Origin of the sequence: Photobacterium frigidiphilum, assembly GCF_003025615.1 — a bacterium.
GTDB lineage: Bacteria > Pseudomonadota > Gammaproteobacteria > Enterobacterales > Vibrionaceae > Photobacterium > Photobacterium frigidiphilum.
This window is the reverse complement of record NZ_PYMJ01000016.1, coordinates 1-115,343: the sequence shown is the minus strand read 5'-3', so window position 1 is coordinate 115,343 and position 115,343 is coordinate 1. Positions and strand designations below refer to the sequence as shown.

Annotated in this window: 118 protein-coding genes and 1 riboswitch; of the genes, 61 read left to right on the top strand and 57 right to left on the bottom strand. The window is 43.9% G+C overall.

Annotated elements, in window-relative coordinates; genetic code table 11:
* The first annotated feature begins 64 nt into the window (after positions 1–64).
* Positions 65–613: a gamma carbonic anhydrase family protein gene (locus C9J12_RS16205; protein WP_107243660.1), complete on the top strand. Its 549-nt coding sequence runs from the start codon at positions 65–67 to the stop codon at positions 611–613.
* On the opposite strand, the gene C9J12_RS16200 is transcribed toward C9J12_RS16205, so the two are convergent.
* From C9J12_RS16200 to C9J12_RS16160, 9 genes are all read right to left on the bottom strand, one after another.
* Positions 610–873: a DUF1488 family protein gene (locus tag C9J12_RS16200; protein WP_107243659.1), complete on the bottom strand. Its 264-nt coding sequence runs from the start codon at positions 871–873 to the stop codon at positions 610–612. The genes C9J12_RS16205 and C9J12_RS16200 overlap by 4 nt on opposite strands.
* 10 nt (positions 874–883) lie before the next feature.
* Positions 884–1,705: a shikimate dehydrogenase gene (aroE, locus tag C9J12_RS16195; protein ID WP_107243658.1), complete on the bottom strand. Its 822-nt coding sequence runs from the start codon at positions 1,703–1,705 to the stop codon at positions 884–886.
* A 90-nt stretch (positions 1,706–1,795) separates the two neighbouring features.
* Positions 1,796–2,701: an oxygen-dependent coproporphyrinogen oxidase gene (gene hemF / locus C9J12_RS16190; protein ID WP_107243657.1), complete on the bottom strand. Its 906-nt coding sequence runs from the start codon at positions 2,699–2,701 to the stop codon at positions 1,796–1,798.
* Between the two features lie 25 nt (positions 2,702–2,726).
* A complete protein-coding gene (locus tag C9J12_RS16185) occupies positions 2,727–3,284 on the bottom strand; it encodes an L-threonylcarbamoyladenylate synthase (RefSeq protein WP_193944680.1) in 558 nt (185 codons plus the stop codon).
* Positions 3,285–3,364: 80 nt separating this feature from the next.
* On the bottom strand, positions 3,365–3,871 hold the full coding sequence (gene purE, locus C9J12_RS16180) for a 5-(carboxyamino)imidazole ribonucleotide mutase (protein ID WP_107243655.1): 507 nt from the start codon (positions 3,869–3,871) through the stop codon (positions 3,365–3,367).
* A gap of 77 nt (positions 3,872–3,948) precedes the next feature.
* Positions 3,949–4,506, bottom strand: coding sequence for a DNA topoisomerase family protein (locus C9J12_RS16175; protein WP_107243654.1), 558 nt, complete (start codon positions 4,504–4,506; stop codon positions 3,949–3,951).
* A gap of 36 nt (positions 4,507–4,542) precedes the next feature.
* Entirely contained in the window at positions 4,543–5,016 is a 474-nt protein-coding gene (locus tag C9J12_RS16170) for a DUF494 family protein (RefSeq protein WP_107243653.1), read from the bottom strand.
* Positions 5,017–5,018: 2 nt separating this feature from the next.
* Positions 5,019–6,116 carry a DNA-processing protein DprA gene (dprA, locus tag C9J12_RS16165; RefSeq protein WP_011220069.1) on the bottom strand — a complete coding sequence of 366 codons (1,098 nt, stop codon included), beginning with the start codon at positions 6,114–6,116 and terminating at the stop codon, positions 5,019–5,021.
* Positions 6,113–7,171, bottom strand: coding sequence for a LysM peptidoglycan-binding domain-containing protein (locus C9J12_RS16160; protein ID WP_107243652.1), 1,059 nt, complete (start codon positions 7,169–7,171; stop codon positions 6,113–6,115). The genes dprA and C9J12_RS16160 overlap by 4 nt, the downstream gene beginning before the upstream one ends.
* 353 nt (positions 7,172–7,524) lie before the next feature.
* On the opposite strand from C9J12_RS16160, the gene def reads away from it, so the two are divergent.
* The 5 genes from def (at position 7,525) to C9J12_RS16135 (ending at position 13,297) form a co-directional block, all read left to right on the top strand.
* Positions 7,525–8,034, top strand: coding sequence for a peptide deformylase (def, locus tag C9J12_RS16155; RefSeq protein ID WP_107243651.1), 510 nt, complete (start codon positions 7,525–7,527; stop codon positions 8,032–8,034).
* A gap of 16 nt (positions 8,035–8,050) precedes the next feature.
* Positions 8,051–8,995, top strand: a complete 945-nt coding sequence (gene fmt / locus C9J12_RS16150; RefSeq protein WP_107243650.1) for a methionyl-tRNA formyltransferase — start codon at positions 8,051–8,053, stop codon at positions 8,993–8,995.
* 70 nt (positions 8,996–9,065) lie between these two features.
* The gene (gene rsmB, locus C9J12_RS16145; protein WP_107243649.1) at positions 9,066–10,361 is read left to right on the top strand and encodes a 16S rRNA (cytosine(967)-C(5))-methyltransferase RsmB; all 1,296 of its coding nucleotides are present in this window, start codon (positions 9,066–9,068) and stop codon (positions 10,359–10,361) included.
* Between the two features lie 110 nt (positions 10,362–10,471).
* The gene (trkA, locus tag C9J12_RS16140; RefSeq protein WP_107243648.1) at positions 10,472–11,848 is read left to right on the top strand and encodes a Trk system potassium transporter TrkA; all 1,377 of its coding nucleotides are present in this window, start codon (positions 10,472–10,474) and stop codon (positions 11,846–11,848) included.
* A gap of 3 nt (positions 11,849–11,851) precedes the next feature.
* Positions 11,852–13,297 carry a TrkH family potassium uptake protein gene (locus C9J12_RS16135; RefSeq protein ID WP_107243647.1) on the top strand — a complete coding sequence of 482 codons (1,446 nt, stop codon included), beginning with the start codon at positions 11,852–11,854 and terminating at the stop codon, positions 13,295–13,297.
* Positions 13,298–13,433: 136 nt separating this feature from the next.
* Here C9J12_RS16135 and trhA read toward each other — a convergent pair whose 3' ends face one another.
* The 3 genes from trhA to C9J12_RS16120 all read right to left on the bottom strand — a co-directional run bounded on the left by trhA (position 13,434) and on the right by C9J12_RS16120 (position 15,836).
* A complete protein-coding gene (gene trhA / locus C9J12_RS16130; protein WP_011220076.1) occupies positions 13,434–14,093 on the bottom strand; it encodes a PAQR family membrane homeostasis protein TrhA in 660 nt (219 codons plus the stop codon).
* A gap of 137 nt (positions 14,094–14,230) precedes the next feature.
* Positions 14,231–15,019 (bottom strand): sporulation protein, encoded by a 789-nt coding sequence (locus C9J12_RS16125; RefSeq protein ID WP_107243646.1) that lies wholly within the window; start codon positions 15,017–15,019, stop codon positions 14,231–14,233.
* A 145-nt stretch (positions 15,020–15,164) separates the two neighbouring features.
* Positions 15,165–15,836: a FadR/GntR family transcriptional regulator gene (locus tag C9J12_RS16120; RefSeq protein WP_107243645.1), complete on the bottom strand. Its 672-nt coding sequence runs from the start codon at positions 15,834–15,836 to the stop codon at positions 15,165–15,167.
* A 331-nt stretch (positions 15,837–16,167) separates the two neighbouring features.
* Here C9J12_RS16120 and C9J12_RS16115 point away from each other — a divergent pair, with 331 nt between their 5' ends.
* The 6 genes from C9J12_RS16115 (at position 16,168) to C9J12_RS16090 (ending at position 20,804) form a co-directional block, all read left to right on the top strand.
* Positions 16,168–16,353 carry a hypothetical protein gene (locus C9J12_RS16115; RefSeq protein ID WP_081470369.1) on the top strand — a complete coding sequence of 62 codons (186 nt, stop codon included), beginning with the start codon at positions 16,168–16,170 and terminating at the stop codon, positions 16,351–16,353.
* A 193-nt stretch (positions 16,354–16,546) separates the two neighbouring features.
* Positions 16,547–16,813, top strand: a complete 267-nt coding sequence (locus C9J12_RS16110) for a YihD family protein (protein ID WP_107243644.1) — start codon at positions 16,547–16,549, stop codon at positions 16,811–16,813.
* A gap of 251 nt (positions 16,814–17,064) precedes the next feature.
* The gene (ccoG, locus tag C9J12_RS16105) at positions 17,065–18,495 is read left to right on the top strand and encodes a cytochrome c oxidase accessory protein CcoG (RefSeq protein ID WP_107243643.1); all 1,431 of its coding nucleotides are present in this window, start codon (positions 17,065–17,067) and stop codon (positions 18,493–18,495) included.
* Positions 18,496–18,596: 101 nt separating this feature from the next.
* A complete protein-coding gene (locus C9J12_RS16100) occupies positions 18,597–19,583 on the top strand; it encodes a serine/threonine protein kinase (RefSeq protein WP_107243642.1) in 987 nt (328 codons plus the stop codon).
* Positions 19,584–19,667: 84 nt separating this feature from the next.
* Positions 19,668–20,270, top strand: coding sequence for a thiol:disulfide interchange protein DsbA/DsbL (locus C9J12_RS16095; protein WP_107243641.1), 603 nt, complete (start codon positions 19,668–19,670; stop codon positions 20,268–20,270).
* 78 nt (positions 20,271–20,348) lie between these two features.
* Positions 20,349–20,804, top strand: coding sequence for a DUF523 domain-containing protein (locus C9J12_RS16090; RefSeq protein ID WP_107243640.1), 456 nt, complete (start codon positions 20,349–20,351; stop codon positions 20,802–20,804).
* 21 nt (positions 20,805–20,825) lie between these two features.
* On the opposite strand, the gene C9J12_RS16085 is transcribed toward C9J12_RS16090, so the two are convergent.
* Positions 20,826–22,358 carry a YifB family Mg chelatase-like AAA ATPase gene (locus C9J12_RS16085; protein WP_107243639.1) on the bottom strand — a complete coding sequence of 511 codons (1,533 nt, stop codon included), beginning with the start codon at positions 22,356–22,358 and terminating at the stop codon, positions 20,826–20,828.
* Between the two features lie 387 nt (positions 22,359–22,745).
* Here C9J12_RS16085 and ilvG point away from each other — a divergent pair, with 387 nt between their 5' ends.
* The 5 genes from ilvG (at position 22,746) to ilvA (ending at position 29,094) form a co-directional block, all read left to right on the top strand.
* Positions 22,746–24,392, top strand: coding sequence for an acetolactate synthase 2 catalytic subunit (gene ilvG / locus C9J12_RS16080; RefSeq protein WP_107243638.1), 1,647 nt, complete (start codon positions 22,746–22,748; stop codon positions 24,390–24,392).
* Positions 24,392–24,640: an acetolactate synthase 2 small subunit gene (gene ilvM, locus C9J12_RS16075; RefSeq protein WP_107243637.1), complete on the top strand. Its 249-nt coding sequence runs from the start codon at positions 24,392–24,394 to the stop codon at positions 24,638–24,640. The genes ilvG and ilvM overlap by 1 nt, the downstream gene beginning before the upstream one ends.
* A 21-nt stretch (positions 24,641–24,661) precedes the next feature.
* A complete protein-coding gene (ilvE, locus tag C9J12_RS16070; RefSeq protein WP_107243636.1) occupies positions 24,662–25,600 on the top strand; it encodes a branched-chain-amino-acid transaminase in 939 nt (312 codons plus the stop codon).
* A gap of 93 nt (positions 25,601–25,693) precedes the next feature.
* Positions 25,694–27,535, top strand: coding sequence for a dihydroxy-acid dehydratase (ilvD, locus tag C9J12_RS16065; protein ID WP_107243635.1), 1,842 nt, complete (start codon positions 25,694–25,696; stop codon positions 27,533–27,535).
* Positions 27,536–27,540: 5 nt separating this feature from the next.
* A complete protein-coding gene (gene ilvA, locus C9J12_RS16060) occupies positions 27,541–29,094 on the top strand; it encodes a threonine ammonia-lyase, biosynthetic (protein WP_107243634.1) in 1,554 nt (517 codons plus the stop codon).
* Between the two features lie 48 nt (positions 29,095–29,142).
* On the opposite strand, the gene C9J12_RS16055 is transcribed toward ilvA, so the two are convergent.
* The 27 genes from C9J12_RS16055 to C9J12_RS15925 form a co-directional block, all read right to left on the bottom strand.
* Positions 29,143–29,523, bottom strand: coding sequence for a helix-turn-helix transcriptional regulator (locus C9J12_RS16055; protein WP_107243633.1), 381 nt, complete (start codon positions 29,521–29,523; stop codon positions 29,143–29,145).
* 228 nt (positions 29,524–29,751) lie between these two features.
* Entirely contained in the window at positions 29,752–30,129 is a 378-nt protein-coding gene (locus C9J12_RS16050; RefSeq protein WP_006233371.1) for a helix-turn-helix transcriptional regulator, read from the bottom strand.
* A 308-nt stretch (positions 30,130–30,437) separates the two neighbouring features.
* Positions 30,438–32,270 carry a glutamine--fructose-6-phosphate transaminase (isomerizing) gene (gene glmS, locus C9J12_RS16045; RefSeq protein ID WP_107243632.1) on the bottom strand — a complete coding sequence of 611 codons (1,833 nt, stop codon included), beginning with the start codon at positions 32,268–32,270 and terminating at the stop codon, positions 30,438–30,440.
* An 18-nt stretch (positions 32,271–32,288) separates the two neighbouring features.
* Positions 32,289–33,059 carry a DeoR/GlpR family DNA-binding transcription regulator gene (locus tag C9J12_RS16040; protein WP_107243631.1) on the bottom strand — a complete coding sequence of 257 codons (771 nt, stop codon included), beginning with the start codon at positions 33,057–33,059 and terminating at the stop codon, positions 32,289–32,291.
* A gap of 211 nt (positions 33,060–33,270) precedes the next feature.
* Positions 33,271–34,632 (bottom strand): bifunctional UDP-N-acetylglucosamine diphosphorylase/glucosamine-1-phosphate N-acetyltransferase GlmU, encoded by a 1,362-nt coding sequence (glmU, locus tag C9J12_RS16035; protein WP_107243630.1) that lies wholly within the window; start codon positions 34,630–34,632, stop codon positions 33,271–33,273.
* A 226-nt stretch (positions 34,633–34,858) separates the two neighbouring features.
* Positions 34,859–35,281 carry a F0F1 ATP synthase subunit epsilon gene (locus C9J12_RS16030; RefSeq protein WP_107243629.1) on the bottom strand — a complete coding sequence of 141 codons (423 nt, stop codon included), beginning with the start codon at positions 35,279–35,281 and terminating at the stop codon, positions 34,859–34,861.
* A 17-nt stretch (positions 35,282–35,298) separates the two neighbouring features.
* The gene (gene atpD, locus C9J12_RS16025; RefSeq protein WP_011220096.1) at positions 35,299–36,705 is read right to left on the bottom strand and encodes a F0F1 ATP synthase subunit beta; all 1,407 of its coding nucleotides are present in this window, start codon (positions 36,703–36,705) and stop codon (positions 35,299–35,301) included.
* A 32-nt stretch (positions 36,706–36,737) separates the two neighbouring features.
* A complete protein-coding gene (gene atpG / locus C9J12_RS16020; RefSeq protein WP_107243628.1) occupies positions 36,738–37,604 on the bottom strand; it encodes a F0F1 ATP synthase subunit gamma in 867 nt (288 codons plus the stop codon).
* A gap of 44 nt (positions 37,605–37,648) precedes the next feature.
* A complete protein-coding gene (gene atpA, locus C9J12_RS16015; RefSeq protein ID WP_107243627.1) occupies positions 37,649–39,190 on the bottom strand; it encodes a F0F1 ATP synthase subunit alpha in 1,542 nt (513 codons plus the stop codon).
* Between the two features lie 16 nt (positions 39,191–39,206).
* Complete coding sequence (atpH, locus tag C9J12_RS16010; RefSeq protein ID WP_011220099.1) at positions 39,207–39,740, bottom strand: F0F1 ATP synthase subunit delta; 534 nt, start codon at positions 39,738–39,740, stop codon at positions 39,207–39,209.
* A gap of 16 nt (positions 39,741–39,756) precedes the next feature.
* The gene (gene atpF / locus C9J12_RS16005) at positions 39,757–40,227 is read right to left on the bottom strand and encodes a F0F1 ATP synthase subunit B (protein ID WP_011220100.1); all 471 of its coding nucleotides are present in this window, start codon (positions 40,225–40,227) and stop codon (positions 39,757–39,759) included.
* 76 nt (positions 40,228–40,303) lie between these two features.
* Complete coding sequence (atpE, locus tag C9J12_RS16000; protein WP_041394602.1) at positions 40,304–40,561, bottom strand: F0F1 ATP synthase subunit C; 258 nt, start codon at positions 40,559–40,561, stop codon at positions 40,304–40,306.
* Between the two features lie 69 nt (positions 40,562–40,630).
* The gene (gene atpB, locus C9J12_RS15995) at positions 40,631–41,419 is read right to left on the bottom strand and encodes a F0F1 ATP synthase subunit A (RefSeq protein ID WP_107243626.1); all 789 of its coding nucleotides are present in this window, start codon (positions 41,417–41,419) and stop codon (positions 40,631–40,633) included.
* An 8-nt stretch (positions 41,420–41,427) separates the two neighbouring features.
* Complete coding sequence (locus C9J12_RS15990) at positions 41,428–41,817, bottom strand: F0F1 ATP synthase subunit I (RefSeq protein ID WP_107243625.1); 390 nt, start codon at positions 41,815–41,817, stop codon at positions 41,428–41,430.
* Between the two features lie 178 nt (positions 41,818–41,995).
* Positions 41,996–42,889 (bottom strand): ParB/RepB/Spo0J family partition protein, encoded by an 894-nt coding sequence (locus C9J12_RS15985; protein WP_193944679.1) that lies wholly within the window; start codon positions 42,887–42,889, stop codon positions 41,996–41,998.
* A gap of 9 nt (positions 42,890–42,898) precedes the next feature.
* Complete coding sequence (locus tag C9J12_RS15980) at positions 42,899–43,693, bottom strand: ParA family protein (protein ID WP_011220105.1); 795 nt, start codon at positions 43,691–43,693, stop codon at positions 42,899–42,901.
* Positions 43,694–43,709: 16 nt separating this feature from the next.
* Entirely contained in the window at positions 43,710–44,330 is a 621-nt protein-coding gene (rsmG, locus tag C9J12_RS15975) for a 16S rRNA (guanine(527)-N(7))-methyltransferase RsmG (protein WP_107243624.1), read from the bottom strand.
* Positions 44,331–44,339: 9 nt separating this feature from the next.
* Entirely contained in the window at positions 44,340–46,229 is a 1,890-nt protein-coding gene (gene mnmG / locus C9J12_RS15970; protein WP_107243623.1) for a tRNA uridine-5-carboxymethylaminomethyl(34) synthesis enzyme MnmG, read from the bottom strand.
* A gap of 421 nt (positions 46,230–46,650) precedes the next feature.
* Positions 46,651–47,103, bottom strand: coding sequence for an FMN-binding protein MioC (gene mioC / locus C9J12_RS15965; protein ID WP_107243622.1), 453 nt, complete (start codon positions 47,101–47,103; stop codon positions 46,651–46,653).
* Between the two features lie 154 nt (positions 47,104–47,257).
* Complete coding sequence (mnmE, locus tag C9J12_RS15960; RefSeq protein ID WP_107243621.1) at positions 47,258–48,625, bottom strand: tRNA uridine-5-carboxymethylaminomethyl(34) synthesis GTPase MnmE; 1,368 nt, start codon at positions 48,623–48,625, stop codon at positions 47,258–47,260.
* A gap of 184 nt (positions 48,626–48,809) precedes the next feature.
* Positions 48,810–50,426: a membrane protein insertase YidC gene (yidC, locus tag C9J12_RS15955; RefSeq protein ID WP_107243620.1), complete on the bottom strand. Its 1,617-nt coding sequence runs from the start codon at positions 50,424–50,426 to the stop codon at positions 48,810–48,812.
* A 2-nt stretch (positions 50,427–50,428) separates the two neighbouring features.
* Positions 50,429–50,686, bottom strand: coding sequence for a membrane protein insertion efficiency factor YidD (yidD, locus tag C9J12_RS15950; protein WP_006233352.1), 258 nt, complete (start codon positions 50,684–50,686; stop codon positions 50,429–50,431).
* Complete coding sequence (rnpA, locus tag C9J12_RS15945; protein ID WP_107243619.1) at positions 50,653–51,009, bottom strand: ribonuclease P protein component; 357 nt, start codon at positions 51,007–51,009, stop codon at positions 50,653–50,655. Before rnpA ends, yidD begins: the two co-directional genes overlap by 34 nt.
* A 12-nt stretch (positions 51,010–51,021) precedes the next feature.
* Positions 51,022–51,156 (bottom strand): 50S ribosomal protein L34, encoded by a 135-nt coding sequence (gene rpmH / locus C9J12_RS15940; protein ID WP_006233350.1) that lies wholly within the window; start codon positions 51,154–51,156, stop codon positions 51,022–51,024.
* Positions 51,157–51,308: 152 nt separating this feature from the next.
* A complete protein-coding gene (locus C9J12_RS15935; RefSeq protein ID WP_107243618.1) occupies positions 51,309–52,079 on the bottom strand; it encodes an amino acid ABC transporter ATP-binding protein in 771 nt (256 codons plus the stop codon).
* The gene (locus C9J12_RS15930; RefSeq protein ID WP_006233348.1) at positions 52,076–52,747 is read right to left on the bottom strand and encodes an amino acid ABC transporter permease; all 672 of its coding nucleotides are present in this window, start codon (positions 52,745–52,747) and stop codon (positions 52,076–52,078) included. Before C9J12_RS15930 ends, C9J12_RS15935 begins: the two co-directional genes overlap by 4 nt.
* Positions 52,748–52,853: 106 nt before the next feature.
* Positions 52,854–53,609: an amino acid ABC transporter substrate-binding protein gene (locus tag C9J12_RS15925; RefSeq protein WP_107243617.1), complete on the bottom strand. Its 756-nt coding sequence runs from the start codon at positions 53,607–53,609 to the stop codon at positions 52,854–52,856.
* 312 nt (positions 53,610–53,921) lie between these two features.
* Between C9J12_RS15925 and dnaA the strand changes: the two genes are divergently transcribed.
* The 4 genes from dnaA to gyrB are packed head-to-tail and all read left to right on the top strand — an operon-like array spanning position 53,922 to position 59,986.
* A complete protein-coding gene (gene dnaA / locus C9J12_RS15915; RefSeq protein WP_107243615.1) occupies positions 53,922–55,364 on the top strand; it encodes a chromosomal replication initiator protein DnaA in 1,443 nt (480 codons plus the stop codon).
* Between the two features lies 1 nt (position 55,365).
* Positions 55,366–56,466, top strand: coding sequence for a DNA polymerase III subunit beta (dnaN, locus tag C9J12_RS15910; RefSeq protein ID WP_107243614.1), 1,101 nt, complete (start codon positions 55,366–55,368; stop codon positions 56,464–56,466).
* Positions 56,467–56,469: 3 nt separating this feature from the next.
* Positions 56,470–57,549, top strand: coding sequence for a DNA replication/repair protein RecF (gene recF / locus C9J12_RS15905; RefSeq protein WP_107243613.1), 1,080 nt, complete (start codon positions 56,470–56,472; stop codon positions 57,547–57,549).
* 19 nt (positions 57,550–57,568) lie between these two features.
* Positions 57,569–59,986, top strand: coding sequence for a DNA topoisomerase (ATP-hydrolyzing) subunit B (gyrB, locus tag C9J12_RS15900; RefSeq protein WP_107243612.1), 2,418 nt, complete (start codon positions 57,569–57,571; stop codon positions 59,984–59,986).
* An 86-nt stretch (positions 59,987–60,072) separates the two neighbouring features.
* Here gyrB and flhA read toward each other — a convergent pair whose 3' ends face one another.
* Genes flhA through C9J12_RS15865 form a run of 7 tightly spaced genes read right to left on the bottom strand, consistent with a single transcriptional unit; the run spans position 60,073 to position 66,364 of the window.
* Entirely contained in the window at positions 60,073–62,175 is a 2,103-nt protein-coding gene (gene flhA / locus C9J12_RS15895) for a flagellar biosynthesis protein FlhA (RefSeq protein WP_107243611.1), read from the bottom strand.
* Positions 62,176–62,191: 16 nt separating this feature from the next.
* Positions 62,192–63,319, bottom strand: a complete 1,128-nt coding sequence (flhB, locus tag C9J12_RS15890; protein WP_011216849.1) for a flagellar biosynthesis protein FlhB — start codon at positions 63,317–63,319, stop codon at positions 62,192–62,194.
* The gene (gene fliR / locus C9J12_RS15885) at positions 63,316–64,095 is read right to left on the bottom strand and encodes a flagellar biosynthetic protein FliR (RefSeq protein ID WP_107243610.1); all 780 of its coding nucleotides are present in this window, start codon (positions 64,093–64,095) and stop codon (positions 63,316–63,318) included. The genes flhB and fliR overlap by 4 nt, the downstream gene beginning before the upstream one ends.
* A gap of 4 nt (positions 64,096–64,099) precedes the next feature.
* Positions 64,100–64,369: a flagellar biosynthesis protein FliQ gene (gene fliQ / locus C9J12_RS15880; RefSeq protein ID WP_107243609.1), complete on the bottom strand. Its 270-nt coding sequence runs from the start codon at positions 64,367–64,369 to the stop codon at positions 64,100–64,102.
* Between the two features lie 2 nt (positions 64,370–64,371).
* Positions 64,372–65,100 (bottom strand): flagellar type III secretion system pore protein FliP, encoded by a 729-nt coding sequence (gene fliP / locus C9J12_RS15875; protein WP_107243608.1) that lies wholly within the window; start codon positions 65,098–65,100, stop codon positions 64,372–64,374.
* Positions 65,100–65,462, bottom strand: a complete 363-nt coding sequence (gene fliN / locus C9J12_RS15870) for a flagellar motor switch protein FliN (protein ID WP_107243607.1) — start codon at positions 65,460–65,462, stop codon at positions 65,100–65,102. The genes fliP and fliN overlap by 1 nt, the downstream gene beginning before the upstream one ends.
* Before the next feature lie 11 nt (positions 65,463–65,473).
* Complete coding sequence (locus C9J12_RS15865) at positions 65,474–66,364, bottom strand: FliM/FliN family flagellar motor switch protein (protein WP_107243606.1); 891 nt, start codon at positions 66,362–66,364, stop codon at positions 65,474–65,476.
* A gap of 699 nt (positions 66,365–67,063) precedes the next feature.
* On the opposite strand from C9J12_RS15865, the gene C9J12_RS15860 reads away from it, so the two are divergent.
* The 8 genes from C9J12_RS15860 to C9J12_RS15825 are packed head-to-tail and all read left to right on the top strand — an operon-like array spanning position 67,064 to position 74,905.
* Positions 67,064–67,939 carry a MotY family protein gene (locus C9J12_RS15860; RefSeq protein WP_107243605.1) on the top strand — a complete coding sequence of 292 codons (876 nt, stop codon included), beginning with the start codon at positions 67,064–67,066 and terminating at the stop codon, positions 67,937–67,939.
* Positions 67,936–69,375, top strand: a complete 1,440-nt coding sequence (locus tag C9J12_RS15855) for a sigma-54 dependent transcriptional regulator (RefSeq protein ID WP_227876380.1) — start codon at positions 67,936–67,938, stop codon at positions 69,373–69,375. Before C9J12_RS15860 ends, C9J12_RS15855 begins: the two co-directional genes overlap by 4 nt.
* A gap of 20 nt (positions 69,376–69,395) precedes the next feature.
* Entirely contained in the window at positions 69,396–69,740 is a 345-nt protein-coding gene (gene fliE, locus C9J12_RS15850; RefSeq protein ID WP_107243604.1) for a flagellar hook-basal body complex protein FliE, read from the top strand.
* Between the two features lie 13 nt (positions 69,741–69,753).
* Positions 69,754–71,436, top strand: coding sequence for a flagellar basal-body MS-ring/collar protein FliF (gene fliF, locus C9J12_RS15845; RefSeq protein WP_107243603.1), 1,683 nt, complete (start codon positions 69,754–69,756; stop codon positions 71,434–71,436).
* Positions 71,423–72,430, top strand: a complete 1,008-nt coding sequence (gene fliG / locus C9J12_RS15840) for a flagellar motor switch protein FliG (RefSeq protein ID WP_107243602.1) — start codon at positions 71,423–71,425, stop codon at positions 72,428–72,430. Before fliF ends, fliG begins: the two co-directional genes overlap by 14 nt.
* A 2-nt stretch (positions 72,431–72,432) precedes the next feature.
* Positions 72,433–73,134: a flagellar assembly protein FliH gene (gene fliH / locus C9J12_RS15835; protein ID WP_227876379.1), complete on the top strand. Its 702-nt coding sequence runs from the start codon at positions 72,433–72,435 to the stop codon at positions 73,132–73,134.
* Positions 73,127–74,467 (top strand): flagellar protein export ATPase FliI, encoded by a 1,341-nt coding sequence (gene fliI, locus C9J12_RS15830; protein ID WP_107243601.1) that lies wholly within the window; start codon positions 73,127–73,129, stop codon positions 74,465–74,467. The genes fliH and fliI overlap by 8 nt, the downstream gene beginning before the upstream one ends.
* Before the next feature lie 3 nt (positions 74,468–74,470).
* Positions 74,471–74,905, top strand: a complete 435-nt coding sequence (locus C9J12_RS15825; protein WP_107243600.1) for a flagellar FliJ family protein — start codon at positions 74,471–74,473, stop codon at positions 74,903–74,905.
* 36 nt (positions 74,906–74,941) lie between these two features.
* On the opposite strand, the gene flgN is transcribed toward C9J12_RS15825, so the two are convergent.
* From flgN to flgA, 3 genes are all read right to left on the bottom strand, one after another.
* Entirely contained in the window at positions 74,942–75,376 is a 435-nt protein-coding gene (gene flgN, locus C9J12_RS15820; protein ID WP_107243599.1) for a flagellar export chaperone FlgN, read from the bottom strand.
* A gap of 38 nt (positions 75,377–75,414) precedes the next feature.
* On the bottom strand, positions 75,415–75,687 hold the full coding sequence (flgM, locus tag C9J12_RS15815) for a flagellar biosynthesis anti-sigma factor FlgM (RefSeq protein ID WP_227876378.1): 273 nt from the start codon (positions 75,685–75,687) through the stop codon (positions 75,415–75,417).
* Positions 75,688–75,789: 102 nt separating this feature from the next.
* A complete protein-coding gene (gene flgA / locus C9J12_RS15810; RefSeq protein WP_107243597.1) occupies positions 75,790–76,551 on the bottom strand; it encodes a flagellar basal body P-ring formation chaperone FlgA in 762 nt (253 codons plus the stop codon).
* A 97-nt stretch (positions 76,552–76,648) separates the two neighbouring features.
* Between flgA and flgB the strand changes: the two genes are divergently transcribed.
* From flgB to ibpA, 24 genes are all read left to right on the top strand, one after another.
* The gene (flgB, locus tag C9J12_RS15805) at positions 76,649–77,026 is read left to right on the top strand and encodes a flagellar basal body rod protein FlgB (RefSeq protein WP_107243596.1); all 378 of its coding nucleotides are present in this window, start codon (positions 76,649–76,651) and stop codon (positions 77,024–77,026) included.
* A 5-nt stretch (positions 77,027–77,031) separates the two neighbouring features.
* On the top strand, positions 77,032–77,448 hold the full coding sequence (gene flgC, locus C9J12_RS15800) for a flagellar basal body rod protein FlgC (RefSeq protein WP_107243595.1): 417 nt from the start codon (positions 77,032–77,034) through the stop codon (positions 77,446–77,448).
* A gap of 9 nt (positions 77,449–77,457) precedes the next feature.
* Entirely contained in the window at positions 77,458–78,132 is a 675-nt protein-coding gene (locus C9J12_RS15795) for a flagellar hook assembly protein FlgD (protein WP_107243594.1), read from the top strand.
* A 53-nt stretch (positions 78,133–78,185) separates the two neighbouring features.
* Positions 78,186–79,385, top strand: a complete 1,200-nt coding sequence (flgE, locus tag C9J12_RS15790; protein ID WP_107243593.1) for a flagellar hook protein FlgE — start codon at positions 78,186–78,188, stop codon at positions 79,383–79,385.
* 14 nt (positions 79,386–79,399) lie between these two features.
* On the top strand, positions 79,400–80,134 hold the full coding sequence (gene flgF / locus C9J12_RS15785) for a flagellar basal-body rod protein FlgF (RefSeq protein ID WP_107243592.1): 735 nt from the start codon (positions 79,400–79,402) through the stop codon (positions 80,132–80,134).
* A 75-nt stretch (positions 80,135–80,209) separates the two neighbouring features.
* Positions 80,210–80,995: a flagellar basal-body rod protein FlgG gene (gene flgG / locus C9J12_RS15780; protein ID WP_107243591.1), complete on the top strand. Its 786-nt coding sequence runs from the start codon at positions 80,210–80,212 to the stop codon at positions 80,993–80,995.
* A gap of 10 nt (positions 80,996–81,005) precedes the next feature.
* Entirely contained in the window at positions 81,006–81,665 is a 660-nt protein-coding gene (gene flgH / locus C9J12_RS15775) for a flagellar basal body L-ring protein FlgH (protein ID WP_107243590.1), read from the top strand.
* The gene (locus C9J12_RS15770; RefSeq protein WP_170111798.1) at positions 81,665–82,774 is read left to right on the top strand and encodes a flagellar basal body P-ring protein FlgI; all 1,110 of its coding nucleotides are present in this window, start codon (positions 81,665–81,667) and stop codon (positions 82,772–82,774) included. The genes flgH and C9J12_RS15770 overlap by 1 nt, the downstream gene beginning before the upstream one ends.
* A complete protein-coding gene (locus C9J12_RS15765; protein ID WP_107243588.1) occupies positions 82,774–83,298 on the top strand; it encodes a rod-binding protein in 525 nt (174 codons plus the stop codon). Before C9J12_RS15770 ends, C9J12_RS15765 begins: the two co-directional genes overlap by 1 nt.
* Positions 83,295–84,701 (top strand): flagellar hook-associated protein FlgK, encoded by a 1,407-nt coding sequence (gene flgK, locus C9J12_RS15760; RefSeq protein ID WP_107243587.1) that lies wholly within the window; start codon positions 83,295–83,297, stop codon positions 84,699–84,701. The genes C9J12_RS15765 and flgK overlap by 4 nt, the downstream gene beginning before the upstream one ends.
* Before the next feature lie 27 nt (positions 84,702–84,728).
* Complete coding sequence (gene flgL, locus C9J12_RS15755) at positions 84,729–85,643, top strand: flagellar hook-associated protein FlgL (RefSeq protein ID WP_107243586.1); 915 nt, start codon at positions 84,729–84,731, stop codon at positions 85,641–85,643.
* Between the two features lie 55 nt (positions 85,644–85,698).
* Complete coding sequence (locus C9J12_RS15750) at positions 85,699–86,784, top strand: hypothetical protein (RefSeq protein ID WP_107243585.1); 1,086 nt, start codon at positions 85,699–85,701, stop codon at positions 86,782–86,784.
* 367 nt (positions 86,785–87,151) lie between these two features.
* The gene (locus C9J12_RS31515; RefSeq protein WP_107243584.1) at positions 87,152–88,420 is read left to right on the top strand and encodes a flagellin N-terminal helical domain-containing protein; all 1,269 of its coding nucleotides are present in this window, start codon (positions 87,152–87,154) and stop codon (positions 88,418–88,420) included.
* Positions 88,421–88,681: 261 nt separating this feature from the next.
* Positions 88,682–90,232 (top strand): flagellar filament capping protein FliD, encoded by a 1,551-nt coding sequence (gene fliD / locus C9J12_RS15740; RefSeq protein ID WP_227876377.1) that lies wholly within the window; start codon positions 88,682–88,684, stop codon positions 90,230–90,232.
* Positions 90,233–90,252: 20 nt separating this feature from the next.
* Entirely contained in the window at positions 90,253–90,660 is a 408-nt protein-coding gene (fliS, locus tag C9J12_RS15735; protein ID WP_107243583.1) for a flagellar export chaperone FliS, read from the top strand.
* The gene (locus C9J12_RS15730) at positions 90,650–90,937 is read left to right on the top strand and encodes a hypothetical protein (protein WP_227876376.1); all 288 of its coding nucleotides are present in this window, start codon (positions 90,650–90,652) and stop codon (positions 90,935–90,937) included. Before fliS ends, C9J12_RS15730 begins: the two co-directional genes overlap by 11 nt.
* A 12-nt stretch (positions 90,938–90,949) precedes the next feature.
* Positions 90,950–92,209, top strand: a complete 1,260-nt coding sequence (locus C9J12_RS15725; protein ID WP_170111797.1) for a flagellar hook-length control protein FliK — start codon at positions 90,950–90,952, stop codon at positions 92,207–92,209.
* Between the two features lie 20 nt (positions 92,210–92,229).
* Positions 92,230–92,724 (top strand): flagellar basal body-associated FliL family protein, encoded by a 495-nt coding sequence (locus C9J12_RS15720; protein ID WP_107243581.1) that lies wholly within the window; start codon positions 92,230–92,232, stop codon positions 92,722–92,724.
* Positions 92,725–92,735: 11 nt separating this feature from the next.
* Entirely contained in the window at positions 92,736–93,491 is a 756-nt protein-coding gene (locus C9J12_RS15715) for a FliA/WhiG family RNA polymerase sigma factor (RefSeq protein WP_107243580.1), read from the top strand.
* A gap of 12 nt (positions 93,492–93,503) precedes the next feature.
* On the top strand, positions 93,504–94,352 hold the full coding sequence (motA, locus tag C9J12_RS15710) for a flagellar motor stator protein MotA (RefSeq protein WP_107243579.1): 849 nt from the start codon (positions 93,504–93,506) through the stop codon (positions 94,350–94,352).
* A gap of 6 nt (positions 94,353–94,358) precedes the next feature.
* Positions 94,359–95,351, top strand: coding sequence for a flagellar motor protein MotB (locus C9J12_RS15705; RefSeq protein WP_107243578.1), 993 nt, complete (start codon positions 94,359–94,361; stop codon positions 95,349–95,351).
* Between the two features lie 366 nt (positions 95,352–95,717).
* A complete protein-coding gene (parM, locus tag C9J12_RS15700) occupies positions 95,718–96,764 on the top strand; it encodes a plasmid segregation protein ParM domain-containing protein (RefSeq protein ID WP_107243577.1) in 1,047 nt (348 codons plus the stop codon).
* Positions 96,757–97,455 (top strand): hypothetical protein, encoded by a 699-nt coding sequence (locus C9J12_RS15695; protein WP_107243576.1) that lies wholly within the window; start codon positions 96,757–96,759, stop codon positions 97,453–97,455. The genes parM and C9J12_RS15695 overlap by 8 nt, the downstream gene beginning before the upstream one ends.
* A 478-nt stretch (positions 97,456–97,933) precedes the next feature.
* A complete protein-coding gene (gene ibpA / locus C9J12_RS15690) occupies positions 97,934–98,371 on the top strand; it encodes a small heat shock chaperone IbpA (protein ID WP_107243575.1) in 438 nt (145 codons plus the stop codon).
* A gap of 208 nt (positions 98,372–98,579) precedes the next feature.
* On the opposite strand, the gene C9J12_RS15685 is transcribed toward ibpA, so the two are convergent.
* From C9J12_RS15685 to glyQ, 3 genes are all read right to left on the bottom strand, one after another.
* Positions 98,580–99,830, bottom strand: coding sequence for a valine--pyruvate transaminase (locus tag C9J12_RS15685; protein ID WP_107243574.1), 1,251 nt, complete (start codon positions 99,828–99,830; stop codon positions 98,580–98,582).
* A gap of 286 nt (positions 99,831–100,116) precedes the next feature.
* Positions 100,117–102,186, bottom strand: coding sequence for a glycine--tRNA ligase subunit beta (gene glyS / locus C9J12_RS15680; protein WP_107243573.1), 2,070 nt, complete (start codon positions 102,184–102,186; stop codon positions 100,117–100,119).
* A 9-nt stretch (positions 102,187–102,195) separates the two neighbouring features.
* Entirely contained in the window at positions 102,196–103,107 is a 912-nt protein-coding gene (gene glyQ / locus C9J12_RS15675) for a glycine--tRNA ligase subunit alpha (RefSeq protein ID WP_006233338.1), read from the bottom strand.
* A gap of 290 nt (positions 103,108–103,397) precedes the next feature.
* Between glyQ and C9J12_RS15670 the strand changes: the two genes are divergently transcribed.
* The 3 genes from C9J12_RS15670 (at position 103,398) to C9J12_RS15660 (ending at position 105,390) form a co-directional block, all read left to right on the top strand.
* Positions 103,398–104,123 carry an OmpA family protein gene (locus C9J12_RS15670; protein WP_107243572.1) on the top strand — a complete coding sequence of 242 codons (726 nt, stop codon included), beginning with the start codon at positions 103,398–103,400 and terminating at the stop codon, positions 104,121–104,123.
* 111 nt (positions 104,124–104,234) lie between these two features.
* Positions 104,235–104,338, top strand: a riboswitch (yybP-ykoY riboswitch).
* A gap of 92 nt (positions 104,339–104,430) precedes the next feature.
* Entirely contained in the window at positions 104,431–104,988 is a 558-nt protein-coding gene (locus C9J12_RS15665; protein ID WP_011216894.1) for a TMEM165/GDT1 family protein, read from the top strand.
* A 150-nt stretch (positions 104,989–105,138) separates the two neighbouring features.
* The gene (locus C9J12_RS15660) at positions 105,139–105,390 is read left to right on the top strand and encodes a hypothetical protein (protein WP_107243571.1); all 252 of its coding nucleotides are present in this window, start codon (positions 105,139–105,141) and stop codon (positions 105,388–105,390) included.
* 65 nt (positions 105,391–105,455) lie between these two features.
* Here C9J12_RS15660 and tusA read toward each other — a convergent pair whose 3' ends face one another.
* Positions 105,456–105,704 carry a sulfurtransferase TusA gene (gene tusA, locus C9J12_RS15655; RefSeq protein WP_011216896.1) on the bottom strand — a complete coding sequence of 83 codons (249 nt, stop codon included), beginning with the start codon at positions 105,702–105,704 and terminating at the stop codon, positions 105,456–105,458.
* Positions 105,705–105,843: 139 nt separating this feature from the next.
* Here tusA and C9J12_RS15650 point away from each other — a divergent pair, with 139 nt between their 5' ends.
* Complete coding sequence (locus C9J12_RS15650; RefSeq protein ID WP_107243570.1) at positions 105,844–106,026, top strand: hypothetical protein; 183 nt, start codon at positions 105,844–105,846, stop codon at positions 106,024–106,026.
* Between the two features lie 147 nt (positions 106,027–106,173).
* Positions 106,174–107,115, top strand: coding sequence for a LysR family transcriptional regulator (locus C9J12_RS15645; RefSeq protein ID WP_107243569.1), 942 nt, complete (start codon positions 106,174–106,176; stop codon positions 107,113–107,115).
* Between the two features lie 139 nt (positions 107,116–107,254).
* Here C9J12_RS15645 and acuI read toward each other — a convergent pair whose 3' ends face one another.
* From acuI to fadB, 3 genes are all read right to left on the bottom strand, one after another.
* Positions 107,255–108,235 carry an acrylyl-CoA reductase (NADPH) gene (gene acuI, locus C9J12_RS15640; RefSeq protein WP_107243568.1) on the bottom strand — a complete coding sequence of 327 codons (981 nt, stop codon included), beginning with the start codon at positions 108,233–108,235 and terminating at the stop codon, positions 107,255–107,257.
* A 206-nt stretch (positions 108,236–108,441) separates the two neighbouring features.
* Entirely contained in the window at positions 108,442–109,605 is a 1,164-nt protein-coding gene (gene fadA / locus C9J12_RS15635) for an acetyl-CoA C-acyltransferase FadA (RefSeq protein ID WP_107243567.1), read from the bottom strand.
* A gap of 16 nt (positions 109,606–109,621) precedes the next feature.
* Entirely contained in the window at positions 109,622–111,784 is a 2,163-nt protein-coding gene (fadB, locus tag C9J12_RS15630) for a fatty acid oxidation complex subunit alpha FadB (protein WP_107243566.1), read from the bottom strand.
* A 502-nt stretch (positions 111,785–112,286) separates the two neighbouring features.
* Here fadB and C9J12_RS15625 point away from each other — a divergent pair.
* From C9J12_RS15625 to hemG, 3 genes are read left to right on the top strand one after another with little or no spacing between them, the layout of a single operon-like run.
* Positions 112,287–112,913, top strand: a complete 627-nt coding sequence (locus C9J12_RS15625; RefSeq protein WP_107243565.1) for a YigZ family protein — start codon at positions 112,287–112,289, stop codon at positions 112,911–112,913.
* Positions 112,914–112,943: 30 nt separating this feature from the next.
* A complete protein-coding gene (locus C9J12_RS15620; protein ID WP_107243564.1) occupies positions 112,944–114,401 on the top strand; it encodes a TrkH family potassium uptake protein in 1,458 nt (485 codons plus the stop codon).
* A gap of 9 nt (positions 114,402–114,410) precedes the next feature.
* Entirely contained in the window at positions 114,411–114,935 is a 525-nt protein-coding gene (hemG, locus tag C9J12_RS15615) for a menaquinone-dependent protoporphyrinogen IX dehydrogenase (RefSeq protein WP_107243563.1), read from the top strand.
* Positions 114,936–115,343 lie beyond the last annotated feature (408 nt).

Below are 115,343 nucleotides of genomic sequence, written 5' to 3'. Positions count from 1 at the left end.
CGATGTAAATCACACCACAACCTCGCTATTCTCTTATGTAATGGATTCAATAAAGGTAGCTCTTATGCACTCAGCACTACGATCTTATAAAGGAATAACGCCGACTATTAATGAAAATGTTTATATCGACAGCTCAGCAGTCCTTATCGGAGACATTGAATTAAACGCTGATGCCAGTATTTGGCCTTTGGTGGCAGCAAGAGGCGATGTAAACCACATCAAAATTGGCGCAAGAAGCAATGTACAAGACGGGGCTGTTTTACATGTCACACGGAAAACACCCGATAACCCCACTGGTCATCCTTTAATTATTGGTGATGATGTGACAATAGGGCACAAAGCAATGTTACATGGCTGCCATGTCGGTCATCGTGTATTAGTCGGAATGGGTGCAATTCTATTAGATGGCGCCATTATAGAAGATGACGTCATTATTGGAGCGGGAAGTTTAGTTCCACCAGGCAAAGTACTTAAAAGTGGTTTCCTCTATATAGGTAGCCCTGTTAAACAAGCGCGCCCATTAACTGATAACGAACGCGCCTTTCTTCCAACATCAGCTGATAACTATGTCAGGCTTAAAAATGAGTACTTAGCTGAAAGTGAAAATCTTTAACCTATAAAGATACAACCTTCACTATCAAACTCTTCATCTTCTATCTGCTCTTCTGCCAACTCCTCTAAATCAAATCGATTGGCAGAAAAGGCGGCGAGGATCTCAGCTTCAGTGACTAATGGTTGCAAGGTATGTTGCTGCAGCCATTTAAGACTTACCCAACAAGTAATCAACGCTCCACCTTGCTGGGCAGGGAAATTGATGGCTTGCTTATCATCATCCCAGTTTTGAAGGTCGGAAAATAAAATATTTTGATTCATCTCGTTCTCATTACTCCTGAAGCATACGGCGTAACTCTCGCAATACCTGCTTGGCTCCAGGGCGTAACCCTCGCCATAACATAAAACTTTCTGCGGCTTGACCAACAAGCATACCTAGCCCATCAACTACTTTCCCTGCGCCTAAATCTCGAGCCCATAAATTGAACGCGGTAATTTGAGCGCTATAAATCATGTCATAACAAACCATATCATGTTTGATCAGACTTTCTGGCAAGCCAGGCAGCTGCCCACTTAACCCTGCAGAAGTAGAATTAATGATCACATCAAAATTCGGTTGGTTCAGTGTATCTATTGCAGCCGACGAAACAGAACCAAAAGACGCAAATAGGTCAGACAACTGCTGCGCTTTAGATAATGTACGATTGGTTATCACTAATTCGGCAGGATTTTGAGCAAGCAAAGGTAAAATCACACCGCGGGCAGCTCCACCAGCCCCTACTAATAGAATACGCTTACCAGCCAGTTCAACTTGATTTAATAATAAGTCTTGAACTAGGCCTTCACCATCGGTGTTATCTCCTAAGATACCACCATCATCTAATTTTTTGAGTGTATTTACGGCACCGGCTAATTTAGCGCGTTCGGAAAGTTGAGTCGCATACTGATATGCGTCCTCTTTGAAAGGCGCTGTGATGTTACAGCCTCGCCCCCCCGCTGAGAAAAAGTTATCCGCGGCAGATTTAAAACCATCTGCTGGTGCTAGCTCTGCGGTGTATTCCATCTTTTGCGCTGTTTGGCGGGCAAATAATGTATGAATGAAAGGCGATTTACTTTGTGCGATAGGGTTGCCAAAAACAACGTACTTATCCATGTGATCGTTATCCAAAAAACTTGAAGCCAATTAAGGGCCGATAAATCGACCCTATCACTGCATTAAGTGAAGCTCAAACAGTTCCTACTATTACCATTCTCGTGGCTGCAGGTAGTTTTCATACAAATCTGCTTCAGCCGATCCCGCCTTAGGCTCATAACAGTATTCCCATCGAGCTAATGGCGGCATTGACATTAGTATTGATTCAGTACGCCCGCCGCTTTGTAGACCAAACAACGTGCCTCGGTCATACACCAAGTTAAATTCAACATAGCGCCCTCGACGATATAGCTGAAATTCACGCTCTCTCTCACCATAAGGGATATCTTGACGACGTTGAACAATAGGCAAGTACCCGTCAATAAAGCCATTTCCCACAGCTTGTGTATAAGCAAAACTTTTTTCAAAGCCCCACTCATTCAAATCATCGAAAAACAAACCACCGACACCGCGCGTTTCATTACGATGAGGTAAGAAAAAGTATTTATCGCACCATACTTTATGCTGCTCATAAATATCATCACCAAACGGGGCACATAAATGCTTTGCTGTGTTATGCCAATGCTGGCAATCTTCTTCAAAAGGATAAAAAGGGGTTAAGTCAAAACCACCACCAAACCACCATACAGGTGCTTCACCCTCTTTTTCTGCAATAAAGAAACGTACATTGGCATGAGAGGTCGGGATATAAGGGTTATTAGGGTGGATAACTAATGACACGCCCATCGCTTCAAAACTGCGTCCTGCGAGCTCAGGTCGGTGAGCAGTAGCTGAAGCTGGCATTTTCGTACCAAAAACATGGGAGAAATTAACACCAGCTTGTTCAAACACACTTCCTTGACGAAGAACACGGCTACGGCCACCACCACCTTGTTCACGTTGCCATTCATCTTGTTCAAATACTACACCCTTGTCTTGGCTTTCCAAGCTTTGGCATATTTGATCTTGAAGCGACAATAAAAAAGCTTTCACTGCGTGTTTATCAACATGTTCCATTATTTATCCTTGTTCTAGCTAACCACTAACCCTGACGCAGTACAGTATCACTAAATGCATCTCGAATTTCTGTTGGGTTTTCACGTCCACCAGTCTCACCTTCTAAAATAGCACTTAAGTGCTCACCTAACTGACTATGTACTTCAGCCACAGTCTTACACGGTGGTAAGCCGGTTAAATTAGCACTGGTGGAGGTGATAGGTTTACCAAACTGATAACAAAGCTTCTGCACTAGAGGGTGATCACTCACTCGAACAGCGATGGATGTAAATTTACCCGTAAGGAAAGGGGAAATATCTTTTTTCACAGGCATCACCCAGGTAACAGGTCCGGGCCAGGTCGAAAATATTTTCTGCTTTTGCAAATCATTAAGCTGGGCATCATCAATATACGGCTGTAGCTGTTGATAATTAGCCGCAATCAGAATCAAACCTTTTTCGATCGGACGCTGTTTTAAAGCAAGTAGCTTTTCGATAGCTTGTGGATTATCAGGATCACACCCAACACCAAATACACCCTCTGTCGGGTAAGCAATGACCTCTCCGCTTTGTAACGCAGATACAACTTGCTGCAAGTTGTCCATATCGACCTCGTTAATAACCATATTAAATGCAATAAAAAAGGCGCTCTAAAGAGAGCGCCTCTTAAATTCATGGCTATTATTTAGCCCTTTAGACGCTCTTGTAAAGCTGCATCTTTCGCAATAACCGCTTCAGCGTTCTTTTGACGATCAGCTTTTACTGCTAATGCTAGCTCTTTGTCGCCAGTCGCTAGAATTTGGGCCGCTAAGTAACCTGCGTTTTTTGCACCAGCGCTACCAATAGCAACGGTAGCAACAGGTACGCCACCTGGCATCATTGCAGTTGAAAGTAATGCATCCATCCCTTGTAGAGGACCAGCATCAATTGGCACTCCGATAACAGGTAATGTTGTAATACCTGCAACAGCACCTGCTAAATGTGCCGCTAAGCCTGCTCCACAAATAAATACGCCACAACCACGCGCTTCAGCATCAGTCACATAGCTATGCGTTGCGGCTGGTGTACGGTGAGCAGAAGTTACTTTCACTTCAGTCGTAATTTCAAAAGATTTTAAAACATCAAGCGTTGCCTGCATTACTGGCAAATCTGAATCTGAACCCATCAAAACAGCTACAAATGGCTTAGTCATCATCTTTCCTTCCATATTAAGTGACGTAATCGATTGCGTAAGCATTATAGAGGAAATTCCGAATAGATCGAGAATGATTATTGCTGAATGTGGTGACACTTCTTATCTGCACATTGCAATTTGATACCCGTAGCAAAATCTTTCTCTACTAATAGAGGAAAACCACAGGTTTCGCATTGTTGTGCGACAGGCTTATTGTTTACGGCGAAACGACATGCTGGATATTGGTCACAAGCAAAGAATACTTTGCCATAACGAGACTTTCGTTGAACGAGGTGCCCTTTGTGACAATCTGGACACAAAATTTGAGTATCGTCGGCTTTTTTCTCTAAGGGCTCAATGTGCTGGCAATCAGGGAAACTCGCACAACCAATAAACATCCCAAAACGACCTTGTCGTAAAACCAGTTCGCTATCACAACTAGGGCATGGCTTACCAAGGTGTTTGACAATGTGCCCATCATTCTGATTCTGTGGACGAATAAAATCGCACTCAGGGTAATTTGAACACCCAAGAAAAGGACCGCGTTTACCATAACGCGTTTGCAATTGCCCACCGCAAGTCGGGCAGGGCTCTTCTTGCTCTAACGCATGCCCATGAGCATCAAATAACTGGTCGTGAACTTTGCCGGCCATACTACATATTACTCGCTAGGGCAGGGTTATCGATAATTAGTGAATGTATCCATCTTCTGCTCCGTAAAGCAGCTCTTCCATTTGAGTGTAAGCATTTTCATTACCTGGTGCGTTAAAGAGCACCATTAAAATAATCCACTTCAAATCATCTAATACAAAGTCGCTTGTTTCTAGTTCCATCACACGATCAATAACCATCTCACGTGTATCGGCACTTAATACATGTATTTGCTCTAAATAGGTCAAAAATCCACGACATGTTACATCCATTCGAGCCATCTCTTGTGGAATATAAACACGAATAGACGTTATCGCACTATTATTCATGTACGGTATGTTTTCTGTTTCTTGCAGAGCAGCAAGCTTTTCAAGCCAGTTTAATGCCTTATAGATATCATCTTGATGAAATCCGGCACGACTAAGCTCATCTGAAAGTTCATCCTGATCAACCAATAGCTCCACGTCGCTTTGGATATAGGTTTCAAACAGGTACATAAGAATATCCATCATGACTAGCCCCTCCTCGTTCTGATATAACCACCGGGCACTGTACTCACAACGCCTTGCAATTCTAAATCTAGTAATTGCATCATAACTTCATGTATGGGCAGTTTACAGCGTTCAGCAACCACATCAACGGGTATTGCTTCTTTGCCTACGGTAGCCAACACGGCTGAAAATGGCAATTCTTCATTTTCAGGTTGTGGCAATGACAAGTTCATTTGGCTATTTATTGCGCATTCCGTCAGCGCACCTACCTCTTCAAATATATCGACCGGACTTTCTACCAGTTTAGCACCAGATTTTATCAAGGCGTTACAACCTCGACTGCCAGGATTATGAATCGAACCGGGTAAAGCAAAAACATCTCGTCCTTGATCTAAAGCATAGCGTGCCGTAATTAATGAGCCACTTCGCTCTGCTGCCTCTATAACAAGAACACCAACCGACAGCCCACTGATCACTCTATTACGACGAGGGAAATTTTGTGGCCGCGGTTTTTCATCGGGCCAAAACTCAGAAACAAGTGCACCTTGCTCGATAATTTGACTGGCTAGAGTTCGATGACTTGCAGGGTAAATATGATTAAGTCCTGAACCTAATACCGCAACGGTCGCACCACCATTTTTTAATGCGCCATAATGCGCTTGACCATCGATGCCTAATGCTAAGCCACTGGTAACAACATAATTAGCGGCAACCAATGCAGCAGAGAAATCATACGCCGCTTCACGACCATCAAGGCTAGCAGAACGGCTGCCAATAACAGCCAGTTGGGGTTCACGTAACCAACGATCTTCACCACGAACAAACAGCAAAGGCGGGGCAGATGATATTTCTTTTAATAAAGCAGGGTAAAAAGGAGAGTCTAAGGTAAGAATGGTGTGATTATTTTGCTCAGCCCATATTAGTGCATGATCAATGCGTTGTCGTTTGGGGTTATGCAATGCTGCAACTTGCGCTGATGATAAGCCAATGGCACGAAGTTGCTCTGCGGGCATCTCGATTAATTCTATTGGCGTCGCATATTGCAATAATTTACTAATTCTACAACCACCTAAATATGGGACCGCAGCTAAAATTAACCAACTTTCTAATGTTGTCATCATTCAACTAAATGTGGAGGTAACGCAAGCACACCAGCACGAAAGGGCTCTAGGCTACGTGTTACGACTGCTAAGCTAAAATATTCATATGGGCGGATAACCATTACTTCACCAATATGCAGACTGCTGAGTTGTCGTTTTGCAGATAACCAATTTTGTGCTTTTTTATACGCATAATTACCTTTATCTCCTGTTACTTCCGCACCAGATCTAAATAGCTGTAATACATTGCCTGTCACGAGGTTATCTAAATGACCACGATCAAGTACAACAACTTGAGATGTCGCTATATACTCATGTCCTTCTAAGTGCCCTAACACACTGGCTTGAATCTCGGCAGGTGCTGTTGATGGTGAAAAGTTCATATCAACAGCTGCACTATCTAATGGCGCAGGCAATAAAATATCGTTCTGGCTGATCTCTTGACGAAAAGATTCCACCGTCATCAAACTCATATTCTCTTGTATTTCTGACGTTCTCAGCTTAGCAATCTCTTTGAGTGACACGACTTTCGCCTTGGTCTCATCGTTACGGGTAAAATCAGCTTCGACACGATATACCCACCACTCAGTGCCTAACAGTAGCTCGGTATCTACCCAAATTCTATCACCAGGAGACATATATCCCTTTGCATCACTCGCTCCCAAAATCCGAGGAAGTTGAGCTGCGCTTTTTGCTGTGATCAATTTATTTTCAGCTAAATAAGGAAAGAGCAATGTTTCTTGTAGCGTGGTAATAGCAGAGTGTTTAATCCGGATCTGAGGCGATAACACAACGGTCTTTTTTAACTGTAATTGCGGACGACCATTTATCCATACCAGATGTAATTTATCACCCGGATAGATTAAGTGAGGGTTTTGAATATAATCGTTCGCCTGCCAAAGTTGAGGCCATAACCAAGGGTTATCAAGAAAGTAGGCAGAGATATCCCAGAGCGTATCGCCTTTTTTGACAGTATAAATCTCAGGAACATTCTTTTTTACAATGGGTAACCCAGTATTTGCCCAACTAACAGACAATGAAGAAATAAAAATAAACAATAAGACGCCCAGCCTCATGTTGTGCCTTCCTCGTAGATAATCGCAGAATAATATAAATACAAGAAGCAACGGTGGCATTCGTTTGAAAGGATGTCCAAAGCAAGCCAGCAGGGAGGCCGTGGTTTTAGGCACAGTTCAACTTTTTATTCGTTCGTATACATTAGATACCGAGCAAGTTTACTGACTGCCCCCAATCTACGGCATTACAATGTGTTCATTCTATTCACCAATAATGCAAAGAATCGTTGCCACCCATCGTTATCGCTTACAATGTTATGCAGCCAATGCTGTTATTTGATCTTTAAAATGACTAGAATTAGAACAAGTAAGTAATTTTCATTTTCAGCACAGTTTAATTTTTTCGAGTATCTATGTCTCTATTGCAAGTATTAATATTCCCTGATGAACGCCTGCGTACTATTGCTAAGCCAGTTGAAGCAATAACACCAGACATCCAGAACATCGTCGATGACATGCTAGAAACCATGTACGACGAAGAAGGTATCGGTTTAGCGGCTACACAAGTTGATATTCATCAACGTATTGTGGTGATCGATATTTCTGAAGAGCGTGACCAGCCAATGGTACTGATCAACCCAGAAATCACAGATAAACGTGGTGAAGATGGGATTGAAGAAGGCTGCCTATCTGTACCTGGCTCTCGAGCATTGGTTTCTCGTGCGGCAGAAGTTTCTGTCAAAGCACTTGATCGTGATGGTAACCCGTTCTCATTCGAAGCTGATGATCTGCTTGCAATCTGTGTACAGCACGAACTTGATCACTTAGCTGGCAAGTTGTTCGTTGATTACCTGTCGCCTTTAAAACGTCAGCGTATTAAACAGAAACTAGAGAAAATTAAACGTTTTAACGAGAAAGACTAATTAATCCGAGGTTACCTTGAGCAAACCGTTACGTATTGTATTTGCTGGTACACCTGACTTCGCCGCCCGTCACCTGGCGGCGTTGTTGTCTTCACAGCATGAAGTTATCGCCGTATATACCCAGCCAGATCGTCCTGCTGGTCGTGGTAAAAAATTAACCGCGAGCCCGGTTAAAAATATCGCGTTAGAAAATGATCTGCCCGTGTATCAACCGGCATCATTGCGCAATGAAGACGCGCAACAAGAACTTGCAGCGTTAAAGGCCGATATCATGGTCGTCGTGGCTTATGGCCTACTACTGCCTAAAATTGTGTTAGATACGCCTAAATTGGGTTGTATCAATGTGCATGGTTCTATTTTGCCACGCTGGCGTGGTGCTGCACCGATCCAACGCTCAATTTGGGCTGGCGATGAAGAAACCGGTGTGACCATCATGCAAATGGATGAAGGTCTTGATACGGGTGATATGCTAACTATCGCCACACTAGCTATCGAGCCAACAGATACCAGTGCAACGATGTATGACAAGCTTGCGGGATTAGGTCCTAACGCTTTAATTGACTGTCTATCTGAGATTTCCGCAGGTACAGCCATTGCTGAAAAGCAAAATGATGAATTCGCGAATTACGCGAAGAAGTTGAATAAAGAAGAAGCCAAAATTGACTGGGCGATGGAAGCAACCGCCATTGAGCGTTGTATCCGCGCATTTAACCCATGGCCAATGAGCTACTTTGCTGTTGCTGAACAAAATGTCAAAGTATGGCATGCCGTTGTCGAAGCTGATAACCAAGGTAAATTACCGGGTACAATTTTATCAGCCGATAAACAAGGCATCACGGTTGCAACAGGTAAAGGTGCACTTCGCCTTATCGAACTTCAACCTCCAGGAAAGAAAGCCATGAAAGCGCAAGATATTCTAAACTCGCGCCGAGAGTGGTTTGAACCTGGCACTCAATTATAATTTTAAAGCCAGTGTCCATCACTGGCTTTTTTATTTTCCACGTCGTTAAAAATAAATTCAGGAAATACGCATGAACGTAAGAGCCGCAGCTGCCCAGGTTGTTTTTCAGGTTGTTGATCAGGGGCAATCCCTTTCCGCAGCACTACCAGCAGCCCAGCAAAACATTCGAGAACGCGATCATGCTTTGCTGCAAGAGATTTGCTACGGCGTATTACGCTGGTTACCGCGTTTAGAGTCGATTACGACTCATCTAATGGACAAGCCTTTAAAAGGTAAGCAACGTGTTTTCCATCATTTGATTTTAGTGGGCCTATACCAACTAGGTCACATGCGCATTCCCGCTCATGCTGCTGTAGCAGAAACAGTTAATGCCACTAAAGATCTAAAGAAAACCCAGCTACGTGGCTTAATTAATGCCATTTTACGTAACTACCAGCGCCAACAAGAACAGCTAGATGCACAATCAGTCAGCCACGATGCCGGTAAATATGGCCATCCAGGTTGGTTATTAAAAATGCTGAAAGCTAGCTACCCAGAACAGTTGGAAGCGATTGTTACGGCAAATAATACCAAAGCCCCAATGTGGCTACGCGTAAACCGCCAACACCATACTCGCGATGAATACCGCGCATTACTTAATGACGTTGGCATCGAGACAGACTTACACCCAGAAGCCGCTGATGCACTTCGTTTGTTGTCACCTTGCGATGTGAGCAAACTACCTGGTTTTGCTGATGGCTGGTCATCAGTACAAGATGGTGCCGCCCAATTAGCCGTCGATTTCTTACAACCACAAGCTGGCGAACTGATTCTTGATTGTTGTGCTGCTCCTGGTGGTAAAACTGCACATATCATGGAGCGTCAACCAACGGCTAAAGTGGTTGCCATTGACTGTGATGAACGCCGTTTAACCCGCGTTTATGAAAACCTTGCCCGTCTGAAGCTTGATGCAACAGTATTGTGTGCCGATGCACGTTACCCTGCAGATTGGTGGCACGGTGAAAAATTTGACCGCATCTTACTCGATGCACCTTGTTCTGCCACGGGGGTTATTCGTCGTCATCCAGATATTAAATGGTTACGTCGAGCAAGCGACATTGAAGCGCTCGCAATCCTTCAAGCTGAGATTTTTGATGCTATGTGGCTACAGCTGAAACCTGGTGGCACCTTGGTGTATGCAACCTGTTCGATTACACCACAAGAAAACAGTGAACAAGTGAAAGCATTCCTTGCCCGCACGGCCGATGCAACCTTGATCAATCGTGGGCAAGAAGCCGATAGTGATATGGAACAACCTGGTCGCCAGATCTTACCGGGTGAATCTGATATGGATGGTTTCTACTACGCTGTTCTGCAAAAAAGCTAACACCAAAACGTACCCAAAAAATCTAAATCGTTCTAACTCAAGACATATCATTATGCTCTTGAGTTAGAAGCGTAGTAACCTACACAGAATACTTTAATCAGGCATATGCTATGAAAATCATCATTCTCGGCGCAGGTCAGGTCGGTGGCACACTGGCAGAGAACCTTGTTGGTGAAAACAACGACATAACGATTGTTGATAAAGACCCAGAACGTCTGCGAGAACTGCAAGATAAATACGACCTTCGGGTTGTACAGGGTTTTGCGAGCCATCCACGTACTCTACGTGAAGCTGGGGCTCAGGATGCTGATATGTTAGTTTCGGTCACCAATTCTGACGAAACCAATATGATTGCCTGTCAAATTGCATTTTCTTTATTTAATACCCCTAACCGCGTCGCTCGTATCCGCTCTCCGGAATACCTTAAAGAAAAAGATTCTTTATTCCAATCAGATGCTGTTCCTGTCGATCACTTGATTGCCCCAGAGGAGCTGGTAACAGGGTATATCGAACGCTTAATTGAATACCCTGGCGCACTGCAGGTTGTCAGTTTTGCCGAAGATAAAGTCGGTTTAGTTGCCGTTAAAGCGTATTACGGTGGGCCATTAGTCGGTAATGCATTATCAGCATTACGTGAGCACATGCCACATATAGATACCCGTGTTGCGGCTATCTTTCGCCAAGGCAAACCGATTCGTCCTCAAGGCACCACCATTATTGAAGCCGATGATGAAGTATTCTTCGTTGCAGCCAGCAATCACATTCGCTCGGTGATGAGTGAACTTCAACGTCTAGAAAAACCTTATAAGCGTTTAATGATCGTCGGTGGCGGTAATATTGGTGCAGGTCTCGCCCGTCGATTAGAACAGGCTTATAGTGTTAAGCTCATTGAACGTAATCCTGAGCGCGCTGAAAGCCTGTCTGAAATGCTCGAAAACACCATCGTTTTCTGTGGTGATGCATCCGATCAAGAGTTATTAAGTGAAGAGCACATCGAACAAATTGATGTGTTTATTGCGGTGACTAACGATGATGAAGCAAACATCATGTCTGCCATGCTTGCTAAACGCATGGGTGCCAAAAAAGTCATGGTGCTTATTCAGCGCGGGGCTTATGTCGATTTAGTGCAGGGTGGGGCGATTGATATTGCAATATCGCCACAGCAAGCGACGATTTCAGCATTATTAACCCACGTGCGAAAAGCCGATATTGTAAATGTATCGTCATTACGTCGCGGAGCCGCTGAAGCGATTGAGGCGATTGCTCATGGTGATTCAAGCACCTCAAAAGTAGTTGGTCGATCCATTGGTGAAATTAAGTTACCACCAGGCACAACCATTGGTGCGATCGTCCGTGGTAATGAAGTCTTAATTGCTCACGACCGAACCATGATTGAACAAGATGATCATGTTGTTATGTTCCTCGTCGACAAAAAATACATCCCTGATGTTGAGCGTCTCTTCCAACCTAGTCCATTTTTCCTATAACTTATGGTTAATTTCCGTCCCATAATGTTCGTGATCGGGTTGGTTTTATCTAAAATCGCCCTTTTCATGTACATCCCAACTCTGGTTGCCTTTTTTACAGGTACTGGTGGGTTCATCGATTTCGCCACCGCGGTTATTATTACTCATACCGTGGCTTTTCTATGTCTAACATTTGGTAAAACCAAAGAATTTAAGCTAGGGGTCAGGGAGATGTTCCTGATCACAACCTTAGTGTGGACAATTTCCAGCGCCTTTGCGGCACTGCCTTTTGTCTTCATCAACCACATCAGCTTTACCGATGCCTACTTCGAAACCATGTCGGGCATTACGACAACGGGCTCAACGGTGCTCAGTGGGTTAGATGATATGGCACCCAGCATTCTGCTTTGGCGTTCAACGTTACAATGGCTAGGTGGTATTGGATTTATTGTAATGGGCGTCGCCATTCTACCCATGTTAAACGTCGGTGGGATGCGACTGTTCCAAACCGAATCGTCAGATTGGTCAGAAAAGAGTTCACCGAGAACCAAAAGTGTTGCTAAGAATATAGTCAATGTTTACATAACCTTAACTTTATTGTGCATCATAGGTTTTGTAATGACAGGCATGAATACGTTTGATGCAATAAACCATGCTTTTACCACCTTATCAACAGGTGGCTATTCAACCTCTGATGGCTCAATGAATAACTTCTCCCACAGCACACATTGGGTCGCAACCTTCTTTATGTTCGCGGGTGGTTTGCCATTTCTCTTATTTGTACAAGCACTGCGTAAAAGAAGCCCAGGAGCTCTATTTGCAGATGCCCAAGTAAGAGGCTTCACTTTATTAGTACTATCAGCAGGGTTCATTGTCGCACTTTGGTTAACGTGGAAGCTGGACTACGACTTTCTTGATGCGTTGCGTGTGTCTCTGTTTAATATCATTTCTGTGGTGACGACAACAGGGTTTGGTCTTGATGACTTTACTTCGTGGGGGCCGTTACCCAGCATTATTTTTGCTTTCATTATGTTGGTGGGTGGGTGCTCGGGATCGACATCGGGGGGGATTAAAATCTTCCGTTTTCAAGTCGCTTTTGCCTTGTTACGCAAACAGATGATGCAGCTGGTTCATCCTTCAGGTGTCTTTATCCAACGCTATAACGGTCGCCCAGTCACTGATGGCATCGTGCGCTCGGTTGTGGCTTTTGCGCTGACTTTTATTCTGACCATTGTGGTTATTGCCGCGATATTAGGCATACTTGGCTTAGATCCTGTCACTAGTATTACAGGTGCAGTTACCGCCGTTGCCAATGTAGGCCCTGGAATGGGAAATATTATTGGCCCAACCGGTAACTTTGCCAGCTTACCTGATATGGCTAAATGGACATTAAGTATTGGGATGTTAATGGGTCGCTTGGAAATACTCACTGTACTCGTGGTCTTTTTTCCTGCGTTTTGGCGCGACTAACATACTGTTACCAATGAAAAAGAGAGCATATATGCTCTCTTTTTTTCTATCTGTACCAAAGCGTATATGCCTAATAACTTAACTCAAGGTGCTTATTTCAGCGAGAATAAGAAGGGGCTAAGGCTACTTGGAGTCATTAAATCGGTTTAACGTAATAATAAATGGCAAAGAAATGGCAGACCGTTCCACCTAACACAAACATGTGCCAAATCGCATGGTTATAAGGAATGCGTTTATTCACGTAAAAAAACACCCCTAACGAATAAATAACTCCGCCTAAACCCAATAATACTAAGCCACCAGTCGAAATTGAGATCGCTAACTGATAGATCACAATCACAGATAACCAACCCATAGTCAGATAAGTAATCAAAGATAAGCGCTTAAACCGGTACACAAAGATAATTTTGAGAGCAATGCCGATAATGGCAAGTCCCCATATGACAGACATTAAGGTAATAGCCAATGGGGTACGTAAAGAGATCAATAAAAAAGGAGTATAAGTGCCAGCAATTAATAAAAAGATAGCGCTATGATCAAACGTTTTTAAAGCCCGCTTAGCACGTTCATAAGGGATCGCATGATAAAGCGTTGAAGCAAGGTACAGTAAAATGATACTACTACCATAAATACTCAAGCTCGCCATACTCATAAAACCAGCATTTGCTGCGTTGCCCTGATTCAATAACAGTACCAAACCTACAATACCGAAAATTAAACCTAAACCATGGCTAACACTATTCGCAATTTCTTCTGCCACCGAATAACCTTGCTTCAGCGCAACACTCTTTACCATTCTCAGCTCCCGATAGCGTTAATGCTCAATAGAAAAGCAGTATGACATATTTCAGGGTACACGTGTAAGCTGAATTTTTATACTCATAAATATCAACACATCCGCCACTTCTATTTACGAGAAGGGCCAACCCAATATTAGGTTGTTTGATCGAGGTAATCGAGTACTTGCTGGCCAGCTTCAGTCGGTGTGCATTGCGCTGAAATATGGCAATGACGCTTCAACTCACCCCGACCTAAAAACCCCGATAACATCCCTGAAACCCCCTTTAAGCGCCGATCGAGTTCAAACCATAGTTGCAACCCATCACTATCTCGATAAGCGACAACTTCAAGCTCACGCCAAAGACCATGATATGGCCCTGATACGGGTACAAATTCAAATTCTTGTACAAACGGTAAATCAAACCCAGAAGCAGCTTCACATTCCACTTGAAGAATACGTAACCCTGCGTTTTCTAATGCGGTAAAAACACCATCCATCAATGGTTCAGGACGCACAGTCAGCGTATCGGTATCTTTAGGATCGCGTGCTAAAGGTATATCAAGGTAAGTCTCTAGCCACACTTTCGCATCCCCAATTGTCACAGGGGTATTGAATGGCAACTCCAAATTAACGTCAAATTCACGCGCTTCGTTAACACCAATGACAAATGATTCTGGCAACGACCATGTCGCTAAAACACAGGTTTGCGGTCTTTTTTCTTTACGATGTTCACTATCACCACGACTGACAGGCACTTCATCAATATAACGGCAACATAGTTGTACGTTGATATTATCTATTTGCTGCTCGGTTGCCCCCCCCTGAACATGGATCACCACGGGTAAGTTTTCACCAGGAATCAATACATCATGCTTTAAAACAGTATCAACTTTTGCAGCACCAATCCCTAAACTTGCAAAACTCTTACGAAAGAAAGACATGTGAACTCCTGTTAAAGTGACAATGAAACGGTTAAAGAATCATATGAAATCAGTTTGTTTATCTTGCAAAGGTAGGAACAAAACCGCAAGTTCTTTAAAAATTCATTGTCATTTTTGAGGCAACTGATACCAACAAGGTTATTGATTACTTAAGTAAGTCGACGGTTGCTTGACGTGCGCGATCGGGATCGCGAGCGATGATACCGTCAACAATTTGCTGATGTATATCTAACTTAAGTAAGCGCTCACGAGTAATAATGCGGAAATAGTTTTCAAATACAGCTTTAAACAAATTACCAAATGGGCTTATAAAATGATTACCCGATGCAAAATAAATTAACTGATGAAAACGAGTATCAATTTCAATCCATTTATCTTGATTAAAATCATCCCCTAGCAGATGCATTTCTTGCATTAAATACTGTAACTCTTCACGATCAGCATCACTCGCATTTAATGCCGTTAATGCCGCTGCTTCTGGCTCTAATGTCATACGAACCTGCTGAAATTCTGCAACCAGCTCTGAATGCTCACTAAAACTTAACCACGCCAGTAAGTCCTGATCCAAGTAATTCCAATTACGCTTCGGTAATACACGCGTACCAATACGGGGGCGAGGATGTACCATGCCTTTCGCAGCAAGCATTTTAATCGCCTCACGTACCGCAGTACGGCTCACACCATACATTTCACCAAGTTCAATTTCACCCGGTAAAATATCACCTGGGGCGTTTTCCCCTTGTAAAATACTTCGACCAATCGATTCTGCTAACTTATAAGACAAATTACGATTGAGTACACTTTTCTGCTGTTCCATCAATGTTCCCTCTACGGCTATTTTTATAATAGTTGCCAATTTTTATATTGCGCATTACATCACAAAGTCACGGTGCTGGAACCGCTTATCTTCACAGTTGCTACACATAACAACGCATTCTCTATTTTCAGCCAAATATCAGCATAATTACCATCATCTTCTGTTGATAGATAGCTCGACTTATCGACACCTTGCTGCTATTCTCAGCGCCGAAAATAATACCAAACAACCCGGTCATTTTGTTCTGGATGGGCTTTGCCTATGGGGACACCCCCTGCTCAATGATTGTTTATTCTTTCTGGCCACGGATGAGCCTGACTATTGGTGAATCATGCGACCCGCATCTCCCGTCAGGTATGTAAGAAGTACCCCTCGAAGTCCATCACGTTTACGCAGTACCGCTCATGCGCCGACATTTAAACCTAAAAATGTACCGCAAAGCACCGCTGATATTCATGCAATGCCAACCTCTCAGCCCGTTTTAACCAATCCGGTTACTGATGAACAAGCTGCGTAAGTATTCATGATGTAACTCAAAGGCAGTGATCATTTCACTGCCTTTTGTTTATCTAATCGAATCTCTTTTTCACATCCATTCCCAATAAGCCTATTCCGTCATTATCTCCAGTTTGAATCAACGCATTATTTGATATAATTAATCCATAATAAAATTATGACAATATTCGCTCAGCCTTAATTTGGAGAAAGTAATGAAAACGCATCGTGTAAACGAGCTTATCGAGTTAATCCACCCTGAATGGAAAAAAAATTCAGAGCTAAATTTGGTTCAATATCTACTGAAACTAGCAGAAGAAGCAAAGTATGACGGTAAATTAGAAGACTTAACCGACGATATCCTGATTTACCATCTAAAAATGCGTAATAGCGACGAAAATGCCATGATCCCAGGCATCGCTAAAGATTGTGAAAATGACTTCAAAACCGCCATTCTTCGTGCACGTGGCATTATCAAATAAGCACTGACTCCCATAAAACATGGCTGAACATCAGATCAGCCTATTTTAATTCCTCATCTGTTACACCCTTTTGGACTGTCATCTGCACCTATTGCTGAAACTATGACCTTGTTAGAGTAATCAGAAAAATGACTGTTATATAATCAACTGATAACATCTATCGGTAATTATTTACATTTAACGGTCAGGCAACGTATCTGAACCGATCCTTTTGCTGTGTCAGTGCAAGGAAATCCAAGGAAAGTAATGTCATGAGCCAAGAGAAAATCAAAATAAAGGATATCACCCCTCAACAATTTAACCCCAAAACACATAAAGGCACATCAGATCGTTTTAATCCAAGCAACCAAATCTATGTCCGTGCCGTAAAAGGGGTTTATCAACAACTTCGCCAGCGGATGGGGTGGCTATTAATGGTGCTCTTTATGGGCGTACCTTGGATTCCTTATGGTGATCGACAAGCAATATTGTTAGATATCGGTCAGCAGCAATTTAACTTCTTTGGCACGACATTGTGGCCACAAGATCTCACCATTCTGGCATCGTTTTTCATGATTGCCGCGTTCGCACTCTTTTTTGTTACCACCTTTTTAGGGCGTGTTTGGTGTGGGTATTTCTGTCCGCAAACAGTCTGGACCTTTATCTATATCTGGTTCGAAGAAAAACTAGAAGGCTCGGCCAATAAGCGCCGTAAGCAAGATTCACTCAAGCTAACCAAAAAGCTACTGGGTAGAAAAATCCTCAAGCACATCGCATGGTGGGCAGTGGCACTCGCAACAGGGCTTACATTTGTCGGTTACTTTGTCCCCGTTAAAGATTTAGTGGTCGATTTTTTCACGTTTAATGTCAGCTTCTGGGCGGGTTTTTGGGTACTGTTCTTTGCAGTATGTACCTATGCCAACGCAGGCTGGATGCGATCGATTGTTTGTATTCACATGTGTCCGTATGCACGATTCCAATCCGCCATGTTTGATAAAGATACCTATATTGTCGGTTACAACGAGGAACGAGGCGAAGCCCGTGGCCCTCGTTCTCGCAAGAAAGATCCAAAAGAACTAGGCTTAGGCGACTGTATTGACTGCGATTTATGCGTTCAGGTTTGCCCAACGGGCATTGATATTCGTGATGGGCTGCAATATGAATGTATTAACTGTGGTGCTTGTGTCGATGCATGTGACAAAACCATGGATCGTATGGGGTATGAAAAAGGGCTGATCAGCTATACCACTGAACACAAGCTAGAAGGACATAAAACCCATGTAATGCGTCCTAAATTAATCGGCTATGGCGCAGTCATGTTGGTGATGGGCGGATTATTTTTCTATTTAATCGCCTCGGTCCAACCCATGGGGCTGGATGTGCTCCGTGATAGAAGCCAGCTATTTAGAATCAATAATGAAGGATTGGTTGAAAATACTTACACCTTGAAGATCCTGAATAAAACCCAGCAAGACACCACCTATTCACTATCTGTCGAAGGGCTAGAAGACATTGAATGGTATGGCGCTCAAACCGTAAACGTTTCTGCGGGTGAAATCTATACCTTGCCAATCAGCTTAGGCGTTGACCCATATGTTATGAAAGCGCCAATTGTCGATATCACTTTTATTTTACATAAAGGTGTAGGCGATAATGAAACGACATTGCACACTGAAAGTCGTTTTATTGGTGAACTCCGCTAGTCTCACTTAATCAGTAATATCAATAAAAGGGCCAGAACAGGGCCCTTTTTTATTATGATGGTATAAGATACATCACTAATTTGGTTCTGGATGTTGCCGCAATGACTCAACAAAGCTTTAGTTTTTCTGACCTCACACCTGATTTATTACTCGATGCGCTCGACAGTGTGGGTGTGTATGCCGAATCAGGATTACTGGCGCTAAACAGTTATGAGAATAGGGTTTATCAGTTTAAAGCTGATGATGGCGCCCGCTACGTGGCAAAGTTCTATCGTCCACAACGTTGGACTAACGAGCAGATTCAAGAAGAACATGATTTTACACTCGAGTTAGCAGATCAAGAAATTCCAGTTGCGGCACCTATCGTATTTTCGGGTGAGACTTTAACGCATTTTAAAGGTCATCGTTTTACCTTATTTCCAAGTATGGGGGGTCGTCAGTATGAAGTTGATAATATTGATCAACTTGAGTGGGTGGGTCGCTATCTAGGCCGTATCCATAACATAGGTAAAAGTAAAAACTTTGTTCATCGTTCCACAATGAGCCTTGATGAATACCTTTATCAACCACGTAAAATTTTAGAAAATGCCGATTTTATTCCTGACTACCTCAAAAAAACTTTTTTCTCAGATCTCGATCTACTCATTAAAGAGCTAGACCAACGTTGGCACTCTGATTGGCAATCCATTCGCTTACATGGCGATTGTCACCCAGGTAATATTTTATGGCGCGATGGCCCTTTATTCGTCGATCTCGATGATGCGCGTAATGGTCCTGCAGTCCAAGATTTATGGATGCTATTAAATGGTGATCGTAATGAGCAACTCGCACAACTTGATACCTTGTTAGAAGCTTACACTGAATTTTCTGATTTCAATCCAAAAGAATTGCAACTTATTGAACCTTTACGCGGTCTTAGAATGGTTCACTACATGGCTTGGTTGGCAAAACGCTGGCAAGACCCTGCATTTCCCCGTGCATTCCCATGGTTTGCTGATGCAAAATACTGGGAAGGACAAGTGCTATCATTTAAAGAGCAACTCGCGACATTAAATGAACCGCCGCTGCAACTAATGCCACAGTGGTAATGACCTAAAAAATAACACAACATAATTAGAACAATGGAAAGTAGCTAAAGGCTATTTCTTAAAACTCAGGGAGTACACCGCAACATGATGAAGAAACTTTTGGCTCTAGCGAGCGTAGCACTATTATCTTTTTCCGTTCAAGCAGCCAAGTTTACTGAAGGCGATTACTACAAAGTACTTGAACTACCTAAATCAAGCAGCCCGATCGTTACAGAATTTTTCTCTTTCTATTGCCCACACTGTAATAGCTTTGAGCCAATGATTCAGGAACTAAAAAAGCAGCTTCCAGATAATGCTAAATTCCAGAAAAATCATGTTTCTTTCATGGGTGGCTCTATGGGTAAATCCATGAGTAAAGCTTTCGCGACATCTATCGTTCTCGGTATCGATAACAAGATGACACCTGTGCTTTTCAATCGCGTTCATGGGATGAAAAAGCCACCACGTAATGATGCGGAATTACGTCAAATCTTCGTTGATGAAGGTGTTAAAGCAGAAGATTTCGATGGTGCCTACAATAGCTTTGCCGTTAATTCGATGGTTAATCGTTTTGATAAAGGCTTCCAAGATAGTGGTCTAACAGGTGTTCCAGCTCTTATCGTTAACAATAAATACCTCGTACAAACAGGTAAAATACAATCTTCTGATGAGTACTTCGAGTTAGTAAATTTCTTACTTAAAAAGTAACATTCGTGCAAGTACACAGCAGTACAGAAAGGGGCTTATATGCCCCTTCTTTTTATCCCGCATTAGGTATTATTTTTTATGGATAAGATCCTCATCAGCGCCTGTTTATATGGCTTACCAGTGCGTTATGATGGAAAAGATAACCAGCTGACCGATAGCTTATTACAACAGTGGATACAACAAGACCGCTTAATCGTATTATGCCCAGAGGTTTCTGGCGGGTTACCCACACCTCGACCACCAGCAGAAATTCAAGCAGACGGAACCATCAGAACCAAGAACAATATCGATGTTACTGACGCCTTTTTACAAGGCGCACATCAAGCCGTCATGCTGTGCCAGCAACATAATATCAAGTTCGCGATCTTGAAAGAAAATAGCCCCTCATGTGGCAGCCATTTTATTTACGATGGGCAATTCAATGGCACAAAGGTTACCGGGCAAGGTTTAACCGCAGCTGCACTAACAAGAATAGGCGTCCAAGTATTCAGTGAAAACCAACTTAGTACCTTAAACGAAGTCCTTGATTCATAAGCCACATCCACCTCCGTTTGATCAAACCACTTGAGCGGTTAAACGCTTTAATAATCGATCCATCGAACGATAACCTAATGCCTCGGCAAGGTGCCCGCGCTCAATTTTGTCTTTCCCCGCTAGATCGGCAATTGTTCGCGCCACTTTAATGATTCGGTGATAAGCCCGAATAGATAAACCAAGTTGATGTAATGCACTTTCTAGAAATTCTGCATCCTCTTTCACCAGCGCACAGTGCGTATCTAACTCACGAGTAGACAATAAGGCATTGACCTTGCCGCCACGGGCTAACATCACCTTTCTTGCATGATGAACTCGTTGTTGGATAACGGCACTGGTCTCACCCCGATCCCCCCCTTCAGCCAATGTGCCACGTGGTAAACCTGGGATTTCTATCGACATATCGAACCGATCCAATAACGGGCCAGATAAACGGCTAAGGTAGCGTAATATCGCTTGTGGGTTAGTCCGAGACTGATTACCTTCGTAATAACCTGTTGGGCTAGGGTTTAAGGCACCAATCAATTGAAAGCGAGCTGGGAAACAGGTTTTACTGGCTGCACGAGAGATCACAATCTCACCAGACTCTAACGGCTCACGCAGTGAATCTAAGACCTTTCGCCCAAACTCTGGCATTTCATCTAAGAAGAGAATGCCATTATGCGCCAAGGAAATTTCACCAGGCTTCGGCACAGAACCGCCCCCGACTAAAGCCGCCATCGAACTTGAATGATGCGGGGTTCTAAAAGGCCGTTTAAGCCAGTTACCTTCATGCAATGACTGCTGAGTCAATGAAGCAACAGATGCCGTTTCTAGGGCTTCTGCGTGCCCCATTTCAGGTAATAAATCACACAGGCGAGAAGCCAGCATGGTTTTACCCGTACCAGGAGGGCCTAAAAACAATAAGTTATGCCCACCAGCCGCGGCAATCTCTAACGCACGCTTACCCTGTTGCTGACCGATAATATCTTGCATATCGCGATCATTTTTAGGGCGGTCTTGGGCTATTTCAGCCTCGTTTCGATGACGTAACTGCAATTGTTGTTGACCACATAAATGCCCACAGACAGCCAGTAAATCGCCAGCAGATCGATGTTTATCTTTCCCCACAAGTGCAACTTGATCGCCATTATCATCAGGAACAATTAAACATCGCCCAGCCTTCGTTGATGCCAACGCTGCTGGCAACGCCCCTTTAACCGGACGTAAATCGCCCGATAATGCGAGTTCACCAAGAAATTCATATTCGTGCAGTTTATTCATCGGGATTTGTCCCGACGCAGCCAAAATACCTAACGCTATAGGCAAATCAAATCGCCCCCCTTCTTTGGGTAAATCGGCGGGGGCTAAGTTGACGGTTAGTCGACGTGAAGGGAATTCAAAATTTGCATTTACAATCGCACTGCGAACCCGATCTCGTGCCTCTTTGACCGTGGTTTCTGGCAACCCAACCAAATTGAAGGCAGGCATTCCGTTACTCAAATGCACCTCAACGGTAACGGCGGGCGCGTCAACACCCACACATGCTCGGCTGTGAACAATCGCAAGAGTCATTCTTAATCGTCCTGTTTAGATTACATACTAATAAGTTAATGAAACGCTTCTATTTCGTTTCACAAAAAGCCTATTTATGCAGATTGTTTGCAAAGAAATCATAAGTTTTTTCTTGTCATGCGAGTCATGTCTGTGTTACCACTTAGGTAGAGCGACAATTAATCAATAAAATCGGACAGACAATAAATGCCATTTAACGCCAAAGCCCTACAACTCATTATTATCGTCATCGTGGTGATTATGTCACCACGAGGGGAGTGCTAGGCGTTAGGTAGCAAGAAACACAACAAACGCATAAGCCCCCGCACTGAAAGGTTCGGGGGCTTTTTTAAATATTCAAAATCAGCAATAAAAAGCAATGCGGAAGCACGTTTTTAAGGAGCAGCAATGACAGGGGCAGAGTTAGTTGTACACGCGCTGCAGCAACAAGGGATAACCACGATATTTGGTTATCCTGGTGGCGCAATTATGCCAATCTATGACGCACTCTATGATGGTGGCGTCGAACACATTCTTTGCCGTCATGAGCAGGGTGCTGCAATGGCTGCGATTGGTATGGCTAGAGCCACTCAAGATGTTGCTGTATGCATGGCGACATCCGGTCCTGGTGCCACTAATCTGGTAACAGGATTAGCCGATGCTTTTCTTGATTCAGTGCCTATGGTTGCGATTACTGGACAGGTAGCCAGCTCGCATATTGGCACCGATGCCTTCCAAGAAATGGATGTGATTGGTATGTCATTGTCTTGTACCAAACATAGCTACCTTGTTACCGACATCAATGATCTCGCCCCCACATTAGCTGAAGCGTTTATTGTTGCCAAAGCAGGTCGACCTGGCCCGGTTATTGTTGATATTGCCAAAGACGTACAGCTAGCCCAAGCACCTGTTGAACTACTGCCGTTTGTTGCAGAGCCTGCCATTCCTGTTGCAACCTCAGAATCTATCGCTGAAGCGCAGCGCCTTCTAGCCGCAAGCCAACGTCCAGTATTATATGTCGGCGGTGGTGTTCAAATCGCAAAAGCAACCGACACTGTGCGTACTTTTTTAAAGCTAAATCCAATGCCATCGGTCAGTACCCTGAAAGGGCTGGGCACAGTAGAGCGTCACGACCCCCATTATTTAGGCATGCTGGGTATGCATGGCACTAAGGCGGCGAATTTAGTCGTTCAAGAGTCTGATTTATTAATTGTAGTGGGTGCCCGCTTTGATGATCGCGTAACCGGCAAGCTTGATACTTTCGCACCGCACGCAAAAGTCATTCACCTTGACATTGATGCCTCTGAATTTAATAAATTACGTATTGCCAACGCGCCATTACGCGGTGATGTCAATGTGATCTTGCCGCAATTAGAACTGTCACAAAACATCTCTGCTTGGGTACAACACAGTGAAACATTACGTTCTGATTTCAAATGGCGTTATAACCACCCTGGCGATCTGATTTATGCACCACTGCTGATGAAAAAACTATCCGATATGATGCCCGACAGCTCGGTAATTTCGACCGATGTCGGTCAACATCAGATGTGGGCAGCCCAACACATTCAGCCCCGAGAACCACAAAATTACATCACATCTGCCGGCCTAGGTACGATGGGCTTTGGCTTACCCGCCGCTATAGGAGCGAAAGTCGCCAGACCAAACGATGAATCGATCCTAATATCGGGTGATGGTTCATTCATGATGAATATTCAAGAACTTGGCACCATAAAACGTAAGCAAATCCCAGTGAAAATAGTGCTGATCAATAACCAACGCCTCGGCATGGTAAGACAATGGCAATCGCTTTTTTTTGATGGCCGTCACAGTGAAACGATCTTAGATGACAACCCTGACTTTGTCGTATTAGCCAGTGCGTTTGGTATTCCAGGCAAAACAATTACCAAGAAAGAAGAAGTAGAGCCGGCGTTAAAAGAAATGCTAGCAAGTAAAACCGCTTATTTGCTGCATGTACTTATCTCTGAAGAAGAAAATGTATGGCCATTAGTGCCACCCGGTGCTGCGAACCAAGATATGCTGGAGAATACCTAATGGAAAGATACCTACTCAATATCAAAGCGGATGATAAACCAGTATTACTAGAGCGAGTTTTACGCGTTATTCGCCACCGTGGCTTTATAATTAAACAAGTTAATGCAACACAGAATCACGAGAGTAAAATAGCAAGTGTAGAAATTATCGTCGACAGTGACCGTCCGATTACAACGCTGATCAATCAAATAGAAAAGCTTTGGGATATACGCACCGTCAAAACCACATTATTAGAAAACCGAGATTAGTACAGAAGGAAGGTACACGAGATGGCAAACACAGCAGATTACATTTGGTTTAATGGTGAAATGGTTCCTTGGGCAGAGGCAAATGTGCACGTCTTAACCCATGCAATGCACTATGGTACATCGGTTTTTGAAGGTATTCGCTGCTATAACACCCCTAATGGCCCCATTGTTTTCCGTCATAAAGATCACATGGACCGCTTAAAGAATTCAGCCAAGATTTACCGCTTCCCAATTCCATACTCATCTGAAGAATTAATGGAAATTTGTCGTGAGACGATTCGCGTCAACGAACTAGAATCTGCTTATATTCGTCCATTAGGCTATGTCGGTAATGTCGGTCTAGGGGTTTGCCCACCGGTTGATACTGAAATGGATCTTATCGTCGCGGCTTTTCCTTGGGGGTCATACCTTGGTGAGGAAGCATTAGAAAGTGGTGTCGATGCCATGATTTCAAGCTGGAATCGTGCAGCACCCAATACCATTCCAACCGCCGCCAAAGCGGGCGGTAACTACCTTTCATCATTATTAGTCGGTAGTGAAGCACGCCGCCACGGTTATGCCGAAGGCATCGCACTGAGTGTTGATGGTTACCTCTCTGAAGGCGCTGGCGAGAATATTTTTGTGGTTCGTAATGGAATATTGTCTACACCACCAGCAACGTGTGCAATCTTACCTGGCATCACGCGTGATTCAATCATGGTGCTAGCCAAAGAGATGGGCTATGAAATTCGTGAAGAAAATATCGCGCGTGAAGCACTCTACCTCGCAGATGAAGTCTTCATGACAGGCACTGCGGCAGAGATTGTGCCAGTTCGCAGTGTTGACCAAATCTCGGTAGGTGAAGGTAAACGCGGCCCTATTACCAAAGAAATTCAAGCGGCTTACTTTGGTCTATTTAATGGAACAACAGAAGATAAATGGGGCTGGTTAGATTACGTTTACCCTAAATCTGACAAGTAAGCGCACCAATTAAGTACATCATATTATTCGTTCATCTTGCCACACCAATTATAGCGGCAAGATGAACAACGCAATAAAAGGATTTTTACTGTTATGCCTAAGTATCGTTCAGCCACCACCACCCACGGTCGTAATATGGCCGGAGCCCGCGCATTATGGCGTGCGACTGGCGTTAAAGATGAAGATTTCGGTAAGCCGATCATTGCCGTCGTTAACTCTTTTACGCAATTTGTACCAGGCCATGTTCACTTAAAAGACATGGGACAACTCGTGGCGGGTGAGATAGAGAAAGCAGGCGGTATCGCCAAGGAGTTCAATACTATTGCCGTTGATGATGGTATCGCAATGGGGCATGGCGGCATGCTGTACTCTCTTCCGTCGCGAGAACTCATTGCTGATTCGGTGGAATACATGGTTAATGCGCACTGCGCCGATGCAATGGTGTGCATCTCTAACTGTGACAAAATCACCCCAGGCATGCTAATGGCCTCACTGCGACTCAATATTCCTGTGATCTTTGTTTCTGGTGGACCGATGGAAGCCGGTAAAACAAAACTGTCTGATCAGATCCTAAAGCTGGATCTTGTTGATGCCATGATTCAAGGTGCAGATCCTACGGTGTCTGACGAACAAAGCGAACAAATAGAGCGATCTGCTTGTCCTACGTGTGGTTCATGTTCAGGGATGTTCACCGCGAACTCCATGAACTGTCTAACAGAAGCATTAGGATTAAGCCAACCAGGTAATGGTTCAATGCTGGCGACTCACGCCGATCGCGAACAACTATTCATCAATGCGGGTAAACGTATCGTTGATCTGACTAAACGTTATTACCTTAACGATGATGACACCGCATTACCGCGTAATATTGCGAATAAAAAAGCCTTTGAAAATGCAATGGCGCTCGATATCGCAATGGGTGGCTCAACCAATACCGTATTGCACCTATTAGCTGCAGCAAAAGAAGGTGACATTGATTTTGATATGGATGACATCGATCGTATGTCTCGTCTTATACCACACCTTTGCAAAGTGGCTCCCTCAACACCGAAATACCACATGGAAGATGTACACCGCGCTGGTGGTGTTTACAGTATTTTAGGTGAACTTGATCGCGCCGGTCTGCTGCACACCGATACCCACAATATACTTGGTCAAACCTTTGCTGAATCACTGGCTGAATACGATATCGCGGTAACCGAATCACAAGCGGTGAAAGATTTCTTCCGTGCCGGTCCTGCTGGTATTCGCACCACCAAAGCCTTCTCACAAAATTGTCGCTGGGATACCTTAGATGACGATCGCGCCAATGGCTGTATTCGCAGTAAAGAGCATGCGTTTAGCCAAGATGGCGGGCTCGCAGTACTTTCGGGCAATATCGCAATCAAAGGCTGTATTGTGAAAACAGCAGGCGTTGATGAAAACAGCTTGGTCTTTAGCGGACCAGCCGTAGTTTTCGAAAGCCAAGATACTGCTGTTGAAGGCATTCTTGGTGGTAAAGTGAAATCTGGCGATGTGGTTGTTATTCGTTATGAAGGGCCTAAAGGTGGTCCGGGGATGCAAGAAATGCTGTACCCAACCACTTACCTTAAATCAATTGGTTTAGGGAAAGAATGTGCTTTAATTACTGATGGTCGCTTCTCTGGTGGCACAAGTGGTTTATCGATTGGTCATGTTTCACCTGAAGCAGCCGCTGGCGGTACGATTGGTCTCGTGAACAATGGCGATATCATTAATATCGATATTCCCAACCGCGGTATTGAATTACAAGTTGATGACGCAGAGCTCGCCCAACGCCGTGCGCTGACTGAACAACAAGGTTGGAAGCCAGCTAACCGTCAACGTGAAGTATCTTACGCATTACGCGCGTATGCATTACTTGCAACCAGTGCCGATCAAGGTGCTATCCGTGACAAATCTAAACTCGAAGGATAATAACGATGAGCGAAGTAACACAGGCCAAGGATGTAGAGCTATTAAGCGGAGCCGATTACCTTCGCAATATTCTTCGTGCGCCTATCTATGAAGTGGCACAAGTGACGCCACTCCAAGATATGGATCGATTGTCAGCAAGGATCGGCAATCGCATCCAGTTAAAACGAGAAGATCGCCAGCCGGTTCACTCGTTTAAACTGCGTGGTGCTTACAACATGATGTCACAGCTAACCCCAGCGCAACGTAAAGCGGGGGCTATTGCAGCCTCTGCGGGCAATCATGCTCAAGGGTTAGCATTATCCGGCCATAAGCTTGATGTTAGTGCAACCATCGTTATGCCACTGACCACACCTGCGATTAAAGTCGATGCGGTGAGAAGCTTTGGTGGCAAAGTGGTTTTGCACGGCAATAATTTTGATGAAGCCAAAGCCCACGCTGAAGAATTAGCGCAACAATATGGTTATACCTTCATTCCACCCTTTGATCACCCATCAGTGATTGCAGGACAGGGCACCATCGGTATGGAACTTCTCCAACAAAATGGGCATCTTGATTATGTTTTTGTTCCTGTTGGGGGCGGCGGTTTAGCGGCTGGAATATCGGTATTACTTAAACAGTTAATGCCGAATATTAAAATCATCGGTGTGGAAGCTGAAGATTCAGCCTGCTTGAAAGCCGCGCTCGATGCGGGTTGTCCGGTTACACTCGACCAAGTTGGCATGTTTGCTGACGGTGTCGCTGTAAAACGCATTGGTGAAGAAACATTCCGTTTATGCCAGCAGTATCTTGATGATGTTATTACCGTTAGCAGCGATGAAATTTGCTCTGCCGTTAAAGATATTTTTGAAGATACCCGGGCCATTGCTGAACCATCTGGTGCACTCTCTTTAGCAGGACTCAAAAAATACGTTGAGGTACACCAGCTACAAGATAAGCAGCTAGCATCCATTTTATCGGGGGCTAACCTCAACTTTCATGGTCTACGCTATGTATCAGAGCGTTGTGAATTAGGTGAGAAACGAGAAGGTCTCTTAGCGGTAACAGTGCCAGAACGGCCTGGGGCTTTTCTTGATTTTTGCCATATTTTAGGTGGCCGAGTAGTGACTGAGTTTAACTATCGCTACAACGACGATGCACTGGCTAATGTCTTTGTGGGGGTGCGCTTAATGCAAGGGCAAGAAGAGCTGGACGGCATCATTCACGATCTTCGAAAAGGGGGCTACCCCGTTGTCGATTTATCTGATGATGAAATGGCAAAAGTTCACGTGCGCTATATGATTGGTGGGCGTCCATCAAAGCCACTAAAAGAACGTTTATATAGCTTTGAATTTCCAGAGTACCCTGGCGCACTATTAAAGTTTCTTAATACGCTAGGTACACACTGGAATATTAGCCTATTTAATTACCGTAATCATGGTGCAGATTATGGTCGAGTATTATGTGGTTTTGAATTGGAAGACAAAGATCTGCTGTCTTTTACTAGCCACCTACACGAATTAGGCTACCAATGGAAAGATGAAACGGAAAACCTAGCATATAAGTTTTTTCTAGCCCAATAACAGCGCGAGTCATCAGCTAACAAAAAAGCAGCCCATTGGCTGCTTTTTTTATTTTCGTTTTACTGAGGCAACATAATCAATCCAGCAAGAAACAAAACTCATATTATGCTCAATTAACTTCGAGCGCATCGAACGAGGCACTTGTGCAAATAGATCGAGTAACACTTGAATGTCATTTTTATCTTCAGATGATATTGGTCCTTCATCTTCATAGATAAACCAAATTAGTGGTCGTCCTGTTATATCGGCAATACTCACTAATGTTGATATTCTAGGTTCTGTTTTCCCTGATTCGAGATCGAGATACGTCTGACGAGCTAACCCTAATGCCTTTGCCATCGCAACTTGGGTAATGTCTTTTCGCTCTCTTGCTTCTCGAATTTTAGTCGCTGTCCGTAATTTTACGTTTTCCAACCGAGTATCATCCATTAAACATTACAACAGGCCGTTCAAATAGCGCCATAAATCAGCCGACCTTTGCATTATTGACTTACATGTTAGACCAGTATGACGTTGATAGAGTTATCATCACCCTATGTACAGTTAATATGTGATATCACCCCGCACATGCCTACCTAACCATACAATTAAAACCAACAAACGCCCACAATAACATGCACTTCAGATACTTGTTCATCGTAACTGTATAAAAATAGACTACTTACGTTTGTGAGTTAGCGCCTTGGTATATTCCGCCATAAAGCCTGCTAAATTAATGCTCTGCTGCAAAATAATGTTACGAGCAGAATGAGGTAATCGGCTAAAATATTGCAACAAGCGGTCAATCTCTTCTTTATATTCACTTTCTAAAATTTCAATGCCTTCATCCCCGTAAACAAACCACGTTAACGGACGCTCGGTTATTTCAGAAATTTCTGATAGTAAACGTACTTTGGGTTCTGTTTTACCGGTTTCGAGATCAAGGTACGTCTGGCGAGCAACTTGTAATTGTTGAGCCATATGAACTTGTGTTAACCCTTTCCACTCTCGTGCTTCTTTAATACGCGCAGCGATCTTGGCTTTAGAATCTGTCATGCCTAACCTCCAATACAAAAATAAATGAAGAATGCCTAGCAACCATGACAACACTTGCATGTAGTAAGCCAACTTGCAGATTGATTTACCAACCTAACAAATCAAAGACTTAATTAAAAAATCAGCAACTTATTCTTATATTGGATTGCAGAAAGTAAAAATGCGTTATGGTATTTTCATTTCGCAATAAATGCGTCACTGATGTATTAAAGAATAGACCCAGCATATTTATACGGGCTTAGAAACGACAAAAGGCGCCATAATTGGCGCCTTTTTCTCAATAGTGAAACACTTATTGATAAGTGCTTTTACTCAACAGTAACGGCTTTCGCTAAGTTGCGAGGCTGATCAACATCGGTGCCTTTAATCAATGCAACATGATAAGACAATAGCTGCATCGGTATCGTGTAAAAAATCGGTGCGATGAACTCATCCACTTTTGGCATGGTGATAATTTTCATACCTTCACACTCTTCAAAACCAGCGTCACTATCAGCAAACACGTACAGCAACCCACCACGCGCACGCACTTCTTCAATATTTGATTTAAGCTTTTCTAATAAATCATTGGTCGGTGCAACCACAATCACAGGCATATCAGCATCAATAAGTGCTAAAGGACCATGTTTAAGCTCACCCGCCGCATACGCTTCAGCATGAATATAAGAGATCTCTTTTAATTTCAAAGACCCTTCCATTGCGATTGGGTAAAATTCGCCACGACCTAAAAATAAAGCATGGTGCTTATCGGCGAAATCTTCTGCAAGTTGCTCAATAGGCTTATCAAACGCCAATGCCTTTTCAATTTGAGTGGGTAACTGGTGAAGAGAAGTAACGATCTCTTTTTCTTTTTGCGGATCAATAACACCTTTCTGTTTACCCAATGCCGTTACAAACATCAACAGTGTTGCAAGTTGAGTGGTAAAGGCTTTGGTTGATGCCACACCAATTTCAGTACCTGCACGTGTCATGAACGCCAGATCAGATTCACGTACTAACGACGAGCCTGCGACGTTACAAATTGTCATAGCTGACATGTAACCTTTTTCTTTCGCCAAGCGTAGCGCAGCTAACGTATCTGCCGTTTCACCAGATTGCGACAGAGTGATCAACAGGCTGTTAGGGCGAGTAACAAACTTGCGGTAACGGAACTCAGAGGCAATCTCCACGTCACAACTAACACCTGCTAATGCTTCAAACCAGTAACGTGCTGTCATACCCGCATTATACGAGGTGCCACACGCCACAATTTGTACGTGCTCTACGTTACGTAAAATATCAGCGGCACCAGCACCAATACTTTCAACAATTACCGTGTCATTGCTGATACGTCCTTCCATGGTGTTGATTAATGCTGTTGGTTGTTCAAAGATCTCTTTTTGCATAAAGTGACGGTATTGACCTTTATCGCCCGCATCATGCTCTGCGTTTGATTCCGTGATTTCACGTTCAACCGCGTTGCCATGCACATCAAAAATATTCACATCACGACGGGTGATTTCCGCTACGTCACCTTCTTCCAAGAACATGAAACGACGCGTCACATTCAATAGGGCTAATTGATCAGATGCTAAGAAATTTTCACCAATGCCTAAACCAATAACCAATGGGCTACCAGAACGTGCCACGACTAAACGCTCAGGATCACGACGGTCCATTGCAACAGTACCGTATGCGCCTTCCAACTGAGCAGCTGTTTTCTGTACTGCTTCTAGTAAAGATTTCGCGCTACGTAATTCCCACTCAACAAGGTGAGCAATCACTTCAGTATCGGTTTGGGATTCAAATACGTAACCGCGTTCTTGTAATACTGCACGTAAGACTTCATGATTTTCAATAATACCATTGTGAACAATTGAGATATCACCAGAAACATGTGGGTGAGCATTGGCTTCTGACGGTTCACCGTGTGTAGCCCAACGAGTGTGAGCAATACCTGTACCACCAATAATAGGGTTGCTGTCGACAGCATCTGCCAGCTCTTTTACTTTGCCTAAGCGACGAACACGTTGCAGATTACATTCTGTATCCAGAATAGCGACACCCGCTGAATCATAACCACGGTATTCAAGACGACGTAAACCTTCCACTAAAATTTCAGCCACATCACGTTGTGCTACTGCACCAACAATTCCACACATATTTTTATCTCCTAAATTTTATTCAACTGAGGCACAGATAACCTGTACCCCTTGATGTTCTATTTGTTCTTTCGCTTCAGCGCTTAAGCCATCATCAGTCACCAGCGTACTGATATTGATCCACGGCAGTTCCATGTTGGGAATCTTTCGACCAATTTTGTCTGATTCAACCATTACAACAACTTCACGGGAAACTTCTGCCATGACTCGACTCAAGCCAATCAATTCATTAAACGTTGTCGTACCACGAGCAATATCAATGCCATCTGCGCCAATAAATAGCTGATCAAAATCATATGACCGCAATACTGATTCCGCCACTTGACCTTGAAAAGCTTCTGAATGGGGATCCCACGTGCCTCCCGTCATCAGCAATGTAGGTTCGTTTTCAAGCTCATTTAAGGCATTCGCTACATTCAACGAATTCGTCATCACAATTAAGCCTTGTTTGCTGCCTAATAAACTAATGAGCGAGGCGGTAGTACTACCACTGTCGATGATGATGCGATTATGGTCACGAATACGTAAAGCGGCCGCTTTAGCAATGGCTAACTTACGAACCGAAACATTGTCTTCAACACCGGCGGAAACTATTTCTGAAGGCATCGCAATAGCACCACCATAGCGGCGTAGCAATAAGCCATTAGTTTCTAATGCGGTAAGGTCTTTACGGATGGTAACTTCTGAAGTAGCAAAGAAAGTCGCGAGCTGATCAACGCTAACTTCACCTTTTTCATTCACTAAGCTCACAATAGTGTGGCGACGTTGCTGAGTGTTTCTTTTAGACATTATGTTTTGATTCGTTAGCATTAAGTTTCGAACTGAAACTTAATGATAGCAAAACAAAACAAATAAGATCAATACGAAGAAGGAATATTGCCGTATTTATTTAATCAGAAGAGACTGCTTTGTGGCTACTATCACGAAACACGGGGATCAACAGACGAAAAAAGGCAGATAGAAATCTGCCTTTTTTCATTTTAACGATACAGCAACTACATTATTTTTGCTTTACTGGGCGTTTCCAACCTTTGATAGTACGGGCTGGAGCGCGAGTAATGACTAACTCACCTTCGCCAATATCACGGTTAATCGTTGCGCCAGCTCCAATAGTAGCTCCTTTGGCAATTTTAACAGGAGCGATTAATTGGGTATCAGAGCCAACAAAGACATCATCGCCAATTTCGGTCTTAAACTTATTCACACCATCATAATTACAGGTAATGGTACCAGCGCCGATATTCACTCGATCACCAATATCAGCATCACCTAAATACGTTAGATGATTCGCTTTAGAGCCACGCCCAAGACGTGATTTTTTCATTTCAACGAAATTACCCACGTGAGAGTCACCCACCAGCTCAGCCCCTGGACGCAAGCGAGTAAATGGACCTACAGTACAATCTTCACCGACAGTTGCACCTTCAATCACACTGTAAGGTCGAATAACACTGTTATCATCAATCTCACAGTCTTTCAGCACACAGCCCGCACCAATAAGTACATTGTTACCGATTGAAACGTTACCTTCGATGATCACGTTAACGTCAATCTCAACATCCGTACCACATTGCAACTTACCACGAAGATCAAAACGTGACGGATCGCGTAGCATTACGCCTTGCTCTAATAGACGTTCAGCTTGCATAGCTTGATATGCGCGCTCTAGTCGTGCCAATTGAATGCGGTTATTAACACCTTCAACTTCAATTGGATTAACCGGATGAACAGCTTCAACAGCACGGCCTTCATCATGCGCTATCGCAATAATATCCGTTAGGTAGTACTCACCTTGTGAGTTTTCATTTTTCAGCTGACCTAACCAACGCTTCAGATCGCCACCATTTGCGACCATCACACCAGTATTAATCTCTTTGATCAGCTTTTGCTCTTCACTGGCATCTTTCTGTTCAACAATCGCCACAACCGGGCCATTACGGCGCACAATACGCCCATAACCTACCGGGTTATCAAGTACGACAGTCAGCAGCGCAATACCGCCATCAGGCTGAGCATCAAGTAAGTTAGTTAATGTCTCACCGCTAATCAATGGTACGTCACCGTATAGGATCAGCACTTTTTCATTATCAGCTAAACCAGGAGAGGCTTGATTAACCGCGTGACCAGTACCGAGTTGTTCAGCTTGCAGTATCCAGCTTACAGGCTCATCAGCCAGCACTTGCTGCATCGTATCGCCGCCATGGCCATACACTAAATGGATATGGCTTGCACCAAGATCACCACAAGTGTCAATGACGTGCTTAGCCATCGGCTTACCGGCAAGCGTGTGAAGTACTTTAGGCAAGTTTGAATACATGCGGGTGCCTTTTCCCGCAGCTAGAATCACAGCGCTAAAGCTCATGATGGTTATCCTTTTTGATGCATATATGAAATCGAAACTGCACGCATTGTAGCGCTCTAATTGATGAGATTTAAGAGTAACGCCTTAATTTCCTCTAAGTATTAACGGTATTTTGACGCATATAACACCCTATAGGCTCAAAGAGTTGGCCAAAAAAGTGCCCGCGAGGTAAATCTTAGATATAAAAAAAGCGACCCTAAGGTCGCTTTTTGCGTCATACGTCTGATTAACGCGATTTTTTTGTCAATTCAATAACACGTAACTGAGCAATCGCTTTAGCCAAATCACTGGCCGCTTGGGCAAAGTCGATATCGCCATGCTGGTTCTGGATTTGCTCCTCAGCTTGACGTTTCGCTTCTGCTGCCTTGGCTGCATCCAAATCTTCACCACGAATTGCGGTATCAGCCAGTACAGTAACTGTACTTGGCTGCACTTCAAGCATGCCACCAGAAAGATAAATAATCTCTTCCTCGCCGTGCTGCTTAATGATTCGAACCATACCTGGCGTAATAGCGGTCAGCAGCGGGGTGTGTCCTGCGTGAATACCCAGTTCACCTTCGCTACCACTCACCTGAACGCTTTCAGCACGACCTGAGAATAATTTCTTCTCAGCACTTACTACGTCAAGATGGAAGGTTATCGCTGCCATATCGCCTCCTAGTGAGCTTAAAGCTTCTTAGCTTTTTCCAATACGTCTTCGATCGCGCCACAGTACATAAATGCCTGTTCTGGGATGTCGTCGTATTCGCCAGCAAGAAGACCTTTGAAGCTACGTAACGTATCTTTAAGCGCTACGTAGATACCAGGGTCACCAGTAAAGACTTCAGCAACGTGGTAAGGCTGAGTTAGGAAACGCTCAATCTTACGCGCACGAGATACAGCTTGCTTATCATTTTCTGACAGCTCGTCCATACCTAGAATTGCAATGATGTCTTTCAGCTCTTTATAACGCTGTAGAAGGCTTTGAACACCACGTGCAATGTCATAGTGCTCTTGACCAACAACCAACGGGTCTAGCATACGAGATGTAGAATCCAATGGATCGATCGCTGGGTATAGACCCAAAGAAGCAATTTGACGCGAAAGTACAACCGTTGCATCTAAGTGTGCAAACGTTGTTGCTGGTGATGGATCCGTCAAGTCATCCGCTGGTACGTATACCGCTTGAACCGACGTGATAGAGCCACTCTTCGTTGACGTGATACGTTCCTGAAGTACGCCCATCTCTTCAGCCAATGTTGGCTGGTAACCTACCGCTGATGGCATACGACCAAGTAGAGCCGACACCTCAGTACCCGCAAGGGTATAACGATAGATGTTATCGATGAATAGTAGTACGTCACGACCTTCGTCACGGAAACGCTCTGCCATGGTTAGACCCGTCAAAGCAACTCGTAAACGGTTACCAGGAGGCTCGTTCATCTGACCATAAACCATCGCAACTTTTGATTCCGATGGATTTTCAAGGTTAACAACACCCGCTTCCTGCATTTCGAAGTAGAAGTCGTTACCCTCACGAGTACGTTCACCCACACCTGCAAATACAGACAAACCAGAGTGTTGAAGTGCAATGTTATTGATAAGTTCCATCATATTGACAGTCTTACCGACACCCGCACCACCGAACAAACCAATTTTACCACCCTTAGCGAATGGACAAATCAGGTCGATAACCTTTACCCCAGTTTCAAGTAGGGAAGTCTCGTTAGACTGTTCTTCATAGCTTGGCGCTTCGCGGTGAATAGCATAACGCTGTTCTTCACCGATCTCACCACATTCATCAATCGGCTCACCTAGAACGTTCATGATACGTCCTAGCGTTGCAATACCCACTGGTACTTCAATTGGGCGGTCTGTATTTTCAACAGACAAACCACGACGTAAGCCATCAGAAGTACCCATAGCGATACAACGAACAACACCACCACCTAATTGCTGCTGAACTTCCAGTACTAACGTACCTTTCTCTTTCGCATCAACCTTTAGGGCATCGTATACTTTTGGCACAGAGTCCTGCGGAAACTCTACGTCGACTACTGCACCGATGATCTGTACGATCTTACCTGTAGCCATCGTTAATCCTCTAAACTTATTAATTCTTTGCCTTAAACAGCAGACGCACCAGAAACGATTTCTGACAGTTCTTGGGTAATCGCCGCCTGACGGGCTTTGTTATACACAAGCTGTAGATCGTTAATAATATCTCCGGCGTTATCTGTTGCAGATTTCATCGCAACCATTCGAGCCGCTTGCTCACAAGCAAGGTTCTCAACTACCCCTTGATACACTTGTGATTCGACGTAGCGAACCAACAATGTATCTAACAGGGGTTTAGGCTCGGGCTCATAAATATAGTCCCAAGAATGATTACGCTGCATTTCTTCGTCTTTTGATTTAGGCAAAGGTAGCAATTGATCAATCACTGGTTCCTGAATCATGGTATTAACAAACTGGTTGTATACCAGATACAAGCGATCCAATAGGCCTTCATTATACTTCTTCAACATCACCCCAACGGTGCCGATTAACTCGTTAACGGTTGGGCTATCACCCAAACCAGAAACCTGAGCAACCACGTTACCGCCGTAGCTATTAAAGAATGCTGTCGCTTTAGCACCAACAAGTGCCATCTCAACGTCAGCACCTTGATCTGCCCAACCTTTAATGTCTGTCATCACTGATTTGAACAAGTTAATGTTCAAACCACCACACAAACCACGGTCAGAAGAAACAATAATATAACCTACACGCTTAGCTTCACGTACCTCAAGATAAGGATGCTTATACTCAAGGTTACCAAGGGCGATATGACCGATCACTTTGCGCATAGTTTCTGCGTATGGACGAGATGATTCCATCGCATCTTGCGTTTTACGCATTTTCGATGCGGCAACCATTTCCATCGCTTTTGTGATCTTTTGTGTATTTTGTACACTGCCGATCTTATTACGAATCTCTTTTGCGCTGGCCATCGTTACTCTCCGTTAGTAGGTGATCGCAAGCGATCACCAACCAATTACCAAGTTTGGGTAGCTTTGAAATCTTCAACCAGTTTTACAAACTGAGCTTCAATTTCACTGTTCCAGGCACCCGTTTCATCAATCTGAGACACTAGCTCAGCAGATTGACCTTTGGCATATGAAAGCAACGCAGCTTCGAAATCAGCAAGCTTAGCAAGCTCAACATCAACCAAATAGCCTCTTTCAGCAGAGAAGATAACAACCGCCTGCTCAAATACAGACATCGGCGCATACTGCTTCTGCTTCATCAACTCAGTCACTTTCTGACCGTGATCAAGCTGTTTCTTCGTTGCTTCATCAAGGTCAGACGAGAACTGGGCGAAAGCCGCTAGTTCACGATACTGTGCAAGTGCAGTACGAATACCACCTGACAGTTTCTTAATGATCTTAGTTTGAGCAGAACCACCTACACGCGAAACAGAAATACCCGGATCAACCGCAGGGCGAATACCAGCGTTGAACAATTCTGTTTGCAGGAAGATCTGACCATCAGTGATGGAAATAACGTTAGTCGGTACGAATGCTGATACATCCCCCGCTTGCGTTTCGATAATCGGAAGCGCCGTTAGGGAACCAGTCTTACCTTTAACTTCACCATTAGTGAACTTTTCTACATAATTCTCGCTTACACGAGATGCACGCTCTAGAAGACGCGAGTGTAAATAGAAAACGTCACCAGGGAATGCTTCACGACCCGGCGGACGCTTAAGCAATAGTGAAATTTGACGGTAAGCAACAGCTTGCTTTGACAAATCATCGTATACAATCAGTGCATCTTCACCGCGATCACGGAAGTATTCACCCATTGCACAACCTGAGTATGGCGCAAGGTATTGCAGTGCCGCAGCTTCAGATGCTGATGCTACAACCACAATGGTGTTATCCAATGCGCCGTGCTCTTCTAGCTTACGCACAACGTTCGCGATAGTTGAAGCTTTCTGACCAATAGCAACGTAAACAGAATAAATACCAGATTGTTTCTGGTTGATAATGGCATCGATAGCCATTGCCGTTTTACCCGTCTGACGGTCACCGATGATCAACTCACGCTGACCACGACCGATAGGGATCATCGAATCGACAGCTTTGTAGCCCGTCTGAACCGGCTGATCAACTGACTTACGCTCGATTACACCCGGGGCGATTACTTCAACAGGAGAAAATGTCTCTGTTTCAATTGGACCCTTGCCATCGATCGGCTCACCTAGCGTGTTCACCACACGGCCAAGTAGTGCCGGACCAACTGGTACTTCAAGAATACGACCAGTACCTGTTACTTTCATGCCTTCCTGAAGGTTAGCATATGGACCCATTACAACAGCACCAACCGAGTCACGCTCAAGGTTAAGTGCCAGTGCAAAACGACCACCAGGTAATTCAATCATTTCACCTTGCATTACATCAGCAAGGCCATGGATACGAATGATACCGTCACTTACCGAAACGATAGTACCTTCGTTACGCGCTTCACTAACAACATTGAATTTTTCAATACGTTGCTTGATCAGTGCGCTAATTTCCGTGGAATTAAGTTGCATGCTCCAATTCCCTAAATCAAGACTGCAAAGTATCGCTCAGACGGTTTAATTTACCGCGTACTGAGTTATCGATGACTAAGTCTCCAGCTCTAATTACAACCCCAGCGATCAGGGTCTCGTCTACACTGCAATTCAGCTTAACTTTACGTTCAAGACGCTGTTCTAGCTTCTGACTGATCGCAACAAGTTGACTATCCTCTAAAACCACCGCAGAAATCACGTCGGCTTCAATAGTTTTTTCATGTTCATTTTTTAAGAACAAGAACTCGTCACTCACAGCAGGAACCATTGTTAGGCGTCCATTTTCAGCCATCACTTTTAATAAGTTTTGACCGAACTCGTTGAGTTGCTCATCGCATACTGAAACAATAATTTCAGTTAGCTTGTCAGCAGAAAAACCACTACGCAAGATGTCTTGCATTGCTTCGTTTTTTACTACTTCACTTGCAAAAGTTAGCATTTCAGCCCATTGGGCTAGCTCACCATTCTCAACCGCAAAATCAAATGCTGCTTTAGCGTAGGGGCGTGCGATGGTAGTCATATCCGACATGTGCTTGCCCCTTTAATTACAGTTCCGCAGTGACTTTGTTGAGAAGTTCTGCATGAACGTCTTTATCAATAGAACGTTCAAGAATCTTCTCAGCGCCAATCACAGCTAGAGTTGCAACTTGTTTTCTTAACTCATCACGAGCACGATTGCGCTCTGACTCGATTTCTGCCAAACCCTGCGCAAGAATTTTCTCACGCTCAGCCTGTGCTTCAGCTTTCGCTTCATCAACAATTTGCGCTCTACGCTTGTTCGCTTGCTCAATAAGCTCGCTTGCAGCGTGTTTTGCTTCTTTCAATTGTTCAGAAGCATTGGCTTGCGCTAGATTCAGGTCTTTGGCTGCGCGATCTGCTGCAACCAAACCGTCGGCAATTTTTGCCTGACGTTCTTCAATCGCTTCCATCAATGGTGGCCATACATATTTCATGCAGAACGTAACAAAGAAGAAAAAAGCGATAGCCTGACCCAGCAAAGTTGCATTCATATTCACAACGCATCTCCTTAAAAAGGGTTGCTATGGATCCATTTACCACTGTCATAAACCACAAGGTTAAAACAGCTATTGATTAACCAGCTAGCTGGGCAACAAATGGGTTTGCAAATGTGAATAGTAGAGCGATTACGATACCGATCATTGGAACCGCATCAAGCAGACCAGCAATGATGAACATCTTAACTTGTAGCATTGGCGCCATTTCAGGTTGACGTGCAGCCGATTCAAGGAATTTACCACCAAGAAGAGCGAAACCGATCGCTGTACCAAGGGAAGCAAGGCCTACAATGATGCCCACGGCAATTGCAGAAAAGCTTAGTAAAGTTTCCATCACTATCTCCAGTTTATAGTTGTCGGCTAAAATGCCAGTAAAAAATTAAAAGTGTTGCAAAAATAATTGCTAATGATTGTCTTCATGTGCTTGTGAAAGATACACGATAGTCAACATCATAAACACGAAAGATTGAATCGTAATAATCAGAATGTGGAAAATAGCCCACGGTACTGAACCTAACCATTGTGCCCACCACGGCATAAGTGCCGCGATAAGGATAAATACCACCTCACCTGCAAACATGTTACCGAATAAACGCATACCTAACGAAATAGGCTTCGCAAGTAGCGATACCACTTCAAGCAGCAAGTTAAACGGAATCATAATTGGGTGATTGAACGGATGTAAAGCCAGTTCTTTAGCAAAACCACCAAGACCTTTCACTTTAACACTGTAATAAAGCATTAAAGCAAATACACCCAGTGCCATTGCCATGGTGATATTAACATCAGCAGTTGGTACGACCTTTAGATAAGGAATACCTAAAGCATGTTCTGCGGCATACGGAATGAAATCAATTGGAATTAAATCCATAATGTTCATTAACATAATCCAACAGAAAATCGTTAATCCCAACGGAGCTATCAATGGGTTGCGACCATGAAAGGTTTCTTTAACGCTGTTATCAACGAATTCAACCAACATTTCCACAAAACACTGTAGCTTACTAGGAACTCCTGATGTCGCCTTTTTCGCTACGGAATGGAATACCAATATAAAGGCAAGACCAGTCAATACAGAGAAAAATAAGCTATCTATATGTACCGTCCAGAAGCCACCATCACCCACTGTCAAATTTGTCAGGTGGTGAGTAATGTAACTTGACGATGTTAGCGCTTCACCTGGCGCAGACATAACTCATCCTATTTGTTGTTGTTCATGAATAAAACTGGTCCAAAGATATTAATACCAAGTACCAGCAAATAGGTCAGTTTGAGGGGAACAAGTTCCACCTCGATATACAGGTAAACAATGGCAAATAAGATAACTGTAATGAGAATTTTAAGCGCTTCACCACCAAAAAATGATGCCATCACTAATCGAGCCTTACTAGCCCCACTAAACAGAAATGCACACGTGGCAAAAACAGTATTGGCAATCACAAAGATGCCACCACCGATTAATGCCGAGATTCCCCAGTCAACACTGACAGCAAATACTGCCATTAATGCCGTTGTTAAAACGACGCCAGCTTGCAGTAACAGTAACCGCTTCGCCAATTGGCGTCCTGGTCTAACTAGCGCCGATACCATGTATTCGTTCCTCGAGTCCATTCCACTACACAATCGTCGTGCTGGGAAAACTGCGAAAATTATACGGCTCATTAGATTGAATGCAATCTAATAGCAGCAAAAAAAAGAGTAAGATTTTACAACACAATAACTTGATCACACCGTTGTAAAACTTGCAACAAAATAGACACGTTCTCGATCACAATTCCTGACCAAAAATTGCAATAAGTTGCTTAAACTTGTGCGCTTCATCAAAACTGATAACAATTTTTCCTTTACCATTCTTTTGATGGTTAATTGCTACCTGGGTACCCAATCGTTCGCTTAAACTATTTTCTAGTGCTTTAACCTCTAAATTCTCAACAGGGCTAACACGTTCACTAACAGGGTTAAGCAGTTTTTTTACTAACTTTTCAGTGTCACGTACATTCAGCATTTTAGTCACGACGGTTTCTGCAGCTTCTAATTGCATATCAGCGTCCAAACTAAGAAGGGCACGTGCATGTCCCATATCAAGCTGACGCCGTTCAAGCATACGCTTTACGGGGGCTTCTAACTGATTCAAACGTAGCAAGTTAGACACCGCAGCACGAGACTTACCCACCGCTTCCGCGATTTGTTGATGGGTCAGAGAAAACTCACTCTGTAAACGTTCGAAGGCTTGCGCTTCTTCAATCGAATTAAGATCTTCACGTTGAATATTCTCAATCAATGCTATCGCAATCACTGCGCGGTCGTTAACATCCTTAATAATACAAGGGATATTCTGAAGCCCAGCTTGACGAGCTGCTCGCCAACGTCGCTCACCTGCGATAATTTCATACTGTTGAGATGCTAATCTACGCACAACAATAGGCTGGATAATACCTTGCGCACGAATAGAATCACTTAACTCTGCAAGTGCTTCATCCGACATATCTTTACGCGGTTGGTATTGACCAGGCTGAAGCAGATGAATAGGCAGTTCTCTTAACGTACCATCTGCTGATAATGATTGTGCTTTTTCCGCACTTTGCTGCTTTGCTTGCGCAACAGAACTTGTTGCTAACAATGCATCAAGGCCTTTTCCTAGACCCCGTTTACTCATGTTCATGATCAACCCTTATGCGTTGATAGCATCTGCGCTATGAGCCAATTCATCACGGCGAATCATTTCACCAGCGAGGGCTAAATAGGCTTTTGCACCACTTGAATATTTATCGTAATACATTGCAGGGCGACCATGGCTTGGTGCTTCAGCAAGACGTACATTACGAGGAATAACAGTACGATACACTTTATCACCAAAATGCTTTTTAAGCTGCTGGGATACTTCGTTTGATAGTCTATTTCGAGGATCAAACATTGTCCTCAACAAACCTTCAATTTTAAGATCTGCATTCACAACGGCAGTCAATTTACTGATGGTATCCATTAGTGCTGTTAAACCTTCCAGCGCAAAATATTCACATTGCATAGGCACTAAAACAGAATCAGCAGCAGTCATAGCGTTGATTGTAAGGAGATTAAGGGCAGGAGGGCAATCAATAAATATGAAATCATAGTTATCACGAACTACCTCTAAAGCATTACGCAAACGGACTTCACGTGCAAATACTTCCATCAACTTAATTTCAGCAGCGGTTACATCACCATTGGCAGCTATCAAATGATAGCCCCCAGTGGTGTCTGTAATGACTACATCATTGAATGGCGTTTCTTCGACTAAAAGTTCATATGCTGTTGCATCCACTTGGTATTTATCAACGCCACTCGCCATCGTTGCGTTACCTTGCGGATCTAAATCTATAACTAAGACTTTTCGTTGCGTTGCCGCTAATGACGCGGCTAAATTAACGCAAGTCGTGGTTTTACCCACGCCTCCTTTCTGATTTGCTATAGCAATGACTTTTCCCACGAAAAAACCTCATCCTTTATTCTTTTGCAGTCAAGATTACTAAATGACGCTCCCCTTCTAACTCAGGGATTTGCAAAGATTTGACTTCAGTCACAGAACACCACTCAGGTAACTCTGCCACTTCCTGTTCACTAAATTGACCTTTTAAAGCCAGAAAATGTCCATTTTCCGCTGGTAAATGGTGACACCAAGATACCATATCATTCATTGATGCAAATGCGCGGCTGATCACCCCATCAAAACCTTGTTCTGGTTGAAACTCTTCAACACGGCTTTGCACTGGGGTTACATTGGCAATTTTCAGCTCATGCACCACTTGTTTGATAAAACGAATACGCTTACCTAGGCTATCAAGCAGCGTAAAGTTTTTCTCTGGACACATAATCGCTAACGGAATACCCGGTAAACCAGGTCCCGTACCAACATCAATGAAGTTCTCCCCCTGAAGGTGAGCACTTACCACAATACTATCCATGATATGTTTCACTAACATCTCATTAGGATCGCGTACTGATGTTAGATTGTACGCTTTATTCCATTTATGCAGCAGTTCTACATAACCTACAAGCTGTTGAACTTGTTGTTCTGTGACTTGCAATTCAGTTTGTGCGATTAACTGCACTAAACGTTGTTTCATTGATAATTCCTATTCGCCTTTTTTCAGCATACCGTGCTTTTTCAAGTAGACCAGTAGCAAAGAGATTGCCGCAGGGGTAATACCTGAAATACGAGAAGCCATGCCAATTGTTTCTGGTTTTGCATCGTTTAATTTTGTAATGACTTCATTTGATAAGCCTTTGACGATGCTGTATTCCAAATCGAAGGGTAATTTTGTAGTTTCATGACGCAGTGACTTTTCAACTTCGTCTTTCTGGCGATCAATGTAACCCTGATATTTCACCTGAGTTTCAACTTGCTCACTGGCTTGTGTATCAATATGAGCAGGTGAAAAGTCTTCAAGTTGCGTTAATAATTTATACGTTATCTCAGGGCGACGTAAAAGATCTTCGCCATTGGCTTCTCGTGCGATCGGTGTCTTAAGGATCTTATTGATTTCATCGACATGATCTGAGTTTGGGTTGATCCAAATATCTTTTAAACGCTGACGTTCTTGTTCGATATTCTCAACTTTTTGGTTAAATCGAGCCCAACGATCATCATCCACTAAACCAAATTCACGACCGATTTCAGTTAAACGTAAATCAGCATTGTCTTCACGCAGCAACAAACGGTATTCCGCGCGAGATGTAAACATACGGTACGGTTCTTTGGTACCCATGGTAGACAAGTCATCAATCAATACACCCATGTAGGCCTGATCACGACGAGGACACCAACCTTCTTTGCCTTGCGACTGAAGGGCAGCATTCATACCTGCAAGTAAACCTTGTGCAGCCGCTTCTTCGTAGCCAGTTGTACCATTTATTTGACCAGCAAAGAATAAACCGTCGATAAACTTAGTTTCAAATGTTTGCTTTAAATCACGAGGATCAAAGAAATCATATTCAATCGCATAACCAGGACGCATGATGGCAGCATTTTCAAAACCATCCATTGAACGCACAATTTGTATCTGAACATCAAACGGTAAACTGGTTGAAATACCGTTTGGATATAATTCGTGAGTCGTTAACCCTTCTGGTTCAATGAAGATTTGATGACTATTTTTGTCAGCAAAACGCATGACTTTATCTTCAATTGACGGGCAGTAACGCGGGCCAATACCTTCAATCACCCCAGAATACATTGGGCTACGATCTAGATTATTGCGAATAACATCGTGCGTTTTTTCGTTTGTGTAGGTGATATAACATGGGATCTGACGTGGATGATCCGACGTTTTGCCCATAAACGAAAACGTCGGGATTGGATTATCACCATGTTGCGCTTGAAGACGGCTAAAGTCGACCGTTCGAGCATCAATGCGTGGTGGCGTGCCTGTTTTTAAACGATCAACACGAAAAGGTAACTCACGCAGACGTGATGCCAGTGCGATCGAAGGTGGATCACCTGCACGACCGCCGCTGTAATTTTCTAATCCAATGTGGATCTTACCACCAAGGAATGTACCCACGGTTAATACAACCGACGTAGCCCGAAATTTTAATCCCATTTCAGTAACGACACCGATAACACGATCATTCTCAACGATCAAATCATCAACAGCTTGTTGGAAAAGCATTAAATTTGGTTGATTTTCAAGTGCTTCACGTACAGCGGCTTTGTAAAGTGCACGGTCTGCTTGTGCACGTGTGGCACGAACTGCTGGACCTTTTGACGAATTTAACGTTCTAAATTGGATCCCACCTTTGTCGGTGGCTTTAGCCATCAAACCGCCAAGGGCATCCACTTCTTTAACCAGGTGTCCTTTCCCGATCCCGCCAATTGCTGGGTTACAAGACATTTGACCTAACGTGTCGATGTTATGTGTCAAAAGTAAGGTTTTTTGTCCCATTCTGGCTGCGGCCAATGCGGCTTCAGTGCCGGCATGACCCCCACCAACAACGATGACATCAAAATTTTCCTGGTAAAACATGAAACGACCTCAGGTAATCAAAGAGCCAGTGAGTTACTACGAGCAAAAGGGAGATTATTCTATCCTTTTTCTGATGAAGAAAGAATCTTTAGTGAAGATCATTTGATCAGCAAAAAGTGGTTTGCTTATTATATATAAGATCTTATTTAGAGATCTTCTATTAGATCTATTATTAGGATCGCCCGATCGTGTGGATAACCGATAAATGATCCTACTGATCATGATGTTACTGTAGATCATTTGTTGTGGAGTAGCTTTGATCATCATAAGGATTAGCTGGGATCAAAATGGCCACTTATACACAGGGGTAGAATGTGGATAAAGTTATTCAATGGATAACTATGGGTTGATCACCGTTTAGATCTATAGTTATCCACAGAAAATAGTTTAAAATTAGCCTAAATATTGGGTAGTTTTGAAGCTAATTTTTACTACAAAGGTGTTTTTTCCACTCAACGAACCAACTTTCAGCGGCATCTTCAGGAACAGAGTGTTGTGAGATATCGATGTCTAATCGCTCACCAAGCTTCATTGCATGGAGAGAATTAAGTAAATTATCGATGTTAATTCCCGCTGCACAGAACGTATCGTAGCTACTATCCCCCAAGCCTATTACGCCATATTTCAGGGCTGATAAGTCTGGCTTTTGCGCTGTAAGTTGATTAATAAAGGGCTGAATATTGTCTGGGAAATCACCCGCGCCATGTGTTGAACAGACGAGTAACCAGATTGAATCGGTGTTGAGTTCACTCAAATTAGCGTGATTAACGACTTCAGTACTATGACCATCTTGCTCTAATAGTTCTGATAAATGGTCAGCGACGTACTCAGCGCCACCTAAGGTGCTGCCTGTGATTAAGGTTATATTGCTCATACTGTCCTCAGTATTGGAGATAATGACCTTGATTGTACTGTTTAGTGAGGGAGATAAAAGAGACTAAATGTAGGGAATTGAGAGAATAAACGTATGGAGAAAAGCATCCACAGGGCAATAAATACCCTATGGATATGATCAGAGCATGATCGAATTACTTACCAATACAGAAAGAAGTAAAGATCCTTCCTAGAAGATCATCAGAGGTGAACTCACCGGTGATCTCACTTAAATGTTGCTGAGCAAGACGAAGTTCTTCTGCCAGTATTTCGCCAGCCATAAAACCTTCTAGCTGTTCTTTACCTATTTCTAAGTGTTGAGCGGCTTGTTCCAGTGCTTCGAGGTGACGACGACGTGCCATAAAGCCCCCTTCCGTTGTACCTGAGAAGCCCATACATTCTTTTAAATGTTCACGTAGGCTATCAACGCCTTCACCTGTACGGGCAGATAGACGAACAAGAGTAGGGTTGTTGACATGGCAAATCCCTGCATCTTCACCCGTTAATTCCACTTTATTGCGAATAACGGTTAAGCCCATGTTTTCTGGTAGGCGTTCAATAAAATCTGGCCAGATATCTTTCGGGTCGGTGTCGTTGGTTGTGGTGCCATCAACCATGAACAATACGCGATCAGCTTGTTGAATTTCTTCCCAAGCTCGTTCAATACCAATGCGTTCTACTTCATCAGATGCTTCCCGTAAACCAGCGGTATCGATGATGTGCAATGGCATACCATCGATGTGGATGTGTTCACGTAGCACATCACGTGTTGTGCCGGCAATAGCGGTAACAATCGCGGAATCTTTACCTGATAACGCATTTAGTAAGCTCGACTTACCTGCATTAGGGCGACCAGCAATAACCACTTTCATCCCTTCGCGAATAATTGAACCTTGGTTAGCTTCACGGCGTACAGCTTCGAGGTTATCAATGATGCCGTGTAAGTCATTACTCACTTTTCCATCTGATAAGAAGTCGATTTCTTCTTCTGGAAAGTCGATCGCAGCTTCAACATAAATACGTAGGTGAATAACGGCTTCCACCAATTCATTCACTTTGGTTGAAAATGCCCCTTGAAGAGATTTGAAGGCACTTTTAGCCGCTTCTTCTGAACTGGCATCAATTAAGTCTGCAATAGCCTCTGCTTGGGTTAAATCAAGCTTATCGTTCATGAAGGCGCGTTCAGAGAACTCACCTGGGCGTGCAGGCCGAATGCCATCAAGTTTTAGGATACGACGAATCATCATATCCATCAGTACAGGGCCTCCGTGTCCTTGTAATTCAAGAACATCTTCACCTGTGAAGGAGTTAGGACCTTTAAAAAAGAGTGCGATGCCCTGATCCAGAGCGCTGCCATCTTCATTTTTAAAAGGGAGATATTCGGCGTAACGGGTTTTTAATTCACGACCAGCAACAGCAAGAGCAACCTCTTTAGCCTTGGGACCTGAAACGCGAATGATGCCTACACCACCTCGACCAGGAGGTGTAGCTTGAGCAACTATGGTATCAGTATGTTCGTTCATATCTTTGGCTTAGCTTAAAAAATTCGCAGCAATTGTAAACAGAGTCGGTAGGAAAGCCCAGTAATTGCTGACTCACCGCATAATGGCAATAGCTTTGAATATAGATGGAAAGGGGGGATTATGACCAATGGCCCAATAAAAAAGGCGACCCTTAGGCCGCCTTTCGATAACTTAGCTGGTCATGCTATTTAGTGTGTAGACCTTTCTTTTCCAGAGAACGATAAATTAACGTTTGCTGAAGCAAGGTAACTACGTTCGATACTAACCAGTATAGAACGAGACCGGATGGGAAAAATAGGAAGAAGAATGTGAACATAACAGGCATAAATGTCATGATCTTCTGCTGCATAGGATCCGTTACAGTTGTCGGGCTCATTTTCTGAATCATGAACATCGACACACCCATTAGCAATGGCAGGATGTAGTACGGGTCTTGTGCTGACAAGTCGTGAATCCAACCGAAGAACGGTGAGTGACGCAGTTCAACTGATTCCATCAGTGACCAGTACAATGCAATGAAAATTGGCATCTGCAATACAATTGGAAGACAGCCACCCAGTGGGTTCACTTTCTCTTTTTTGTACAGTTCCATCATTTCTTGGCTCATGCGCTGGCGGTCATCGCCTAGACGCTCACGCATTGCAGTCAGCTTAGGCTGAAGCATGCGCATTTTAGCCATTGAGGTGTACTGCGCTTTAGTCAGCGGGTACATCGCACCACGAACGATGAAAGTAAGCATCATGATCGCGATACCCCAGTTACCTACGATGCTCTGAATGAACGACAGTAGTTTATGTAACGGGCTTGCGATAAACCATAACCAACCGTAATCAACCGTTAGGTTTAGGTTCGCTGCAGTTGCTTCCATTTCTTTTTGTAGCTTAGGGCCAACCCAAAGTGTTGCTGTAAGGGTTTGCTCTGTGCCAGCTGCAATTGTTGTGGTTGGAAGACGCACGCCGATGTAACCCAGGCCATTGCTAGCACGAGTAAATAGGTTTGATGCTTCTTCTGAACGTGGAATCCAAGCTGATACGAAGTAGTGTTGCAGCATTGCTGCCCAGCCGTTCGTCGTTGTCATGTTCAGGCTTTTATCCTGCATGTCATCGAAGCTGTACTTCTTATAGTTAGTTGTATCAGTTGAATATGCGCCACCACGGTACGTTGGCATCGTAAGGCTACCACCATCGTCCATCAGGTTCTGACGAAGTTGCGCATACATTTGTACACTTGCTGCAGAAGCAGATTGGTTATCAATGGTGTATTCAACATCAACGGCATAGCTGTTGCGTTTAAGTACGAATGTTTTGGTGTATGTAATGCCATCTTTTACGTATGTCATTGGTACACGTAGTTCGTCTTGACCATCAGCCAGCGTAAAATCTTTTGCTGTTACAGCTAATTGTGCACGACCGTTAGCCGAATCAATACCATTAGCACCGATGAGACCTGATTGCGCGATGTAGCTAAGACCAGGTTCGTCCTTAAGAAGAATGAATGGGTCAGCTGAATCTAATTCGTTATTGTAAGCTAATAATTTAGCTTCAATAACATCACCACCTAGCGTATCGACAGAAAGAGCCAGTACATCGGTATTGATAGTGATTAAGTCTTTAGATGTTGTTTCTTGATCAGGAATTGGTTGACCATCACCTGAATGTGAAGGGACATCACCACTATTGTTAACTTGTTGCTCTGTACCCTGGCCTTGCGGCTGTGGGCTGTTGTCCATATTCCACTGTTGGTACAGTAGGAAGGAGACAAACAGTAGGGCAATTAACAGAATATTGCGTTGGGAATCCATCGTTAATTATCTCTGTCGTTATGCTTGGTTGGCGGAACGGGGTCAAAACCACCGTTGTTTAAAGGGTGACATCTTAATAGACGTTTCGCCGCGAACCAACAACCTTTTACGACTCCATGCATTTTTATTGCTTCAATAGCATATTGAGAACATGTAGGAGTAAAACGACAACGCGGTCCAAGTAGCGGACTTATTATCAGTTGGTAAAGGCGGACCAGCCGGATGGCTAGCCACGCGAAGGGCGAGACAGGCGATGCCATAATTTATCCAACAACTTAAATAACTCTTCGTTGCTCAACTCACTGGCACTTTTCTTTGCAATCACGACGAAATCGTTTGCTGGCAAATCATGTTGCTTTAAGCGGAAACTTTCTCGAACGATACGTTTGAAACGGTTTCTACCTGGGGCAGTTTTAATTTGTTTTTTGGGAACAGCAAGACCAAGACGAGGATGATTGAGGTCGTTAGGACGGGCTAGAATAGTTAAATGAGGAGAGCCAGCACGATGAGCTTGCTGGAAGACTTTTTTATAATGCTCGGGAGTTAACAAACGTAACTCCCGAGAGAAGGCTAGCTTATTCAAAATAATCAGAGATTATTTAGAAAGGCGCTTACGGCCTTTTGCACGACGTGCATTGATTGTTGCGCGACCGTTCTTAGTTGCCATGCGAGCGCGAAAACCGTGGCTGCGCTTGCGCTTTAGAACTGAAGGTTGAAAAGTGCGTTTCATTGGTATTACCTTAAATTAACTGATCAGTTTTTAAGTTTGTCATTTAGTTTCGGATATAAAAATATCCTCGACCTCTAACAAAGAGGCGGAATTGTAATCACTGACTGTCAAAGAGTCAATAATTATGCCCATATTGTCGTATGGGCGGTGAATTATACTTTTTGTGAGCCAGAGCGCAAGGATCCTTCGTTGATCCCGACCTGATTTAAGAACTTTTTTAATCTTGGATCGTTTGGAGTGGTGAAGATCTGCTCTGGTTTGCCTTGTTCTACGAATTCACCATCGGCCATAAAGATCACTCTATCAGCCACTTCGCGTGCAAATTGCATTTCGTGAGTAACCACTAACATGGTTTGATGACGGGTGGCTAATTTTTTCATTAATGTAAGCACTTCACCGACCCATTCAGGGTCTAAAGCGGATGTTGGCTCATCAAATAGCAATAATTCGGCTTCTAATGCCATTGCGCGTCCGATCCCCACTCGTTGCTGCTGACCACCAGAAAGTGCTGCCGGAAAGGCATCTCCTTTATCACCAAGCCCAATATCATCAAGAATTTGTTGAGCTCGCTGGTAGGCCTCGTCTTTTTTCCAGCCTTTTACGGTGATTAAGCCTTCTGCAACGTTTTGCCGCGCCGTTAAATGAGCAAATAACGCATAATTTTGAAAAACAAAGCCTGTTTTACGTCGTAACGCTAAAATATCGTTCTTTTTGGCGTGAGTTGTATCAACCGTCACATCATCAATGGTGATTTTTCCTTGATTAGCGGTCTCTAAAAAATTAATACAGCGTAATAACGTGGATTTTCCGGTGCCTGATGGGCCAATCACCACCACAATTTCACCCTTGGTGATAGTTAAGTCCAGATCTGAAAAGATGGTGCTATCGCCAAAGCGTTTGGTGAGTTTTTTTATGTCTATCATCGTACATACGCCTTATTGAGTTTTGCTTCAGCCCAATTTTGTACTTGGGTTAGTACAAGCACTAATCCCCAATAAATAAAGGCAACAGCCAAGAAGGCTTCAAAAAATTTAAAGCTAGAAGATGCTTCCATTTGTGCTTTTGCCATAATTTCAGCTACCCCAAGCGTGAAGGCGAGTGAGGTTGATTTAATCATATCGATAAAATAATTCATTAGAGATGGCAAAGCGATACGAGTAGCTTGCGGTAAAATAATACGACGCATTGCCTGCATTTCTGTCATGCCAATGGCAAGGCTTGCTTCCCGTTGGCTGCGATCGACCCCAATAATGGCCGCTCGAATACTCTCAGCCATATAGGCAGCGAAGTGTAAGCTCAATCCGATAACTGATGCACTGAAAGCATCTAAACCAATAAATATCGGAAAGACTTGCGGCAAACCGTAATAAAGTAGGAACAGTTGCACAAGCAAGGGGGTTCCGCGAAAGAAACTGATATAAAGCTGGCTCAGTTGGTTTAATACTGGCAGCTTATAAACTCGTACTAAAGCCAGCGTTATCGCGATGATTAGTGCAAATCCTAGTCCCCATACTGCCATCGATAGTGTTGTACCAAGGTACTTCATCAAGATTGGCATCAGAGAAAGCATATAATTGAAATCGAAACCCATGATGGCTACTTGTCCGTTGATTATGGATGTTGTCAGAGACACAAAGACTCACCATTGGTGAGCCTTATTAGCGATAAAATGAATTGAAGCTTAACGTCTTTACATATTACTTGGTGATATCTGTATCAAACCATTTCATTGAAATGTCAGCCAATGTGCCATCTTCACGCATTGCGTTTAGTGCGGTATTGACCTCATTACGTAACTTCTCGCCTTTTTCATTTTTCACAAAAGGCCACGCATTTTCAATTGTCTCAAACGGTTCACCTGCTAATTCTAGTGGTAAATTCGCTTTTTTAATCAACTCAATTGAAGAAAGGCGATCCATTACAAATGCATCGGTACGGCCTAAAGCAACATCATGCTCGATACCCGCATCGTAGGTTTTAATGTTGATTTGTGCGGCATTATCAAGTTGACGTAATAGTTGTTCGTAATTAGAACCTAAGTTTACCCCTACGGTTTTATCTGCAAGATCAGCCGTCGATTTAATCTCGGTATTACCTTTACGTACTACCAGTTGTGCGCCATCGATGACATAAGGTTCAGCAAAAAGGAATTTAGCTTGGCGTTCGGGTGTGATAGTGATTTGGTTTGAAATGGTATCAATACGGCCCGTGTCTAGTAAGCCAAATAGACCAGAGAAGCTGGCGGTAACGTACTCAACGTTATAATCGTTACGTTTACCGATTTCATCCCATAAATCGACTTCAAAACCCTGAAGCTGATCCATCTTTACAAAAGTAAAAGGGAAATAGCGTCCAGACATACCAACTTTCACATCTGTTGCCGCCATTACTGTTTGGCTTGCCGCTAAAGTTAGTGCTACCGCTGTAAATGTTGTCTTTATCCAGCTTTTCATCCTGTTTACTCCATGTATGGCTTATATCATTAGCTATTTCTGTCATCCTACTTGGTAGGCTTTGGTTTTTTTAAATAACTTAGAGTTATTTGACATAACCTAGAGTTAGGTTTTATGGATCTTAGCCCAATGTTAATAGTATTGTGGGTAATATCTGGGTAAATTGTGTTGATCCAGTGCTTGACTGTGCAGTTTGTGTGAATAAGTCGGATCTTATTCACTGGATCTGCGATCTCTTTGCTGGTGATCCAGAGCCAGCAGGTATAAAATTACATCCCTTTTTGTGTTTTGTTACTCAGTGTGGAGTCGAACTTGTCATCTTCGCTATGGTTGCAGTGCCTTCAACGTCTTCAAGAAGAGCTACCTGCGACAGAATTCAGCATGTGGGTTCGACCCCTACAAGCAGAGTTAAACGATAATACGCTGACCCTTTTTGCGCCTAATCGTTTTGTTCTCGATTGGGTAAGGGATAAGTACCTTAATAATATTAACCGTCTACTGAATGAATTCTGTGGGACGGATATACCGATCTTGCGTTTTGAAGTGGGCAGCCGACAAGTTGTTGTACCACCTTCTCAAAATATTGCACCAGCGGCACCAGCGGCACCAGCCGCTCCGGCAGTGATGTTAGCGCGAAAGCCATCACCTGCAACGCAAATATTGCAAGATGATCCGCCATCACGCTCATGGGAGCCAGCACCATCACCCGTACAGCCTGAATCGAAATCAGGTTATCGTTCGAATGTGAATCCTAAGCATAATTTTAATAATTTTGTTGAAGGTAAATCGAATCAACTGGGTTTGGCTGCTTGTCGTCAAGTGTCAGATAATCCTGGCGCTGCGTATAACCCATTGTTTCTTTATGGTGGGACGGGGTTAGGTAAAACGCACTTATTACATGCGGTTGGCAATGCAATTGCTGATCGTAAACCCAATGCGCGCGTGGTTTACATGCACTCTGAACGTTTTGTACAAGATATGGTGAAAGCACTGCAAAATAACGCCATTGAAGAATTTAAGCGTTATTACCGCAGTGTTGATGCATTATTGATTGATGACATTCAATTCTTTGCTAATAAAGAACGTTCACAAGAAGAATTTTTTCATACCTTTAATGCTTTGCTTGAAGGTAACCAACAGATCATTTTGACATCCGATCGTTATCCTAGAGAAATCAATGGGGTAGAAGATCGTTTGAAATCACGTTTTGGTTGGGGATTAACCGTTGCGATTGAGCCACCAGAGTTAGAAACTCGGGTCGCTATCTTAATGAAAAAAGCAGAAAATCATAATATTCGATTGCCCGATGAAGTGGCGTTCTTTATTGCTAAGCGTTTACGTTCAAACGTACGTGAGCTTGAGGGCGCATTGAATCGTGTTATCGCCAATGCCAACTTCACTGGTCGTGCAATTACGATAGATTTTGTGCGTGAAGCCTTACGTGATTTGCTCGCGCTGCAAGAAAAGCTTGTTACTATTGATAATATTCAGAAGACTGTTGCTGAATACTATAAAATAAAGATGTCTGACATGCTGTCGAAGCGTCGTTCACGTTCCGTGGCGCGACCGCGCCAAATGGCGATGGCACTGGCGAAAGAATTAACAAACCACAGTCTTCCTGAAATCGGTGATGCTTTTGGTGGTCGAGATCACACCACAGTCTTACATGCTTGCCGAAAAATAGTGCAGTTGCGTGAAGAAAGCCACGATATAAAAGAAGATTATTCAAACCTAATAAGAACATTATCGACCTGATATGAAATTTACCGTCGAACGCGAACATTTATTAAAGCCTTTGCAGCAGGTATCTGGTGCTTTAGGCGGTCGTCCTTCTTTACCTATCTTAGGTAACATTCTGCTTAAAGTGGAAGAGGGATACCTGTCGATGACAGGAACCGATTTAGAAGTCGAACTGATTGCAAAATTAGCACTAGAAGCTGATTTTGAAGTCGGGGCAGTGACTGTGCCTTCTCGTAAGTTTCTCGACATCTGTCGTGGCTTACCTGATGGTGCCAAGATTGCCGTTACGCTTGAAGGCGATCGTATTCTAATTCGTTCTGGTCGTAGCCGTTATTCATTATCGACATTGCCTGCCGCTGATTTTCCTAATATTGAAGATTGGCAGAGTGAAGTTGAGTTTACGTTACCGCAAGGTCGTATGAGTCAGCTTATCCAAAGCACGCAATTTTCAATGGCACATCAAGATGTACGCTATTACTTGAATGGTATGTTGTTTGAAACTGACGGCAGCCATTTACGATCGGTCGCGACAGATGGCCACCGTATGGCGGTGTGCGCAATCGACTTAGCGCAAGAACTGACAACAAAGCAGATCATTGTACCGCGTAAAGGCGTATTGGAACTGGTGCGCTTGCTTGATAACGCTGAAGCGATGGTTGATATCCAAATCGGTAATTCAAATATTCGAGCAACTGTGAATAATTTTGTATTCACCTCGAAGCTAGTCGATGGACGTTTTCCTGATTACCGCCGTGTTATGCCACAAAGCAGCAATAAGTTTGTTGAAGCGAGTTGTGACGAATTGCGTAAAGCGTTTTCACGTGCCGCGATCTTATCAAACGAAAAATTCCGAGGTGTGCGCGTTAACTTGTCAAAAGGCGAAATGCGTATAACCGCCAATAACCCTGAGCAGGAAGAAGCAGAAGAGTTTCTTGATGTTGATTATCAGGGAGATGACCTAGAAATCGGTTTTAACGTTAGCTATGTATTGGATGTGCTTAACACCTTAAAATGTGACCAAGTACGTTTGTCGCTAACCGATGCTAATGCCAGTGCATTAGTTGAAGATTGCGCCAATGATGAAGCGATGTATGTTGTGATGCCAATTAGATTATAAAGCATGGCACTTACTCGTTTAATCGTTAAAGACTTCAGAAACATTGAAGCGTGTGACTTAGCTTTGTCACCACGCTTCAATTTTTTGGTTGGCGCGAATGGCAGTGGAAAAACCAGTGTATTGGAAGCTATCCATTATCTGGGGCATGGTCGTTCGTTCCGAAGCCACCTTACCAGTCGTGTTATTCGTCATGAGCAACAAGAGTTGTTTATTCATGGACGAGTACTGACTGACAATCAATTAGAACTTCCGCTTGGCATCAATAAAAAACGAGATGGTACAACGGAAGTGAAAGTCTCTGGTGAAAGCGGTCAAAAGCTATCGCAATTAGCTCAAGTATTGCCCCTGCAATTGATCACACCCGAAGGGTTTGAGCTTTTGATTGGTGGGCCGAAATATCGTCGATCTTTTATTGATTGGGGTGTGTTTCATATAGAGCCGAAGTTCTATAATGCTTGGAGCCGTATTAAGCGACTCACCAAACAACGCAATGCACTGTTAAAAACAGCACGCAGCTACCGTGAACTCAGTTATTGGGATCAAGAGTTAGCAGTGCTAGCTGAAGATATCAGTGTATGGCGAGACGAATACCTTATCGCGGTAAAACAAAAAGCGGCTGAAATCTGCCAAGGATTTTTACCTGAGTATGATATTCAATTGTCTTATTATCGTGGTTGGGAGAAAGAAACCCCTTATGCTGAGCTGCTAAAACGTAATTTTGAGCGTGATTGTCAGCTTGGCTATACCGTAAATGGTCCGCATAAGGCTGATTTACGAATGAAGGTGGCTGGTACGCCTGTTGAAGATGTGTTGTCGCGTGGACAACTTAAACTGATGGTATGCGCATTGCGTTTAGCGCAAGGACTTCATCTAACAGAAGCAACGGGCAAACAGTGTATTTACCTTCTTGATGATTTTGCTTCCGAGCTGGATAGCCATAGGCGTGCGCTGTTAGCGCAACGGTTAAAAGAAACCAACGCCCAGGTTTTCATTAGTGCGATCAGTGATGAACAAATTGCAGATATGCATGATGAAAATGGCAAGATGTTTCATGTGGAACACGGTAAAATAACCGCAGGATAATTAAAGCGAGAGTAACTCAATGTCCAACAATTACGATTCATCAAGCATTAAAGTGCTTAAAGGCCTTGATGCCGTACGTAAGCGCCCAGGGATGTATATTGGCGATACTGATGACGGTACTGGTTTGCACCATATGGTGTTTGAGGTCGTCGATAACTCTATCGATGAAGCTCTTGCTGGTCACTGTGAAGACATTATCATCACAATCCACGAGGATAACTCTGTTTCTGTCAGTGATGACGGACGTGGTATTCCAACCGATATTCATGAAGAAGAAGGTGTATCTGCCGCTGAAGTAATCATGACGGTACTGCACGCGGGTGGTAAATTTGATGATAACTCATACAAAGTATCTGGCGGTCTACACGGTGTAGGCGTTTCCGTTGTGAATGCGCTATCTGAAAAGGTAGAGCTAACAATTTACCGTCATGGCTTTGTTCATCACCAAATTTATCGTCATGGTGTGCCTGATAAGCCACTCGAAACGATCGGTGAAACAGATAAAACGGGTACGCGCCTTCGTTTCTGGCCAAGTGAAGGCACATTTACCAATGTTGTTTTCCACTATGAGATTCTGGCTAAGCGTCTTCGCGAGTTATCGTTCCTTAACTCTGGCGTATCTATTCGCTTGATTGACGAGCGTGAAGAAGGCAAGCAAGACCACTTCATGTATGAAGGTGGTATTAGGGCGTTTGTTGCACACTTGAATCGCAATAAAACACCGATTCACTCAAAAGTGTTCCACTTTGATTTTGAACGTGAAGATGGGATTTCGGTTGAAGTTGCTATGCAGTGGAATGATGGTTTCCAAGAAAACATCTATTGTTTCACCAACAATATCCCACAGCGTGATGGTGGTAGTCACTTAGCGGGTTTCCGTGGCGCGTTAACGCGTACGTTAAACACGTTTATGGATAAAGAAGGCTATTCTAAAAAAGAAAAGACTTCGACATCTGGCGATGATGCGCGCGAAGGCCTAACGGCTGTTGTTTCCGTTAAAGTGCCTGATCCTAAGTTTTCAAGCCAAACGAAAGACAAACTGGTATCAAGCGAAGTGAAACCTGCTGTTGAATCAGCAATGAATGAAAAACTGAGTGAGTTCTTATTAGAGAACCCATCAGACGCTAAAATTGTTTGTGGCAAAATTATTGATGCATCACGTGCGCGTGAAGCAGCGCGTAAAGCGCGTGAAATGACACGTCGTAAAGGCGCGCTTGATCTTGCTGGCCTGCCAGGTAAATTGGCAGACTGTCAGGAAAAAGATCCTGCACTCTCTGAATTATACATAGTGGAAGGGGACTCTGCTGGCGGTTCAGCCAAGCAGGGACGTAACCGTAAAAATCAGGCAATCTTACCGCTTAAAGGTAAAATTCTTAACGTAGAAAAAGCCCGTTTTGATAAGATGCTATCTTCTCAAGAAGTGGCGACACTGATTACCGCAATGGGTTGTGGTATCGGACGTGATGAATATAATCCTGATAAATTGCGTTACCACAACATCATCATCATGACGGATGCCGATGTCGATGGTTCTCACATCCGTACGCTGTTATTGACTTTCTTCTACCGTCAAATGCCAGAACTGATTGAACGTGGTCACATCTATATTGCTCAGCCACCGCTTTACAAAGTGAAGAAAGGTAAGCAAGAGCAATACATCAAAGATGATGAAGACATGGATCAATACCAAGTGTCTTTGGCGTTAGATAACGCATCATTGTTTACTACTGAAGGTGCCCCTGCTATTGCTGGTCTAGTACTTGAAGAGTTAGTGAAGCAATATAATGCTGGCATGAAGCTGGTTGAGCGCATGAGCCGTCGTTATCCGTTACCGATGTTAAATGAGTTTGCATACCAACCTCGTCTTTCTATCGAGATGCTGAGTGATGAAACTGCAACCGAAGCGTGGGCGACACAGTTAGTCGCTGCGTTGAATGAAAAGCAATCTGGTGAAAGCCAATACAGCTTTGCCATTCAGCGTGATGAAGAAAATAATGTTTTCTTACCGCAAGTGATTGTACGTACACACGGTGTTGAATACGATTACACGCTAAGTTATGACCTTCTAAATTCTAGAGAGTACAGCAAGTTAGCTGATCTTTCTGAAGCGTTAAATGGCTTAATAGAAGAAAATGCTTACGTGCAACGTGGCGAGCGTAAACAATCGATTTCAAGCTTTAAAGAGGGCTTAGATTGGTTGATTAAAGAATCTCGTCGTGGTGTATACCTTCAGCGTTACAAAGGTCTGGGTGAGATGAACCCAGAACAGTTGTGGGAAACGACAATGGATCCTGAATCTCGTCGTATGCTACAAGTAACGATTAACGATGCCGTTGCAGCTGATGAGTTGTTCACCACACTAATGGGTGACCAAGTAGAACCTCGTCGTAACTTCATTGAAGAAAACGCACTGAAAGTGGCGAATTTGGACGTGTAGAACGTTCGGTTTTAGCTTCGTAACAGCGCAAAACGCCACTTTGATAGTGGCGTTTTTTATTGCTTAAATTTCAAATTCTTCTGGGGTTATCCCATATTACCCACTACAGCTACGCCTCTGTCATCAGGAATTTCATTAAACGATAAGACCTGCAGACCACGCGCACAGACCCTTGAATAACGGGCTAGCAGTGGGCGCAATTGTGGCAACACCAATAAGATTGGGGTGTGGCCATTAATGCGCATGTTGTCTAACACTTCAGGTAAGCTGCGTTGTAATTTATCAATCACCGTTGGCTCTAAGGCAAAGCCGTCTAACTGGACGTGTCCTCCTGATTGTGCTTGGCTTAATGCCCCTAGTAGCATATTTTCTAATTCCGAAGAAAGAGTAACGGCAGGGACTTCGGTTTTCATGCCAATTAAATTATTGAGCAGTACGCGGCGTAAAATACAACGCACATCTGCGGCTAATAGAATTGGATCTTTGGATAGTTCTGCTGACTCGACCATTGAATTTGCAATGCTGACGATGTCAGACAGTGATACGCCATCAACTGTTAACTGACGGAATACACGCAGTAATTGTTGAGGGGTCAATTTTTGTTGCAGATCATCAGCTAACTTACTGTTCAGTGTCGCAAGGCGTTCAATAATCCCCGCGACTTCTTCGGGGCTAAGAATATCTTCAATGTAATCATTAATTACCTTGCTGACATGGGTCGAGATAATGGTTGCATGATCAACCACGGTATAGCCGAGATTTACCGCTTTGTCTTTTTCTTGCGCCGCTATCCAGACTGCTTCCATGCCATAAGCCGGGTCTTTGGTGAGAATACCATCGACATTGCCGTACACTTGGCCGGGGTTAATTGCCAGTAGGCGATCTATTTCAAGCTCGGCCTGGACAATCGTCGCGCCTCTCACTGCAATTTGGTACTGGCTTGCTTCTAACGCCAGATCATCTTTGACATGAATTTTCGGGATCACAAAGCCACGTTGTTCGGTTAATGTCTTACGGATACCTACTAAGCGGCTTAGCAGCTCAGCCCCCTGACGGCGATCAATTAAACTTACTAAGCGAAAACCGACATTTAAGCTCAAGGCATGAATGAGGGGAATATCACTAACAATCAGTTCTTTATTTTCTGGTTGGCCGTGTTGCTCAACAATCTCTTCGGCGCGGACTAGGTCATCGTCATTATCTGTTGAGTGTTCTTTTTTTGTCATTCGCCAGCCAGTAAAAGCAACTGCGGCAGAAAAACATAAGAATGCGAGGTGGGGCATGCCTGGGATTAAACCCAGGATTAACATGATGCCCGCTACTACAAACAGCACGACTGGCGATGCTAGCATCTGCTTACTGATTTGCTGTGACAGGTCGTTACTGTCAGTGACGCGGGTAACAATGATTGCAGCCGCTGTTGCCAATAACAATGATGGGATCTGGGCGACAAGACCATCACCAATGGTTAATAACGCATAGGTTTGGAAGGCGTCAGAAAATGATAGTCCGTATTCGAACACACCAATGCTGATACCACCGATGATGTTAATAAACAGGATCAGCATCCCGGCAATGGCATCACCTCGAACAAACTTTGACGCACCATCCATCGAACCATAGAAATCGGCTTCTTGTGCAACATCTTCGCGGCGTTGTTTAGCTTGAAGGTGATCGATAATACCGGCATTTAAGTCCGCATCGATGGCCATCTGTTTACCTGGCATCGCATCAAGAGTAAAGCGGGCACTTACTTCGGAAATACGCTCTCCACCTTTGGTAACCACTACAAAGTTAATGATAATCAAGATGACAAAGACCACCATACCGACAACATAGTTACCGCCGATCACCACATCACCAAAGGCTTGGATCACTTTACCAGCAGCATCACCCCCGTTCTGACCGTTCAACAAAACCACACGGGTAGAGGCAACGTTCAGTGCCAGACGTAGCAAGGTTGCAATCAGCAAGATGCTCGGGAATACCGAGAAATCAAGCGATCGCTTACTGTATACGCTGACCAGCATCACGAGCAGTGAAAGTACGATATTGAAGGTAAACAACATATCCAGCACCAGCGGTGGGATAGGCAGCATGATCATCGCCAAGATGATCATAAGGACCAGTGGGATCCCCAGTTGTCCTTTAGCTAATAGCGTTAGTAGTGGGGCTAGTTTCTGTTTCATTGATGCTCAGTTCCAATTAGCGGTGCAATTCTTTGGGAATCGAGACCTGTGGGAATTCAGGTTTACTAGGTTGTCGACCCTGCTTGTATTGTTCCATCTGAAAGACAAAAGTCAGTATATGGGCAACGGCGACATATAAGGGGGCTGGAATTTCCTGCCATTCATTTGTCGAATAATAAACAGCACGTGTCAGAGCCGGAATTTCGACTATCGGGCAATTGTGATGACGGGCAATCTTTCGCATCTCCAGTGCCATCTGATCGGTTCCTTTAGCCAAAACAAAAGGGGCGCTGGCTTTATCTAAATCGTATTTTAAAGCAATAGCATAATGGGTCGGGTTAGTGATCACTACGTCTGCTTGCGGCACGGTTTTATGCATTTGCCGTTGCGACATTTGTTGCTGTAGCTGTCTGATCTTGGCTTTGACCTCAGGCTTACCTTCGCTGTTTTTATGTTCTTCTTTTACTTCCTGCTTAGTCATTTTGAGCTGCTTGGTGTAGTCCCACCCGGCATAAGGCAACTCTAATACTGCAATCAGCAGCAGCGCTAAGCCAAAACTAAATAGCCCCTGCCATAAAATATCGACGGTTTGCAAAATCGCTTCGGTCATCGGTAAGCGTTGCAGGGCAATAATTTGTGTCAGGTGGTTGCTCAGTAACCAATACAAGGTACCGCCAATCAGGCTGACTTTTAGAATGCTTTTAACCAGTTCGACGAGCGATTTGGTAGAAAACATTCTTTTGATCCCCGACAGAGGGTTCAGTTTTGAGAGTTTGGGTTGGGCGGCAGTGACAGAAATATTCCACCCACCCCGAATAATGTTGGCTAAAATAGTGACCAGTAACAGCAGCCCGAAAATGGGACTTATGGTAAATATCATCGATGTTAAACTGAATGATAAATGCTTCAGCATGAACTCAGGTTCAAATGCTGCTTTTTTGGGAAGCGCCAGATTCAAGGTAGCGACTTCGTCGAACATATGCGCCAAATCACTGGAAAAGGCACTTAACAGCAATGCTGCACCTAAGGTCATCAAGGCCGTAACCAACTCTTTTGAGCGCGGAAGGTTACCTTCTTCGCGGGCTTTGCGAAGCTTCTGCTGACTGGGCTGTTCAGTTTTATCTTGGCTACTGTTCTCACTCATGGTTGAACGGCCTCCAAATTCGCCATCATAGCCAATGTTTCACTGCATAACCGAGTGAAGTTTTCCGGAATACTTGAAGTGGTAATGAGCAGGCACATCAGGCCGAGTAGCATGGTCATCGGAAAGCCGAGTGCAAAAACATTTAGCTGAGGGGCGGCGCGGTTCATCATGCCGAAAGCACCGTTCACCAGTAGCATCGCGCATACAGCGGGAAGTGCTAATAGAAAGGCAGCCGCAATCAGCCAGCCTAAGCGCATTACCACGGAATATAGCGCATCTTGGCTCGGCATTTCGCCAACGGGCCACACATTAAAGCTTTGCACTACCACATCGAGTGCCACTAAATGACCATCTAGCGCGAGAAACAACAGCAATATGTAGAGCTGGTAGTATTTGCCAAGTGTTGGAATACTAACGCCATTAATCGGGTCATTGCTCATCGCCATGCCTAGCCCCATTTGCATTGATAATATCTGCCCCATCGTGGTAAACACCCCAAAGAGTAATTCCAGCATTAATCCCATGATGCCACCAATAATCATTTGCTGGACACCCAGTATTAATGCATCTAGCGATAAGGGATCAACACTGGGCATGGGGGGCATTAGGGGGGCTGCGAGAAGGCTGATACAAAATGCCAGTCCGACTCGAACTTGAGTCGGAATGGTTGAGCCACCAAATACTGGCATCATTAGCATGGCGGCACCTAAACGGAAAAAGGGCCACCAGATTTGGCCTAGCCAAGCGGTAAGCTGAGCCGCAGAAACATCAAGCATGTATTTAGCCGATTAGGTGAGGGATGTTTAAAAATAAGCGTGTGAATAGGTCGCTTAGCGTGCGCAATAACCATGGACCGGCAAAGCCGAGCATGGCAAACGTCATCAGCAGGCGAGGCAGAAAACTAAGGGTTTGCTCGTTAATCTGAGTTGCGGCTTGAAAAATACTGACCACCAAGCCAACCAGCAGGCTTGGTATAATTAATACACAAACCATGCTTACGATGATCATTAACGCATCACCAAAAAAAGTCGCGACAAATTCAGAATTCATAATTAGCCAAAGCTCGCACTTAATGTACCCACGGTCATCGACCAACCATCGACCATCACAAACACCATTAGCTTAAACGGCAATGAGATAATCAAGGGTGATAGCATCATCATACCCATTGCCATTAAGACACTGGCAACGACCATATCGATGATCAAAAATGGAATGAATAACATAAAGCCAATTTGAAACGCTGTTTTTAATTCACTTAAAATGAAGGCTGGCATTACGAGCAAGAAGTCTAGGTCATCAACATTGTCTGGTGCTGGTTCATCAGCAATCCGTAATATTTGTTCTAAATCGGTTTCTCGGGTCTGCTGTAGCATAAACTGACGCAATGGCTGTTCAGCAACTTTAGCGGCCTCGAACATCGTCATTTCACCTTTCTGGTAAGGTACAACGGCATTGTCGTAAATGTCGTGGATCACTGGTCGCATAATAAACAGTGATAATGTCAGTGCAATGCCAACCAATACTCGGTTCGGGGGGCTTTGCTGTAAGCCCATCGCTTGGCGCAAGATACCGAGCACAATGATAATACGGGTAAAACTGGTCGTCATCAGCAGCATCGCAGGCAAAAATGCCAGCGCGGTCATAAGTAAGAATATTTGCAGCTTGACGCTATATTCCTCTTGGCCGTTAGGCCCATTGATGGTCAAAAGAGGGAGGTCTTGTGCAAAAGCTGGGTGACTAAATAACAGAAGTGCCAGCAATATTCCGAGCAAGCGCATTACTTGGTTAAACCTTTTAGCATGTCGTTATCATCAACAACACTCACCAAGCGCAGGCCGTATTTATTATTCACAATAACGACTTCAGCGTGACCGAGTAGGGTACCATTCACTTTGACATCCATGGCTTCACCACTGATTTTATCTAACTCGATAACTGTTCCTAAACCGATATTCATCAAATCACCCACCATTAACTCGGTACTGGCTACTTCAAGTGTCAGGTTAACCGGAATATTGCGAATGAAGTTCATGTCTTGTGATGACGTGGCTTCGGGGGCCTGGACTTGGCCCAAAGTACCTAAATCCAGATCATCCAGATCATCCAGATCAAGACTCAAATCATTATTTTTTTCAGACATGTTGGTTCCTACTACTGCTTGATAATGCTTTGAATTTGAAGCACTAAACTTGCGTTATGTTCGGCAATTCGTGCTGTAAATAGCGATGTTTTTCCAGCTCTTACTGTTACTTCATTGGGCAGTTCCACGGGAATAATATCGCCTGTCTTTAAATCCATTACTTTTCCCAGAGCTAAATTACGTTCACATAACGTGGTGGTTAATCGCATCGGAGTTTGACAAATTTTGGTTTGGATCTTTGCTTGAAGCTCCGGGTCTGTTTCTATGTCAGCAGTTTTACATTGTTGATCGCGTAAAAAATCTAACCCGGCAAAGGGTAAGGCGATCTCAAACCAGCCTTTATGACCGCAAACATCAATCGTAAAACGACAAACCTGATACAACTGATTATTTTGCATTGGGTTGCCAAGTCGAAGCGTATTCTTTTCAGTCAAGTGGTTATGCCAGCTGGTAATGCTGTGCCAACCATGTGCAAATTGTTCCAGTGCTAGATTGAAAAAGCGCTCAACTAGACGTAATTCAGTATCACTCATATCATTGTTGCGGCGGATGTTATTACCGTTGCCGCCAAAAAACAGATCAACCATGAAAAACAACAACTCGCCATCAATTGAGACGGTGCCATGTAAATCATGCGGGCTAACCGTAAACTCACGATATAAACAGGGTTTTTTAAGCTGCTGTAAGTAGTCTTGTAATTTTAAGGTGTCTTGTTGATCAAAACTAAACTCGACAGGGTGACGCAAAAGGTGATGAAAAGACTGTCGTGCAGAACGTTCAAATTGCTTGCAAACATTGTCGATGATCGCTTGTAATGCACCAATGCGATGTTCAGGACTTGCGAGATCAAAATCACGGACCTCTGTCTGCTCAAGGTTTGAAATGATTTTGCTCTTTTTCATCATGACCTTATTTTAAATAATGAGTTTAAATAATAAAAATATGGAATCAGCATCACGTGAAACCTATGGCTATTATTAACTGTATACAATTTTAAATTGAGTGTAATTCAACCGATGTAATTGTAAGCAACACTGAGGTTGATATTAATAGCGTTATTTAGAATTGTAGTTGTTATTAATTTTTTGACTTAATTGCATATGTTTTTGTAAAAAGACATTGTCTAAAAAACAAGAAAATATGTAACTGATGACTAATATAATTCATTATAAGCCACATGATGCGGGCGAGACTACCTTTTGACCACTAGGTTTGTCAATCCAAATGTGCCATTATATAAACCGTCAAAATATTATCATATTTAGCTATATATCCACCTCATTATATTGACGCTTGACATATTGTTATAGATGGTTTCTTATTCAGCTAAATAATAAGAGTGAAAAAGCCGCACTATTAGCAATTAACAATATTAACAATATTAACAATATTAACAATAATGGCAATTTCACCCCCCTATTTCGTATGTTTTTTATTCTAATATGTTTTATTTTTTCGTTTTGAGATGACATATAAACATCATCAAAAATAATGACTAATTAATTGAAGTTATTAATTGATCGCTCTGTCGTAATTAGATTTGCTCAAAATAAAAAACAGCGTTTTACAGTTTTCTATTGTTGACTAAGGCTTTGAATATAATGGTTATAAAAAGCATTATTACATTATTGGTACTGGTTGTTTCTTGTACCGTATGTGCAGGTGATAATGTTTGGATATCACCATTGGATAGTAGTACTTGGGTGTTTTTCGGCAGTAAAACGGAGTGTGTTATCTCTCATGATGTCGAGGGTTTTGGTGTTGTTAAAATAATCGCCGAAGCAGGAGTGGGTACACGCTTAGAAATAATATCGAAAGAACTAAAAAATCTAACAGATGATCATTCTGTTGATTCAATGCCAGCATACTGGGCTGTTGAAAAAGTAAACAATATTAACTATCAAGGTAATGTGTCTTTTTCTTTGTTGACCAGCGAGCTTGTTTTTAATAACGCTGATGAAGTTTTTGAGCGTTTAGATCAAGGCGAATGGATTAAAATTGGTCTTAATGGACACGGTCAAAAAAATGACACTGTTGTTATTTCTAATGTGAATTTTGAATTACCAGCAAAACGATTTCTATCGTGTAAGGACGATTTGATATTACTCAATTATCAGCAGGTTAGATCTTCTGAATTTTATTACCCATCAGGTTCAACGTTAGTTTCTAAATTAGATATTAGAACGGCATATGGTATAGCTGAGTATGTGAAAGTTATTCGGTCAATTAAGAAAGTCTTGATTGATGGTTATTCAGACAGCCAAGGACGATCGACGGTGAATTTACGAATTTCACGTGAGCGGGCTGAAGAAATGGCTGCACTCCTTATTGAATTTGGTGTTCCCCAGAAAATGATTCAAATTCGCTCTCATGGCGATCGTTATCCAATCGCTGATAACGCGTTAGCTGATGGGCGAAAGAAAAATCGACGTGTCACGGTACGTTTAATCAAGAACTCTGCGGCAGGTGTACAATGATAAATGAGTGGCAAGTATTGATGTTTCAACCGCAAAACCTTGCGCTTGAACAAGCGTTATCAACGGGGAAAGCAAAGGGTTACCATTTAACTCGCACGACCAACGTGTTCGATTGCCTGAATTTGGTGGCTCAAAAAGAGTGGGACTTATTGCTCTTACCGGCTAGTTTGAGTGACGGTACTGAAGCCGCTGACATGATTAAATTGTTTCAGCGTCATGGGTATCATGGCGCAGTTGTCGTGCTGTCTGAACTTCAAGATGTTGCGGAAGTTACTCGAGCCTTGCAACAAGGAGCGATGGATTACCTGTTGATCCCTTTTGGTCATACTCATTTAGCGCAACTTGTCCAACGTTTGGTACAGACACAGCAGCAAAAAAATATGGTTGCTGAATCTTGCAAAAGTAAGCAGATGTTTCAATTGGCACAACGTGTTGCACAGACGGATGCCTCTGTTCTGATCACTGGTGAAAGTGGTAGTGGCAAAGAAGTGTTGGCACAGTTCATTCATGACTCATCTCCGCGTGCAGCAGGGCCGTTTATTGCCATCAATTGCGCTGCTATTCCAGAATCTATGATCGAATCAATTTTATTTGGCCATACCAAAGGGGCGTTTACCGGAGCCACTTCAGCACAGGCGGGTAAATTAGAGGTTGCCAATGGCGGTACTCTTTTGCTGGATGAAATCGGTGAGTTGCCACTTGCTCTGCAAACCAAATTATTAAGGGTGTTGCAGGAACGTGAAGTTGAGCGTTTAGGTAGTCATCAAAAAATTAAGCTAGATATCCATGTGTTAGCTGCAACCAATCAAGACTTAGAAAAAGCCATTGCCGCTGGTCGCTTCCGGGCTGATCTGTATTACCGTCTGAATGTTTTTCCTCTTCACTGCGCATCATTGAAAGATCGCCAAGACGACATTATTCCGTTAGCAAATATATTACTTCGTCGTCATATGCCGCCAGGGCAAGCGAGCACGGAGTTTACCAAAGCCGCCCAAAAGGTATTGTGTAGCTACGATTGGCCGGGCAATGTCCGCGAACTGGAAAATGTTATTCAGCGCGCCTTAGTCATGAGCCGCGGTTGTTTGATCCGTGAAGAAGATTTGATGTTACCAACGTTCGAAAATATAACGAGCGAGCCGAGCACCGCTGTTCCGACATCAACCGCATTGAGTGTGGTAAGACCGACTCAAAAATCAACGACTTCTTGTACTAAGCCCGACTTACAAAAAAGCCGTAAGCTTGCTGAATTTGACACTATCATTGAGACTTTGCGTCGTTTTGATGGTCATCGCAGCAAGACGGCAGAAGAGCTGGGCGTATCAACCCGGGCACTACGCTATAAAATTCAAACCATGCGCGAGCAAGGGCTGGATATCGAAAAAATCCTAACGGGGCAAAATGCAAATTTAGTCCCAACAACCTTTAATTTTTCCTAACCGTTATTACGAGAGCTGTCATGCAAGACAATGTGATGAGCATGAATCTGCCATTAAGTCAGATGAGCGAAATTCAAGCGCAAATGAAAACGCTAGAACCTATTCAGATCGCCCCAAACCCAATGACGGTTAATCAAGCGAATTCTGTCAACTTTACTGATGTTATTTCTCAGTCACTCAACAGTGTCGATCTGCAAGGCAAAGAAGCATCAGCTTTAATGACTGCTGTAGATACGGGCAAAAGTGATGATTTGGTTGGTGCGATGGTTGCCAGTCAAAAAGCCAGTATTTCTTTTTCTGCTCTTGTGCAAGTGCGAAATAAGCTGCTGACCGCCTATGACGATGTCATGAAAATGCCAGTTTAACGGGAACGTTTAAGTGACTGAATTAATGAAACAACGGCTGTCGGATATGGCGAGCCCTTCTGCGATGGGACGACTGCTTACGGGCACTCGTCTTATTGTGTTATTAGGCCTTATTGCTGCGTTAGTGACAACCGCGGTAGTGATTGGTTTGTGGCAAGGTAATAGCCAGTACCGTCCATTATATGGCGAACAAGAAAAATTTGACCGTAGCCAGGTGATTTCAGTTCTTGAGCAACAAGGAATGGATTACTACATCGAGCCTCAGCAAGGCAACGTGATGGTTGATCGCGATAGTGTAGGCAAAGCGCGTTTAGCGCTGGCCGCTGCAGGTATTGAAGCCCAATTACCTGCCGGACTTGACATTTTATCGCAAGATTCCAGTTTAGGGACCAGTCAGTTTATTGAAAATGCCCGTTATCGCCATGGTTTAGAAGGCGAGTTGGCATTGAGCATTATGGCATTAGATGCCATTACCAATGTGCGTGTGCACTTGGCTATTCCTAAGAAAACCTTATTTGTGCGCCGAGAGAAAGAGCAGCCATCGGCATCGGTTGTTTTATCGTTAAGTTCGGGGCGTGAACTGACGACCGAGCAAGTGACCGCCATTGTTAATTTAGTGGCAGGCAGTGTGCCTGAACTGAATGCTGAACGCGTGAATGTTATTGATCAGCAAGGCCGGTTATTGTCAGCGGTGATTAACAGCGAGGGTAAGCATAGCCTTAACAGCAGCAGTTATTTGGAATACGTCCAAAAGCTAGAACAAAGCTATATCAAACGTGCGGCGCGCATGCTGCGACCAATGGTGGGTATTGATAACTTCCAAGTGGAAGTGGCTGCCGATATTAATTATGACCGCACTGAAGCAACAGAAGAAAGCTATGCGCCTGATGGTTCGGTTCGCAATGAATTTAGCACAATAGATCGTCGTATCGGTAAAGCGGCCCAAGGTGTGCCCGGTGCATTAAGTAACCGTCCACCGGAGGATGGGGAAGAGGAAGATCCAAATGCCGGTAATGAACGCAGTGAATCATCCCGTGATTACGCCTTAGATCGCGTACTTAAACATACTCTATACCAGCAAGGACAGGTGAAGAGTTTAAGCGTCTCAATCTTATTGAATGGTCAGCCAGATACCTTCCCCCCTGAGCAACTGGCAAACATCAAGCAATTGTTAGCCGATGCGATTGGGATCAATGAAGTCCGTGGCGATCAGTTCAGTGTATTGGTCTACCCATTCACCAAAGCAGAAGCCAACCTATTGGCTGATGAGCCAGTATGGTGGATGCAGTTAATCTGGTTAGATTACTTACGCTATATATTATCTGCCGTAGTGGCATTGGTGATTTTGTTAGTGCTTGTACGTCCAGCGATTCGTCAGCTGTCTGGCAGTAACAAGTCGACAGCATTAACAGCACCCAATGATAAGCTAGCCGCCATCACGGGTGAATCAGTCAGTGAAAATACAGCGCTGAACAATGACATCAGCCCAGAAATTGAAGCTGTACCCGCGACCGAAAAAACAGAAATCACAAGCTTAAGCTCGGTTGTAACGAGTGAAAATTATCTAGAATTGCCAAGCCCTGAAACTGGGTTAGAAGTGCAATCATCTTACCTTCAGATGTTATCTGAAAAAGAACCAGAGCGTGTTGCTCACGTCGTTAAACAATGGATTACGCCCAAAGATGATGACAACTGAGAATAACCTGAACATTGAGCAAGCTGCGATCCTATTGTTGAGTATGGGTGAAAATGCGGCAGCTAATGTCTTAAAACAACTTGATCGCGAGCAAGTGCGCCAACTATCGATTGTTATGGCGGGTATTCCTGCGGTGAAAAAAGATCAGGCTGAACAAGTTTTTCAGCGTTTTTTTACTGACTTTCAAAGTGAATCCGGTATTTCAGGTGCTTCGCGTACCTACCTTGAGCGAACGTTAAACAAGGCGTTAGGTCAATCATTATCTCAGCCATTGCTGGATTCGATCTATGGCGATTCATTGAAGCATAACTTGCAACGTTTGCAGTGGTTAGAGCCTGCAAAATTAGCGGAATTGATCTCCGGTGAACACCCACAGATGCAAGCTGTTTTTCTTGCTTATTTAGATCCTGACGTTGCCACTAATCTGCTGGACAGATTGCCGCCAGAGAACCTTGATGACTTGCTATATCGCTTAGCTAACCTGAAAGAGATTCACCCTAATATGATTGACGAAGTTCATGTCTTATTAGAGAAGTTCTTAGCGCAGGTTGGGCAGCAAAACAGTACGATTGTTGATGGTTCACAGAAAGCGAGTGAAATCATCAACCGCCTGAAAGGTGAGCAAAGCCAGAAAGTAATGACCGGGCTAAAAGTACTTGATCCTGAGTTGGTTGCGAAGCTTGAATCGCAAATGTACAACTTCAGTATATTGGTTCGCCAGTCGGAAGAAACTCTTGAGCGCTTGGTTGAAGAAGTCGATCAAGAACTCTTGGCAACGGCATTGAAAGGTTGTGAGCAAGCGCTGCAAGATAAAATCTTCGCCACCATGCCAAAACGTGCCGCACAATACTTACGTGAAGCAATGGAAGGCAAAGGTCGCGTGCGCCTTAGTGCGGTGGAAGATGCGAGAGAGCAACTTATTGCTGCATTGCGTCAGTTGGCTGAAGCTGGCGAGGTTGAATTACAACTATTTAGCGAACCTGTTGTGGAGTAGTTATGAAAAAATCAGCAATGAATATTATTCATCCGCAATCGGGTCAATATCGCTCATATCATTTTCCACCATTAGTTGAGCCGGAAGAAGATCTATTTGGTGATGAAGGTGGTGGTTCATATCAAGATGAATTTCATAATGGCTTTCAAGAAGGCCAACAAAAAGGTCATGAACAGGGCTATCAAGAAGGATTAGCGCAGGGTCAGCAAGCGGGTCAGCAGCAAGGTATCGAGCAGGGACGCCAGCAAGGTGTTCGTGAAGGTGTCGAGCAAGTCAGGCAGACAATGGGTGGAACAGTGAGCTCAGTAGATGACCTAATGCAGCAGGTTCAGCAGGTATTTCATCAACATGTTCGTCTGCAAAGCGAAATGATTTGTGATTTGGTGCAGAAGGTTGCTCGTCAGGTTATTCGCGCTGAACTGACCTTAAAGCCAAGTCAGATGGTGCATTTAATTGAAGAAACCCTCGCGCAAATGCCAGAGCAAAAACCAGATCTTGTGATTTATCTTAACCCTCAAGATTGCCAACGGTTGGTTGATTTAGTACCTGAGCAAGTTGCAACTTGGAACTTAACGCCAGATGACAGTCTCGCCATCGGTAGTTGCCGTGTGGTGACGAAAGACTCTGAGGCCTTTTCTGATAGTGAAGAGCGTCTAGAGACGTGTATGGATTCAGTTAAAGATAACTTGCTAACTAATGCGTGATTTATTCCAAGAGTTAAATGCTCGCCTATCTTTAGCTGTTGAGCATGTGCCTGATGTGCCTATCGCCCGAACCTACGGGCGATTAACACGCATGGCAGGGTTAACATTGGAAGCGGTTGGTTGCCGTTTATGTACTGGTCAACGTTGTATGATTGAAACCGATCATGGCACCTTAGTGGAAGCTGAAGTGGTTGGTTTTGATCGTAACGCATTGGTATTGATGCCGATCCGCCATACCACTGGGTTACGGCCTGGTAGTCGAGTATTTCCATTACACGGTGACAGCAAAATTAACGTTGGTTATAGCATGCTTGGTCGAGTATTAAATGGCCTAGGTGAGCCATTAGATAGTCGTGGTCCCATTGCTGCCGATCAGCGAATAAATCTGCAAGGTGAAACGATTAACCCATTACAACGTTTGCCTATTTCAACTCAGTTGGATGTTGGCGTCCGTGTCATTAATAGCATGCTCAGCGTCGGCAAAGGCCAGCGAATGGGGTTGTTTGCCGGCAGTGGTGTCGGTAAGAGTGTGCTGCTAGGCATGATGACCCGCAACACCACCGCAGAAATTACCGTGGTTGGGTTAATCGGTGAACGTGGTCGAGAAGTGCGTGAGTTTATTGAGCATTCATTGGGCCCTGAAGGGATGAAGAATGCAGTCGTGATAGCATCGCCTGCCGATGATCCACCATTAATGCGTTTACGTGCTGCAATGCTCTGTCACCGTATTGCCGAGTTTTTTCGCGACCAAGGCCATGATGTGTTGTTGCTAATGGATTCGTTAACCCGTTATGCCCAAGCTCAGCGTGAGATCGCCTTGGCTGTTGGTGAGCCACCAGCAACCAAAGGGTATCCGCCTTCGGTGTTTAGCATGCTGCCTCAGCTTGTTGAGCGTGCGGGTAATGGTGCTACGGAAAAAGGCTCTATTACCGCGTTTTATACCGTGCTATCAGAAGGCGATGATCAGCAAGACCCGATAGCTGATGCCGCTCGAGCCATTTTGGACGGTCATATCGTATTGAATCGTGAATTAGCCGAACAAGGTCATTACCCAGCAATTGATATTGAACAATCAATCAGTCGAGCAATGCCGCAAGTGGTTACTCCTGAGCAGTTACAAAAAGCGCAACAAGTAAAGCAGTTGTATGCCCGTTATCGCCAGGTACAAGACTTGATCTCGCTGGGAGGATACCAGCAAGGGCAAGATCAAAACCTCGATATGGCAGTGCATTACTACCCTGAAATCTGTGGTTTCCTGCAGCAAGGAATGAATGATCGGATACTTCTTGCAGATAGTCAGCAGCAATTAATGCAGCTGATCGGAGGGCAATAACCGATGATGAAGCGAGTCAAAATCGTTCAAAGTTGGCGCGATCAACAGCAGCGACAATTTAACAAATTGCAACAGCAACAGGGACAGATCAATCAGCAAATGAATGCCCATCAACAACGCTTATCGTTGCTGGAAGATTTATCGGGGCAGTATTCTGTCGCCAGTGGTAGTCAGGCTTCGGCTTTATTATTGAAAGGCATAGGTCGTTTCCGGCATCAACTCGATAACCTGACTAACCTTCAACGTCAAGAACTTGCGTTATCGCAGGTTGAATTGCGCAGTATGAATGAGCGCTTGGTCAAGCAGCATTGCCAAGTCCAAATGGGCAATAAGATCATTGATAAGCGGTTAACGAAAATTCAAAATCAGCGTGATAAGCAAGAGCAAAAAGTGCTCGACGAATTATCGATAATCCGCTTCTTTCACCGCCGTTCTTGATCGGTATAGGCAATGCACATGATTCGCACATGCACATTAAATGTTTGGACTATAGCTGTATTGTTGTTGTGGTTTTAGCAGTTTATCCATCATTTGTTTTTGTTGTGCCAATAAACGGCCATTAGCATTATTCTGCTCTTGGCATTGCAGCGTAACGTCATACAGTTGCTGCCATAATTGGCGAGCTTGCTGGCTATATTGGGTAGGTAAAGCGGCGAGTAAACACTTCATTCCTGCGTCATCGGCTGTCATACCTAATGCGATAAGGTGCTCACCACGGTATTGTGCATGGTTATTTAATTGCTGCATTAACAGCTGAAGTTCGACGTTATGCGTTAGCAAGGCCTTACTGTCACGATTTTGTAATAGCAGCTGTTGATGCTTCAGTTGTTGAGCCAGCTGTTGATAGCTTTTCACATCCTGTGCCAGCTCAGTGATAAGTGCTTTAACCAGTTCAGCTTGAGTCGCCATGCATTGTTACCTTTATTAACGTTTGTATTGTGTCGCTATTATTCGTTGTCTTGGTAAAAGTCGAGCATGCTGCCAGCCAGATCATCAAGGTTAATTGAGACCTTCCCTGCATTTAGCATTGCTTTCATTTCAGCCACTTTATTCATATCGACATCACTGGTTTTATCCATTGATTCTTTTGCCGACTGTAGCGATTTTAACTCACTGCTCAGCTCAACCTGCGCGACATTTGAAGTGCTAGGTTTTGCTGTTTTGTTCGTCACTTCCGGTGGTAAAACCATCGGAAGTGAATGCGATATTTTTCCAATCATAGGGTTCACATAAAACAGTAGTTGCGGTTATAGAGATAAGAGCGACCAGAGATAGAAACTCTTAAATTATTTTTCATTGTACGAAGAGAGAGAATACTAGCATCAAAAGTTGGTTCGGACTTTTTGAGGCCCTACAATGATGGCATAAATTTCTTTTTGGGAAGACAGATTACGTACTCGAATCGAATCACCTTTCACGCCTGACTCCAAAGCTACCCCTTTCATTGTTGCATTCATTTTGCCAAATTTAGCCTCAATAAGCACTCCATCATTACGTTGCACTAGTTCCGGCAGTTCGACCATTCTTGGGCTAATGATTTTACCTGCAACAATCTTTCGTCGGCTCGTTAGTCCGGTCAGCGCTTGTTTTGAGGTGAAATACCCGTGGCGTAAATACGCCACATTACTACGCTTCATACTGAGCATTTTTGGGGTGATCTCTTGGTGACGATTTAAGGTCATTTTCGCTACAACTAACTGCCGATAAATCGCTACCTCGGCTTTTGCTCGGGCTTTCCAATAAGTAGGTTTCTGGCATTCCAATGTGATGGTTAATCGCCCTGCAGGTTGTTGTGGATCGCTCAAGGATTGGCTAACCGGAGCATCACAAGCGGGAATGTCGGATAGCGGCTGCAAGGTTATTTTGTAATCTTGGCTACCTAATGTTGCGGCATAACGACGAACATTTTTTTTCAGATAACGCTTAACCGCGCGTTCGGTCTTGGCGGTTGCTTCGGTGACTTGCTCGATGTGGTTGGTGGCAGCGTGCACTGTAGACGTGAGGAAACCGCCGCCCATGATTAAGCTTGCAATTAGTACTATTTCCGATCGGAAGTGACACTTCCGCTTTATTGTTGGCCGCACGTTTTTTGTACCGTTAAGTTGCTAATATTAAACAAGTAAAGTATTGGCATGAATATTGCTTTTACTGGTTGGATTTCACTATCATGCGGTTTGTAGTATGGCAATAAATTTTGAGCAAGCATTAGGGGTACACCCTAATACATTGGCGTTTCGAACACAACGCGCAAAAGTACTGGCAAGTAACCTCGCCAATGTTGACACCCCTAATTATAAGGCTCGTGATATCAGTTTTGAAGATGCGATGAGCCAAATCGCGGGTGAAGCAAGAGCGAAACATCAAGCTCGCTTCCGCTCACAATCACCAAAGACTGAATTGCTGTACCGCAATCCACAACAACCAGCGCAAGATGGTAATACGGTTGAATTGGGTATTGAACAAGCCAAATTTGCCTCAAATGCGATGGCATTTGAAACCAGCATGAGCTTTTTGAATATGAAGATTAGCGGCTTAAAGCAGGCCATTAAAGGACAGTAATTACGATGTCATTTTCCACGATATACGACATTGCAGGTTCTGCGATGTCGGCTCAAACCATTCGCCTGAACACCGTGGCAAGTAACTTAGCCAATGCCGATGTTGTTTCTGGCTCAGATAAAACGGGCTATCACGCCAAGCGTCCTGTTTTTTCGACCGTGATGACCGATATGGACAGCCAGGTACCCGGTGCGAAAGTACAGGTTGATGATGTCATTGAAAGTACAGAGCCGCTGCGTCGCCGTTATGAACCAAATCACCCGAAAGCGAATGACGAGGGTTATGTGTTTCATTCTACGGTGAATGTAGTTGAAGAAATGGCTGACATGATGGCCGCCTCACGTAACTTTGAAACCAACGTTAATGTGATGAGCCGAGCACGCAGCATGCAGCAAAGTATTTTACGTCTAGGCCAAAGTTAGGAGCCATAAATGAGTTTGCCCCACGTTAATACCGTTAACCAATACAGCCATGGTTCGACTGAACAAAACAGCCAGCAAGTGGCTGGTAATGGCATGAACCCATCAAGTAATGAGTTTCTTACCATGATGGTGGCACAGATCCAAAACCAGAACCCCCTTGAGCCAGCTGATGGTACGCAGTACCTCACCCAGCTTGGCATGATGTCGGCGGTGGAAAGTTTGGAAGGCGTCAAAACGGGCATGATGAACATGAACATCGGCATTACTAACCTTGAAATGCTTCAAGCCACCAATTTAGTGGGCAAGAAAGTATTGATGGAAGCAAATCAAGGCGTGGATGTTTCAGAAGGTCAAATCATTGATGGTCGTGTGCAATTTGATCAACCGGCAGATACCGCCAAAGTCATGGTTTATGACGAAGAAGGTAAAGTGGTTGATGAAATAAAATTAGGACCACAGGCTACTGGCATGGCTGAATTTAAAATTGATGGCGACAAGCTAGGAAAGGGTACTTATACCTTTGAAGTGGTTGCTGAGAAAGGTGATGACGCTTGGACCCAGAAAATGATGATTGCTGCCGACGTTGAATCGGTCAACATCCCTGCTGATGGTGGCACGATCATGCTGAGCTTAAAAGGCCTTGGCAAGATGTCTATGTTCGATATGCGTGAAATTACAGCTTAAAATCATTTAAAAAATCAAAATAACTAAAATAATTAAAAAAGGTAACAACGGTTATGTCTATGAATATCGGTATGAGTGGTCTGATAGCGACCTCTGAACAAATGAACTCTATCAGCCACAATATTGCGAACGTTGGTACGGCTGGTTATAAATCGTCACGTACTGAGTTCCAAGATATCTATGCACCTGAGTTTGGTGGCGGTGAGATGAACGGTGTCGAAGTTGCCGCTATTCGTCAGAGCTTCAAAAACGGCACTACCACCCCGACAGGCCGTAACGGTGACTTGGCAATTAACGGTGAAGGTTTCTTCATGGTTGAAAATAAGGGCCAGCAGATGTTTACCCGTAATGGCGTATTTAACCTTGATAAAGATGGCAATTTAGTCGCAAGTGACGGCAGCCATCTGCAAGGTTATGGCGTGTCTGGCACTGGTCAAATTCAAACTGGTACTATTACTGACCTCACGGTTGAGACGGGAGATATGCCGGCGCGAAGTTCAACAAAAGTGAATATGGAGGTGAATTTAGATGCGAACTCCCCTGCCATTGATCCAAAAACACCATTTGATCCGGAAGACCCTTCGACATTTACCTCAAGTGCAACCACGACGGTGTATGACTCGTTAGGTGCCGAGCATGAAGTGACGCAGTATTACGTTAAGACCGCAGATAACACATGGAATGTTAACTATGTTGTTGACGGTGATAAAGCGAATGTTCAGAAAACAACATTGGCCTTTGATGACAAGGGTAAATTAACGACAAATAGTAGTTTTGATTTAGCATTCACGCCAAATAATGGTTCAGCTAATCAGACAATTAAATTTGATGCGGCAGAAACTACCCAGTTTGGCAAGGAATTTGCTATCACCAAAAACAGCCAAGATGGTCACGCACCAGGTCAGGTTGCGGGTTGGTATTTTGAAGGCGATGGCCGCGTATTTGCCCGTTATTCTAACGGCCAGACCAAAGTTCAAGGCCAGGTTTCGCTTGCTCGATTCCCGAACCAAGAAGGTTTGCAACAAGCGGGCAATACCCGTTGGACCCAAAGTTTCTCTTCAGGTGCAGCACTGGTGGGTGCAGCAGGTACTGGTCAGCTCGGTAATGTTCGTACTGGTATGTATGAAAACTCGAACGTTGATTTGAGTAGTGAAATGGTCAATTTGATGTCGGCACAAAGTAACTATCAAGCGAATGCCAAAACCATCAAAGTGGCTCAGGAAATGACTCAAATTCTGTTTCAGAACCTGTAATAGGAGCCTAGCAAATGGATAAGATGTTATTTACTGCCATGTCAGGCGCGAGCCGCGTAATGATGGCGCAGCAGGTGCATGCTAATAATCTGGCTAACGTCAACACTGCGGGCTTTCGTGCCGATATTGAACAAGCTGAAAGTGTGGCAGTAAAAGGTAATGGTTTTGAGACCCGAACTCTGGTCGCAGCGCGAGCGGGTGGTACCGACTTTTCACATGGCGCCTTACAGCATACTGATAATCCATTTGATATGGCGATTCGTGGTGACGGTTTTTTTGCGGTTGAAGCCGGAGACAATGACGAGGCGTATACCCGCACAGGTAACTTCCACTTAGACGCTGAAGGCACATTGCTGTTGGGTGACCGCCCTGTTTTGGGTACGGGTGGCCCTATAGTGATCCCTGAATATCAACAGTTAGATGTCGGCGCTGATGGCACCATTTCTATCGTACCGTCAGGTAGCAGCTTGGTTCAGGAAGTAGGTCAATTAAAGCTGGTGAAGCCAGATTTAGCGAATTTGCATAAAAGCGAAGATGGTTTATTCCGTGTCGCTGGGCAAGGGGGTCTGGCGGAAGCGGATGAGAACGTAACCGTAGCCTCTGGTTACATTGAAACCAGTAACGTCAATGCGGTTGAGTCGATGATTAACAACATGTCTTTGTCTCGAAATTTTGAATTTCAAATCAAAATGATGAAAACCGCGGAAGACTTAGCGAGCGCGGGTAACCGAATTGTTCGCGGTAGTTAATTGTTCGCAGTTAATAAAAAAGTATATCGATAAAACAGTTCGTAGAGAAAATAATACTTTTCAGGAGTAACACACATGCACGCAGCTCTTTGGGTCAGTAAAACTGGTCTGGCGGCACAAGATACCCAAATGCAGGTTATTTCAAATAACCTGGCAAACGTTAATACGGTTGGCTTTAAGCAAGATCGCGCTGTATTTGAAGATCTGTTTTATCAAATGAAAAAACAGCCTGGTGCAATGACCGACCAGCAAAATGAAAATCCGGGCGGTCTTCAGTTAGGCAATGGCGTACGTGTTGTTGGTACCCAAAAGCTGATGAAAACGGGGGCTTACCAAAATACCGAACAAGCAACCGATTTAGCGGTGCTGGGTTCTGGTTTTTTCCAAATTGAGCTGGCCGATGGTAATACTGGTTATACCCGTAATGGTCAGTTCCACCGCAATTCAGAAGGCATGATGGTGACGGCTGCGGGTTTACCGTTAATGCCAAACATCGAAATCCCAGAAAATGCGACTAACTTCAGTGTGGGTACCGATGGCATGGTTACCATCTCAACCGCTGATGATCCAGAACCGCAGGAAATCGGTCAGATTACGTTAGCAAACTTTGCCAATGCCGCGGGCTTACAGTCGCTGGGCGGTAACTTGTTTAAAGAAACTGGCGCATCGGGTGCACCAATAGAAGGTGTGGGTGGTGAAGATGGATTAGGCCAAATTAGTCAGTTTAGCCTTGAAGGTTCAAACGTTAACGTTGTTGAAGAAATGGTTAATATGATCACGACTCAACGTGCGTATGAAATGAATGCCAAAGTGGTCTCAAGTGCTGATCAAATGCTGAAATTTGTCAGTCAATCAATGTGAGTATAGCGGCATGTTACGCGTTATTTTTTTACTCGGTATGTTACTTCTGACGGGTTGTGCGCCGGTTTCAAGCTTTGTTGAGGTGCAGCCGAAAGAGAATGTGCCTGCGATGGAACTCCCTGAATATATTGTTGATCCTGACGGCAGTTTATTCAGTGCCAACTATAGCATGGCACTGTTTCAGGATCGCCGGGCCTTTCGTATCGGAGATATCTTAACGGTTGATCTCTCTGAGAAAACTCGCTCCAGTAAGAAAGCAGATACCAGTTATGGTAAAGACAGTAACCTCGGGATTGCCGCTCCAATGATTGCTGGCAAATTACAACCGAAAGGGCAATTTTCCATAGATGCTGAGCGTGACTTTAAAGGGTCTGCATCAAGCTCACAGCAAAACTCACTTTCGGGCAGTATTACCGTGATGGTGGTAGACGTGTTGCCTAATGGAGTACTGCGGATCCGTGGTGAAAAATGGCTGAAGCTCAATCAAGGCGATGAATATATTCGCTTGTCGGGTCTTGTGCGTGTCGATGATATCGACGGTACGAACCGGGTGTCTTCCCAACGTTTGGGTGATGCCCGAATTACCTATTCTGGCCGAGGTGCACTCGCGGATGCGAATGAATCTGGCTGGTTATCTCGATTCTTTAATAGCTCTTGGTTCCCAATCTAATGGTTATAAAAAAACACCTTATTGGTTTACTCCTTATTCTGTGCCCGTTATCGCTTCAAGCGCAACCATTGTTCAGTGTGGTTGATATTCAGGGGATCCGTGAGAACCAACTCGTCGGTTATGGCTTGGTGGTGGGCTTAAGTGGCACAGGGGACAAAAGTCAGACCAAATTCACCTCACAGTCGGTTAAAAACATGCTGAGCCAGTTTGGTGTTCAGTTACCGGCGAATGTCAATCCAAAATTAAAGAACGTTGCTGCGGTGGCGGTTAATGCCACTCTGCCAGCCCTTGCCAGTAAAGGTCAGTCACTGGATATCACCGTGTCATCGATTGGTGATGCGAAAAGCTTGCGCGGCGGTACGTTGTTGCTTACTCCGTTAAAAGGGGCCGATGGTCAGATCTATGCCATTGCACAAGGTAATTTAGTTGTCGGTGGTGTCGTAGCGCAAGGCAATAGTGGTAGCGGTATTACCATTAATATTCCCACCGCGGGTTTAATTCCCAATGGCGGTATTATTGAACGTGAAATACCATCTTCATTTTTAACCGCTTCAACGGTTGTTCTTAACTTGAAGAAACCTGGGTTTAACACCGCCCGAAATATCGAAAAAGAGATCAACGAACTCTTTGGTCCCGATGTCGCTTTGGCGCAAAGCCATGCACGTATTCATGTTCGTGCCCCGCATGATCCGAGTCAGCGGGTGACATTTTTGGCGATGCTTGAAAATTTAGACATTGAAACTGGCCCTCGCCCTGCGCGGGTAGTGTTTAATGCCCGAACCGGTACCATCGTGGTAGGGAAAAATGTCAAAGTACATACCGCTGCAGTAAGCCACGGTAACCTGACGGTGAGTGTGATGGAAAGCTTCAATGTTAGCCAACCTAATGCATTTGGCCGTGGCAATACAGCGGTAACACCTGAATCGGATGTGTCGATCGATCAAGAGCGCGGCAAAGTATTTATCTGGCCTGACAGCGATGAAGGTACCTCGCTGCAAACGATTGTTGATGCAGTTAACAGCCTTGGTGCTACCCCTAACGATCTAATGGCTATTTTGATCGCATTAGATGAAGCGGGTGCATTAGATGGTGAGTTGGTGGTGTTGTAATGAAAATTATTGATAGTGAAAGCAACCCCACGCTGTATAACGACTTAACCAGTATTCAGAACATCAAAGCCAATGCCAATAAGCAAGAAGCGTTAGAACAGGCCGCAGGGCAGTTTGAAGCGGTGTTTTTACAAACGGTATTGAAGCGAATGCGTCAGGCATCTGATGCGATGCAAGATGAAGAAGATGGTTTATTTAATAGCCGTCAGCAAAAGTTTTATCGTTCGATGCACGACAGCCAGATTGCGGTTGAAATGAGCCATCAGCAGAGCGTAGGCATTGCAGATATGTTGATTAAGCAACTGGGTCAACATGAAGCATTTAAGCCACAGCAACAACTGGTCGCTGTTAATCTACAGGGTGAGGCGCTGCTTTCAGATGCCCATTTACCGTCAACGGCGGTGAGTCCGGTATTCAATGAAACCGATCGCCCTTACAGTAAAGTATCGCAGCCACATTGGTGGCGAGATAGCACGCCCTTATCTCTGCAACTTAATAACCATTTTGATGACGAAGAATTATGAGCTTAATTAATATCGGTTTATCAGGCTTGAATGCCGCCAATGCGGGGCTTTCAGTCACATCACATAACATTGCTAACGCGATGACGCCCGGTTTCAGCCGCCAGCGTGTCTGCTTTGGCGCCCAGGTGAGTGCGGGCTCTCAGGGGGCTGGTGTCGGTGTCAGCAGTGTCGAGCGTATGGCCGATAATTATCTTAATCAGCAGATCTATAAACAGAACGGCTCATGGGGATTCAACAAAATCAGCTCTCAATATATGCAGAAAACCGAGAGCCTACTCAATAATGCCAGCACCAATATTAATACCGGTCTCGATCGTTTTTATGCGGCATTAAGTGAAGCGTCAGCCGCCCCGCAAGATATCGCATTTCGTCAGACCATTGTTAGCCAAAGCGAATCGATGGTGCAGCGTTTCAATAACCTGAGCTCGCAGCTTGATGGCCAAACCAAGCAAGTAAGCGGGCAGTTAGATGCCACCGTCTCTGAAGCCAATACCTTAATGGCGGGCATTGCCAGCATGAACGAAAGTATTCGTGATGCCGGTGCCAGTGGTAAAAGCATGACTGACTTGCTCGATGCGAGAGACGAATCTGTTCGCCAGCTATCGGCACTGGTGGATGTGAATACGACTTATAATGACGACGGCACAATTAGCCTCTCCTTAGACAAAGGGCAACCATTAGTCAGCGGTAGCAGTGCCAGCGTGCTGAAAAAAGACAATGATGGTTCATTAGCATTGCAACGTGGTAATGGCACTTTAGCGCTCGATGGTAATATCGGTGGCACCATTGGTGGTTTGGTTGGCTATCGTGATGGTGAGCTTAACGAGCTGCAACGTGAATTAGATGTGATGGCATACAGCTTTGCCACTCAGTTTAATGAAGCACACCAAACGGGTTTTGATCTTAATGGTGACCCGGGCAAAGCCGTGTTTGGCGGTGTTGACAGCATTGACGGTGCCGCTAAGAATTTAACGCTATTGGTTGATGATCCTAATCAACTGGCTTTTGCCTCAAAGGCTGGCGAGCCTGGCAACAGTGAAAATCTTCAGCAGCTGATTGATCTGAAAAATGCGCCAGTAACGATTGATCAGTCCAAACTCAGTATTAAAGATGCTGAAACCTATCAGATAGCTATCGCGAAATTAGAGGGTAAATCTCTCAATAACGGTTACACCGGTTTAACCGGTGACTGGGCGATCAAAACTGCACAGATTGAAGCCGATAGCGAAGCCTCAAAAGCATTGGTGGGGCAAGCTCAGGGGGAACGCGACAGCATTAGCGGGGTAAACCTCGATGAAGAAGCCGCGAGTATCATGACTTATACCCAGATGTATCAGGCCAATGCAAAAGTAATTTCAACTGCGCAACAGTTGTTTGATGTCACCCTATCGATGTTTCGTTAATCGGTATTAAAGTAAAAGGAAAGAGAGATGCGTTTAAGTACAGCTCAGCTTAATACCGTTATGCTAACCAGCATGCAAAGTTCGACAACCGGGGTGAACAAATCATTTATGCAACTGAACTCGGGTGAAAAGATGCTTAAACCATCTGATGATCCGCTGGGTTCGGTACAGTTAATGATGCTAGATCGCGAACAGGCCAATATCGGTCAGTTCCAGAAGAACATTACCAACCTTGAAGCGCAACTGGGTAAGACTGAATCACATCTCGATGCGTCAAATAACGCGGTATTACGCGTACAAGAGTTGGTCACCAGTGTATTGAATGCCAGTAACAGTACAGTGGAAGGACGTGAAGCCATCGCGACCGAATTAGAATCGTTGCTTGATCAGTTAGCCGATACTGCAAACAGTAAAAATCCCAATGGTGATTACATTTTTGCGGGCACCAAGACAGATACCCAGCCAATCACTAAAGATCCGGCAACCGGTAAGTATGTTTACAATGGCAATGGTGATCAACGGATGGTAAAAGTGGCCGAATCGATGAGCATTCCGGCCAATCAGACCGCAGAAGATATTTTCTTTAACGGTGGAAGTGATATATTCAATGCCCTTAATAAAACCATCACTGATTTACGTAACCCGGCAATTGAAGGTGCCAGCTTAACCGCCAGCGTAACAGCGGCTCAAAGTGATATTGATAGCACATTAAAATCAATTAACCAGGCCTGGACAGAAGTCGGTGGTCAGCGTAATGCCTTGACCATGGTGCAAGGTTCTCATGAAGATAACAAACTGGTGAACAGTAAGTTGATCGGTGATGTAAAAGATTTGGACTACAGTGAAGCTATTTTAGAGATGAACTCTCAAATGGCCGCGTTGCAAGCCACACAGATGACCTACAGCAAAATCCAGAATTTATCCCTGTTTAAATTGATGTAACTGGGGTCACCCGAATGAGCTAGAACAGGCTCCGCCAACAGAAGATGAGGCCACCTTGGTTAATCAAATAACCTCCAGTCATAGTACGCTGCGCAGTAGTGATAGTACCCAAACCGATCGCATTGCGAAGCAACAGCCCGTAGCTGCTGTCGCGAAAGTTGTAGAAAAAAAAGCCAAACAAGAACAACAGCACTCGGCGACAAGCGGTAAGAAGCGCAGTTTATTGGTGCAAACCAGCGAGGCGCACCAACAAGCTGCGCAAGCACAAAGTGCGCAAAAAGCCCTGCAAAATGCTAATGATATGCTGGGCCAGTTACGCCAGTTAGCGCGCCGTTCGCTGAATGCGCAAGAAGGTAAAAAAGATCAGCTGCAGCAGTCGCTTCATCAGTTGAAAAATAAACTGACTAAGCTCACCCGTGAAGCCAAATATGAAGGCGAGCCAGTACTGCATCACGATCTGACTCCACGCTTGAGTGGTGAACAGCACAGAGAAGAATTTTCATTTAAAGGTATGCGCTTAAATACCTTACGCCAACAAGATGAAGTTTTACGCTTTCAGTTTGACTCTGGTGTGCCAAGTTCAGTTCGTAGCCGCATTGATAATGATGAAAACAATCATGAGATTGCCGAGAAGCTTAATAAAGCATTTGCGCCGCGCAGTATTCAGGTAGAAGTCGATAAATACGGTGATTTGGCCTTTAATGTGCCCAAGGCGCAGTGGCCAGAAATCAAAAAAGGCATCTGGATGTCTGGTGGCGGGCAAATTTTACCGGCAGGCAACCCCATAAAAGCCAAGCTTGAACAGCGTGATAAAACCGCGATCGAACCGCAAGACTTAGAGTTTGGCAAACCACAGTCAACCCGCAAGGCGCTGGCCGATATTGAACGCATGATGCAAAAAGTGCAGCAATCATTGGCACATATTACTAAGGTACAGCAGCAGGTGAGCCAAGATTTAGAACGATTGGTGGCAACCAATATGATGAAGTCTGGGGTAATAAACGACGAAGGGGTCATTGAAGCCAGCTGGTTAGCAGCGCCGAACAATGTCTCTTTGCAGCTGCTTGATAACGCAGTACCGACCTTGCTCGCTCAGGCCAATGCCTCGCGCCATAATGTGGTAGCCCTGTTGGAGCCCTAGCCATTATTTACCTGACATTAACTTAACGTCCTCACGACGACATCAGTCGTGACATAAAAAAGCGAGCCTCTGGTTCGCTTTTTGCTTTTTGTCTTTTAGGACTAGTCAACTAGACAGACTGACAGATAAAACGTCGTTAGATAGTCATCAGCCACTCACCGATAAGCGTTCAGCCTTGAACCTTGGCAGTAATGTCACTCTTACTTAGTCTTATTATCAATAAAGTGAATAAAGTGTTTAAGCAATTAAAAAATGGGTCGCATTAAAAAGGTAACAACAAAGCGGTAATGTCTTCATCGCCCCGATAGAGATGTTGCTTGTTTAATTAAAAATAACATTTTTATACCGAATTAAAGGAATACTTATCATGGCGATGTCCATCAACACTAACTTTGCATCAATGAATGCCCAGCGTAACCTACAAAGCACTCAGGGCTCACTAAACGGTTCACTAGAGCGTCTGTCTACTGGCTTGCGTATTAACAGCGCAAAAGATGATGCGGCGGGCCTACAAATTGCTAACCGTATGGATTCTCAGGTTAACGGCCTAAAAGTTGCACAGCGTAACGCCAACGATGGCATCTCTATGGCGCAAACAGCTGAAGGTTCTCTGCAAGAGTTCACCAACATTCTTCAGCGTCAGCGTGATCTGGCTGTTCAGTCTAAAAACGGTTCTAACTCAGATTCAGACCGAACTGCACTGAATAAAGAATTTCAGGCACTAACCAAAGAGCTAGATCGTATCGTAGATACGACGACGTTCGGTAAAGGCGAGAAGCTGTTTGACAAGCTGTCTACTGGTATTGATTTCCAGGTGGGTGCTGATGTTGATGTTAAGACATTGAAAGCTGCTGTAGCTGATGAGACAACACCAGCGAACGCTAGCGCTGAGACATTAGCTGGTATCGAAGATGCACTTGAAAGTTATATGGGAACGAGTACGCTTGCGACTATTAAGAAAATCACGACTGGGGCTGGAGAATTAGACGACGCTGCGATTGCGAGTAACGCAACAATATCTGCTGACGGCGTTGAAGCATTAAAGGCACTTGGTATCACAGAAACGAAAGATGGCGCGGCAATTACCGGTGGTGCCACTACGTTAGATAAGGTTGAGTTACCAGACGATCTTGTTCAGCAAATGACTGATTTAGGAGCATTCTCTGCTAAGGCTGATACTTATGCGACTGCTAGGGACGCTGCTACTCCAACAATGGCTGAAGCAACAGCTATGATTGATGCGGTTAACGCATTTGCAGCCGCGGGTGGTTCGACTAATTCTGGTAACACCATCAATGTTAAAGTTGACTCAGCAGACCTAGATACATCAAGTATAGGTGCGATTGATACAGCCGTTGGTGCTGGCATTGCGGTAAGTCAAATTGACACAATGATTGAAAATGTGGGTGGTATTCGTGCTGACCTAGGTGCAACTCAAAACCGTTTCGGTTCTACTATCAACAACCTTGGCAACATCGCAGAGAATATGTCTGTTGCTAAAGGCCGTATTATGGATGCAGACATCGCGGCAGAATCTGCCAACATGACTAAGCAGAACACAATGATGCAAGCGGGTATTACTGTGCTTTCACAGGCAAACCAAATGCCAAGCATGGTTTCTCAGCTACTACGTTAATTTTCGTAGTCAGCCAGTGGCAAGCATCGGTTTGCCATACCTATCAGAGCGGAAGTATTACTTCCGCTTTCTTTTTATCTGGCCTTTATAAAACCGACCACACCCTTTAAAATCAATAAATTAAATGTGGTATGTTTTTTGCTTATTGTCGTTAGCGTAATGGTTTGTGCACTATATTGCGCAGCATACGTTATAGGCGATTAAAGCTGATATAGGTAAATATTCTCCTTGGCGGAGATTCAAGTTGGCGGAGAGTAAATCATGTTAATGACAGGGTTAGGTTCAGGTATTGATTACGAGAGTATGATTGCCGCAATTGTGGGTGCCGAGCGTGCTCCGAAAGAGAATCAGCTTGCACGCCAAGAGGGCATGAACCATGCCGAGAAGGATGCGCTGAAAGAAATTCAGTTCACCATTAACAGCTTTCGCGACAAAGTCGAAGATCTGAATTCCAGCCGCGAGCTCCAAAAATTAAAAGCGGAGCTAAGCAACGATGATGTGCTATCTGCGTCGGTCGACAGCAATGCGGTGCCGGGCGAATACAGCTTCGAAGTTACCCAGCTGGCGCAAACCCAGCGCGATCAGCTGTTCAAGACGAGTGAAGGCAGTACGTTCTCTAAGGGCACCATCAGCTTTGGTGCGGTCAGCATAGATATTGCGACCGTGAAAGGCGATTTGCTCACTGCTGAGGGGGGCAAGAAAACTGCTCACCACGATCAGGTTTACAAAGATATTGCTGATAAGCACGGCTTAGATGTGGTGGCGGATGCGGCGGCAATCAAAGATATTCTGGAGACATCGACCAATCCGGATTTTGACCAAGCTCGGTTAGATAGCTATACCAGCCAGCAGCAAGGCTACCAAGATACGATCGACCGTCTGACCAGTGATGGCGTGACCGTCGAAGAATTACAATCGGCAATCAATAGCGATCCAGCCAATGATGGCGTGAAAGCCACTCTGGTACGTTCTGGTGACGGTATCAGCATGGTGCTGAACGGCAAAGATACCGGAGTGACGAATGCCATAGGGGCAATCACGGTGGCGATAGCGCCAGCAGATATCAAAGGTAATACCCTAGATCTTGCTTTGCCTGTGAATGGTCAGAAATCGCTGCAGACTGCCGAAGATGCCACGGTGCAGTTCGGTTCGATGACCTTGACCTCAGCAACCAACAAAATGGAAAACGTGATCGATGGCATCACCCTAAATATCAAGGAAAAGGGAACGGTTAACGTCAAGGTCGAGCGTGATGAGGCATCGGTCAACAGCACCATCAAGTCGTTTGTGGCTGACTATAACAAGATTATCGAAACCGTTAATACCTACACCAAGTCGAGTGAAGATAAGGCCGCTGCGCTGTCGGGTGATTCTGCAACGCGCAGCATGGTCAGCCGCCTGCGAGGCGTGATTGGCGATGAATACAGTGCTTCAACCTATAACACCCTGTCTCAGCTGGGTATTACGACTACCCGTCAGGGTACGTTGGAAATTGACCAGAAGAAGCTGGATAAAGCACTGGAAGATGATTTCGATGCTGTTTCCAAGTTGTTTTTGGGTGAAGAAAACCAGACCGGCATGATGGATAAAATGATGGTGGTACTGGATGACTACCACAAAAATGGTGGTACCTACGATCGCCGTATTGATCAGCTGGAGTACAACAATAAGCAGATTGCAGAAGATCGTGAAAAATTGGATTCAAGAATGGAAGCAAAAGTCCTGTCGTTACGTGCCTATTACGCGCGAATGGACAGCCAAATCGCCCAAATGAACCAGACACAGAGCATGCTGGTCAGCATGCTGATGTAGCAAAGAGTGAAGCACAATAAATGATGAACAATGAAGGCCTAGGCGCCTACCAACATTCGCAAAACCATGCCCAAGCCGCGGCTGCTAGCCCGCACCGTCTGATCCAGATGTTGTTAGAAGGCCTGCTGGACAATTTAAGCCGTGCCCGTGGTTTTATGGAACGCGGCCAGATTGCTGATAAAGGCATGATGATTTCAAAATGTCTCGACATTTTAAATGGCCTTAGCTCGGTCTTAGACGAAGAAAAAGGCGGCGATGTTACCGTCGAACTGTTTCGTTTATATGATTATTGTGGCAGACGCCTGTTTGAAGCCAATATCAATGATGAGCTTGAAGGGATTGATGAAGTGACCCGCTTAATTACCGACATTCTTGAAGGCTGGGTGGTTCTTAAGCCAAACCGAGTGCAGGTCGGTAATGAGTCTTGAGCAACAACTTCAGGGCATTATAGGCAGTTTTGAAAAGGCCTTGGCCGAGCAAGACTGGCAAACCCTTGGAGTGCTAGACAGCAAGTTGCAGCACGCGATTCCCAAAATTAAACAACAATCACTAACGGCAGCTGATAAACAACAGCTGCAGCGGTTGAATGCGTTTTATAGCACCATGATTGCAGCAGGTGAGTGCGAAAAAGCGTACACCCAGCAGCAGATCCAGCAGCAAGAATGCAATAAAGAAGGCGTACTTGCGTACTTGCAAAACAGTTAATGAATGAGTGACATGAATATTTCAGCCACTATCGCAGCGCAACAGAGCGCGACAAGCAATGTAAAAACAAGCCATGTTGCAGAAAAAAGCGTCAGCTCAAATAAAGCGTCGTCATCGACAGCAACGTCTGATGTTAAGCCTAACGAGCTGGATAGCGACACGATGAGTTTTGCTCAGTTCGAGCAAAAAATCAAACAACAGCCAGAGCCTGAGCAACAAGACAATCTCGCGCAAGCCGATGGTGAAACATTACCGACAGCCGAAGAGCTGGCACTGCAAATCGAGCAGTTGTTAGCGCAAGTCGCCGATCCCGCTGCACAGCCACAAGCGGCGTTGTTAGTGAATGGTCAGCTAGTGGATGGTCAGTTAGCGAATGGTCAGGCGGAAGCCGCTGGATCTGAAGCGTTGGCCCAGCAAGCGCTGACGGCTTCATCGTTGGAATCAACAGCGACGCCCGTTGCTCAACCGTTATCGGCGATGAACCCATTCGGCCAAGCGTTACCAACAGGGACAGATAAAGCGGCTCTGCTGGAAAGCGCACAGCAATTTCTGACTCAGAACTCGGATTCTTTTGCTCAGGCAAAAGCGGGGGACGTTTCTTTTGCGTTGGCGAAACATGCCGTGATGTCGCGAGATGGATCGCTATTGTCTGCAGATAACCCAATGGCGATGAATGAGACGGCACTGATGGATAAGTTAGCCAACACGCTGCTGCCTACCTCATCCGCCTCGCCATTAGCGATGAATGTGGCGAATAATATCAATACCAGCCATGCGCTTAACGGCCAGAGCCCGTCACAATTGGTTGCTGCTTCTTCAAGTGTCAGCCAGCAGCTGCAGGCGAGTGTCGATATTACCAAGCCCGAATGGGGGCGCGATCTTGTTGAGCAGCTTCGTTCTCGACTACAGCTGAGCAAAAGTGATCAAATTCAACATGCTCATATACGTTTAGACCCGCCTGAACTGGGGCGTTTAGATGTTAGCCTGCGCATGGATGGAGACAAAGTTTCGGTGCATTTTACCGCGGCACACCCGCAGCTACGCGAAGCATTGGCTGCTAATGCCGATCGCCTTCGGTTTGATTTTGACGGTAGCCAGATGCAGTTAACCGATGTTTCGGTTTCAAGTGGTATGTACCAACAGTCGCAACAGCAATCAGGTCAAAGTGATGAACCAGAAATCATGACTAACCAGTTTATAACTGCCAGTGAAAAAACAGATCAGAGGTCAGCAATGGCGACATCTGTTGGCCGTTATGAATCCATGATTTAAATAAATTTAAAGGTTTTGCTATGGCTGATGAAGCTAAACAAGAAAATAAAAGTAAAAAGATCCCACTGATTATTGCTGCGGTCGTATTAGTTATTGCTTTAGCTGGTGCTGGCGGCTGGTGGTATTTCCAGCAACAAGCAAAGAGCATGGTAATGGCAGTAGACGTCGAGCCACAAGTGCCAGTTGCCGCGCGGGTTAAAAAACCGGTATTCCTCGAACTGAAAAAATTTGTGGTGAGCGTACCGGGTGACGATCGTCTTCATTATTTAATGATGGAAATGTCGGTAATGAGCTACAACCAAGATGAGCTCGATAAGCTACAAGACTTCCTGCCAGTTATTCGTAATGCGGTGATCACGTTATTGAGTAAACAGCACTACAACGATCTGACGCAACTAGGCGTGATGGAGCCGCTGCAAATTGCATTGCGGGATAAGCTACGCAGAGTCATGAATGATATGGCGAGCAGTAATGGTATCGATCAAGTGCTGATCACCAAAATGGTGATCCAGTAAAGGAGACGGATGTGCACAGTGCAGCAATGTCTTATGACGCGCAAGGGCTTCATGCTTATCAAAAAAGCCATCAGCTTGGCCAGAAGGCGCGTGAACAGCGGTTAGTGAACAAACATGCAAGCTTAGTTAAGCGTGTGGTTCGCCACCTTACCGCGCAAGTCACAACGGTGATGTCGTTAGAAGACATGGAGCAAATCGGCCTAATGGCACTGCTCGATATTATTCGTCGTTATTCTGATGAAGATGATGCGTCATTAGAGCGTCTGGCTGTGCAGCGGATCCGTGGTGCGATTCTTGATGAATTGCGTCGTATGGATTGGCGTTCGCGTCGTTCACGCCAGAAAAGCCATGAATTGCGAGATACCGAGCGGGCTTTAGGTCGTCAGCTTGGGCGTATGCCAACTGATCAAGAAGTTGCCGCCGAATTGGATATTGAGCTGGGAGACGTTAAACAACGTCGGGTTGATACCCAGGCCGAAAGCCTTACCAGTATGGAAGCCTTACAAGAAGGCGGTGAGCAATTCTTCGGTTTGAGTTTTCAATGTAACAGCTACGAGCGCGTGGCATTGAAAAAAGCAATGGCTCAGGCCTTAGCGCGATTATCGAAACGAGAACAAGTCATGTTGAGTTTTTACTACGAACATGAAATGAATTTAAAAGAGATCGGCTTAGTGTTTGAGTTAACCGAGGCGCGTGTTAGTCAGATCCATAAGAAAGCCCTGAAAAGTTTAAACAGTATGTTAACGGATTGGCGAGAGTCAGTTTAGCGGAGTTGTCACATGCAAATTATTATTGGTTTCATTATTGTATTCGGAAGCATTGTCTATGGTTACACCCATGCATCTGGACGGTTATTAGCGCTCTGGCAGCCCGCTGAATATATTATCATTCTTGGTGCGGGCTTTGGTGCAATGGTGATCTCAAATCCACCTTATGTACTAAAAAACATCCTGACCCGACTTAAGATGATGTTTGGTAAAGGGTATACCGAAGCGTATTTCAAATCCGTATTAGAGCTGATGTTTGAGTTGCTCGAAATCATCCGTAAAGACGGTATAAAAAAGCTCGATGATCATATTGAGAATCCACAAAACAGTAGCATCTTTAATAAATACCCGGAAGTGACGCGTTCTAATGTGTTGGTCAGTTTTATTACTGATAATTTACGGATGATGGCGATGGGAAAAATGAACCATCATGATTTAGAAGCGGTATTAGAGTTAGAGCTGCATACCTTAGAAGACGATTTAATGCGCCCTTCGAAAGCTTTGGGTAAAGTGGGGGAGGCAATGCCGGGTTTTGGTATTGTTGCTGCGGTACTCGGTATTGTCGTGACCATGCAAAGTATTGGTGGTGACTTAGCCTTAATCGGGGTAAAAGTAGCCGCCGCTTTGGTGGGTACATTTTTTGGTATTTTAATGTGTTATGCAGTTTTTGAACCCATAGCTGCGAGCATTGCTAACCAAGTAAAAAAAGAAATGATGGCAATGCATATGGTGTCTGCAATTTTGGTTTCACAGGCACAAGGAAAGCCAACATTATTGGCTTTAGATGCTGGTAGAAAAGTATTGCATAGCGAATTTAAACCTTCTTTTGCGACGATGGAAAACTGGATGACAGGGCAATAGTCAATCATGAGTAAAGAACCCCATATTATTATCGTTAAAAAAAGAACGCGACGCCATCATGATGAGCATCATGGTGGAGCTTGGAAGGTCGCTTTTGCCGATTTTGCTATCGCGATGATGGCGTTTTTTATGGTGTTGTGGTTGATGGGAATCACAACCCAGGAAGAGCGGATAGAAATTGAGCAGCGGCTGCAAACCGCCTCTGTTTTTGATAACATTTTCGAAATCACCAACAGCCCACACCCCATTGATTTTGATGGTAATGCATCTCCATTTGAAAACCCTATCAATAGTAGTACCAATAGTAAAAGAAAGAGGGATACGTCTGTTGCGCAGCAAACTCCTCAGGGAGATGACAAAGCGAGTGCGGGTCGTGGGCCTAAATTAAATTCGATGTTGGCTGGCAAACATCTTTCAACCGCCCAGTTGACGATATTAGCTAAAGGGTTGAAAGAGATGGCGGAAGCACTGTCGGCGTCTAATAATATTGTGTTGGAAATTGTACCGCAAGGTCTGCGAATTTTGATCCAAGATGATGATGATCATTTCATGTTTCAGCGTGGCGGCATTGAAATGACCCCTTTCTTTGAAGATATGCTGTACAACCTTGCCCCAGTACTGGGCCAGATAAAAAACCGGATGGTGATCAGTGGTCATACAGACAGTATCCCTTTTCATCGCCGTGATTACAGTAACTGGGACTTATCGGGATCTCGGGCATTGAAAGCGCGTCAGGTGTTAGTCGACTCCGGCCTTCCGGTTGCGAATATTCTGCAAGTAGCAGCGATGGCCGCACGTATGCCAGTAAATAAAAAAGATCCTAAAAGTGGTAAGAACCGTCGTATTGAAATGATGGTTTTAACAAAGAGTGCTGATGATCAACTTGCGCAACTCTTTGGTAAAGATCAACTAGAGGTGAAAGGCCCTGCTGTTAGCAAAGCACGACGTTATGCCGAGTCTAACCGCCCGGTGTCACGTCTTGATGTGATGGTGAACTAGTCATAGAGTTTATTTTATGCGAGACCTGAGTTGCCATTGCTTCTCAGCGTCCGCTGCAAGATAATGACCTCATTCTGGCAGTACAGACCTACCACAGATCACGAAGTCATGGCGCAATATTTGGGCTGGGAATTGAAGGGATTCGCAAGTTATTAAATGTGGATGACCAGATGTTTCCGTTGATGTTGCTGAAAGTATTATAATTTTTTAAGGAAGACTCGTGCTTCCTTATTTTTATTGGGTTTTTATTGTTTAAATATAACCCTTTGCATTGTTTTTTTTTAAGTAATTAACTTTTCATGACGATATCACCATTTGGATATTGTTATAAAAAGGGCGTTACTAATTATTATTGTGAGTGAAGTTATGACGGTATCGGCGTTTAAAATTGCGGTTGACGATGGTTCAACAAATGTAAAAGTAAGCTGGATTGAAAACAACCAGTTAAAAACCATCGTTTCTCCAAATTCTTTCCGTAAAGATTGGAAAAGTGCGGCGCTGCGACGCGATAAAAAAGTTTATAACTACACCATTGGTACAACGAAATACACTTACGATGCAACGTCAGATAAAGCATTAGCAACGACGCATGTTGATTATCAATACGATGATCTGAATCTGCTTGCTGTGCATCATGCTTTAATGCAAACCGGCCTAAAACCATGCACCGTTACTTTAGTAGTCACCCTGCCAATTACTGAGTTTTATAACTCAGAAGACTGCCAGCGTAATGAAGAAAAAATCACCAAGAAACGTGCGAACTTAATGCGTGAAATCAGCTTAAATAAAGGCGAGCTATTTGAAGTTGCTGATGTGGAAGTCATGCCTGAGAGCTTACCTGCTGTGCTATCAACCTTGATAAACTCAGATTGTAATGAATTCTCACGTTCACTGGTTGTTGACTGTGGCGGTACAACGTTAGATATGGGTGTTATCGTTGGTCCGTTTGATGATGTTTCCGCTGTTTATGGTAATAACGAAATTGGCGTTTCAATGGTTACTGATGCCGCGCGTAAGGCATTGGCCTCAGCAGATAGCGACTCTAGCTACTTAGTGGCAAATGAACTCATTAAACGCCGCCATGATTTAGACTTCGTTAAAGAAGTCGTTAACGACGAATCACAGATAAATAACATTCTTGATAAGATTGAAATTAAGATCCAAGAACTGGGTTCAGCGGTTGCTTATGAAGCAAAGAAATTTGCCAAAAACCCTAACCGTGTTTATCTGGTTGGTGGTGGTGCGCCGCTGGTATATGATGCGATTCAAGCTGCTTATGAAGTCTTAGGCGATCGTGTGGTGCTGATTAAAGATGCACAGTCAGCATTGGCTCGTGAATTATGCCTATACAATACCGATGTTAAAGAGGTTCACATTGAGCGTGAAACCTTAGTTGAGGTCGAAGATGAGTAGTCGTCCGTTAAAGCGAGTTAACTACTCAATTTATCTGGATCCTGTCAATTCTAATGCTGACCGCTATGCGGTTGGCGTTATGCAGGGCTGGGCGAAAGATCGTAAAGAGATGATGTCAGATCCAAGTGCAGGTGTAGCCCTGCATTACAGTCTGCATATGCATAAGAATATCTATCTAGCAGGAATGTTTCTTTACTTACTTAACCCCGCACTTAGTAATGCCCTTGCGGGGTCGTTAACTGAAGAAAGAATTAAGATAGACACGCTAGAGCAGCAGTTAGAAAACTGTGGGCTAGCATTACCCTCTACCAAGCCGTCATTGCCAGCGCTTGATACTCATGCATTGATTGATGAGTTGAAGGCTGCGGTAAATATGAAATCGTTGATGGATGAAATTCAACAGATCAAAGCAGGGTTAGTTGAATCCAATACCGTAACTGCAGCGGTACAAAATGGACTATCAGAAAGTGATATAGCGGCATTGCAGCAGAATTTGGCAGCTGAAATAAAAGCGCATAGTCAGCATCGAGAAATCGCTGAATTAAAAGCGCTACTGAAAACACAAAATCAGCTGATTAAGTCGCTTTCAAATGGGCAACCATTACCTGAAATTGAAAAGTCTGAACCTGAACTGGATTTATCACAACAAATTGCGAATATTCAGAAGGTGAAAAAGAAAGGTATATTTTAATTGTTATCAATAAAACCGCACCTTCTTAGAATGCGGTTTGAGTAGACTTTCCCTTGAAGACTTTATTGCAAATAATGGTTCTGGAGTTTCTTCCATATCCAGCATTAATCGCGTCAAAGCGCATGCTCGGCCAACCGATAATGCCTAGGGCGAAGTAACCTATCAGGTTGCTTATCCCTTGTGTTTTTTATCGGTGAGTACTGCGCTTCGAATAAGGTGACCCTCATTAACAACAAGGCGTCGATTCACAGTGTGGGCATTGATGGAATCGCTGTCTAGGCTAGGCGATAATGAATTAAGCCTGATTGTTCTACAACAGTTTGCTGATACATAGCCTTGAAAAATACCTTTCTTCCCCTTATATCTATTAATGAAGAGCAAGACGCCTCAAGTAGGGTTATGTGTTTGGTTTGTCCTTTCAGGAAAATCACTTCATTACTTATATTATTTATATTGCTTCATTAGAAGGATAGGTATTATGCGCAACGTAGATTTCACTCCTCTTTATCGTTCAGCTATTGGCTTTGATCGTTTATTCAATCAAATGGAAAAAAATGTGAGTAACGCAAATACTGGTTACCCGCCATATAACATTGAGCAACAAGATGATAATCACTACCGTATAACAATGGCTGTTGCAGGTTTTGCTGAAGAACAACTCGATATTACACAGCAACAGAATAAACTGATTGTGCGCGGTATTCGCGAAAGTGAAAAAGAAGAACGCCAATATTTATACCAAGGTATTGCTGAACGTGATTTTGAGCGTAAGTTCCAGCTCGCTGATTATGTCAAAGTTATCGATGCTCAAATGGTGAATGGTTTACTTCATATTGATCTTGAACGTGAGATCCCGAAAGAGCAGCAACCAAGAAAAATTGCAATTAATGGTCATCGTATCGTTGAGGGTGAATAAAGACTAAGTCGGTTTTATTCATAAAAGAAAAGAGTAGTGAAGGTCAGCTTATGCTGACCTTTTTTGTATCTATAGGTTTGGTTTGCAAGCTGACCTGCGATTGCTAAAAGATCTGCTATCAATGTTTCATGTGAAACATAGCGAAAGGGAATCGTTGAACTTTAGTAAAAAGAATAGGCGGTATTTCTATCACTTATTATTCGATTAATTAGCCTTCTGCATACGCCTTGGCAACTTCTTCTGCGATAGCTGCAATGCCTTTTTGCATGTCTTCGTCACTTTGTACATAGTTCATACGTAAACATTCATGGCCATGTTGCCAGTCATCATCTAAGCCAATAAAAAAGTATTCGCCTGGAACAATTAATACTCCACGTGCTTTTAAGCGACGATAGAGTTCCATTGTCGTAATCGGTAACCCTTTAAACCATAACCATAAGAACATCGCGCCTTCGGGTTTATGAATACGAAAACGTGGATCTGTAATCGCGGTTTGTAGCAGTTTTACCGCATCCTGTGATTTTTGTAAGTAAAAAGGTTTGATGACTTTTTCACTTAAAGTCAGTAAATCATTTCTCTCCATCATCTTATTGATGATGGCCGGACCAACGCTCCCTGGCGCTAAACTGAGCACGCCATTCATATTGGTTATTGCTGTGGTGATTTCTTCACTCGCGATTACAATGCCACAGCGAACACCTGGTAACCCTAGTTTTGAAAGGCTCATGCATAGAATGGTATTTTCATTCCAGAAAGGAGTGACATCAGCAAAAATAATATCAGGAAACGGCATGCCGTAAGCGTTATCAATGATCAATGGAATCTTGTGTTCTTGAGCAAGCTGATCTAAATGGTGAATTTCTTCATCGGTGAGTACATTACCGGTTGGGTTTGTTGGGCGAGAGGCGCAAATAACCCCGATACTGCTATCGACTTTTAACTTTTTAAAGTCGATGTGGTATTTGAATTGATCATTTTCCAGTAAGGTAATTTCAGGATGATAAGAAATAAACATATCTTCGCTTAACCCTGAATCGCCATAGCCGATATATTCAGGTGCCAACGGGAGTAAAACTTTCTTCTTGCTGCCGTCTGGGAATTCTCCCGCCAGTAAATTGAAGAGGTTAAAGAACGCACTTTGGCTACCGTTTGTCAGCGCAATATTTTTTGCACTAATATCCCAGCCATACGTGTCACTGAGCAAATCGGCGAGGGCATTGATGAAGGTATTTTTCCCTTGAGGGCCATCATAATTTGTCATTGCCGCTGCGAGTTCACCCGTGCTAACCATCTCTTTGGCTATGTCGTTAAAGTAATCCACCATGAAGGGAATTTGTGCGGGATTACCGCCACCTAACATGATTGCGTCTGGATTTCTTAAACCATCATTCAAGTCATCCATCAATTGGGTGATACCTGAATAACGAGCGAACTTGTCTCCGAATGTAGAAAACTCCATGTGTACTACCGACCTCAGTGTATTGTTCTAATCATTATTTGTTAAATAACTGTATAAGTTGTATTCATATTTCAACATACATGATTGTACTGCAGAGGGAAAGAACAAGAAGCAACCAATGTTCTGGTCTGATGTTTCATGTGAAACAATGGGCTTTATATTATAAGTACCTAGATTTTACTGAATTGCTGGTGGTTGTATTTTACTGTAATGTTGTTTCACGTGAAACACAGGCATAAAAAAACCCCACACCAAAGTGTAGGGTTTGTATTCTTTTGGCGGCGAGTTATTTCTGAACTAAAGAAATATCTGCAACTTTTAAGAATTCGTTACGTAAAAGGTTAAGCATCGTTAGACGATTAACTTTAAGCTTTTCGTCATCTGCCATAACCATTACGTTATCGAAGAATGCGTCTACAGGTTCACGTAGCGTTGCTAGATCAGATAGGGCTTGTTGGTAGTTGCCTTCGGCAAATACTGGTGCAAGCGTTGCAATCATAGCTTCTACTTTTTCAGCTAACGCTTTTTCTGCATCTTCAACCAGTAGTGAGCTATCTACAGCTAATGGCAATTCGCCATCAAATTTAGCCAAGATATTACCAACACGTTTATTGGCTGCGGCTAATGATTCTGCTGCATCTAATGAACGGAAATGGCTAACGGCTTTAACACGCTTATCGAAATCAGCTGGCTGTGTTGGGCGTAATGCTAATACTGCTAGAATTACGTCGACACTATGACCTTCATCTTGATACCAAGCACGGAAGCGACCTAGCATAAAGTCGATAACGTCATCTTCCACGTTAGCATTTGTCAGCTTGTCACCAAACTGAGCGCGTGCCTTCGCGATAAGATCAACTAAGTCTAGGTTGTAACCTTTCTCTACGATGATGCGTAGCACACCGAGTGCTGCACGGCGTAGGGCGAATGGGTCGCTACCTTTTGGTGCTTGACCAATACCGAAGATACCTACTAGCGTATCAATCTTATCTGCCATCGCGACAGCTGCTGAAACACCAGTACTTGGTAACTCGTCACCGGCAAAGCGTGGCATGTACTGTTCATATAACGCTAATGCTACATCTTCAGCTTCACCATCATGGCGAGCGTAATGCATGCCCATCACACCTTGGGTATCGGTAAACTCGAATACCATTGATGTCATTAGGTCACATTTGGCTAATAGGCCAGCGCGTTTAGCATTTGTTACGTCTGCATCGATTTGCTCTGCAATGTAACCAGCAAGCTCAGTAATACGATCGGTCTTATCTTTAATCGTACCAAGTTGCTTTTGGAAGATAGCCGTTTCTAGTTCAGGAAGGCGATCAACCAATGGGCGTTTACGGTCTGTTTTAAAGAAGAATTCAGCATCCGCTAGGCGAGGGCGAACAACCTTTTCATTACCTTCGATGATCTGACGTGGGTCTTTCGACTCAATGTTTGTCACGAAAATAAACTTAGGTATTAGGTTGCCTTCAGCATCGTAAACCGGGAAGTACTTCTGATCACCTTTCATAGTGTAAACCAGTGCTTCAGTCGGTACGTTTAGGAAGTTTTCTTCAAATGATGCTGTTAATACAACAGGCCATTCAACTAAAGATGTGACTTCTTCAACGAGCTCATCTTCAAGATCAGCAATGCCACCCACTTCCAGTGCCGCTTTCTTAGCACCTTCAAGAATGATTGCTTTACGTGCTTCGTAATTTGCCATTACTTTGCCACGTTCTTCAAGAATAGCAGGATACTGATCTGCATTATCAATCGTAAATTCTGCTTCACCCATGAAACGGTGACCACGAATGATGCGTGCTGAGTCAGCACCTAGAATATTGCCTTCGATGAGTTCGTCACCTAACAGCATGGTTAGGGTTTTAACTGGGCGAATAAATTGTATTTCGTTGTTACCCCAGCGCATAGGCTTAGGGATCGGCAATTTAGCCAGTGCTGCTGCTGCAAGACCACTGAGTAGTGCTTGAGCTGGCTTACCTTTCACTTCTTGCTTGTACAGTAACCATTCGCCTTTCTCTGTTTTCAGAGTATCAGCTTGCTCGACAGTAATACCATTACCACGTGCCCAGCCTTGAGCGGCTTTGGTTGGGTTACCTTCTGCATCAAAAGCGGCAGAGATAGCAGGTCCACGTTTTTCAACGACGCTATCAGCTTGACCTGTAGCCAGTGCTGTTACTTTAAGCGCTAAACGACGAGGCGTTGCAAACCATTCGATACCTTGGTGTACAAGCGCTGCAGTTTTTAACTCTGCTTCAAAATTTGATGCAAATGCTTCAGCAAGTGTGCGAAGAGCTTTGGGTGGTAGCTCTTCAGTACCTAATTCGATAAGGAAATTTCTTTCAGTCATGCGACGTCCTTACTTATCTTTTTTGCACATCGGGAAGCCAAGAGCTTCACGAGACGCGTAGTAAGCTTCAGCAACTTGTTTAGTCAGGTTGCGAATACGTAGGATGTAACGTTGGCGCTCGGTAACCGAGATCGCTTTACGCGCATCAAGCAAGTTAAACGCATGACCTGCTTTTAGAATACGTTCGTAGGCAGGAAGAGATAACGGAGTCTCTAGTGCCAATAGTTCCTTACATTCTTTCTCGCACTGGTCGAAGAAAGTGAATAAGAAATCTACGTCAGCGTGTTCAAAGTTATACGTTGATTGCTCAACTTCATTTTGGTGAAAGATATCGCCATAGGTTACTTTACCTAATGGACCATCAGTCCAAACGAGGTCGTAAACTGAGTCAACGTTTTGGATGTACATCGCCAAACGTTCGATACCGTAAGTGATTTCACCTGTTACAGGTTTACACTCAATACCACCAACCTGCTGGAAGTAAGTAAATTGTGTTACTTCCATACCGTTTAGCCAAACTTCCCAGCCAAGACCCCAGGCACCCAGTGTTGGGTTTTCCCAGTTATCTTCAACGAAGCGGATGTCATGTACCTGAGTATCGACACCTAGCACTTCAAGTGAGCCAAGGTATAGTTCCTGAATATTGTCAGGAGATGGTTTTAGCATTACTTGGAACTGGTAGTAGTGCTGTAGGCGGTTTGGGTTTTCACCGTAACGGCCATCAGTAGGACGACGTGATGGTTGTACATATGCTGCTGCAATTGGCTCTGGACCTAAAGCGCGAAGACATGTCATTGGGTGAGAAGTACCAGCACCAACTTCCATGTCTAGAGGTTGAACTATTGTACAACCCTGCTTGCCCCAGTAATCCTGCAGTGCGAGGATCATACCCTGAAAGGTTTTAATATCGTAATTCTGCATTGTGAACTTCGCGAGATTAGTGGATGAAAAGTAATATTCCAGTATACCTCGCATGGCTTTTACCGAGTAGGGTTAGTGAGTGTTTTTTATTCGTCTTTGGTTGTTTTGCAGGACTATTTTTTTAAACATCGATGTGTTTATATCTCCACTGTGTTTTTTTGACATTATCTTGATGTGTAAAAAATCAGTGTTCATTATAATAGAAGCAGTTTCTGGCTCATTATCTTTAAAATAATGAGTGAGTGGTAGTGATTAGACATCGATCATAAATCGAGAGTATGGAGTAAAAAATGGTGAAGACAATGGATTTTTCAGTGGTATCCAATCAAACATTAACAAAGAATAAAGTATCCAATAAGTGGGTACGTACGGCGGTATTTGCAGTGATGACATCTGTTGTTGCTACCGGCTGTACAACGGTAAACCCATACTCGCGTGAAGAGCAAACTGCGAAATCAACCAGTGGGGCACTTATCGGTGCTATTTCTGGTGCTGTTATTGGTGTGGCTTCTTCAAGTAAAAGTGACCGTGGTAAAGGTGCATTAATTGGCGCTGCATCAGGTGCTGCACTTGGTGGTGGTATCGGTTATTACATGGACGTGCAAGAAACCAAATTACGTCAGCAATTAGAATCTACGGGTATTAGCGTTACCCGTGATGGCGATAATATTGTATTAAATATGCCGAACGAAATTACATTTGGCTTTGATCAGTCTGATCTAAGTTCACGCGCTGTTGCCGCGTTAAAGAATGTTGCTCTTGTCGCGAAAGAGTACGACAAGACGCTTATTAATGTTTACGGCTTCACTGATAGCACTGGCTCTGCATCGTATAACCAACGTTTATCGCAGGTTCGCGCAAGTGAAGTGAGTAGTAACTTGATGCGTGGTGGTGTTGCGGCTAATCGTGTTATTACCAGAGGTATGGGTGAAGCAAACCCAATTGCCTCAAATAAAACTGAGCAAGGCCGTGCTGAAAATCGCCGTGTAGAAATCGTGTTAAGCCCAACGTCTTAATCTCGATGCTTATCTGATTGCCAACTGTTAGCTTAACGGTTGGTAATCTTCTTGCCTTAATCTTCTCTTTTATTCTTGTATCCTTTTATCTCTCTCGTTATTATGCCGTTTCCTTTGGGGAGTAGCCTCTCGATCTATCGAGATAATCGTCAACATACTTGAAGCAAAATCTTCATGGTGATTATGACTCACACTAATCCTACTTTAGTGAGTTTGGCGAGACCATTGGTAAACCAGCATGAACCGGGGTGGGGCATGTGCGTTTACCTGTGGTTTTTATAAATATCCTCGCCCCCAAGAGCATGTCGTGAGCGTATTAGCTGTATCCATTACTACTGTTGCCTTAGCTGAAATTGGCGATAAAACCCAACTACTATCTCTACTGTTAGCGAGTCGCTATCGTAAACCTGTACCCATTATTCTGGCTATTTTTCTGGCGACGATTGCTAATCACGCACTGGCTGCTTGGCTTGGTGTCGTCGTTGCCGACTATCTAACGCCTGATGTATTGAAGTGGGTACTTGTCGTGAGTTTTGTGGTGATGGCGGGTTGGATCCTCATTCCCGATAAACTGGATGATGATGAAAATATTTCTAATCGTGGTCCGTTTGTCGCCAGTTTTATTGCTTTTTTTATTGCGGAGATCGGGGACAAAACCCAAGTCGCGACAACCATGTTAGGGGCTAAATACAGTGATGCGTTATTACTTGTCGTACTAGGAACAACGATAGGCATGTTATTAGCGAATGTACCTGTGGTGTTGATTGGTAAATTATCAGCAGATAAAATGCCGCTAGCGTTGATCCGTAAAGTGACAGCAACCTTGTTTACTGGTCTTGCTTTGGCTGCTGCATTTGGTTTGTAATTTCTGATTATGTTTCACGTGAAACGCGGCATTATCATGTTAACTACCAGATAGTATGACTGTTTTGTGAATTGTGATACTGATTGCTATGTGGAAAAAAACGCCATGGTACAGTGATATCACTAGCATGGTGTTTAGTTGGAGGAAGGTATGAACCGGTTTCTCGCTATATCTACACAGAGTCAGTTTTGGTTGTTTAACACTGCACTTATTCTTAATATTTTAGGAATGGTACTAACGGATATGTGGCTACCGATGGTGGTTGGTGCCATTGTGACAACCTACTTATCGGTCGATGCGCTTGTTCGGCTGCGTTATGTGATCCCAATGAAAAAGGAGATCCGTGACTTACGGCATGAATTAGAAAGTGCGCGCAAAGAAGTAAAAGAAAGCTACGAGTAGGCGATGGTAATCAGATTTTTGTGTGTGTCTAGTCCTAAAAAAGGCAGCTCTTAGAGCTGCCTTTTTTAATTTGAACCTTTACGGATTAGAAAACGGTATGGCAGGGTTTCGGTATCGGCGGCAACAAGTGTGTGATCCATAAAGCGACAAAAGCTTGGTATGTCTCTTGTTGTCGATGGGTCATCTGCAAGTATTAGTAATGTCTCGCCTTCTTCCATTTTTCTAACTGTTTTACGTACCATCATTACAGGTTCTGGACAGCGTAATCCTTGTGCTTCCAAGTTATGTGTTGGGTTTTCAAATAATGCTGTCATAACGATTTCATTCCGGCTTCGAAGGCTTGATCATACTTATGGATAAGAATTAATCAATAAGGGTTGGCAAATAAGAATAAATTGTGTAACTTATTTAACAGGTATTTAACATTTCTTCTGAAGGATTAGGAGGTATCAAATGCTGACACAGATTGATCGATTAACTATTTATTGTGTGCTGTGCTTTATAACTTTTTGCTCTCTCGTTTTACGCAGCCCTAATGATATGAGTATTTTTGCGCTTGGTGGTTTAATTGCTGCCGCAGTCGGACTTTGGTTCGAATTAACCAATTCACCAGAACTTGAAGAGGAAGAAGGTTAGCTTTTACCTCTTACACTATACATCTACTACACTCTCCCTAGTTTTCTTGGGCTTCCCCGCTTTTTTGCGGGATTTTTTTTATCTGTCCCTTCATAATCTAATTGTCTTGGTAACAGTACTGTTATCGCTAAGTAAGTGAAGCTTGATATGGAATTAGAAGAAGTCTACCGCCGTGATTTAAATTTATTGGTGGCATTGAAAGTATTACTTGATGAATGCAGTGTCAGCCGGGCAGCTATACGGTTGAACTTGAGTCAATCGGCGATGAGTCGGGTTTTAGGTCGCCTACGTGATTTATTGGCTGATCCGCTATTTACTCGGCAAGGGCAGCATTTGATTCCGACACAACGTGCATTAGAAATAAATGAATCATTAAATGATCCATTGGAAGCACTGCGTATTTTACTTACACCAAGTGACTTTCGACCAGAGTTGTGCGATCAACGGTTTGTTATCGCGACCACCGATTATGCGATGCAGACTATTTTACCTTTTGCCTTACCGCGTATTTATGAAGAAGCCCCAAATATCTCATTGAAGTTTGAGCCGTTGCAGCATGATCATTTACTTACTCAGCTCACAACAGACGGGTGTGATATGGCGATATGCCGCCCAACCAGTATCGATACTTCATTATGTCGAGATCATCTTGGCTTAGTGAGTGTTTTTTGCTTGCTCTCAAGAAACCACCCAATGGCTGATAAAGATCTTACCCTTGATGATTATCTGTCGTTTCCTCATGCAATGATTGCGATAAGCGATGGGGTGAAAGCGTTAATTGATGAAGCATTACGTGGCTACCCAGAGCGGAAAATGGCCTTACGTGCATCGCATTTAGAAGCCGCCCTAGCCATAGTGGATAAGATGCCACTGATCATTACGGTGCCCGCTGATTTAGCGTATTTAGTTGCAGATAAGTATGATGTTGTGGTGAAACCATTACCCTTTGAATTTGAGCCGTTTGATTATTCACTACTGTGGCATCCACGTTGTGAACATTCGGCCTCTCAGGTGTGGTTACGGAATTTGATAAAGGAAGAATGCGGCCGCCTTATTGGTCAGCGCATTCGCGATATGGGACTAGCATGAGTGATCAATGAGGGGCTTGTTATTTTTTATCTTGTCTCGATAAAAAAAGGGCCAGCATAAGCTGGCCAAGGTAGTCTTACTTTTTTCTGATTTGTTGCTTGGCTTTGTCTGAGTAAGCCAGTATTAATTGCGGTACTGTTTACAGTTTAATAACTACACGACCCGTTATCTGACCGTTGGTGATGTCTTCTGCGCACTCGGCTACTTCTTCTAAACTTACTTCGCGACAAGCTTGTTGATAGTAGCTTGCTGGCAATAGTTCAGTCAGCTTCTTCCATGCTTGTTGGCGTTTTTCGAATGGGCAAGATACAGAGTCAACACCTTGTAGTCTTACATTTCGTAGAATGAATGGCATAACAGTTGTAGGCAGGTCAAAACCACCGGCTAGGCCGCACGCAGCAACAGCTCCATTATAGTCCATTTGTGCCAGTACTTTAGTGAGCACTTTGCTGCCTACAGTATCCACTGCACCTGCCCATAATTGCTTTTCTAGCGGGCGGGCTGGTTCTTCAAATTCACTGCGTTCAATAATGCGACTTGCACCCAGCTCTTTTAGCAATGGTCCATTTACTTCGCTTCGACCAGTAACAGCTGCTACTTGATAGCCAAGTTGAGCGAGTAGAGTTACAGCAACAGAGCCCACACCACCACTTGCACCTGTAACGACAACTTCACCCGACTCAGGTGTTACGCCAGCATCAATAAGTGCCTGCACACATAGCATTGATGTTAGGCCAGCAGTACCAATCATCATTGCTTGTTTACCTTCAAGATTTTCAGGTAGTGGCACTAACCAATCTGCCTTAAGGCGTGCTTTTTCTGCCATGCCGCCCCAATGTCCTTCACCAACTCCCCAGCCTGTTAGCACAACAGCGTCACCAACTTGGTAGCGATCATCGCTAGATTCGAGTACTCGACCTGTTAAATCGATACCTGGAACCATTGGGAACTGACGAACAATTCGGCCTTTACCAGTAATTGCTAGACCGTCTTTGTAGTTTAATGAAGAGTAATCTACATCGATTAATACATCACCTTCAGGCAGCTCAGATTCATCGACTTGACGAATGCCTGCAATGGTTTTTTTCTCTTCTTGATCAAGAACAAGTGCCTTAAACATAGGTGTGCTCCGAGTATTAATGAAAGGGGGCGTTGAATATGTGCAGAGTGTAGCTTTGATATAACTATGAATGAAATGAAACATTGTCATTTTATACATGCTTTTTTTGCATAGATTGGTATTTAGAACTCAATAGTGTGTTTTATATTTATAAAAAAAGCCCGTATCGTCACGGGCTTTGTGGATTGATTGCTGTTTATGTTGAGTTACACGCGTTCAAATACGGTCGCGATACCTTGACCTAAACCAATACACATTGTTGCTAAACCAAACTGAACATCATGATGCTCCATCTGATTGATCAATGTTGTTGAAATACGTGAGCCAGAACAGCCAAGAGGGTGACCAAGCGCAATTGCCCCTCCATTTAGGTTCACTTTCTCATCAATTTTGTCGAGTAAGCCTAGATCTTTAGCACAAGGAAGCGACTGCGCCGCAAAGGCTTCATTCAGTTCAACCATGCCAATATCATCAATACTGAGACCTGCTCGTTTTAGGGCTTTTTGAGTTGCAGGAACAGGTCCGTATCCCATGATTGAAGGATCGCAGCCAGCAACTGCCATTGACTTAACGCGTGCGCGAATAGTTAGTCCTAATTCTTTGGCGCGGTGCTCACTCATCACTAACATTGCAGAAGCACCATCCGATAATGCTGATGAAGTACCTGCTGTAACTGTACCGTTAACCGGATCAAAGACAGGTCGTAGGTTAGATAGCCCTTCAACGGTTGTTTCTGGACGAATCACTTCATCATAGTCGTAAAGTTTAAGGACACCACTTTCGTCATGACCTTCGAGTGGTAATATCTCGTTTTTAAAACGACCTTCAATGGTTGCTGCATGTGCGCGCTGATGTGAGCGTGCAGCAAACTCATCTTGCATTTGACGGCTAATACCATGCATACGACCTAGCATTTCAGCTGTTAGCCCCATCATTCCTGCTGCTTTTGCAACAGACTTTGACATCCCAGGGTGGAAATCAACACCGTGGTTCATCGGCACGTGGCCCATGTGTTCTACGCCACCGATGATGCAGGTTTCAGCGTCACCAACCATTATGGCGCGTGTTGCATCATGCAGTGCTTGCATTGATGAACCACATAAACGGTTAACTGTTGTCGCAGCCACTGTGTGTGGAATTCCGGCGAGCAGTGATGCATTACGTGCAACGTTAAAGCCTTGCTCTAATGTTTGCTGAACACAGCCCCAGTAAATATCTTCAATTGAATTGGGATCTAACTGTGGGTTACGACTTATTAACCCTTTCATTAGGTGTGCAGATAAATCTTCAGCACGCACATTTCGAAATGCACCCGCTTTAGAACGTCCCATTGGGGTACGGATACAGTCAACAATTACTACGTTATTCATTTTAAATCCCTCGTCCTTAAGCGTTTACTTGCTGTGTGTAGTAACTTTCACCTTTAGCTGCTTTTTCCCGCAGGCCGGTAGGTACTTCATAGACTGCACCAAGGTGAGCAAACGAATCTGCCATTACGACATATTCAGCTAAGCCTAGTGTGTCGATATAGCGGAATACACCACCACGGAATGGAGGGAAGCCTAAACCATAAACGAGTGCCATATCAGCTTCTGCTGGTGTGGCAATAATGCCTTCCTCTAAACAACGAACAACTTCATTGATCATTGGAATCATCATTCGCGCAATAATTTCATCGCTTGTAAAGGTTGTTGCAGCACCTAAAACAGGGGCAAGTAATTCAGCTACTGCTGGATCAACATTCTTTTTCGGCTTACCTCGGCGATCTACCGAGTAGGCAAAGAAGCCGTTCCCATTTTTCTGACCAAAACGTTGTTGCTCAAACATTACATCAACAGCATCTTTGTAATTTTTACTCATTCGCTCAGGGAAACCTTCAGCCATTACTGCTTGCGCATGGTGGGCGGTATCAATACCAACCACATCGAGCAAGTAAGCGGGGCCCATTGGCCAGCCGAATTGTTTCTCCATCACTTTATCGACTTGGGTAAAGTCAGCACCGTCGCGTAACAGTAAGCTAAAGCCAGCAAAGTATGGGAATAGCACACGGTTTACAAAGAACCCAGGACAGTCATTGACAACAATCGGCGATTTACCCATTTTGGCTGCGTAAGCGACAACGCGTGAAATTGTTTCTTCTGAAGTGTGTTCACCACGGATAATTTCGACGAGAGGCATACGATGAACGGGGTTAAAGAAGTGCATGCCACAGAAATTCTCAGGACGCTTTAGGGATTGTGCCAATAAATTAATAGGGATAGTTGAGGTGTTAGAAGCGATAACCGTTGTATCTGAAACATTGCTTTCAACTTCAGCTAAAACTGCCGCTTTAATTTTTGGATTTTCAACAACCGCTTCTACGACAACATCGGCGTCTTCCGCACCTGCATAATGTAGGCTAGGGGTAATCCCTGATAATACTTTAGCCATCTTAACGCCATCAATTCGACCTCGTTCAAGTTGCTTGTTCAGTAATTTTGCCGCTTCCGCCATGCCTAGATCAAGCGACGGTACAGCGATGTCTTTCATTAATACCGGTACACCTTTTAAGGCTGACTGGTAGGCAATACCACCCCCCATAATTCCAGCACCTAATACAACCCCTTTCTTGGTTGGCTGGCCTTCTTTCGCTGCTTTTTTGGCTTTGCTTTTGATGTACTGATCATTAAGGAAAATCCCAACTAACGATTGGGCGACATCTGTTTTGGCTAACGTGATGAAGTGCTTATTTTCAACGGCCAGTGCTTCATCACGAGACATCCGTGCAGCGGCTTCAATGGTAATAACTGCGGTCATTGGGGCTGGGTAATGTTTTCCCGCCACTTGAGCCACCATTGCTTTTGCCATCGTAAAGCTCATTGTTGCTTCAATTTTATTGAGCGTTAATGGCGCTTTCTTTTGTGCACGACGCTTTTGCCAGTCGAGTTTTCCTGCAATTGCGTCTTTTATCATGGATAACGCGGCATCTTTTAAAGCTGCTGGTGCTACGACGGCATCCACAAGCCCTAGTTTTAGTGCATCTTGGGCTTTTTTGTCTTTCCCTGCAGTGATGATCTCCATCGCAGAATCAGCACCTAAAAGGCGAGGTAAACGAACCGTTCCTCCAAATCCGGGCATAATTCCAAGGCGAGTCTCCGGTAAACCAATACGCGCAGTGGTATCTGCTAAACGGAAATCTGTGGCGAGAACACACTCACAACCACCACCCAGTGCATGCCCATTAATTGCCGATAATGTCGGCACAGGCAGATCTTCCAGCTTATTGAAGATATCGTTGGCACGGGTTAGCCATTGCGATAACTCTTCTGCTGGTTTGGCAAATAAACCGAGAAACTCTGTGATATCGGCACCGACAATAAAGGCATCTTTATCAGATGTAATTAATAAGCCTTTTAAATCGGGTTGTTGATAAAGAGCATTTAATGCTTCGTTAAGGCACTCTAAGGTTTTCAGATCGAATTTATTTACAGCACCTGGAGCGTTGAGATTGAGTTCCGCAATGCCATCATCCAGATAACGAACGGATAGGGTTTCACCTTGGTAAATCATGTTCTATCTCCGTGAATTCTGATTCTATGCCAGATTAGACTTAACTGGTTTGACCTGTTTATAGGTTAAATATTAGTCTGGACTTGTTAAGAAACTATTTCAACACTTATTTAAAACAATTGTTTAACTTTTTGTTGCGCTGTTCGTCACATAATGTTCGGTAGGGGATTTTTTTATTGATAATTAATGAGTTGCTAAAGTTCCTCTACTTTTAGTATGAATTTTATGACTGGTGAAATGTTATGGTTGTGTTACTTGTCGGTGGCTGTATGTATCGGCTCGTTTTAGGTCTTACTAATGTGAGGTGGGTGGTAATTTGTGATGTTGTTACTTCTGACTAATAATAGTTTCATCTATATATAGAGGCGATATTTTCATTCCTGTGCTTTTTTATGTTGTTTCTATGAATTGCCCTGTAGTGGGAAGGCAGATTTGAATTTGTTGTGGTACGTGTTGTGGTATCCTGCGCGATTATTTATCTGATTTTGTTTGTGGCTTTTGAATGGCAGTATTTGAACCCTATTTAGTACCAGCAGCAGACGCTGGTTTTGAAGAAGAGATTAAAAAGAGTCGTTTCATTACGTATCTCGCACATACGCCAAGTATTGAAGCTGCAAAGGCATTTGTTCAACAGATTAAAACTAAGCATAGCGATGCTCGGCATAATTGCTGGGCTTTTGTTGCTGGTCGTCCTTCCGATTCTATGATGTGGGGCTTTAGTGATGACGGTGAACCGTCAGGAACGGCTGGAAAACCAATACTGGCACAATTAACGGGTTGTGGTGTGGGCGAAATAACAGCCGTTGTCACTCGCTATTCTGGCGGTATTAAGCTTGGAACTGGCGGGTTGGTAAAAGCATACGGTGGTGGCGTTCAACAAGCCTTAACTGTGCTGCAAACCAAAGAAAAGATAATAACCTCAGAACTCAGCTTGAGCTGTGAGTATAATCAAGTGTCATTGGTCGAAACGTTGCTGACTGAATATTCGGGAGTACAACTTCATGCCGAGTATGGACATCAAGTTGACATGATATTTGAACTTGATAATCGTGACGTTGAAGCATTCAGTGCCAAGCTTAAGAATCGTAGTGGTGGGCGCATTATCCCAACTTCAGATTTAGACAAATAACCCCATTAAGGATGAGAGCCACTAAAGGCCATGCAATTTCGATCTATAATTAGAATCGTCGGGCTACTGCTCGCGTTATTCAGTGTCACTATGCTTGCTCCAGCTCTGGTAGCGTTTATTTATCGAGATGGTGCAGGCTTCCCATTTGTTGTTACCTTCTTTCTGCTATTTACTGGCGGTGCTTCTTTATGGCTACCGAATAGACATCATCGACGTGAATTGAAAGCACGTGATGGTTTTCTAATTGTGGTGCTGTTCTGGACCGTAATCGGTAGTGCAGGTGCTGTGCCCTTTATATTATCTAAAACGCCTGATCTCTCCATAACTGATTCTTTCTTTGAATCCTTCTCTGCTCTGACGACAACGGGCGCAACCGTGATTGTTGGGTTAGATGATTTACCTAAAGCCGTCCTCTTTTATCGTCAGCTTTTACAATGGTTCGGCGGGATGGGGATTATCGTATTAGCTGTGGCTATTTTACCCGTTTTGGGTATCGGTGGTATGCAGCTTTATCGGGCGGAAATTCCAGGTCCAGTTAAAGATAGCAAGATGACCCCGCGTATTGCTGAAACAGCAAAAGCCCTTTGGTATATCTACCTCGCCTTAACAATCAGTTGTGCTGCCGCATTTTGGATGGCTGGGATGAGTGTTTTTGATGCCATCGCTCATAGCTTTTCGACGGTAGCGATTGGTGGTTTTTCGACTCATGATGCCAGTATGGGGTACTTCAATAGCCCGACCATCAATATGATCACTGTGGTTTTCTTGCTTATTTCTGCGTGTAATTTTTCTCTGCACTTTGCGGCCTTCGCAAATGGTGGTATCCATTTACGAACTTATTGGCGAGATCCTGAGTTTAGAGCTTTCTTCGGAGCTCAATTTATATTGTTTGCGATTTGCTTTGCGATGTTATTACAGCATCACTCTTATGACTCTTATTACGATGCTTTTGATCAGGCGCTATTTCAAACAGTATCGATATCAACAACTGCGGGCTTTACCACGACTGGATTCTCAGATTGGCCCTTGTTTTTGCCTGTTTTGTTATTGTTTTCTTCTTTTGTTGGTGGCTGTGCTGGTTCAACCGGCGGTGGAATGAAAGTAATTCGTATGTTGTTACTTTTCTTGCAAGGTGTGCGTGAACTTAAGCGTCTTATTCACCCCCGTGCTATTTATACAATTAAAGTGGGCAATAAAGCGTTACCTCAACGAGTGGTTGATGCTGTGTGGGGATTCTTTTCTGCTTATGCATTAGTATTTGTTGTCTGCATGTTGGCTTTGATTGCTACCGGAATAGATGAGCTAACGGCATTTTCAGCAGTAGCTGCAACATTGAATAACCTTGGACCTGGCTTAGGCGAGGTTGCGGTACATTTTGGTGATATTAATTCATCGGCTAAGTGGGTGTTAATTATTTCTATGCTATTTGGTCGCTTAGAAGTATTTACCCTGCTGGTTTTATTTACGCCAACCTTCTGGCGAAACTAAGGAGAGACTGTGGAAAAGGTTCTATTTCTTCATTCCAGTAACGATGGTCAAACGATTAAAATTTTCAAACACATTGAAGAACAGCTTGGTAGTGAGTATCAATGTGAGGTTATTGATCTTCATCAGTCTCCCAATATCGATTTCTCTCTTTATGATCGTATATTGATTGGAGCTGCTGTTCGTTATGGTCACCTAAATAAAAAGTTATACCAATTCATTGATCAAAATAGAAAGCAGCTTGATGAATCGAAAGTAGGATTCTTCTGTGTGAACCTTACAGCACGTAAAGAAGGGAAGAATACACCTGAAACCAGTGCGTATATGAAGAAGTTTCTTTTAAAGTCACCATGGGTACCTACATTACAGGCTGTTTTTGCTGGAGCGCTGCGCTATCCACGTTATAACTTGCTAGATCGCACTATGATAAAGCTAATAATGAAGCTTACTGGTGGAGAAACGGATACGTCAAAAGAGGTGGAATATACAGATTGGAACAAAGTGTCTGAGTTTTCCGCTGAATTTAAACGGTTCTAAGCTGGGGGAATAGACGGTTTGATCGCTTTTTGTTCATTATGGCTCTTTTGAGTGGAATTATAGAAATAAGGCTTGCTTCGATCGGTTTACTCCCTATAATGCCGACCTACCGATACGGAAAGCGGCTTCTAATAAGGAGTTAGCAACATAACGGTATTGCGGGAATTTAAAACGAACTGAGTTGAAAATAGTGTTTGACACTTCAGTTTAATTCGATAGAATGACCGTCCACTTCAAGATAAGAGCGAAACGCTTAAAAGCATCACTTTTAGATTGAAGTATTGTTCTTTAACAATTTGACCATGCAATCTGTGTGGGCACTCGTGAAATTTTAAGTCGAAAGATTTATCAATGAACTGAGTGACCTTAATCATCGCAAGATGACACAGTCAATTTATGCTTCATTTC

Bases quoted from the DNA above. Each gene is read 5' to 3' on its own strand.
- C9J12_RS16205 (WP_107243660.1), top strand. From the start codon at position 65: ATGCACTCAGCACTACGATCTTATAAAGGAATAACGCCGACTATTAAT.
- C9J12_RS16200 (WP_107243659.1), bottom strand. From the start codon at position 873: ATGAATCAAAATATTTTATTTTCCGACCTTCAAAACTGGGATGATGAT.
- aroE (WP_107243658.1), bottom strand. From the start codon at position 1,705: ATGGATAAGTACGTTGTTTTTGGCAACCCTATCGCACAAAGTAAATCG.
- hemF (WP_107243657.1), bottom strand. From the start codon at position 2,701: ATGGAACATGTTGATAAACACGCAGTGAAAGCTTTTTTATTGTCGCTT.
- C9J12_RS16185 (WP_193944680.1), bottom strand. From the start codon at position 3,284: ATGGACAACTTGCAGCAAGTTGTATCTGCGTTACAAAGCGGAGAGGTC.
- purE (WP_107243655.1), bottom strand. From the start codon at position 3,871: ATGACTAAGCCATTTGTAGCTGTTTTGATGGGTTCAGATTCAGATTTG.
- C9J12_RS16175 (WP_107243654.1), bottom strand. From the start codon at position 4,506: ATGGCCGGCAAAGTTCACGACCAGTTATTTGATGCTCATGGGCATGCG.
- C9J12_RS16170 (WP_107243653.1), bottom strand. From the start codon at position 5,016: ATGATGGATATTCTTATGTACCTGTTTGAAACCTATATCCAAAGCGAC.
- dprA (WP_011220069.1), bottom strand. From the start codon at position 6,116: ATGATGACAACATTAGAAAGTTGGTTAATTTTAGCTGCGGTCCCATAT.
- C9J12_RS16160 (WP_107243652.1), bottom strand. From the start codon at position 7,171: ATGAGGCTGGGCGTCTTATTGTTTATTTTTATTTCTTCATTGTCTGTT.
- def (WP_107243651.1), top strand. From the start codon at position 7,525: ATGTCTCTATTGCAAGTATTAATATTCCCTGATGAACGCCTGCGTACT.
- rsmB (WP_107243649.1), top strand. From the start codon at position 9,066: ATGAACGTAAGAGCCGCAGCTGCCCAGGTTGTTTTTCAGGTTGTTGAT.
- trkA (WP_107243648.1), top strand. From the start codon at position 10,472: ATGAAAATCATCATTCTCGGCGCAGGTCAGGTCGGTGGCACACTGGCA.
- C9J12_RS16135 (WP_107243647.1), top strand. From the start codon at position 11,852: ATGGTTAATTTCCGTCCCATAATGTTCGTGATCGGGTTGGTTTTATCT.
- trhA (WP_011220076.1), bottom strand. From the start codon at position 14,093: ATGGTAAAGAGTGTTGCGCTGAAGCAAGGTTATTCGGTGGCAGAAGAA.
- C9J12_RS16125 (WP_107243646.1), bottom strand. From the start codon at position 15,019: ATGTCTTTCTTTCGTAAGAGTTTTGCAAGTTTAGGGATTGGTGCTGCA.
- C9J12_RS16120 (WP_107243645.1), bottom strand. From the start codon at position 15,836: ATGGAACAGCAGAAAAGTGTACTCAATCGTAATTTGTCTTATAAGTTA.
- C9J12_RS16115 (WP_081470369.1), top strand. From the start codon at position 16,168: ATGCGACCCGCATCTCCCGTCAGGTATGTAAGAAGTACCCCTCGAAGT.
- C9J12_RS16110 (WP_107243644.1), top strand. From the start codon at position 16,547: ATGAAAACGCATCGTGTAAACGAGCTTATCGAGTTAATCCACCCTGAA.
- ccoG (WP_107243643.1), top strand. From the start codon at position 17,065: ATGAGCCAAGAGAAAATCAAAATAAAGGATATCACCCCTCAACAATTT.
- C9J12_RS16100 (WP_107243642.1), top strand. From the start codon at position 18,597: ATGACTCAACAAAGCTTTAGTTTTTCTGACCTCACACCTGATTTATTA.
- C9J12_RS16095 (WP_107243641.1), top strand. From the start codon at position 19,668: ATGATGAAGAAACTTTTGGCTCTAGCGAGCGTAGCACTATTATCTTTT.
- C9J12_RS16090 (WP_107243640.1), top strand. From the start codon at position 20,349: ATGGATAAGATCCTCATCAGCGCCTGTTTATATGGCTTACCAGTGCGT.
- C9J12_RS16085 (WP_107243639.1), bottom strand. From the start codon at position 22,358: ATGACTCTTGCGATTGTTCACAGCCGAGCATGTGTGGGTGTTGACGCG.
- ilvG (WP_107243638.1), top strand. From the start codon at position 22,746: ATGACAGGGGCAGAGTTAGTTGTACACGCGCTGCAGCAACAAGGGATA.
- ilvM (WP_107243637.1), top strand. From the start codon at position 24,392: ATGGAAAGATACCTACTCAATATCAAAGCGGATGATAAACCAGTATTA.
- ilvE (WP_107243636.1), top strand. From the start codon at position 24,662: ATGGCAAACACAGCAGATTACATTTGGTTTAATGGTGAAATGGTTCCT.
- ilvD (WP_107243635.1), top strand. From the start codon at position 25,694: ATGCCTAAGTATCGTTCAGCCACCACCACCCACGGTCGTAATATGGCC.
- ilvA (WP_107243634.1), top strand. From the start codon at position 27,541: ATGAGCGAAGTAACACAGGCCAAGGATGTAGAGCTATTAAGCGGAGCC.
- C9J12_RS16055 (WP_107243633.1), bottom strand. From the start codon at position 29,523: ATGGATGATACTCGGTTGGAAAACGTAAAATTACGGACAGCGACTAAA.
- C9J12_RS16050 (WP_006233371.1), bottom strand. From the start codon at position 30,129: ATGACAGATTCTAAAGCCAAGATCGCTGCGCGTATTAAAGAAGCACGA.
- glmS (WP_107243632.1), bottom strand. From the start codon at position 32,270: ATGTGTGGAATTGTTGGTGCAGTAGCACAACGTGATGTGGCTGAAATT.
- C9J12_RS16040 (WP_107243631.1), bottom strand. From the start codon at position 33,059: ATGTCTAAAAGAAACACTCAGCAACGTCGCCACACTATTGTGAGCTTA.
- glmU (WP_107243630.1), bottom strand. From the start codon at position 34,632: ATGAGCTTTAGCGCTGTGATTCTAGCTGCGGGAAAAGGCACCCGCATG.
- C9J12_RS16030 (WP_107243629.1), bottom strand. From the start codon at position 35,281: ATGGCAGCGATAACCTTCCATCTTGACGTAGTAAGTGCTGAGAAGAAA.
- atpD (WP_011220096.1), bottom strand. From the start codon at position 36,705: ATGGCTACAGGTAAGATCGTACAGATCATCGGTGCAGTAGTCGACGTA.
- atpG (WP_107243628.1), bottom strand. From the start codon at position 37,604: ATGGCCAGCGCAAAAGAGATTCGTAATAAGATCGGCAGTGTACAAAAT.
- atpA (WP_107243627.1), bottom strand. From the start codon at position 39,190: ATGCAACTTAATTCCACGGAAATTAGCGCACTGATCAAGCAACGTATT.
- atpH (WP_011220099.1), bottom strand. From the start codon at position 39,740: ATGTCGGATATGACTACCATCGCACGCCCCTACGCTAAAGCAGCATTT.
- atpE (WP_041394602.1), bottom strand. From the start codon at position 40,561: ATGGAAACTTTACTAAGCTTTTCTGCAATTGCCGTGGGCATCATTGTA.
- atpB (WP_107243626.1), bottom strand. From the start codon at position 41,419: ATGTCTGCGCCAGGTGAAGCGCTAACATCGTCAAGTTACATTACTCAC.
- C9J12_RS15990 (WP_107243625.1), bottom strand. From the start codon at position 41,817: ATGGTATCGGCGCTAGTTAGACCAGGACGCCAATTGGCGAAGCGGTTA.
- C9J12_RS15985 (WP_193944679.1), bottom strand. From the start codon at position 42,889: ATGAACATGAGTAAACGGGGTCTAGGAAAAGGCCTTGATGCATTGTTA.
- rsmG (WP_107243624.1), bottom strand. From the start codon at position 44,330: ATGAAACAACGTTTAGTGCAGTTAATCGCACAAACTGAATTGCAAGTC.
- mnmG (WP_107243623.1), bottom strand. From the start codon at position 46,229: ATGTTTTACCAGGAAAATTTTGATGTCATCGTTGTTGGTGGGGGTCAT.
- mioC (WP_107243622.1), bottom strand. From the start codon at position 47,103: ATGAGCAATATAACCTTAATCACAGGCAGCACCTTAGGTGGCGCTGAG.
- mnmE (WP_107243621.1), bottom strand. From the start codon at position 48,625: ATGAACGAACATACTGATACCATAGTTGCTCAAGCTACACCTCCTGGT.
- yidC (WP_107243620.1), bottom strand. From the start codon at position 50,426: ATGGATTCCCAACGCAATATTCTGTTAATTGCCCTACTGTTTGTCTCC.
- yidD (WP_006233352.1), bottom strand. From the start codon at position 50,686: ATGGCATCGCCTGTCTCGCCCTTCGCGTGGCTAGCCATCCGGCTGGTC.
- rpmH (WP_006233350.1), bottom strand. From the start codon at position 51,156: ATGAAACGCACTTTTCAACCTTCAGTTCTAAAGCGCAAGCGCAGCCAC.
- C9J12_RS15935 (WP_107243618.1), bottom strand. From the start codon at position 52,079: ATGATAGACATAAAAAAACTCACCAAACGCTTTGGCGATAGCACCATC.
- C9J12_RS15930 (WP_006233348.1), bottom strand. From the start codon at position 52,747: ATGGGTTTCGATTTCAATTATATGCTTTCTCTGATGCCAATCTTGATG.
- C9J12_RS15925 (WP_107243617.1), bottom strand. From the start codon at position 53,609: ATGAAAAGCTGGATAAAGACAACATTTACAGCGGTAGCACTAACTTTA.
- dnaN (WP_107243614.1), top strand. From the start codon at position 55,366: ATGAAATTTACCGTCGAACGCGAACATTTATTAAAGCCTTTGCAGCAG.
- recF (WP_107243613.1), top strand. From the start codon at position 56,470: ATGGCACTTACTCGTTTAATCGTTAAAGACTTCAGAAACATTGAAGCG.
- gyrB (WP_107243612.1), top strand. From the start codon at position 57,569: ATGTCCAACAATTACGATTCATCAAGCATTAAAGTGCTTAAAGGCCTT.
- flhA (WP_107243611.1), bottom strand. From the start codon at position 62,175: ATGAAACAGAAACTAGCCCCACTACTAACGCTATTAGCTAAAGGACAA.
- flhB (WP_011216849.1), bottom strand. From the start codon at position 63,319: ATGAGTGAGAACAGTAGCCAAGATAAAACTGAACAGCCCAGTCAGCAG.
- fliR (WP_107243610.1), bottom strand. From the start codon at position 64,095: ATGCTTGATGTTTCTGCGGCTCAGCTTACCGCTTGGCTAGGCCAAATC.
- fliQ (WP_107243609.1), bottom strand. From the start codon at position 64,369: ATGAATTCTGAATTTGTCGCGACTTTTTTTGGTGATGCGTTAATGATC.
- fliP (WP_107243608.1), bottom strand. From the start codon at position 65,100: ATGCGCTTGCTCGGAATATTGCTGGCACTTCTGTTATTTAGTCACCCA.
- fliN (WP_107243607.1), bottom strand. From the start codon at position 65,462: ATGTCTGAAAAAAATAATGATTTGAGTCTTGATCTGGATGATCTGGAT.
- C9J12_RS15865 (WP_107243606.1), bottom strand. From the start codon at position 66,364: ATGAAAAAGAGCAAAATCATTTCAAACCTTGAGCAGACAGAGGTCCGT.
- C9J12_RS15860 (WP_107243605.1), top strand. From the start codon at position 67,064: ATGGTTATAAAAAGCATTATTACATTATTGGTACTGGTTGTTTCTTGT.
- C9J12_RS15855 (WP_227876380.1), top strand. From the start codon at position 67,936: ATGATAAATGAGTGGCAAGTATTGATGTTTCAACCGCAAAACCTTGCG.
- fliE (WP_107243604.1), top strand. From the start codon at position 69,396: ATGCAAGACAATGTGATGAGCATGAATCTGCCATTAAGTCAGATGAGC.
- fliG (WP_107243602.1), top strand. From the start codon at position 71,423: ATGATGACAACTGAGAATAACCTGAACATTGAGCAAGCTGCGATCCTA.
- fliH (WP_227876379.1), top strand. From the start codon at position 72,433: ATGAAAAAATCAGCAATGAATATTATTCATCCGCAATCGGGTCAATAT.
- fliI (WP_107243601.1), top strand. From the start codon at position 73,127: ATGCGTGATTTATTCCAAGAGTTAAATGCTCGCCTATCTTTAGCTGTT.
- C9J12_RS15825 (WP_107243600.1), top strand. From the start codon at position 74,471: ATGATGAAGCGAGTCAAAATCGTTCAAAGTTGGCGCGATCAACAGCAG.
- flgN (WP_107243599.1), bottom strand. From the start codon at position 75,376: ATGGCGACTCAAGCTGAACTGGTTAAAGCACTTATCACTGAGCTGGCA.
- flgM (WP_227876378.1), bottom strand. From the start codon at position 75,687: ATGATTGGAAAAATATCGCATTCACTTCCGATGGTTTTACCACCGGAA.
- flgB (WP_107243596.1), top strand. From the start codon at position 76,649: ATGGCAATAAATTTTGAGCAAGCATTAGGGGTACACCCTAATACATTG.
- flgC (WP_107243595.1), top strand. From the start codon at position 77,032: ATGTCATTTTCCACGATATACGACATTGCAGGTTCTGCGATGTCGGCT.
- C9J12_RS15795 (WP_107243594.1), top strand. From the start codon at position 77,458: ATGAGTTTGCCCCACGTTAATACCGTTAACCAATACAGCCATGGTTCG.
- flgE (WP_107243593.1), top strand. From the start codon at position 78,186: ATGTCTATGAATATCGGTATGAGTGGTCTGATAGCGACCTCTGAACAA.
- flgF (WP_107243592.1), top strand. From the start codon at position 79,400: ATGGATAAGATGTTATTTACTGCCATGTCAGGCGCGAGCCGCGTAATG.
- flgG (WP_107243591.1), top strand. From the start codon at position 80,210: ATGCACGCAGCTCTTTGGGTCAGTAAAACTGGTCTGGCGGCACAAGAT.
- flgH (WP_107243590.1), top strand. From the start codon at position 81,006: ATGTTACGCGTTATTTTTTTACTCGGTATGTTACTTCTGACGGGTTGT.
- C9J12_RS15770 (WP_170111798.1), top strand. From the start codon at position 81,665: ATGGTTATAAAAAAACACCTTATTGGTTTACTCCTTATTCTGTGCCCG.
- C9J12_RS15765 (WP_107243588.1), top strand. From the start codon at position 82,774: ATGAAAATTATTGATAGTGAAAGCAACCCCACGCTGTATAACGACTTA.
- flgK (WP_107243587.1), top strand. From the start codon at position 83,295: ATGAGCTTAATTAATATCGGTTTATCAGGCTTGAATGCCGCCAATGCG.
- flgL (WP_107243586.1), top strand. From the start codon at position 84,729: ATGCGTTTAAGTACAGCTCAGCTTAATACCGTTATGCTAACCAGCATG.
- C9J12_RS31515 (WP_107243584.1), top strand. From the start codon at position 87,152: ATGGCGATGTCCATCAACACTAACTTTGCATCAATGAATGCCCAGCGT.
- fliD (WP_227876377.1), top strand. From the start codon at position 88,682: ATGTTAATGACAGGGTTAGGTTCAGGTATTGATTACGAGAGTATGATT.
- fliS (WP_107243583.1), top strand. From the start codon at position 90,253: ATGATGAACAATGAAGGCCTAGGCGCCTACCAACATTCGCAAAACCAT.
- C9J12_RS15730 (WP_227876376.1), top strand. From the start codon at position 90,650: ATGAGTCTTGAGCAACAACTTCAGGGCATTATAGGCAGTTTTGAAAAG.
- C9J12_RS15725 (WP_170111797.1), top strand. From the start codon at position 90,950: ATGAATATTTCAGCCACTATCGCAGCGCAACAGAGCGCGACAAGCAAT.
- C9J12_RS15720 (WP_107243581.1), top strand. From the start codon at position 92,230: ATGGCTGATGAAGCTAAACAAGAAAATAAAAGTAAAAAGATCCCACTG.
- motA (WP_107243579.1), top strand. From the start codon at position 93,504: ATGCAAATTATTATTGGTTTCATTATTGTATTCGGAAGCATTGTCTAT.
- C9J12_RS15705 (WP_107243578.1), top strand. From the start codon at position 94,359: ATGAGTAAAGAACCCCATATTATTATCGTTAAAAAAAGAACGCGACGC.
- parM (WP_107243577.1), top strand. From the start codon at position 95,718: ATGACGGTATCGGCGTTTAAAATTGCGGTTGACGATGGTTCAACAAAT.
- C9J12_RS15695 (WP_107243576.1), top strand. From the start codon at position 96,757: ATGAGTAGTCGTCCGTTAAAGCGAGTTAACTACTCAATTTATCTGGAT.
- ibpA (WP_107243575.1), top strand. From the start codon at position 97,934: ATGCGCAACGTAGATTTCACTCCTCTTTATCGTTCAGCTATTGGCTTT.
- C9J12_RS15685 (WP_107243574.1), bottom strand. From the start codon at position 99,830: ATGGAGTTTTCTACATTCGGAGACAAGTTCGCTCGTTATTCAGGTATC.
- glyS (WP_107243573.1), bottom strand. From the start codon at position 102,186: ATGACTGAAAGAAATTTCCTTATCGAATTAGGTACTGAAGAGCTACCA.
- glyQ (WP_006233338.1), bottom strand. From the start codon at position 103,107: ATGCAGAATTACGATATTAAAACCTTTCAGGGTATGATCCTCGCACTG.
- C9J12_RS15670 (WP_107243572.1), top strand. From the start codon at position 103,398: ATGGTGAAGACAATGGATTTTTCAGTGGTATCCAATCAAACATTAACA.
- C9J12_RS15660 (WP_107243571.1), top strand. From the start codon at position 105,139: ATGAACCGGTTTCTCGCTATATCTACACAGAGTCAGTTTTGGTTGTTT.
- tusA (WP_011216896.1), bottom strand. From the start codon at position 105,704: ATGACAGCATTATTTGAAAACCCAACACATAACTTGGAAGCACAAGGA.
- C9J12_RS15650 (WP_107243570.1), top strand. From the start codon at position 105,844: ATGCTGACACAGATTGATCGATTAACTATTTATTGTGTGCTGTGCTTT.
- C9J12_RS15645 (WP_107243569.1), top strand. From the start codon at position 106,174: ATGGAATTAGAAGAAGTCTACCGCCGTGATTTAAATTTATTGGTGGCA.
- acuI (WP_107243568.1), bottom strand. From the start codon at position 108,235: ATGTTTAAGGCACTTGTTCTTGATCAAGAAGAGAAAAAAACCATTGCA.
- fadA (WP_107243567.1), bottom strand. From the start codon at position 109,605: ATGAATAACGTAGTAATTGTTGACTGTATCCGTACCCCAATGGGACGT.
- fadB (WP_107243566.1), bottom strand. From the start codon at position 111,784: ATGATTTACCAAGGTGAAACCCTATCCGTTCGTTATCTGGATGATGGC.
- C9J12_RS15625 (WP_107243565.1), top strand. From the start codon at position 112,287: ATGGCAGTATTTGAACCCTATTTAGTACCAGCAGCAGACGCTGGTTTT.
- C9J12_RS15620 (WP_107243564.1), top strand. From the start codon at position 112,944: ATGCAATTTCGATCTATAATTAGAATCGTCGGGCTACTGCTCGCGTTA.